This window comes from Marinobacter litoralis (assembly GCF_016427555.1).
In the GTDB taxonomy this organism is placed as follows: domain Bacteria; phylum Pseudomonadota; class Gammaproteobacteria; order Pseudomonadales; family Oleiphilaceae; genus Marinobacter; species Marinobacter litoralis_A.
Map to the genome: position 1 here is coordinate 1 of NZ_JAELVS010000003.1, position 115,343 is coordinate 115,343.

The 115,343-nt window shown below is 52.1% G+C and carries 81 protein-coding genes and 3 pseudogenes (1 of these 84 running past the window's edge); 21 read left to right on the forward strand and 63 right to left on the reverse strand.

Annotated features, from left to right (window positions below; translation table 11 throughout):
* Positions 1-131 precede the first annotated feature (131 nt).
* Positions 132-2,018 (reverse strand): sigma-54-dependent Fis family transcriptional regulator, encoded by a 1,887-nt coding sequence (locus tag JAO79_RS10145; protein WP_199007157.1) that lies wholly within the window; start codon positions 2,016-2,018, stop codon positions 132-134.
* Between the two features lie 208 nt (positions 2,019-2,226).
* On the opposite strand from JAO79_RS10145, the gene JAO79_RS10150 reads away from it, so the two are divergent.
* From JAO79_RS10150 to JAO79_RS10165, 4 genes are all read left to right on the forward strand, one after another.
* Positions 2,227-3,150, forward strand: coding sequence for a transporter (locus tag JAO79_RS10150; protein ID WP_199007158.1), 924 nt, complete (start codon positions 2,227-2,229; stop codon positions 3,148-3,150).
* Between the two features lie 40 nt (positions 3,151-3,190).
* The gene (locus JAO79_RS10155; RefSeq protein ID WP_199007159.1) at positions 3,191-5,311 is read left to right on the forward strand and encodes a PQQ-dependent dehydrogenase, methanol/ethanol family; all 2,121 of its coding nucleotides are present in this window, start codon (positions 3,191-3,193) and stop codon (positions 5,309-5,311) included.
* A gap of 15 nt (positions 5,312-5,326) precedes the next feature.
* A complete protein-coding gene (locus JAO79_RS10160) occupies positions 5,327-6,841 on the forward strand; it encodes an aldehyde dehydrogenase family protein (RefSeq protein WP_199007160.1) in 1,515 nt (504 codons plus the stop codon).
* Positions 6,842-6,938: 97 nt separating this feature from the next.
* Complete coding sequence (locus JAO79_RS10165; RefSeq protein ID WP_199007161.1) at positions 6,939-8,987, forward strand: TonB-dependent receptor family protein; 2,049 nt, start codon at positions 6,939-6,941, stop codon at positions 8,985-8,987.
* 54 nt (positions 8,988-9,041) lie between these two features.
* Here the strand turns inward: JAO79_RS10165 and JAO79_RS10170 are convergent, their stop codons facing one another.
* Genes JAO79_RS10170 through hutG form a run of 5 tightly spaced genes read right to left on the reverse strand, consistent with a single transcriptional unit; the run spans position 9,042 to position 14,526 of the window.
* On the reverse strand, positions 9,042-9,809 hold the full coding sequence (locus tag JAO79_RS10170; RefSeq protein WP_199007162.1) for an IclR family transcriptional regulator: 768 nt from the start codon (positions 9,807-9,809) through the stop codon (positions 9,042-9,044).
* 12 nt (positions 9,810-9,821) lie between these two features.
* A complete protein-coding gene (locus JAO79_RS10175) occupies positions 9,822-12,068 on the reverse strand; it encodes a TRAP transporter permease (RefSeq protein WP_199007163.1) in 2,247 nt (748 codons plus the stop codon).
* A 16-nt stretch (positions 12,069-12,084) separates the two neighbouring features.
* On the reverse strand, positions 12,085-12,588 hold the full coding sequence (locus JAO79_RS10180) for a DUF1850 domain-containing protein (protein WP_199007164.1): 504 nt from the start codon (positions 12,586-12,588) through the stop codon (positions 12,085-12,087).
* Positions 12,548-13,513, reverse strand: coding sequence for a TAXI family TRAP transporter solute-binding subunit (locus tag JAO79_RS10185; protein WP_199007165.1), 966 nt, complete (start codon positions 13,511-13,513; stop codon positions 12,548-12,550). The genes JAO79_RS10180 and JAO79_RS10185 overlap by 41 nt, the downstream gene beginning before the upstream one ends.
* Before the next feature lie 41 nt (positions 13,514-13,554).
* Entirely contained in the window at positions 13,555-14,526 is a 972-nt protein-coding gene (gene hutG / locus JAO79_RS10190; protein WP_114335946.1) for a formimidoylglutamase, read from the reverse strand.
* Between the two features lie 221 nt (positions 14,527-14,747).
* Between hutG and JAO79_RS10195 the strand changes: the two genes are divergently transcribed.
* The 5 genes from JAO79_RS10195 to JAO79_RS10215 all read left to right on the forward strand — a co-directional run bounded on the left by JAO79_RS10195 (position 14,748) and on the right by JAO79_RS10215 (position 20,206).
* Positions 14,748-15,524 (forward strand): IclR family transcriptional regulator, encoded by a 777-nt coding sequence (locus tag JAO79_RS10195; protein ID WP_199007166.1) that lies wholly within the window; start codon positions 14,748-14,750, stop codon positions 15,522-15,524.
* 15 nt (positions 15,525-15,539) lie between these two features.
* Positions 15,540-16,814, forward strand: coding sequence for an NAD(P)/FAD-dependent oxidoreductase (locus JAO79_RS10200; RefSeq protein ID WP_199007167.1), 1,275 nt, complete (start codon positions 15,540-15,542; stop codon positions 16,812-16,814).
* A gap of 27 nt (positions 16,815-16,841) precedes the next feature.
* Positions 16,842-17,219, forward strand: coding sequence for a RidA family protein (locus JAO79_RS10205; protein ID WP_114335943.1), 378 nt, complete (start codon positions 16,842-16,844; stop codon positions 17,217-17,219).
* 263 nt (positions 17,220-17,482) lie between these two features.
* Complete coding sequence (locus JAO79_RS10210; protein ID WP_199007168.1) at positions 17,483-19,474, forward strand: alkaline phosphatase family protein; 1,992 nt, start codon at positions 17,483-17,485, stop codon at positions 19,472-19,474.
* 75 nt (positions 19,475-19,549) lie between these two features.
* Positions 19,550-20,206, forward strand: a complete 657-nt coding sequence (locus tag JAO79_RS10215; RefSeq protein WP_199007169.1) for an HAD family hydrolase — start codon at positions 19,550-19,552, stop codon at positions 20,204-20,206.
* A gap of 54 nt (positions 20,207-20,260) precedes the next feature.
* On the opposite strand, the gene JAO79_RS10220 is transcribed toward JAO79_RS10215, so the two are convergent.
* The 8 genes from JAO79_RS10220 to JAO79_RS10255 all read right to left on the reverse strand — a co-directional run bounded on the left by JAO79_RS10220 (position 20,261) and on the right by JAO79_RS10255 (position 29,256).
* Positions 20,261-21,166 (reverse strand): DMT family transporter, encoded by a 906-nt coding sequence (locus JAO79_RS10220; RefSeq protein ID WP_114335940.1) that lies wholly within the window; start codon positions 21,164-21,166, stop codon positions 20,261-20,263.
* Positions 21,163-22,878: a putative 2-aminoethylphosphonate ABC transporter permease subunit gene (locus JAO79_RS10225; protein ID WP_199007170.1), complete on the reverse strand. Its 1,716-nt coding sequence runs from the start codon at positions 22,876-22,878 to the stop codon at positions 21,163-21,165. The genes JAO79_RS10220 and JAO79_RS10225 overlap by 4 nt, the downstream gene beginning before the upstream one ends.
* Positions 22,879-22,912: 34 nt before the next feature.
* Positions 22,913-23,983 carry a putative 2-aminoethylphosphonate ABC transporter ATP-binding protein gene (locus tag JAO79_RS10230; protein WP_199007171.1) on the reverse strand — a complete coding sequence of 357 codons (1,071 nt, stop codon included), beginning with the start codon at positions 23,981-23,983 and terminating at the stop codon, positions 22,913-22,915.
* Positions 23,984-24,056: 73 nt separating this feature from the next.
* Entirely contained in the window at positions 24,057-25,070 is a 1,014-nt protein-coding gene (locus tag JAO79_RS10235) for a putative 2-aminoethylphosphonate ABC transporter substrate-binding protein (protein WP_199007172.1), read from the reverse strand.
* Positions 25,071-25,195: 125 nt separating this feature from the next.
* The gene (phnX, locus tag JAO79_RS10240) at positions 25,196-26,023 is read right to left on the reverse strand and encodes a phosphonoacetaldehyde hydrolase (protein WP_199007173.1); all 828 of its coding nucleotides are present in this window, start codon (positions 26,021-26,023) and stop codon (positions 25,196-25,198) included.
* Between the two features lie 10 nt (positions 26,024-26,033).
* Entirely contained in the window at positions 26,034-27,185 is a 1,152-nt protein-coding gene (locus JAO79_RS10245) for a 2-aminoethylphosphonate--pyruvate transaminase (protein ID WP_199007174.1), read from the reverse strand.
* A gap of 18 nt (positions 27,186-27,203) precedes the next feature.
* On the reverse strand, positions 27,204-28,436 hold the full coding sequence (locus tag JAO79_RS10250) for an NAD(P)/FAD-dependent oxidoreductase (RefSeq protein ID WP_199007175.1): 1,233 nt from the start codon (positions 28,434-28,436) through the stop codon (positions 27,204-27,206).
* An 88-nt stretch (positions 28,437-28,524) separates the two neighbouring features.
* Positions 28,525-29,256, reverse strand: a complete 732-nt coding sequence (locus JAO79_RS10255; protein ID WP_199007176.1) for a UTRA domain-containing protein — start codon at positions 29,254-29,256, stop codon at positions 28,525-28,527.
* A 161-nt stretch (positions 29,257-29,417) separates the two neighbouring features.
* Between JAO79_RS10255 and JAO79_RS10260 the strand changes: the two genes are divergently transcribed.
* Positions 29,418-31,859 (forward strand): metallophosphoesterase family protein, encoded by a 2,442-nt coding sequence (locus JAO79_RS10260; protein WP_199007177.1) that lies wholly within the window; start codon positions 29,418-29,420, stop codon positions 31,857-31,859.
* Positions 31,860-31,961: 102 nt separating this feature from the next.
* A pseudogene (locus tag JAO79_RS10265) lies at positions 31,962-32,036 on the forward strand (transposase domain-containing protein); the annotation flags it as partial.
* 161 nt (positions 32,037-32,197) lie between these two features.
* Here JAO79_RS10265 and JAO79_RS10270 read toward each other — a convergent pair.
* Positions 32,198-33,391: pseudogene (locus JAO79_RS10270) on the reverse strand (PepSY-associated TM helix domain-containing protein); the annotation flags it as partial.
* A gap of 304 nt (positions 33,392-33,695) precedes the next feature.
* Between JAO79_RS10270 and JAO79_RS16440 the strand changes: the two are divergent.
* Positions 33,696-34,304: an MFS transporter gene (locus JAO79_RS16440; RefSeq protein ID WP_320158956.1), complete on the forward strand. Its 609-nt coding sequence runs from the start codon at positions 33,696-33,698 to the stop codon at positions 34,302-34,304.
* Positions 34,198-35,007: an MFS transporter gene (locus JAO79_RS10275; protein WP_265091668.1), complete on the forward strand. Its 810-nt coding sequence runs from the start codon at positions 34,198-34,200 to the stop codon at positions 35,005-35,007. Before JAO79_RS16440 ends, JAO79_RS10275 begins: the two co-directional genes overlap by 107 nt.
* Positions 35,008-35,082: 75 nt before the next feature.
* On the opposite strand, the gene JAO79_RS10280 is transcribed toward JAO79_RS10275, so the two are convergent.
* Positions 35,083-35,415: a tRNA-binding protein gene (locus JAO79_RS10280; protein WP_199007179.1), complete on the reverse strand. Its 333-nt coding sequence runs from the start codon at positions 35,413-35,415 to the stop codon at positions 35,083-35,085.
* Between the two features lie 195 nt (positions 35,416-35,610).
* Here JAO79_RS10280 and JAO79_RS10285 point away from each other — a divergent pair, with 195 nt between their 5' ends.
* Positions 35,611-35,865, forward strand: coding sequence for a hypothetical protein (locus tag JAO79_RS10285; protein ID WP_199007180.1), 255 nt, complete (start codon positions 35,611-35,613; stop codon positions 35,863-35,865).
* Here the strand turns inward: JAO79_RS10285 and JAO79_RS10290 are convergent.
* The 16 genes from JAO79_RS10290 to JAO79_RS10365 form a co-directional block, all read right to left on the reverse strand.
* On the reverse strand, positions 35,862-36,245 hold the full coding sequence (locus JAO79_RS10290) for an ADP-ribosylglycohydrolase family protein (RefSeq protein WP_199007181.1): 384 nt from the start codon (positions 36,243-36,245) through the stop codon (positions 35,862-35,864). The genes JAO79_RS10285 and JAO79_RS10290 overlap by 4 nt on opposite strands.
* Complete coding sequence (locus tag JAO79_RS10295; protein WP_199007182.1) at positions 36,218-36,424, reverse strand: hypothetical protein; 207 nt, start codon at positions 36,422-36,424, stop codon at positions 36,218-36,220. The genes JAO79_RS10290 and JAO79_RS10295 overlap by 28 nt, the downstream gene beginning before the upstream one ends.
* 185 nt (positions 36,425-36,609) lie before the next feature.
* Complete coding sequence (locus JAO79_RS10300; RefSeq protein WP_227664546.1) at positions 36,610-36,906, reverse strand: hypothetical protein; 297 nt, start codon at positions 36,904-36,906, stop codon at positions 36,610-36,612.
* Between the two features lie 1,416 nt (positions 36,907-38,322).
* Positions 38,323-39,434, reverse strand: a protein-coding gene (locus JAO79_RS10305) for an IS3 family transposase (protein ID WP_227664547.1) whose coding sequence is annotated in 2 segments (ribosomal slippage) — positions 38,323-39,173 and positions 39,173-39,434 — 1,113 coding nt in all. Because the reading frame shifts where the segments join, the coding sequence is not laid out codon by codon here.
* A 115-nt stretch (positions 39,435-39,549) separates the two neighbouring features.
* Complete coding sequence (locus tag JAO79_RS10310; RefSeq protein ID WP_199007183.1) at positions 39,550-40,953, reverse strand: TolC family protein; 1,404 nt, start codon at positions 40,951-40,953, stop codon at positions 39,550-39,552.
* On the reverse strand, positions 40,946-44,140 hold the full coding sequence (locus JAO79_RS10315) for an efflux RND transporter permease subunit (protein WP_199007184.1): 3,195 nt from the start codon (positions 44,138-44,140) through the stop codon (positions 40,946-40,948). Before JAO79_RS10315 ends, JAO79_RS10310 begins: the two co-directional genes overlap by 8 nt.
* Positions 44,141-44,150: 10 nt before the next feature.
* The gene (locus tag JAO79_RS10320; RefSeq protein WP_199007185.1) at positions 44,151-45,326 is read right to left on the reverse strand and encodes an efflux RND transporter periplasmic adaptor subunit; all 1,176 of its coding nucleotides are present in this window, start codon (positions 45,324-45,326) and stop codon (positions 44,151-44,153) included.
* Between the two features lie 121 nt (positions 45,327-45,447).
* Positions 45,448-46,611, reverse strand: coding sequence for an MFS transporter (locus tag JAO79_RS10325; RefSeq protein ID WP_199007186.1), 1,164 nt, complete (start codon positions 46,609-46,611; stop codon positions 45,448-45,450).
* A gap of 212 nt (positions 46,612-46,823) precedes the next feature.
* Positions 46,824-47,255, reverse strand: a complete 432-nt coding sequence (locus tag JAO79_RS10330; protein WP_199007187.1) for an organic hydroperoxide resistance protein — start codon at positions 47,253-47,255, stop codon at positions 46,824-46,826.
* Positions 47,256-47,374: 119 nt separating this feature from the next.
* The gene (locus JAO79_RS10335) at positions 47,375-48,484 is read right to left on the reverse strand and encodes an XdhC family protein (RefSeq protein ID WP_199007188.1); all 1,110 of its coding nucleotides are present in this window, start codon (positions 48,482-48,484) and stop codon (positions 47,375-47,377) included.
* A 32-nt stretch (positions 48,485-48,516) separates the two neighbouring features.
* Positions 48,517-49,707, reverse strand: a complete 1,191-nt coding sequence (locus JAO79_RS10340) for a cytochrome c (RefSeq protein ID WP_227664569.1) — start codon at positions 49,705-49,707, stop codon at positions 48,517-48,519.
* A 46-nt stretch (positions 49,708-49,753) separates the two neighbouring features.
* Positions 49,754-51,952, reverse strand: a complete 2,199-nt coding sequence (locus JAO79_RS10345; RefSeq protein WP_199007190.1) for a xanthine dehydrogenase family protein molybdopterin-binding subunit — start codon at positions 51,950-51,952, stop codon at positions 49,754-49,756.
* Positions 51,949-52,419: a (2Fe-2S)-binding protein gene (locus JAO79_RS10350; RefSeq protein ID WP_199007191.1), complete on the reverse strand. Its 471-nt coding sequence runs from the start codon at positions 52,417-52,419 to the stop codon at positions 51,949-51,951. The genes JAO79_RS10345 and JAO79_RS10350 overlap by 4 nt, the downstream gene beginning before the upstream one ends.
* Positions 52,420-52,524: 105 nt before the next feature.
* Positions 52,525-53,292 carry a hypothetical protein gene (locus tag JAO79_RS10355; protein WP_199007192.1) on the reverse strand — a complete coding sequence of 256 codons (768 nt, stop codon included), beginning with the start codon at positions 53,290-53,292 and terminating at the stop codon, positions 52,525-52,527.
* A 260-nt stretch (positions 53,293-53,552) separates the two neighbouring features.
* Positions 53,553-54,719: an alkene reductase gene (locus JAO79_RS10360; RefSeq protein WP_199007193.1), complete on the reverse strand. Its 1,167-nt coding sequence runs from the start codon at positions 54,717-54,719 to the stop codon at positions 53,553-53,555.
* Between the two features lie 58 nt (positions 54,720-54,777).
* Complete coding sequence (locus JAO79_RS10365; protein ID WP_199007194.1) at positions 54,778-56,280, reverse strand: aldehyde dehydrogenase family protein; 1,503 nt, start codon at positions 56,278-56,280, stop codon at positions 54,778-54,780.
* A 156-nt stretch (positions 56,281-56,436) separates the two neighbouring features.
* Here JAO79_RS10365 and JAO79_RS10370 point away from each other — a divergent pair, with 156 nt between their 5' ends.
* Positions 56,437-57,333, forward strand: coding sequence for a LysR family transcriptional regulator (locus JAO79_RS10370; protein WP_199007195.1), 897 nt, complete (start codon positions 56,437-56,439; stop codon positions 57,331-57,333).
* Positions 57,334-57,466: 133 nt separating this feature from the next.
* Here the strand turns inward: JAO79_RS10370 and JAO79_RS10375 are convergent, their stop codons facing one another.
* Both JAO79_RS10375 and JAO79_RS10380 read right to left on the reverse strand, forming a co-directional pair.
* Entirely contained in the window at positions 57,467-58,480 is a 1,014-nt protein-coding gene (locus tag JAO79_RS10375) for a zinc-dependent alcohol dehydrogenase family protein (RefSeq protein WP_199007196.1), read from the reverse strand.
* Positions 58,481-58,533: 53 nt separating this feature from the next.
* Positions 58,534-59,130 (reverse strand): TetR/AcrR family transcriptional regulator, encoded by a 597-nt coding sequence (locus JAO79_RS10380; protein WP_199007197.1) that lies wholly within the window; start codon positions 59,128-59,130, stop codon positions 58,534-58,536.
* Between the two features lie 235 nt (positions 59,131-59,365).
* On the opposite strand from JAO79_RS10380, the gene JAO79_RS10385 reads away from it, so the two are divergent.
* Positions 59,366-59,989, forward strand: coding sequence for a glutathione S-transferase (locus JAO79_RS10385; RefSeq protein ID WP_199007198.1), 624 nt, complete (start codon positions 59,366-59,368; stop codon positions 59,987-59,989).
* A gap of 125 nt (positions 59,990-60,114) precedes the next feature.
* Here the strand turns inward: JAO79_RS10385 and JAO79_RS10390 are convergent, their stop codons facing one another.
* The 3 genes from JAO79_RS10390 to JAO79_RS10400 all read right to left on the reverse strand — a co-directional run bounded on the left by JAO79_RS10390 (position 60,115) and on the right by JAO79_RS10400 (position 62,588).
* Positions 60,115-61,068 (reverse strand): LysR family transcriptional regulator, encoded by a 954-nt coding sequence (locus tag JAO79_RS10390; RefSeq protein WP_199007199.1) that lies wholly within the window; start codon positions 61,066-61,068, stop codon positions 60,115-60,117.
* A gap of 56 nt (positions 61,069-61,124) precedes the next feature.
* The gene (gene trxA, locus JAO79_RS10395; RefSeq protein ID WP_199007200.1) at positions 61,125-61,448 is read right to left on the reverse strand and encodes a thioredoxin; all 324 of its coding nucleotides are present in this window, start codon (positions 61,446-61,448) and stop codon (positions 61,125-61,127) included.
* A 114-nt stretch (positions 61,449-61,562) separates the two neighbouring features.
* A complete protein-coding gene (locus JAO79_RS10400; protein ID WP_199007201.1) occupies positions 61,563-62,588 on the reverse strand; it encodes a lipid A deacylase LpxR family protein in 1,026 nt (341 codons plus the stop codon).
* 290 nt (positions 62,589-62,878) lie between these two features.
* Between JAO79_RS10400 and JAO79_RS10405 the strand changes: the two genes are divergently transcribed.
* The 3 genes and pseudogenes from JAO79_RS10405 (at position 62,879) to JAO79_RS10415 (ending at position 64,964) form a co-directional block, all read left to right on the forward strand.
* On the forward strand, positions 62,879-63,130 hold the full coding sequence (locus tag JAO79_RS10405; protein WP_199007202.1) for a hypothetical protein: 252 nt from the start codon (positions 62,879-62,881) through the stop codon (positions 63,128-63,130).
* 154 nt (positions 63,131-63,284) lie between these two features.
* Positions 63,285-63,587, forward strand: a pseudogene (locus tag JAO79_RS10410) (tyrosine-type recombinase/integrase); the annotation flags it as partial.
* 459 nt (positions 63,588-64,046) lie between these two features.
* Positions 64,047-64,964 (forward strand): DNA replication terminus site-binding protein, encoded by a 918-nt coding sequence (locus JAO79_RS10415; RefSeq protein WP_199007203.1) that lies wholly within the window; start codon positions 64,047-64,049, stop codon positions 64,962-64,964.
* Here JAO79_RS10415 and JAO79_RS10420 read toward each other — a convergent pair.
* From JAO79_RS10420 to JAO79_RS10435, 4 genes are all read right to left on the reverse strand, one after another.
* Positions 64,961-65,221 (reverse strand): hypothetical protein, encoded by a 261-nt coding sequence (locus JAO79_RS10420; RefSeq protein WP_199007204.1) that lies wholly within the window; start codon positions 65,219-65,221, stop codon positions 64,961-64,963. The two genes, JAO79_RS10415 and JAO79_RS10420, sit on opposite strands and share 4 nt — an antisense overlap.
* A 775-nt stretch (positions 65,222-65,996) precedes the next feature.
* Positions 65,997-67,103 (reverse strand): ADP-ribosylglycohydrolase family protein, encoded by a 1,107-nt coding sequence (locus JAO79_RS10425; protein WP_199007205.1) that lies wholly within the window; start codon positions 67,101-67,103, stop codon positions 65,997-65,999.
* 161 nt (positions 67,104-67,264) lie between these two features.
* The gene (locus JAO79_RS10430; RefSeq protein ID WP_199007206.1) at positions 67,265-67,867 is read right to left on the reverse strand and encodes an outer membrane beta-barrel protein; all 603 of its coding nucleotides are present in this window, start codon (positions 67,865-67,867) and stop codon (positions 67,265-67,267) included.
* A gap of 823 nt (positions 67,868-68,690) precedes the next feature.
* Positions 68,691-71,618, reverse strand: coding sequence for a UvrD-helicase domain-containing protein (locus JAO79_RS10435; protein WP_199007207.1), 2,928 nt, complete (start codon positions 71,616-71,618; stop codon positions 68,691-68,693).
* Positions 71,619-72,774: 1,156 nt separating this feature from the next.
* Between JAO79_RS10435 and JAO79_RS10440 the strand changes: the two genes are divergently transcribed.
* Together JAO79_RS10440 and JAO79_RS10445 are read left to right on the forward strand one after the other, a co-directional pair.
* On the forward strand, positions 72,775-73,692 hold the full coding sequence (locus tag JAO79_RS10440) for an integrase domain-containing protein (RefSeq protein WP_199007208.1): 918 nt from the start codon (positions 72,775-72,777) through the stop codon (positions 73,690-73,692).
* Positions 73,682-73,993, forward strand: a complete 312-nt coding sequence (locus JAO79_RS10445; RefSeq protein WP_199007209.1) for a hypothetical protein — start codon at positions 73,682-73,684, stop codon at positions 73,991-73,993. Before JAO79_RS10440 ends, JAO79_RS10445 begins: the two co-directional genes overlap by 11 nt.
* 108 nt (positions 73,994-74,101) lie before the next feature.
* Here JAO79_RS10445 and JAO79_RS10450 read toward each other — a convergent pair whose 3' ends face one another.
* The 22 genes from JAO79_RS10450 to JAO79_RS10555 form a co-directional block, all read right to left on the reverse strand.
* A complete protein-coding gene (locus tag JAO79_RS10450; RefSeq protein WP_199007210.1) occupies positions 74,102-74,656 on the reverse strand; it encodes a hypothetical protein in 555 nt (184 codons plus the stop codon).
* A gap of 85 nt (positions 74,657-74,741) precedes the next feature.
* A complete protein-coding gene (locus JAO79_RS10455; protein ID WP_199007211.1) occupies positions 74,742-78,398 on the reverse strand; it encodes a DEAD/DEAH box helicase in 3,657 nt (1,218 codons plus the stop codon).
* Positions 78,395-80,347: a hypothetical protein gene (locus tag JAO79_RS10460; protein ID WP_199007212.1), complete on the reverse strand. Its 1,953-nt coding sequence runs from the start codon at positions 80,345-80,347 to the stop codon at positions 78,395-78,397. The genes JAO79_RS10455 and JAO79_RS10460 overlap by 4 nt, the downstream gene beginning before the upstream one ends.
* Positions 80,344-81,762 (reverse strand): hypothetical protein, encoded by a 1,419-nt coding sequence (locus JAO79_RS10465; RefSeq protein ID WP_199007213.1) that lies wholly within the window; start codon positions 81,760-81,762, stop codon positions 80,344-80,346. The genes JAO79_RS10460 and JAO79_RS10465 overlap by 4 nt, the downstream gene beginning before the upstream one ends.
* 27 nt (positions 81,763-81,789) lie before the next feature.
* Positions 81,790-82,701: a GIY-YIG nuclease family protein gene (locus tag JAO79_RS10470; RefSeq protein WP_227664548.1), complete on the reverse strand. Its 912-nt coding sequence runs from the start codon at positions 82,699-82,701 to the stop codon at positions 81,790-81,792.
* 45 nt (positions 82,702-82,746) lie between these two features.
* The gene (locus tag JAO79_RS10475) at positions 82,747-84,588 is read right to left on the reverse strand and encodes a hypothetical protein (RefSeq protein WP_199007215.1); all 1,842 of its coding nucleotides are present in this window, start codon (positions 84,586-84,588) and stop codon (positions 82,747-82,749) included.
* The gene (locus JAO79_RS10480; protein WP_199007216.1) at positions 84,588-87,047 is read right to left on the reverse strand and encodes an AAA family ATPase; all 2,460 of its coding nucleotides are present in this window, start codon (positions 87,045-87,047) and stop codon (positions 84,588-84,590) included. Before JAO79_RS10480 ends, JAO79_RS10475 begins: the two co-directional genes overlap by 1 nt.
* Positions 87,047-88,618 (reverse strand): hypothetical protein, encoded by a 1,572-nt coding sequence (locus JAO79_RS10485; RefSeq protein WP_227664571.1) that lies wholly within the window; start codon positions 88,616-88,618, stop codon positions 87,047-87,049. The genes JAO79_RS10480 and JAO79_RS10485 overlap by 1 nt, the downstream gene beginning before the upstream one ends.
* Positions 88,521-91,916 carry a DEAD/DEAH box helicase gene (locus JAO79_RS10490; RefSeq protein ID WP_199007218.1) on the reverse strand — a complete coding sequence of 1,132 codons (3,396 nt, stop codon included), beginning with the start codon at positions 91,914-91,916 and terminating at the stop codon, positions 88,521-88,523. Before JAO79_RS10490 ends, JAO79_RS10485 begins: the two co-directional genes overlap by 98 nt.
* 6 nt (positions 91,917-91,922) lie before the next feature.
* Complete coding sequence (locus JAO79_RS10495) at positions 91,923-93,320, reverse strand: protein kinase domain-containing protein (protein WP_199007219.1); 1,398 nt, start codon at positions 93,318-93,320, stop codon at positions 91,923-91,925.
* 4 nt (positions 93,321-93,324) lie between these two features.
* Entirely contained in the window at positions 93,325-94,020 is a 696-nt protein-coding gene (locus tag JAO79_RS10500; protein WP_199007220.1) for a PP2C family serine/threonine-protein phosphatase, read from the reverse strand.
* Positions 94,020-94,691 carry a vWA domain-containing protein gene (locus JAO79_RS10505; protein WP_199007221.1) on the reverse strand — a complete coding sequence of 224 codons (672 nt, stop codon included), beginning with the start codon at positions 94,689-94,691 and terminating at the stop codon, positions 94,020-94,022. Before JAO79_RS10505 ends, JAO79_RS10500 begins: the two co-directional genes overlap by 1 nt.
* Before the next feature lie 226 nt (positions 94,692-94,917).
* On the reverse strand, positions 94,918-95,988 hold the full coding sequence (locus JAO79_RS10510) for an endonuclease NucS domain-containing protein (protein ID WP_199007222.1): 1,071 nt from the start codon (positions 95,986-95,988) through the stop codon (positions 94,918-94,920).
* Positions 95,989-98,211, reverse strand: coding sequence for an AAA family ATPase (locus JAO79_RS10515; protein ID WP_199007223.1), 2,223 nt, complete (start codon positions 98,209-98,211; stop codon positions 95,989-95,991).
* Positions 98,212-98,220: 9 nt separating this feature from the next.
* The gene (locus JAO79_RS16520; protein WP_199007224.1) at positions 98,221-99,390 is read right to left on the reverse strand and encodes a restriction endonuclease subunit S; all 1,170 of its coding nucleotides are present in this window, start codon (positions 99,388-99,390) and stop codon (positions 98,221-98,223) included.
* Positions 99,387-100,988, reverse strand: coding sequence for a type I restriction-modification system subunit M (locus tag JAO79_RS10525; protein WP_199007225.1), 1,602 nt, complete (start codon positions 100,986-100,988; stop codon positions 99,387-99,389). Before JAO79_RS10525 ends, JAO79_RS16520 begins: the two co-directional genes overlap by 4 nt.
* Positions 100,989-102,902 (reverse strand): DNA recombination protein RmuC, encoded by a 1,914-nt coding sequence (rmuC, locus tag JAO79_RS10530; RefSeq protein ID WP_199007226.1) that lies wholly within the window; start codon positions 102,900-102,902, stop codon positions 100,989-100,991. It abuts the gene before it with no gap.
* 2 nt (positions 102,903-102,904) lie between these two features.
* On the reverse strand, positions 102,905-106,309 hold the full coding sequence (locus JAO79_RS10535) for a DEAD/DEAH box helicase family protein (protein ID WP_227664549.1): 3,405 nt from the start codon (positions 106,307-106,309) through the stop codon (positions 102,905-102,907).
* Between the two features lie 30 nt (positions 106,310-106,339).
* Positions 106,340-107,821, reverse strand: a complete 1,482-nt coding sequence (locus tag JAO79_RS10540; RefSeq protein ID WP_320158957.1) for a sigma-54 interaction domain-containing protein — start codon at positions 107,819-107,821, stop codon at positions 106,340-106,342.
* A 122-nt stretch (positions 107,822-107,943) separates the two neighbouring features.
* A complete protein-coding gene (locus tag JAO79_RS10545; RefSeq protein WP_199007228.1) occupies positions 107,944-108,666 on the reverse strand; it encodes an ASCH domain-containing protein in 723 nt (240 codons plus the stop codon).
* Between the two features lie 15 nt (positions 108,667-108,681).
* Positions 108,682-114,948 carry a DEAD/DEAH box helicase gene (locus JAO79_RS10550; RefSeq protein WP_227664550.1) on the reverse strand — a complete coding sequence of 2,089 codons (6,267 nt, stop codon included), beginning with the start codon at positions 114,946-114,948 and terminating at the stop codon, positions 108,682-108,684.
* Positions 114,949-114,957: 9 nt separating this feature from the next.
* Positions 114,958-115,343 carry the final stretch of an STY4851/ECs_5259 family protein gene (locus JAO79_RS10555; RefSeq protein ID WP_199007229.1) on the reverse strand. It continues 2,932 nt past the right edge of the window, so the window shows 386 of its 3,318 coding nt (coding positions 2,933-3,318); its start codon lies off the right edge, out of view; it ends in the stop codon at positions 114,958-114,960.

A 115,343-nucleotide genomic window follows, 5' to 3' on the forward strand; every position in this document is an offset into this window, starting at 1 on the left:
CAAATAATTATCGTCGCTATGAGCTTACTGAATTTTCAGCGGACAATCTCTTGGACTTTAGGCCGTTGATTGTCTGCGTGTTCACGTGTTCAGTTTTATCCGCCATCGCTTTTGTTTTGGTCTAAATCCATTTAAAGCCCAAACCGCTTTATTTTCCGGTACAGCGTTGCTCGGGTTATGCCCAACTCTCGCGCCGCAGCACTAATATTGTCACTGCATTTTTCGAGCGCCGCACACACAGCCTCGCGTTCGGCATTAGCCAATAATCGTCCCGATTTCGGAGTCATTGCTGGCGCTAACGCGGTAAATCGATTCGCTTTTACTGCTTCAGGCAGGTGATCAATTTCAATAACACCGTTATTAGCCAGCGCCTGCCCTAACTTTAGTGCCTGTTCCAGCTCTCGAATGTTTCCTTTCCAGGGATAATTTCTTAACAGGTTGCGGGCTTCCGGAGACAATATCGATGGTCTATCTGGTGATGCGGCGACCGCCAGCAAATGATCGATCAACCCATCTAGATCTTCACGCTCTCTTAATGGCGGCAACGTTACCTTCAGGCCATTCACCCGATAGTAAAGATCATCGCGAAAGCTCCCTTGTTCCATTAGCTCATCCAGATTCCGGTGGGTAGCGCAAATCAAAGAAAAGCAGACCTCACGAGTTTTTTCTTCCCCCAGCCGAGTTACCGTTCGCTCCTGCAGTACACGTAACAAGCGTGCTTGAAACTCCACCGGCATGTCTCCAATCTCATCAAGAAACAGCGTCCCTCCGCAGGCCTCTTCGAACTTCCCTTTGGCGCCCCCACGGCGAGCACCGGTGAACGCTCCGTCGGCGTAGCCAAATAGCTCAGATTCAATTAACCCTGCTGGGATAGCTGAGCAGTTTACAGCCACAAAGGCTCCTTTAGGGGAAGGACCCTGCGAGTGTAACCAACGGGCAAGCACCTCCTTTCCTGTTCCCGTTTCACCGCTGATCAACATCGGCACACGATGCATGAAAGCACGCCGAGCCTTTTCAAAAAGAGGACGCAGGGAAACCTCGGCAAAAAATGGAGACGGTGCTGGTGCTGGTGCGCGTTCCAACACAACTTGGGCGTGAACAGGTGAGGATACTTCGGGCACTTCTTCTGCCTTCAAAAACAGCTCTGATCCATTGTGGCATGCCACTTTAATTGGACTATGTTGCGAACGCCTTACCTCATCAAAACTGCACGAGAACAAATCTCTGAACGTCACCGCTTCCCCGTTCTGCTCAAGAATATCCAGTTCCAGCATCTGCCGAGCAGTTGGGTTTGCCCCTAACACTTCGCCATCTGCACAGAAATGAATCAGACCTCGCATCGGCGAACCGGTTAGCTCTGGAAGATAGTGAATCGCTAGCACCCAAGCACCAGACAAGTCTCCTACCATCCGGTTTTCAACGGCTCTACTCGCCAAAGCAACTGACTCGAGTATCCCTACAGGACGACCATCGTAGTGCTTAGTCGCATTCAGAGCCCCGATCACCATTCCTGCCGGGTCAAAAATGGGGACAGCAACGCAAGCAAGATCTCGAAATTCATGCAAAAAATGCTCATCACCACACACGACTGAAGGCCTGTGTTCGAGCAAAGCACAGCCAGGGCCATTAGTACCCGCGACCTGCTCAGAAAGATCGAGCCCCGAACTTAACGATGTTCCCAGCAGGCTTTCCTTTCCAAAATACTTAATACTCCGACCTTCTCTTTCCAGACAGGCGAAGACCCAGCCAGCTGCCCCCCAAGACCCAAACAAATTTCGCATTTCCGGTTCTACATAACACAGAAGATCTCGGTGCTGATCGTGCAAGTAAGGTAATTCATTGAGCGATAGGGTCTTTCGTAAAACCTGATCGACAGGAGAAAGGCCGTTTTCTCTAGAGCGCAACCAAGATCGCATAACCTCATCCCGCACCCACTGAGACGGCACCTCAAGGCCCGCATCAAAAAGCTCCCGTGCTTGCTGAACCCGGGTATCTTGATCGAAATTATGTACCTCCATACTTCCTCCACCAAGCTGTTTTATTTTTATTCACCTGACCGGATGGTGTGTATTAAAACGATCCAGTTTTTCCTTCCCTGGGCTTTTATATTTTTCTATTGATCTGTAACTCTTTGTTTTATCGATCTTTTTATATTCCACTTTTCTTGGCACGAGCTCTGCTTAGACACGCATGCGGTACCAACAAAATCAATAAGGAATCTGCACTATGCCATTTATGTCAAGCTTTGGAAAAACAACCCCTGCGTCCTCAAAGCAGCGCTTCGTAAGCCTAGCTACCGCTACCATAGCCTCTTTGCTGCTCTCTTCAGGCAATGCCAACGCCATTGATATCGATGCGGGAGATTACACAGCGCTCCCGCCGGGCACTAATCTAGCAATGGGCTACTACCAGTTCGCTACTCGGGATTCCCTCTACTCAGGTGGCGATAAAGCCCCTATCAATGCCAGGCTAGATTCACATATCGGTATTCTTCGGGGCGTCCACTTTACTGGAATCGGAGGTTACACCGTAGACCCTCAATTCCTTCTACCTGTAGGAAAGCTTGAAGGCAAGGACGACACATCTGGCCTAGGCGATGCCAGTGGCGTAGGTGACCTAACCTTAGCCGCCACAGTATGGCTGGTAAACAAACCTGAAAGTAATACCTATTTTGGTATTACTCCCTTCCTATACCTCCCCACTGGAAGCTATGACCGAACTGACACCTTAAACCTTGGTGAGAATCGCTGGAAATATGCCTTGCAAGCCGGCTACGTCACCGGGATTACCCCTAAGATCTCACTAGATGTGGCCGCTGACGTTACGGTTTATGGCGACAACGATAAATTTGGATCGACTAACGCAACCCTAGAGCAGGACCCTTCTTATCAGTTCCAAGGGTTTCTTCGCTATCACCTAACTTCACAATTAGATTTTCGCGCAGGTGTTTCTCACACCCTAGGAGGCGAAACATCTGTGAACGGTATCGATCAGGACAACCGGATATCACACACCAAGATAACCGTGGGTACGGCTTGGTTCGCGACGCCTGGTTTACAGTTGATGGCAAATTATGGGACAGACCTTTCAGTAGACAACGGGTTTAAAGAACAGCATCGAATCAACCTTCGTGTTCTCAAAGCCTTCTGAATAACTAGAAGCAGAAATAACAAAGATAAAGGACATTGAGATGACATTTATAAAAAACAGCTCCGGAATCCTGATAAAACCCCAAGCTCTCCGATTGGCCCTGGTGGTAAGCCTAGGGTTTACTAACTCTCATGCAATCGCTGCCAATCGCATTGACCAAGTCAATGAAAGCTACATCTTAGAAAACACCAAAACAGGCAAAGATTGGCCGGTTCACGGTTTTGATTACTCAGAAACACGCTACAGTCCCCTATCCCAAATTACAGCGGATAATGTCGATAAACTGGGGCTCGCCTGGACCTATGACCTGCAATCAAGTCGTGGTATTGAAGCGACCCCCTTAGTTGTCGACGGTGTGATGTATGTCACCGCATCCTGGAGTGTGGTGCATGCAGTTGATGCAAAAAATGGCAAAAAGCTATGGACGTTCGACCCGGAAGTTCCTCGTGAAAAAGCCTACGAGGCTTGTTGTGACGTGGTCAACAGAGGCGTCGCCTTATACGAGGGCAAGGTCTATGTTGCGGCACTTGATGGGAGACTAGTCGCCATCGACGCAAAAACAGGCGAAAAAGTCTGGGAAAAAAATACGCTGATTGACAACGAAATTGGTTACACGCTGACGGGTGCACCACGGGTGTTTAAAGGCAATGTAATCATCGGAAACGGCGGCGCAGAACGCGGTGTAAGGGGCTATATAACAGCATACGACGCTAAAAGCGGAGAGCAAAAATGGCGTTGGTTTACCGTACCCGGGAACCCAAACAAACCCTTTGAGAACGAGGCTATGGCAGAAGCCGCAAAGACCTGGGACCCCAGTGGAAAATACTGGGAAAGCGGTGGTGGCGGCACCGTTTGGAACTCAATGGTCTTTGATCCAGACCTAAATCTTATGTACATCGGCACAGGTAATGGCGCCCCATGGTCGCATAAAAAACGCAGCCCAAAAGGCGGTGACAACCTCTACGTAGCTTCCATCGTCGCACTAAACCCCGATACCGGCGAGTATGTTTGGCATTATCAGGAAACGCCGGGAGATAACTGGGACTACACCTCAGCGCAGGACATGATACTTACAGACCTGGTTATAGAGGACGAACAACGAAAAGTTATTATACATGCGCCTAAAAACGGATTCTTTTTCGTGGTCGACCGTACCAACGGGGAGTTTATATCTGCCAACAATTTCGTTGATGTGAACTGGGCAGTAGGGTACGACAGCAACGGACGACCTATCGAGGCGCCTGGCGCGCGGGCTACTGACAAACCGTTTGATGCAATCCCGGGCCCCTTCGGCGGACACAACTGGCACTCAATGTCGTTTAATTCGGACACAGGGCTAGCCTACTTCCCGTCTCAGAACATTCCAGTGACATTATCCGAAGACCCCACCTGGCTAAATATAGACAGCAATGAGCCCGGGCAACCCATGAGCGGTATTGGCTGGAATACGGCTATGAGAATCAACGAGGCCCCTCCTTCGAGTAAACCATTCGGACGCCTGACCGCCTGGGACCCAGTGAAACAAGAGGAGGCCTGGCGTTACGAGCATGCCTCTCCTTGGAACGGAGGCGCGCTTTCTACCGCTGGCAATCTGGTCTTTCAAGGCACAGCAGATGCTCGATTAATGGCGTTTAATGCTCAAACAGGCAAGCCGTTATGGGAGTCTCCCATGGGAACCGGTGTGATCGCAGCGCCGGTCACTTATGAAGTAGATGGCACCCAATATATCTCTATTGCAGCGGGCTGGGGCGGCGTATACGGCCAATCTCAGCGAGGCTCAGACCTAAAGACTCCCGGCACCGTTTATACATTTGCCCTGAATGGTGATGCGGAAATGCCTGAGTTCACCAAATATCAGTTAGGTTCACTGATATCCGGCGTTAAATACAATCCGGAGTTTGTCGAGGAAGGCACCGGACTTTACGTCAGTAACTGCGTTTTTTGTCACGGCGTCCCCGGGGTGGATAAAGGCGGAAACATTCCGAACCTAGGTTACGTCAATAGTGCTGTTATTGAAAATCTAGGAGCCTTTGTCTTTAACGGTCCATTTGTATCCAAAGGAATGCCTGACTTTACGGGCAGGCTGAGCGAAGCCGATGTCGAGAAAATAAAGGCATTTATCCAAGGTACCGCTGACGCAATTCGCCCTAAAAGCCAATGAATCGAGGAATTTTCAATGAACAGTATGACAAACGAAGTAACAAATACCCAACAAAAGACACGTGCATTTCTAGATCGCCAAACTCACCGCATGTTGATAGGCGGACAATGGGTTGATGCACTGAATGGCGAACGCCTACAGATCGTCAACCCGGCCGATGAAGCGGTAATTGGAAGCATACCGTCTGCCCACGCAGAGGATGTTGATAACGCTGTAGAGTGTGCAAAAAAAGCGTTAGAACATAGTGTTTGGGCGCGGATGCGGCCTTCCACTCGGCAAAATTTGCTTTTAGAGTTGGCCGATCTGATTGAGCGTGACGCTCGAGTAATCGCCGAACTGGAAGCCATCGACAATGGCAAATCTGCCGCCATTGCTCAGGCCGTCGATATAGGTTTAGGACTGGAATTTTTCCGCTACATGGCGGGCTGGACAACCAAAATTGAAGGGTCAACTTTGGATGTATCTGTGCCTTTTGCGCCGCCCGAAGCAGACTTTTTTGCCTACACTCGGCGGGAACCGGTCGGCGTTGTGGCCGCCATCATACCGTGGAACTTCCCCTTTCTAATGGCGTGCTGGAAACTCGCACCAGCCCTTGCAGCCGGCTGTACCGTGGTTCTTAAGCCCGCAGAGCAAACGTCTCTTTCTGCCCTGTATTTAGGGGAGCTTATTGAAGAGGCCAACTTCCCTGAAGGTGTCGTCAATATCGTCACGGGTGATGGGCAGAATGCCGGTTCGGCTTTGACCAAGCACCCGGGCATCAACAAAATCAGTTTCACTGGGTCAACACAGGTAGGACAGGTCATCGGCCGCGCCGCCATGGACAATATGGCCCGCGTTACTCTGGAGTTGGGAGGTAAGTCACCTATGATTGTCTTGGGGGACTGTGATCCTGAAAAAGCGGCACAAGGTGCAGCGACAGCCATATTTTTTAATCACGGGCAAACCTGTAGCGCGGGCTCACGCTTATACGTGCACCGAAGCATCTTTGATGCGGTTGTGAATCGGCTCGCGGAGCTAGCCGAGAGCATTCCAATGGGCTCGGGCCTCGACCCTGCTACGGAAATGGGGCCGCTGGTGTCCCAGGTACAGCTAGATAGGGTCTGCCATTTCATTGAGAAAGGACGCGAGGAAGGTGCCCGCTTGGTAACTGGCGGCGAGAGGGCTGATCGCAAGGGCTATTACGTCAAACCAACCATCTTCACCAGTGAAGATGACAGCCTAGTTATCGCCAAAGAGGAAATATTCGGTCCGGTGCTGGTAGCAATCCCCTTTGATGATGTGGACGATGTAGTTCTCCGCGCCAATGACAGCCGCTACGGCTTGGCAGCCAGCATATGGTCAAACGATCTCTCACAAGTGCAACGTATAATCCCAAGACTTAAGGCCGGCACGGTCTGGGTCAATGGGCACAATATGCTTGACGCAAACGTGCCATTTGGAGGCTACAAACTTTCTGGGGTTGGCCGCGATATGGGCAAACAGTCTCTGGACTCCTACCTAGAAACCAAATCGGTTTTTATGGCCCTTTAGCAAAATAGAGAGCATGAGGCCCCGGGGTACGGATACCGGGGCCTCGATATACGAGCCACAGGTTTACACTGTCAAACCCCCTCCCAAGACGACACTTATGAACAACTACAAATTGACCTTTCGCTTGTTGAGTGGACTTATCATGTTGCCTTTCACCATGACAGCCTATGCACAAACACCCGCTGAAATAGTGGTGACGGCGCCGGTGATGGAGCGCACTTTGTACCAAACACCGGCGGCCATCTCGGTCGTTCAGCCAGATTCGATTCATAAAGGCCAACCCAAGCTAAAGCTTGATGAATCTCTTGCTATGGTTCCTGGTCTTTTTCTGCAAAACAAGGAGAACTTCGCGCAAGGAGAACGTATAGCCATACGTGGGTTTGGAGCGCGAGCGCCTTTTGGAGTTCGGGGTATTACGGTTGTAGTAGATGGCATCCCGTATACGTTACCGGATGGGCAGGCCCAACTGGATGCAATTGACCTCGACAGCGCCGAGCGCATCGAAGTTATCCGCGGCCCGGCCTCAGCTCTATATGGCAACGCAGCTGGTGGCGTTATCAGTGTAACCACATCAGATGGGCGTCGTAGACCCAATGAAACATCTCTGCGAGTTACGGGCGGAAGCGATCGCTTTGGCAAGATCTCACTCAAAAACAGCCAGAACAATAGCCCCTGGTCTCACAGCATCAACGGTTCAGCACTTAACTATGAGGGATATCGCGAGAACGCTAAGGTTGAAAAATACCTTCTGAATGCCAAACTGCGCCGAGAGCTCGGAAACGATCGCTCGATGACCGCCATTATTAACCTCCTAGACAACCCACGCTCAAAAGACCCAGGCGCACTGACCACTCAGCAGGCTGAAGAAGACCGATCTCAGGCTGGGCGCTTTACTGAGGCTTACCACACCGGGCAATCCGTTGATCAACAAGTGGTAAGCCTCCAATACCAGGATCTTTCTGCGGGGCCAGGCGAATTCCGCGCGATTACCTTTTACCTCCGCAGGAATTTTGAACAGCAACTGCCCTACCCCGGTGACAGCCGAATTGATTACGATAGGGATTATTATGGGGTAAGGGCCGATTACCGAGAGTCGCTTTTAATCTCTGGGTTGCCTTTTCGCTATGTCGCCGGCCTAGAAGCCCGAAAACAACGGGATGATCGTATCCGCCGAGGCATGAGCTTCGGAGGAGAGCTGCAACGGCGGACCGCCGATGAACTGCAAACCGCCACGGCATTGGGTGCCTTCGCACAAGGAGATGTGAGCCTGTCCGAGCAATTAACCCTATCAGTGGGTGGTCGTTTCGATCGGGTACACCTCAAAGTCAATGATGATTTCACCACCGACGGAGACCAAAGCGGGAGTCGCACTCTACGTGAATGGAGTGGCTCTACAGGTTTGAGTTACCGCTACCTTAAATCCCACCAGACCTATGCCAATATCAGCAGTGCCTACGAAACCCCCACTTTCTCGGAGTTTGCAAATCCTTCTGGAGTGGGTGGGCTTAACCCCGAAGCTGAACCACAAAAATCGCTGAATCATGAACTAGGGCTGCGAGGCAGCTTTGGTAACGGCGTCAACTACGACATAACCCTGTTTTGGGTAGATGTCCGCGATGAACTGATCCCCTATGAATTGCCAGGGCTGGATGACCGTACCTTCTACCGTAATGCTGGCAAAACCACACGCAAAGGTGTTGAGGCTGCGGCCGATTGGCTAATTTCGCCGAGCTGGCGCGCAGAAACAGCACTCACGTTGGCTAGCTACGAGTTTGATACATACCGTTCGGGTGCCACTAGTTATGATGGAAACCGTTTACCCGGCCTACCTGAGCAGTTTTGGTCAAACCAACTCACCTGGCAAGGCTTGGGCGGCGCGTTTACCACCCTAGAGGTCCGTTATATCGGAGACATCGTCGCCGACGATGCCAATGAAACCAAGGTCGATGACTACTGGATGATCAACTTTCGAGGAGGCAATACGCTTTACGCCGAAAGGAGTTATCTGTTGAAAGGGTTTGCGGGCGTGCACAATCTCGGCGATACAGAGCACTTTGCCAATGTTCGTATTAACGCCAGTAATGATCGGTACTATGAACCGGCTTCTGGGCGTACTTGGTACACGGGCCTTGAGTTTGTCTTCTGATGGATGGCTTCTATGATTCTGGGGCGCGGAAACAATGTTGCCCCACAAGATTAGCTATCTATAGTTCATCCCACCCACGTGCCGCATTACTTCGGCCGCAGTATGTTTCAATTCAGAGAGCAATGTCTCCATAACGCCTTCAGTATTCATAACAGGATCAGGTCCTGAAATGTTTATGGCCGCTATGACCTGCCCTGAAAAATTTCGGATAGGGATCGCGAGTGCCGTCGAATGATCTGAATAGTGATGTGTCCAGCCTTGAGCCCGCTCTTTTTCGCAGAGCGCCATCAATTCCGGCATGGACTGTGGTGCTGGCCGAGGATAGCCATCGAGTCGCTGGCCCTGAAAAAGGTGCTGCAACTCGGCCGGTGACATCCCCGTCAGGAGCGCCCTACCCATAGCGGTTGTGTGCAGCGGAAAACGAGTACCAACGGGCACGTTGACCGAAACCCTCTGTAACGCCAACGCACGATAGACATAGAGTACTTCCGTGCCGTCTCGAACGCCTACATGACTGGATAATGAAGTGCTGTCTCGCAATCGCGTCACGAAAGGAGCAGCTACCTCGACAATCTCCCGACTGGCGAGGTAGCTGAAACCACGAGAAACCACTTGAGTCCCTAACGAATAGGTATTGGTTCCGATCTTGTTCAAATACCCCATGGAGACCAGAGTCTGCACGATTCTGTATAAAGAACTCGTGCTGACCCCTAAGCTCTGTGCCATCTCCACTTGGCTCAATGCCCGACAGTTACTGTCAAACATTTCCAAGATACGTAGCCCTTTCTGTAAGGCCGGAACGGTATAGTCCTTCTGACTCAAGAGTTATCTTCCCTATGCTGCGTGCGCCACCGGTGCAGAGTGCCCCGCCCTGTAGTTCCTACCAAGAATCACGAGTACTACTGCGCCGGAGACCAAGATCAGCCAAGGATTGTTGCCTACCAGAGACAACCCTGCAAGGCTAAGTATTGTTTTCTCCACCTTCGAAATTGGCGCACTGAAGAAACCGATATACGCCGCTGACAAGGCTACAATACACAAGATGCCACTGATCATCGCGAGCGAGAATTCGAACCATGTGAAATTGAGAAATAACAGGCTCGGAGCATAGATGAACATCAATGGCACCAGCGCCTTACCCATAGATAGCCGGAATGCGGTGACCCCGGTCTTCATCGGATCCGACCCCGAGATCCCCGCCCCTGCATACGCGGCCAAAGCTACCGGCGGCGTCACATCGGCAAGTACACCGTAGTAAAAGATGAAAAAGTGGGATGCCAACAGGGCAATACCAAAATCATCTAGTGCCGGAGCCACGATAGCGGCAAGGATAATGTACGTGGGTGTGGTTGGGATTCCAGCCCCCATCAGGATGCAAGCCAACGCGACCAAGATCAGCGCGATGAACAGGGTCAGACTGTCTTCTGTCAATAAATCAAAAGGAATCAACACAGCCAACGTGCTACCAAAATCAGTAGCCAGGCCAACAATAGCTCCCGAGAACTTAAATCCGAGCCCGGTCAATGTCGTTACACCCAGCAGAAAGCCAACGCAGGCGCATGCAGCGGTAATAGCGATGGATTGCTTCGCACCTTCTTCAAGGCCATCAATCAAACGTCGTGGCGTTAAGGCACTTTCATGATCCAACTTGGTGAACCCGAGTGGTCTGAGCAAGAGAGGTAGGTAAGAGCAGACAATGGTCAGAATAATGCCCCAAAATGCTGCCAGGAATGGGGTGAACTGCATAAGCAGTAGTGTCACCATCACGACTAACGGAATAACCTGATGCCAGTGTTTAGATAGCACGGCGCCAAGGCGAGGAATTTGCTCTTCTGGCATACCTTTAAGGTTCAGGCGGCGGGCCTCAAAATGAACCATGCACAAGGTTGCGAGATAGTGAAACGCAGCCGGTATGATTGCAATCAGAATCAACTCGCTGTATGGAACACCGAGCATTTCGGCCATCACGAAAGCGGACGCGCCCATAATCGGCGGGGTAATCTGGCCACCACACGAAGATGCTGCTTCTGTGGCTGCAGCGAAGCGACCACTAAAGCCGTACTTTTTCATCATCGGTATCGTAAATGCACCGGTGGTAACCGTGTTAGCAACGGGTGAACCAGAAATCATGCCAAAGAAACCCGACGAAACGACAGACACCTTTGCCGGACCACCTGAATAGCGGCCTGCAACGAGGGTTGCCAGCTCAATGAAAAGTTGGCCAAGGCCGGACGCCTGGGCCAATACACCAAAGAGCACAAAATGGAACACATACGTGGCGACAACACCAATAGCGATACCGTAGATACCTTCCGTTCCGAGATACAGGTGCTCAACCAGTCTAATGATGTCGTAGCCCCTATGCGCCATCACGCCCGGCAAACTCGGACCAAACATGGCGTACAACAGCGCGAGCACACCAATAATTGACAGTGACTCCCCCATGGTTCGGCGCGCACCCTCAACGACCAGCATGACCGCCATGCCGCCCATCAGGTAATCGAACGCTTTTGGGAAGCCAATATTGATTATGAAAATCTCTTTGAAAAAAATCACTAAGTAAGCGGAAAAACCAGCACCCGCCAGTACTAACGGCCAATCAAGCCAACTGGGTTTATTCCGACTTCCCATAGCAGCAACGGGCAAAGCGGACAGCGCCATGAACACCGCAAAACCGTAAATCATCCATGTCCACCAGACCGGAATATCACTCGCCAAGGCTTGGGCTAGCTGATGGGCAACCAGCAGATAGAAGGCGCCGTAGGCAAGGCTCAAAACGACATTGATTTTGAGGTGCTTCGGTTGCCGCCTAGGAAATACAATGAACAGTAGGCCCATGATAAAGGCCATGTGCACATTGCGGTGGGTGATCTCGTTTAATAGGCCGAATCCCGCTGTATATATATGAAAAACACTCAGAACAACACAAGTGATCGTCACCAGTGTTTTAAGAATGCCTCGCAAGTCCCTGAAGTTCGATTCGTTATCAAACTTTTTTATCAGGTTATCCAGATCAGCTTGGTGCATTTCAGGCCCGCTGAACGAAGAACGGTTGTCCACCTGGCTGTTTGAGTTGCTCATACCCGTTCACTCTGAGTTATGGTTGGCAGTTAAAGACCGGAGAAATCAGCAGCCCGCCGTCCGGCCATTGGTTCAAATTGATTTTATTGTTTCCAGCGTGCAATCTGTTCTTGAAGCGCCGATCGGTTCGTACTATCAGCGGTCCAATATCACGATCCATTTCCAGAATAAACTGGCCATTTCTGTGTTTGAAAGACGTCGCATCGGGTTCGTTCACCAGTGAGGGCAGCCCTTGCCCATGGGCGATAAAAACTTCTGCAGTCTGATTAATCGTCAGTCCGCCAGCCGAGGATTCCACCACTCGATAATAGTCCGTGACAGGCGTATGCGACACAGAGTGGATGAACGAGAGTTCAAACGTCTTGTCAGCAACAGGAATACACGCAAGCAGCTTGCCTTCCCGGTAATAACTAATTTCCAGATCTGCAGCCTGCAAATTGCCAGCCAGGGCAAAGGCCCCGGCCAGCAGCAGGGCTAGCTTATTCAATGATGCCCTTTTCACGGAAATACTTTTCTGCACCTGGATGCAGGGGAATGGATACCGACTCCAGAGCGGTTTCGCGTGTAATTTCCTTACCCTTCACGTGGACCTTGGCCAAGGTGTCTGTGTTTTCGTAAAGCGCTTTGGTAACCGCGTAAGCAATATCTTCTGGCAAGTCAGCATGGGTTGCCCATATCGCTCGGACAGCAATGGTTTCAACATCGTTGTCCACGCCTTTATAGGTACCACCCGGCAGAATGGTGGATGCGTAATACGGCTGAGTTTCCTGCAATTTTTTGATCGGTGCACCGGTCAACGGAATAATGTTTATCTCGTGCCCGTTAGCCAATTCCAAGATCGATGCGGTTGGTGAACCGGCAGTAATCAAGGATGCGTCAAGATTTCCATCTTTTATCTTCTCGGCAGATTGAGAGAAGGAAGAATAATCTTCGGTTAAATCATCACGAGTCATGCCATGAGCTTCCAACAGGTCCCCGAGTAGTTGCCACTGCCCGGAGCCAGGCGAACCGGAACTAACGGAGTGGCCTTTCAGATCACGAAATGACGTAATACCGGGCTGGGCTACCAATTGAACAGCCTCTGGATACAGAGCACCCAGAGCTCGAAGATTCTTCTGGGCCTTTCCCTCAAACTGGTTCTGTCCCTTGTAGGCCGAATCGAGGATATCGGCCGCAACAAAAGCAGACTCTATATCTCCCCGTCCGAGCAGGCCGGCATTTGCCACCGATGCGTTTCCAGTCTCAGCCGTCGCTGACAGTTTTTTGCCTTCCAACTCGGCGTTATTGGAGATCACTTGCGCTAACATGCCGCCAAGCGGGTAATAGGTGCCGCCCGTCCCACCGGTAGCGATTCCAAAAAACACTCGCTCCTGCGCCTGCGCAGCTCCCGCAGCCAGACCCACGCCCAAAGCGGCAGTCATAAGCATCGTTTTCAGCTTTTTCATTGTTTTGACTTCCTTTACTGTTTTAGCTTAGTGATACCGCCTCATGGGCGGCAGTGTTGACACAGCAGTGTGTCCGCCAGCAGAGCCGCTGTTTTAGCGGTAACGCCAGATTCATCAAATTCGGGATTCAACTCGCAAATTTCTACCAAAGGCATGCCGTAAGGTAATGTCGCAGCAATCTGTTGCGCTTCATTAATCACAGCTTGCACAACTTCCAACGCAACACCTCGTGCCGCTGGAGCACTAACACCAGGTGCCTGATAGTGAGGAAGTACATCCAAGTCGATGGTCAGGTAGAGCATGTCCAAACCCTGACTGAATTCGCGGACTTGTTTTATGACGTCCGGAATATCTACCTCCCGCATATCTCTATCTTCACGATAACTAACCCCCATAGCACGGGCACGTTCGAATAAGGAGGAGGTGTTGCTCGTCCGAGCAAGGCCCAAGCAGCAGTAATGAAAAGAATCCCGTCCGCAGCGCTCAGCTATTTGGGTAAAGGGCGTACCCGACGATGCACCCTGTTCACCTTTCATTCGCAGGTCAAAATGGGCGTCTAGATTGATAATGCCGATTCTTGTAGTGGTCGGGTCGTACACTTTTGCTAGCCCCGAAAAACTGCCCCAAGCTGTTTCATGTCCCCCACCTATTACTAATAGGCGATTGACGGACGCAAGTGCTTCCGCAACTTTTGACGCCAGCTCTTCTTGCCCGTGCTCCAATGCGTCACCGACAACCTCTACCGTACCAAGGTCAATTACCGACACGTCATCACCACCGTGCCAAGCTAAGCTACCCAGTTGACGCCGAAGCGCATCCGGACCAGCAGCAGCACCGGGCCGCCCCTTATTTCTCTGGACACCTGCATCGCACGCAAAGCCAAGCATTCCCACGGTTTGACCGGAGCGTCCATCTGGCGCAAGTGACACCATTTGATGCCACCGTGTAGCACCAGCCCCTTCTTCACTATCTACCCTGCCGTGCCACTCTGATGCTGGCTTGAACGTGACCATACTCTCTCACTCTAATTCAACATGCGATCATATAAGCATACAAAAACCGATATTTAAACACCCTACCACCACCTATCGTTCATATATGAATAATGAATGTCCATATGAATTTCTATGATTAAATTTCCGAATATTTCTCACTTTGCGATAAGCCAAAATGAACGCTAAGAGGTACAGTTACACTCAAAGAGGGCAATGAAATCGAAAAGGGTAAGACCGGTATGTATGAAAGCGGCATTCAAACTCTGGACAGAAGTTACTCATTGCTTCGCCGGGTGATAAAAGCCGGGCAACACGGCCTCTCCATTTCTGAGCTCACCGATGCAACGGGTCTGAGCACTCCGACAGTGTACCGCTTGGTTCGCGCTCTAAAAGTTCTAGGTCTTGTCAGGCAACCACTTAGTCGTGGGCCAGTTTATCCCGGTCCGGAACTCTTGAGCTGGAGCGAGCTGACCCGCGCCGCACTGGACAAGGTTGCGCACATGCACCTGCTGGACATGGCAGAGAATTTAGGTGACAGCTTTTTTCTTATGATCCCTGACGGCTTTCACGTGCTATGCCTAGATATCGCAGATGGGCAACACCCCGCACGGAGTTACACCCGTCAAAAGGGTGACCGAATTCCCTTCGGGGTCGGCCAGGCGTCCATCGCCATCCTTAGCTTTATGAGCAAGCAAGAACAGACACACATCCTTGACCACAACGAAGCGCCATTTCTGCGAGCAAAAGGAATCACGCGCGGGCTCGTGCAGGAAGCCATCGCCAACTGCCGACACCTCGAAGTCACCTGCGGAGTGGAAGGCACTGACCCGCCTGAATTTACGGGTGTAGCTGTCCCTGTTTTCGGAAAAAACCAGACACCAATCGCTGCATTAAGTTGTTGCCTGCGGCGCTCACGGTTGTCCGACGAACATTACGAGCGCCTTACAAAATCACTTCTGGCCAGTGCGAGAGCGATTAGCCACAACCTTTTCGACCCGGTGGAAAACACCCGGTAACAGAGTATACCTACGATGAACAGAAGCAACGCCCCCTACCCTGATTATAAACGCGCCTGTGGTTGGAAAGAGACGGCTGAGTTGTCCCAGAAACACCCTCGCCTTACAGGTTCTCAAACCTGCGACGCGATCATTATCGGCGCTGGCTATACCGGAATCGGCATAGCCAGCCAGCTCGCAAAGCTACAGCCAGAAAGTGATATCAGAGTTTTAGAGGCGGAAACCATTGGTGCAGGCTCCCCAGGCCGCAACTCGGGATTCGTTCTCGAGCACGCCTTCACCGGAGTCAACGCTGAAGCGACCGGAGAACTCTACCGGCACTATCAGTCCACCCAAAATGCTATGCGTGAAATAGCCTATCCGGGAGCCGTCACAGCAAACTCTACAATTTTCAAAGGCGCAGCTACAGACCGGGGCATGCGAAATCTCTCAACCTTAGCTTCACTCCTTAAAAAGAGCGGCCAACCCTTCGAGTGGATGAGTCCAGAACGCTTGAGGTCAATTACAGGCAGCAGCTATTACCGTGCTGGGCTGAATTTGCCAGGCAACAGCTTGGTCAACCCCTATGCACTGATTTCGAACTTGGCCCGAAGCCTTCCCGCCACGATTACATTGCATGAGCAGAGCCCGGCTATTCACCTGTCACAAACCTCATCTGGGTGGTTAGCCACAACACCCGAAGGTGCACTTCAGGCACCACAGGTATTTCTAGCCAACAATGCCTTCGCCGCCTCTTTGGGGTTCGGAAATGCTTATAGCGTGAAAATATTTACCTATGCAGGGATCACCCCAAAATTGCCAGCCGATTTATTCGCTGCCCTAGCACCAGAAGGTCAATGGGGGTTGCTGCCTGCCCACCGTCTTGGCTCCACCCTAAGAACCACTGACGATGGAAGACTTCTTATACGCGGCTTTTACGGCTACGAGCGCGAAGGCAATGACGCCACACGAAGCTATCTTGAACAAAGCCTGTTAAACCGTTTCCCTGAACTGAGCAGTTATGGCTTGGAGGAATGGTGGGGCGGCACCACGTCGCTGACAGCCAATGGAGCACCGCTTTGGGGTCAGCTAAAAAAAGGGCTATTCGCCTCCATCGGCTGCAACGGCGTCGGTATTTTAAAGGGAACGCTTCTGGGACAGCAGTTGGCCAATCTAGCTTCCGGCCAGCCCTGCCTGAACGTCCACGAGCTCATGGGCGTGCCCAGTTGGATGCCACCTGAGCCAATTAGACACATTGGATTCAACCTCGTCAGCGCCGTAGAAAGGCGGCTGGCAGGTGCTGAGCGCTAACCAAAACCCACCTAAGGAAGAGCAAACATGGTTAAAACAGTAAAAACTGAATTATACGCGTCCCCATCACCACTAGAGTGGGCAACCATTGGTAACGGCATATTGTTCACTGCTCAGATCCCTATTGATGACAAAGGGAAAGTGGTTGACGGCGGTATTGAAGCCCAAACACGCCAGACCATGGAAAACCTTCGCCACACACTGGAATGCGCAAACGCAAACCTCACAGATGTCACACAGGTTTTGATTTATGTTACCGACAGATCGCACCTGCCGGTTGTTAACAAAATCTACGCAGAATACTTCGAAAAGCCTTACCCCAACCGTGCAGCTTTGGTAATAGCCGGCCTTGCTCGAGAAGAGATGCTGGTTGAATTGGTCGTCTATGCGACGGTCGAAGATTAATCGTTAAATAATTACAAAAAAACATTTCTCTGATTGAAATTCCCTACAAGCTAGGCACGCTGCTTGGCGTCAAGCACATGATAGCCCCAATCACTTTGGGGCTTTTTGCTCCCTTCCATTCGAAACCTTTGCAATAACTTTGACACCTATTCGTCACGAACCTTCCTTAAGGTAAATCTGGCATATACCAGAGCTCATAATGCTGAGTGTCAAAAACCTAAAACCTAAAACCTAAAACCTAAAACCTAAACAGGAATAACACGATGCCTTTTGGAAAGTTTCCGAGTAAGCAGCTAGCTATTGCTACCGCAGCGCTAGTCGCGCTGAGTGGCTGCAATGACGGCAATAGCAACGAAGACAAAACTAACATCACTAAACCTGACATCGAAACACCAGTGACCGAGCCTACCCGAAAGGCACTGGTGATCGGCGTTGATGGTTTGATGTACGACTACATTGACGAGGTCGACAACCCCGAGCTTAACGAGCCGCAAACCCCAAACTTTGCACGATTCACGCTAACCAAAAGCTTCGCCGGGGGGCTGCTCAACACCAGCTCACACCAGCCTTCCTATTCGGGACCTAGCTGGTCGAGCATTCTTACAGGTACTTGGGTGGATGGCCACGGCGTGCAAAGTAACAACGGCAAACCTGTCGCTACCAACAGTATTTTCACGACACTAAAACAGAGTGAAAAAACACTCAAAAGCGGGAGTTTCGTATCGTGGACTCCGATTAACAGCGGTCACCTGATCAAAGAAATGTCTAGCATCGATCGTAGGGTCGACGGCGCTTCTCGCCCCGAAGGTAAGTCGGTCGATACATTCATCACTGAACAGCTGGTGAATGAACTGGAACAAGAAGACAGCAATCTCGACTTTATTTTCACTCACTTAGATGAAGTAGATGGCGCAGGCCATGCCTGCGGTTGGTGTGAACCCTATGAAGCGGCACTAACTCAAACGGATGCCCGATTGGGACAAATCATGGCCGCCGTTGAGCACCGTGAACGCAACCTTAACGAAGACTGGTTGGTAATGATCGTATCCGACCACGGCCATCGTCAGGCCGGAGGCCACGGCGGTGATACCGTGGCTGAACGCACCAGCGTAATCGGTGTGAACAAACCTGAGATGTTCAACCAGTTCCTGACGAATCCTGCCGCCTCGCCGGCGTTGTCCGATGACGCTGAACAGAACGCACTTATGGCTTATCCCGCCATTACCTCGGTAATGCCAACGGTTATGACCTATTTGGGGCATTTACCAGAGGTTGAAGATCAACTCGTCAGCCCTTCCCTGATTGGAATGTTAGGAGCGTACAAGCTGCTCACCTCAGTCGATCAGACCGAACCGAAAACTGCAACGGTTAACCTCAGCTGGCAGGTGACTAGCGATGCGAACAAAGTCGTCATCTATCGCAATAATGAACGGATTGCTGAAACAAGTGCCGGGCAAAGCAATTACGTTGACACCCTGACACTGGAAGAGATCGGAGAGGGTTCTCATAACGTGGTGTACTCCGTACAGGCCGATATAGGCGCGCCAGTCAGCAGCCGGGTTAACGTCTCTTTGGCGGAACCCGTCGACCTCGGCAGTCTGCTAGCCGAACGGGAAAGTCTGTCAAGTTTTAATGGAACCGTTGCACCATTCGGCTGGGTGTCCGAAGCTTCCGCCATCCCGACATATGTTGACGGCCCCTTCTACGATACCAAAGCGCTAAACCTTCATCGCAGCCAAGGCTACCTGAGCCAAGCCAAGGATCTGTCCGCTTACGATCAGCTATCCTTCGGTTTCCGCTTTCGGATCAATGGCAACATCCAAGGAGACCCCCAACTCCTATCGAATAAAAACTGGGCAAGCGGTTACAACCCAGGCTTTACCGTAACCGTGAGAAACAAAAGCATCAAACTCAATCTGGGAGACGGCTCCCAGCGGGCCGATACCAATTGGATGCCTCTGGCCAAGAATCAATGGATCTTTGGGGTGGCTACCATGGATCTAGTAAATGGTCAGGCTGCACTGTACTTGCAAGATGCAACCTCTGGCTTCCAGGCGTCGCAGGTCAATACCGGCTCCATCTCCAGCCTGGCTTCCCCTTACCCATTAAATATCGGTGAAGGAGGCGATGGAAACTACAACGCTGGCCGAGGCTTAGAGCTGGACATTGCCGACCTGGTGACCTTTAGCCGAGCCTTGACAGAGGCCGAAGTAAAGGCTCTAGCCAACGCTACAGCGCCCTTGGGCAACCTGTAGGCTTTGCTCCCGGCCCGAAGCGATCCGGGCCGGGGCTATCTTTCCCAAAAACCAATTAAGATCCAAGAGCGCCTTATGCTTGCAATTTTCGATCTCGACGACACGTTGATTCATGGTGACAGTGCTCACCTATTCACAGCTTTCTTACACGACCAGGGGCTGCATCCAGATCCAGAGGCGCGCCACAAGGAAGGGCAATTTATCGAAAAATACCAAAACGGGAGCCTCAACCTCGAAGAATATATGCAGTTCAGCCTGCTGCCCCTTAAAGGCTGGAACAAAAAACGTTTAGAAATTGTAGTCAATGCGTTTGTGGTAGAAGTGATCGAACCACTCATTTGTCCAGCCATGAAACAGCGCCTTGATTGGCACCGGCAACAACAACACCGACTACTCATTATTTCTGCGACCGGCGAACATCTGGTGCTGCCAATAGCTGAGGCGTTGGGGGTTCCAGATGCACTGGGGATTGAAGTCCTCTGGCGCGATTCCGCACTGACTGGAGAAATCGGTGCCCGGCGCCCCTTTCAAGCCGGTAAGTTAGAAGCGTTAAAGCAGTGGTTGTCTGTGCAAACGACACCTCTGGGAACTACGTGGTTTTATTCCGACTCCCACAATGACCTACCCCTGCTTGAGCAGGTCGATCACCCCGTGGCCGTTAATCCAGACCCGCAGCTACTGGCTCGAGCGCAGACCGCCGGCTGGACCATTCTGGAGGGAGCGAGACTGTGAGCCTCCGCCTCCTGTTACTGATGCGATCCATTCACAGTGGGCGATCTGGGCGCACTACCCCAGGACCACAAGAAACAAGCCAATCAAAATCACACCGACCCCCAGTATTTTGGGGCCGTGCAACGACTCTTTCAAAAACAGCCAGCCCATCAGAACCCCCATAGGAATACTGATCTGCCGAAACGCAACTATATAACTGACGTCTTCAGCGTAGGCCATGGCCCACACCACCAGCGCATAGGTTCCCAGAATCAAAATGCCTGCACCCAGAGTGCTCCGCCACTTCCTCACAAGAACCCTCATCAAGCGCCGCTCTTCAGGCTGGCACAGCACCCCCAGAGAGAGCCAAGCCAATGCCGACCAAGCTTGTAATATCACAAACAGCAACGCCACCTCACCGTCATTGATCGCCAAACCCGGTAGCGCCCGCATCTGCCGAGTGGCGTTATCATCAACCAACGAGTAACCCGCAGTACTCATCGCTGCTATCAGCGCAAACAACGTTGCAAGGTTGGCGTAGTTCGACCAGCGAAAATCCCGGAGGTAGCGCATGGGCAGAACCATACAACCTGCAACGATCAGCAGAATGCCACAGACAGCCGCTGCGGTGATCCTGTCTGCAGTTCCCAGGAACAGGGCTCCAACCAACAAAATGATGAGCGGAGAAGATCGAGCCATGGGGTACACAACGGACATCTCTCCATGGCGATACGCAGCCGCAAGCGCACTAAGATATAAAGCCTGAAAGACGCCAGTAAGAATCACAAGCGTCCATATTTGCAGAGTCAATTGTTGCAGAACATCCCAGTAAGAGAAAAGCAGAGGTGACGAAAGTATCGCCCCCCAAAAAGTGCTGTACCAAAAAAAAGCGCCACTTGGGTTGACGCTTTTTCCGAACAGGTTCCAGCTTGCATGAGCCAGAGCCGACAGCAGAACAATCAAAGTTGCCGAGAGGGTCATACCTTTCCTTGGCGCCAGGCTCTGGTGGAACGATCCAACCAGAACCGCAATAACCCCTGAACCAATTTCGCGCCGGCACAGGTGATAGTAATCAACACCGCCATAGCCGCCGCTGGCGCAATGTCACCGGCTTCGTCCATATTCAGCACCGCCACTGAGGCAAGCTGAGAATCATGTCCGTACAAGAACACCACTGCGGACACTGTCGTCATGGCATTTACAAACAAGTACAGAGCCACATCGAGGATCGCAGGTAAACACAGGGGCAAGGTAACGGTGACTAACACCCGCCAGCGGGATGCCTTCAGGGATTCACCCACGGCCTCAAATTCCCGGTCGAGCTGCTTCAAGGCCGTGATCGCCGTCAGATGCGAGACCGCATAGAAATGGGCGACGGTACATAGAATCAGGATCAACAGAGAGCCGTAAATCATATTCAAAGGATTATTCGGGTCGTTGAAAAAGAAAATGTACGAAAGCCCGAGTACCAGCCCCGGCACCGCCAGGGGCAGCAAAGAAAGCAGGTGGAACAGCCCTTTAAGACCTGATGGCTGGGGTGTTCGCTCCATCAGCCAGGCATTAAAGAACACCAGCGCCGTTCCAAATACCATTGCACCCAGCGCCATTTGAACGCTGTTGATGTAGGCCCCCCAGCCGCCCCCATCCATCAGATCGAATTGATAATTCCTGAAACTCATCTCCAGGTTATATGGCCAGAAAGTGACTAGCGATGCGTAGATGGCCATGCCAATGATCGCGAGAATAAACACGACCGCAGGGAGTAGCATCAGAGCACCGAACCAGTCACGGGCTTTGTTGGCTCTGGGCTTGTAGGGCGTCGACTGAGCGGTAAAGCTGGCGGTCTGCTTGCGCTGCACATATCGGTCTGCGACGAAAGCCAGAAGCGCTGGCAGCAACAGCAACACACTCACTACCGCCCCCATTTCAAATCGTTGCTGACCAACCACCTGTTTGTATATATCGGTAGCAAGCACGTCAAACTGACCACCAATCACTTTGGGCACCCCAAAGTCTGTGATCACTAACGTAAATACCACGAACGCGGCACTTACCAGACCGTAACGGGCACTCGGCACGGTGACCGTCAAGAAAATTCGCCAAGGGCTGGCTTTCAAAGAAGTGGCAGCTTCGTAATGGCGCCCGTCGGCATTTTCCATGGCCGTCAGAAGAATCATCAACGCATGGGGAAAAGTCCAGAAACACGAGCCCAGAACGACTCCGATTGGACCGTAAATTTCGGCACCAAACAACCAGCTTTTCAAGACCCCTTGATTCCCGAACAGATACACCAGACTGATGGCCGACAGCAGCGACGGCGCCAGGATTGGCACTACCAGGATGCCTCGAATTAATCCGGTCAATGGCAATCGTGTACGCGTTAAAGCCCAAGCCGCCATAAAGGCCAGCAGAACTACCACAACCGTACTTAAACCAGCGACCCACAGGGAGTTGAAAAGAGCCGACTCGACTGCGCCGGACCCAAGATACTGAGCAAAATTATCGAGACCGACAAAGTCACCGGCTTTATTTTTCACACTTTTTGACAACAGGGTGTACAGCGGGGCCAAGACCAGTAATGTCAGTACGCCACACCCCAGAAGCAGCAACAGAGTATAGCCCCAGCGCTGAGCGAGCTGTTGCGCCTTTTCACTCAGCGGCACTGATGCCGCAGTAGATGCAGAAAGGTTCATAAATTCATCATTTCGTCAGTCAATAGTCGTTCTCTCAGGCCGCGAAGCAGTGCAACGAGTCTGAGGGTAAAGTCACATTCACCCAAGCACCTTGGGCCAAACCAAGCTCGCGAGCTGAGCGGGGGTCTACGTCCACCAACAAACGCAGCCCACACCCTCTCAGAGTCACTTGTGTCCGAACGAAGGCTCCCAGGTAGTCCAATGTGTTTACCTGCGCCTCCCAACCATCGCCAGTTATTGGCTGCAGGTGTACATCTTCTGGACGAATCGCCAGCCGCACGACACCTTTCCCGCGGGGCAGCGGTTTTGGCAAATGCAGCACACGACTACCGAGTTGCACAGAACGATCGTTGACTGCGGCGCTGTCCATAAAGTTCATCGCCCCGATGAACTCAGCGACAAACGCTGACGCTGGCTGCTGATACACCTCCACCGGCGTTCCTACCTGCTCGATGACACCGTTGTTCATCACCACGACCCGATCGGCCATGGCAAGAGCTTCTTCCTGATCGTGGGTCACCATGATCGTGGTGACCCCCAACTGTTGCTGCAAATGTCGGATTTCGGCCCGCAAGTGATTCCGAACTTTGGCGTCTAGGGCCGACAACGGCTCATCCAGCAACAACAATCCGGGACTGGGCGCTAAAGCACGGGCCAAAGCCACTCGCTGTTGCTGGCCACCGGACAACTGGGTTGGGTATTTTTTGGCTTGGTCGGGCAATCCGACGGTGGTTAATAGCTCACAAACTCTATGCTGTATTTGTTGCTTAGGCGCTCCCACACTGCGCAAGCCGTAGGCAACATTGTCCGCAACCGTCATATTCGGGAACAAGGCATAGGACTGAAAAACAATGCCAAAATCTCTCGCGTGAGGCGGCTTCAGAGATATGTCGTCTCCGCCTTGGTACAGTGAACCTGAAGACTGCGTTTCCAGACCTGCAATAATTCTCAGAAGCGTGGTTTTACCGCATCCGGAAGGTCCGAGGAAACACACCAATTCGCCCGGTTCTACCTCCAGATTGATATCACGAAGCGCACAAAAATCACCAAAATGTTTGCCGACATTTTTCACGACCAACCGGCTTCCCTGGATAGACTGTTTCATCGTTTAACCCTCCGTCATTTATTCCAGCTTCGTCAGAGTTTCCGGCCCCGCCGAGGGGCCGGAAACAGCCCGATTATTGCGCTTCAGACTTGGTGTCGTAACGCTTCTGCCATTTCGACAGAATCGCCTCGCGATTCTCTGCTGCCCAGGCAAAGTCGTTCTCGATGATCAGCTCGTCTGCATTTTCCGGAAAGTGTTTCACCGGCTTAGCCACGCCTGGCATCGCCACAATGGCAAAGCCTTCGTTATACATTTCCATGGCCTCGCGGCTGATCGCCCAGTCAACCAGCGTCTGAGCGGCATCCAGCTTAGAGGTGCCCTTGATGATACCGGCAGCTTCCACTTCCCAGCCCAGCCCCTCTTCAGGGAACACCAGTTCCAGAGGTGCACCTTGGTCTTTTAGACGAGCACCGCGAAAAGCAAATGACACTCCGATGGGAGTCTCACCAGAGGCAGCCATTTTGCAGGGCTTGGAGCCAGAATGGGTGTAACGACTAATATTGTTGTGCAGACCATCCATGAAAGCCCAGCCTTCGTCCTCACCCATCATCTGCAACCAGGCAGAGACATCCAGGAACCCGGTTCCGGAGGAATTGGGATTCGGCATAACCACATGCCCTTGATAAACGGGCTTGGTGAGATCCTCCCAACTGGAAGGCATCGGCAAGCCTTCATTCTCAGCCTCAATAGTGTTTACACAGACGGCTGCCATCCAGGCATTCATGCCAACCCAGGAGGGCACCTCATCGCGATCGCGAAATTTGGGTGACAGGTTTTCCAGCCCCTCCGGTGCGTATGGCGCAAGCATGCCTTCATTCTTCAGCATCAGAAGGCTCGTGCCTGCAAGCCCCCAAACGACATCAGCACGGGGATTTTCTTTCTCAGCCAGCAAACGGGCGGTAACAATGCCAGTGGAATCACGGACCCAATTAATTTTGATGTCCGGATGGTCATCGTTAAAGCTCTGCGCGTATCTTTTCAGGTCGTCTGCTTCCAGAGCAGTGTAAACGGTAAGTTCAGTCTGAGCCTGAACGCCGGCAGCCGCAGCGCAAAGTGAGAAGGCAAGAGCGGATTTAAGCTTTTTCACGTGGCGATCCTCGTCGTAGATTGAATAAGCCATCAATTACTGGTCTATACCAGTGTTGAACCACCACGATAATGACCCTGGATGTCATTATCGTGACAGTGCTGTGACGATTGCTGAGTGGCCAATCAGGGGTGGTCGCCAACCTCAATCCGCTCCTGAATATTCGCGACAACCTCCGGCAGCTCATCAATAGAATCAATAAGATAGTGAGCACCCGTGAGAGCCATTTTTTGGTGTGCGACACGAAGACACTGAGCCCGTTTGTCATCCTCCAGCTGTTCAAGCTGCGACTGCGACAAACCCACGGCATTTCCCGAGGCGACCACGGCAACCGTCCACATTCCCGCATTCAGTCCTTCCTCAATGCCAGTGGCGGTATCGTCCACTTTTACGCAACCTTGCACGGCAGTCGCCCCCAGCTCCATGGCATTACAAAAGCTCATATAAGGCGCAGGGCGACCCTGAGGTACCTCGGTGGCACACACAATGCTCTCAGGTTCGAAACCCTGTCGGTGAAGCTCCGGTAGCATCACGTTAACCATCTCTCGACTGTAGCCCGTATTAACGCCCAGCTTGATACCGTGGTCTCGAGCAAAGGCCTGCAGATTCAAAGCTCCAGGAATCAATTCAGAGCGTTCCGCAATCGCCTGGAGCTGAAACGGTACAAAAGCGTGATAAAGGCGCTCAACATCTTCCTCGGTCGGCGCGGTACCGACGCGATCCTTCCATTGCCTCTGAATTCGAGGCATCGCCAGCAGTTTCCGGATGTGCTCTCGCTTTTCGGTGCCCATCGGCTCACGGGCCTCTGCCTCCGTCAGCGAAAGACCTTCGGATTCAAACAGCGTGAGAAACGCTTGAATCGGTGCCAACGAGCCAAAGTCCACACAGGTGCCGGCAAGATCCAGAATGATGGCCTGTACAGGCCCGGTGTACGAACGGGTATAACGGTACATAACTACTCCTTCAGTCGGATTTAAGGTTATCAGGGGTCAAGGCAGGAGGTGGCACAGGCAGTGTCAGCCCCATATTTTTGCAGGCATTGGCCACCGCAGAAATAACGTCGTCCATTTGCTCATCAAACAGCTGGCCAATACAGCCAATTCGGAAACTGTCAGTAACCGTGAGCTTGCCAGGGTAGATGACAAAACCCTGGTGCTTGATCTCATCGTAAAACTGGCGGAAGTCGAACGTTGACGCGCCCGGAGACAAAAAGGTCGTAATAATCGGAGAAAGCCACTCGTCGGCTAGTAAAGTCTGGAAACCCAGCTCACGCATGCCAGCCACCAGCCGATTCCGGTTGCGGGTATACCGGGCCAAACGCCCTGCCACTCCGCCTTCAGCCTCATGCTCTTTCAGCGCTTGCAGAAACGCGGCTACGACGTGGGTCGGCGGTGTATACCGCCACTGACCGTTTTTTTCCATGTAGCGCCACTGCTCATATAAATCCAGCGACAGACTGTGACAACGGCCTTGAGCGCCTTCCAACAACGACCGCTCAATGATTGCGAAGCCGAATCCGGGCACACCTTCAAAGCACTTGTTTGCGGATGACACCAGAGCAGCACAGGGCAATGCTGCGACGTTCACGGGCAAGGCTCCGAATGCACTCATGCTATCAATGATCAACCGGGTACCCGCCTGCTCACAAACTTCCGCAATTTCCTCAATCGGATTGAGGATTCCGGAGCTGGTTTCACAATGGACCACCACAACCTGGGCCACCTCGGGGTGAGCACTCAGGAATGCGGCCACTTCATCGCCGCGCGGGGGTTCATAGTCCCCTTTGTCGATGCTCAAGTACGGCCGATCCAGGTAATCCAGAATCTGACCTATCCGCTTGCCATAAGCGCCGTTCATCAGCACGAGGGTATGGCTATCTGGAGCTATCAACGTCCCTAAGACCGCTTCAACAGCGAAGGTGCCACTGCCCTGCACCGGTACACAAACGTGGCTTTGCTCGCCGCCGGCCGCCTCCAGCAATCGCTGACACACTTGTGCGGTCATGCCATTGAAATCACCATCCCAGGAACCCCAGTCCCGAAGCATCGCCTGCTTGACTGTCAAGCTGGTGGTCAACGGGCCAGGAGTAAGTAGGTAAGGGTCTTTCTCAATCATAGGTAATCTCCGTGGTAATTAACCGGAACGCTTACGGGCGCGAGCCTCGGCACAGCGTTGGATAAAAGTGGCATCAAAAGAATCGACTGGGCCAAACCGATCCAGCCTGAAATCGTTGAGAGAAACAAAAGGGGTCTGACCGGACACCAAATCTGATACGAGGCGCCCAATACCTCCCGACAGACCAACACCAGCCCCCGAACACCCGGTAGCCGCGAGGAATCCACCCACACCGGGCATCGTTCCGATCAGCGGCGCACCGTCCGGCGTATAGCTAGAAATGCTGCTGATATAGTTGGCGAGAGTCAGCTCTTCGAGCACCTGACATTGACGCTGAAATGCCGGATAGCCTGCTTCCAGAGCCTCATCGCCAGTAGAATCGACATCGAAGCTATAACCATGCAGGCTATCGGGGAGAGCGTCCGGTCGGGCGTAAACGGCGCGGCTATCACGCAGCCCGAACAGCAGGCCGCCTACTTCTGGGCGTGCGTAGGCGCCGCTGTCGGGCAGAATGGTCATGGGACCACCGTTAGCAATTCTCGGGTGAGGCGCAGAAATCCAGTAATGACTTCGAATCGGTGCCATCGCCAGGTTGATGCCCTGCTGACGCGCCAACGCCGTGCTCCAGGGCCCTGCGGCATCTATCACCAATCCTGCCTGAACCGTATCGCCAGTCGACAGTCGAACACCTGTAACACGATCCCCGGACCCAACCAGCGCCGTCACCTCGTGGTGCAACAGGAATCGAACGCCGTTACGCCGGGCGGCACGAGCATATGCCATACACAAAGCATACGGGTCGATATAACCATCATCTGGGAGAAACAGGGCCCGAGCCCCCTCCTCCAGAGCCAACCAAGGAGACAATCTCTCCGCTTCGGAGTTATCAAGCCATTCGGTCTTCCGACCAAATTCGGCCGCTCTGAGGGCCAGGGTCTCGAGCTGATGTTGCCCTGACGCGGAAGCAGCAACCTGCAAACTGCCTGCCCGCTGAAGTGGTAGTTGCACACCGGAGCCCTGCTCTAGCCGGTCGATGGCTTCAAAGGTCTCGGTCGCCAGGGCGGTCAGACCTGAGGACGGACGAATCCTGGTCAACAGGCCGGCTGCTTGACTGGTGGTTTGCTCGGCCAGGCCTCCGCGCTCAATGACGGTCACGGTCAAACCGGGTTGTTGGCTGAGATAACTGGCAATGGAACATCCTAGGATGCCGCCACCAATGACGACGACATCTGGATGATTGGTAATGGACATAGTAACTCCCCGCTCATCTGGTATAGACCAGTATCAAGGGGAGTTATGACAACTTAATGAAGGATAGATGACGAAATAACGAGCAGACTCAAGCCACATTCACCTGAATACTGAGGGTATCGTGAAGCCAGAACTCCTCGTCAAACTCCACGAACCCACCGGCAGCGTCCCGGCTACAGCGGTTCACACAAAGTCCTGCGGTACCAGCATTAACGCTCAGCGCGCTTGCTTGAGGATCCACCAGCGCAGTGGGAAACATTTCAATCTTCTTCTGCACCAAATCAACGCTGTATTGATCGCGCAGAAGCTTCCACAGGGAGCGATTGAAATCAAAATCTTTGATGCCCGGGAGGCGACGGGGGTTGAGATAGATGTTTTCCACCAGAACCGGCCGCTCATCCAGGTAACGTCGGCGCCGGACCAGCACTACCGGATCTCCAGTCTCAAGACCTGTCTTACCCGCCAGCCAAGCCGAGACAACAGTGCAGCGAACCTCAAGCGTCTCCGTTCGAGGGAGACGCCCTTGGGAAACCGCATTATCCGAAAAACTGTAATCTTCCGTAGGGTTGTAGATCAGACGCGGTGGAGACACGAACCAGCCCCTCCGATTGGAGCGATATATACGCCCCTCTGCTTCCAACTGAGCCAACGCAAGCCGGGCTGTTACTCGCGTGGTCTCAAAACGCTCGGCAAGAACCCGCTCCGAGGGCAGTTTGATGTTCGCCGTCACCTCTCCCCGCTCTATCTGCTCAGCCAGCTGATCCCTGACACGCAAATACAGCGGCGAGCCGGTCTCTGATGTGGCGATATTCTCTGGCATGTAACAAAACTCCGTATCAAAAAACGAGAGAGCATAACTGCAGTTTAATGCAGCATTGTGACACCGAAAAACGTGTTTGAAACCCTACGGTCACCTGTTTGAAATGTTCCCCACCTATGATTAGCTGACACCCCTAACCTGGTATACACCAAGGACATTCTATGCTTCTCAATTATCGTTCTGCCCTTGCGCTATGGCTGTCAGCTCTATTACTCGCGGGATGTGACGACTCGTCGGATTCGCACAACTCAAATACCGGCAACAATACCAGCACCCCCGACATTCCAGCCGTGCCTGACCCGGTCATTATCCCCCCACCGCAGGCGGATACGCCCCCGGCCTTTATTGTACAACCCTATCTGCAGGCACCGAGCACGGACACCATGACGGTGATGTTCGAAACTGAAGACAAGGAACCGCAAGTGTGGGCGCGCTCATTTGGCAGCAATGAAGAATTCCGCAAGGTTGCCGGCGAAATACACTCAAGCGATGGTTTGGTATATCGCTCGCCGCTCACAGAACTCGAATCCAACACCTTGTATGAATATTACGTTCTGACTCAAGATGCGGAGGGCAACCAGCGGGTAACCCAACCGTTTGCATTCAAAACCTGGCCACGCCCTGGTGATGGTGTTTCCGAAGCAAAATTCATTGCGATCAGTGACACCCAACTGGATCGAACCATGTACGAAGTCGTACTGAACAACGTGGTAAGCGATGGTTTCATGGCAAAAGAGTGCGATCGCACGCAACCTGAAACCTGTTCGGAAAATATCGCTGCCATTACGATCTCCGGAGACGTCGTTCAGACTGGTAGCAACCGTACTCACTGGAGAGAGCAACTGTTCGGGCGAATGGCAGAGATAACCCCATATGTACCGTTGGTTACCGTTCCGGGAAACCATGATTATTATGGCAACGCAGAACTGGAATTGTATCGCACCTACATGGCGCCACCAGCCAATGGATCCACAGGATATGAAGACCATTGGTACTTCCTCGATTACCTTGACCTACGCTTGGTTGGCCTTGACAGCTATCCCATCTCCGGCGCGCACGGCGACTTCAATCAAGAAACCCTAGCCGTACAACGCCAATGGCTCCGTGAAACACTTAAAGACGCCGAGATCCACAACAAGACGTTTGTTATGGGCATATTCCACCATGGCTGTCTCTCCGAAATGTGGAATGCCGGCGAAAGCATCGGCTCCTGTGAATTAGTGGCCGAGTTGGAGCAATACAGCGAACGTACTGGCGCCGTTACAGGGCATCTCTTTGGCCATACGCACTCCTACTCTCGTGGCCAATCCATGGATTCACTGCATTTATGGCTGAACGCTGCCAGCGCATCTGGCTATATTGAACCACTGGATGACCCCGGTTTCCAGAACGCCCAAATCAGCGACTACGAAACCTTTGAAGTCAGTCGTAGCGAATTTGGTTACAGCGTTCTTACATACCAGTTTGGCCAGGATCAAGCCGTTACCTTGCGCCGTAAAAAGGGCGGGTATGACGGTGATACCGACTTCGAAGTTGTCGATAAGGTCACTTTTTCGCCCGCAATAAACAACGAATTCCCTCAGGCAATCTCCGGCACAGGGGCACTGGCAGCCACTGACGTTCAGTTAGGCATTCAGGTTGGGGTTCCAGATTCCGTCCATGAAGTACAGTGGCAAGTAACCGAAACAGAGGATTTTTCGGGGGCGGTTTTCGATATCTGGGGTAACGATACAAGACGGCACAACTTTTTCTATGACGAAGCGTCGTTAGTTGGGGGTGATGAGTATGCAGGCTTTGAGTCCATTGACACCCAACAAGGTGTCGACCTTTTTAAACTTGATCTATCTTTGCTGCTTCAACAGAAAACCATCCGCCTTGGCGGGGACGATCATTACCGCTGGAACAAACGCTACTCTAGTCAAAACACCCACATATCGGCGCACGATGATCACCAGGGACGCGCCCGGCCAAACCTGACAATAAAACCCGGTACATCATACTACTGGAGAGCACGCGTAAGAGATAAAAACATGAATTGGTCTAACTGGAGTCGTAACTATAAATTTGATGTGGAAGGCTCTCGGACGCCCAACCTTTTAATAAATGGTGACGCAGAGTCAGGCGACCTCACTGGCTGGACTGTACTCAACGGGTCAGTCAACACTGTATCTGGTGTTAACAACTCTGGCGTACTAAATGCGGCCCAGGGCGAATACTACTTTACAGGCCGAGGCTTTGGGAACGGGCAGCCAGCCGAGTGCTGCACTGACACCGCTTACCAAGTCGTTGATGTTGCGGGCTACACGGACGTGATTGACTCGGAACAAGCCTACATTGAATTAGACGCGAAGCTAGCCACATGGAATGGAGTAGACGAACCAGAACTGCTCGTAGAACTACTGGATGCGAACGACAACGTCATACCTTGGAGCTCCTCAGGATCACTTAGCAGCAGCTCCAAACAAAAATGGGAATCCGTGAATATCATCGATCAACTTCCGGCCGGCGTGAGGAGTATTAAAGTCTACATTGGCGGTACACGTAAGCAAGGCAGCGACAACGATGTCTACTTCGACGATTTGCACCTCAACCTTCTTCACTAAAGCCTTTGCTTAATTAGCATCTGGAGCCTCCCCCTCGCTCCTTAACTGAAGGGAGGTGAGGAGGTTCTCCGGTGATAGAACATGAACTGGGTGGAAAACCAGATCCGGTTAGCGAAACTGAATGGGCATGATCCGTATGCCTATCTTAAGGATGTGCTGACCCAACTGCCGACGCGCTGGCCAAGGAAATCCACAATTGCTATGAGCATCAACACCACGCCCACCAAGGGAAAAATGACGCCACCGATCATCAGAAGCCCCAGCACTGCCCACAGCCGACGGGGGTTTTGGGGAAGCGGGGGCACCCCCAGCTTCCCGCTGGGACGTCGTTTCCACCACATAACGCCCGCTGCGACGCTGAACACCACGATCACGACGCACGCGAACGCCAGCACGACTTGATTCCAGATGCCAAATTCCTGGCCCAAGTGCACATTGATGCCCCATTCCAGGCCGCGGCCAAGAGGGCCGTAGTCCGCGTAGTTCATATCGATTAATACGTGGCCACTGTACTGATCAAGATGTACGACACGCTGCTGACTGAGGTCATCAGGGTAAACAGACCCCGTAAACACACCCTCAGAAGACGACGGCAGATTGACCGTATATCCCGGCGCAAGCCCAAGTTCATTGAAACGCGCGACGGCCTGGTCAAGGCCGATTGGTGGCGTTGTCTTTTGCCCATTTGCCGGGCGCTGAACCGACAATGGAATCTGTGCCTGCTCCAGGGACCAGCTTGTCTGGCTTCGCTCGGACAAGCGTTCCCCGGACATCGGGACATCGACGCGCACACCCGGGGGATAACCAAAATTATGGCCATTGGCGAGCTCATTGACCTTGTCACCCCAGACAACGGACCAAGGCATCCCGGTGATCGCCAGAAAAAAGATGAACCCACCCACTGTCACTCCTGACACTGCGTGCAAATCACGCCAAAAAACCCGCTCCTTGCGGCTGCCTCGTATTTTCATTCCACCTCTGTTCTGTCCCCTCGGCCACCATAGATAAGTACCGGTGATTACCAATAGAATCGACAATCCTGCGGCTATTTCCAGTGCGCCATTGGCGACGGGTCCCAGCTTTTCCAAGCTGTGCAATTTTCGGATAAACCACATGACACTGCCGCGATAGTCCATAGCGCCAAGCACTGCGCCGCTGTATGGGTTCACATAAACGGCGAGCTTCTCTCCCGCGTCGGTTTTTATGTCAATTTCCGTAGCGAGATTCTCCGCAGCGCCTGTAACATACTTGAAGACCTCTCCGGGGTAACCCTGGAGCGCAGCGGCCGTTTGACGCTCCGGCGCGATGGTGCGGCCTTGCTGCACTTCCACCGGCATCAGATCAGCGTGTAAAACCTGATCGATTTCATCACGGAAGAGGTACAAAGCGCCTGTCACAGCTAGCAGAATCAAGAAAGGCAGTACTAATAAGCCTGCATAAAAGTGCCACCGCCAGACAGCACGATAGAGGTCAATGTTAGAGAGGTCCCGGCCCTGCGCTGAAGCTGCTGGATTGGCAACAGAATGTTCCATGGAAAATATTTCCGAGCAAGATATTGTAGCTTTTTGAGAGCAAGGTTAAACCTGCCTCAGGTTGCGCAAATTGTAGAGAAATAAAGGGTGGAGTATCGTGTGGTTTTTTGTCGCATGCCGTCGTTGCATGCACGCAGCGGCTGAATGATATCCAGTCTCTGTTTGAGAAAGACAAACAGCTTCGGTCAAGATGGGTTTACCGGGCTCTTACTCGGAAAAGCGCGATATCACTTTTGAGCAGCGCACAGTATGGTCGCCATTTAAACTCGGATACGCCTGCTAAATCGTCCCACCAAGGCTCCCAGTGAAGACAGAAACAACCAGCAGAGCACAAGATTCTCTGATTAATCCCGTCCTTATTGCCGGCTGCATCATCATTCTGGTGAGCTTTTCGGTAAGGGCTTCCTTTGGGCTATTCCAGTTACCCATCGCGCTGGAATTTGCCTGGCCGCGGGAATCTTTTTCTCTGGCGATTGCAATCCAGAACCTGTTCTGGGGCATTGGACAACCCATTTTCGGTGCGCTGGCAGAGCGCTTTGGTGACCGAAAGGCAATTTTTGCAGGGGGACTCGTTTATGCGTTGGGCCTCGTACTGTCAGGGTTCGCCATTACACCGGGACAGCATCAGCTTCTCGAAGTGCTTGTAGGTTTTGGCATCGCCGGCACAGGGTTTGGTGTCATTCTCGCGGTGGTTGGCCGAGCAGCGCCTGAAAAACACCGGTCGATGGCGCTGGGCATTGCAACCGCGGCAGGCTCTGCCGGCCAGATCGTAGGCCCCCCCATTTGCTCAGATGCTGCTCAGCCAGATGCCCTGGCAAACGGTCTTTGTGGTATTTGCCGGCATCATTCTGGTATCCATGTTTGCGCTTCAGATGATGCGCGCCCCCGAGCGTGTCCAGACTACAGCCAGTGATGAGCCCATGGGCCTTGTAATCCAGCGGGCCCTGAAAGACCCCACTTTCTGGTTCATTTTCATCGGCTTTTTCTCGTGTGGCTATCAACTTGCCTTCATCACTGCCCATTTTCCGGCGTTTATTACCGAGATGTGCGGCCCTATCTCACCAGATAGCCTGTTGTACGTGCTCGGAGTGACCTCTGCGTCCGGACTTGGTGCCGTCTCGATCGCGATCATCGGCTTTTTCAATATCGGGGGCACTCTGTTGGCCGGCTGGCTTGGGCATCGATTTTCTCGAAAGTACCTGCTGGCCGTTATTTACCTGCTGCGAACGCTAGTATCAGCGGCGTTCATTATAACGCTAGTTACACCGGAGACGGTCGTTCTGTTCTCGGTTGCCATGGGCTCTTTGTGGCTGGCCACCGTTCCGCTGACCTCCGGCCTGGTGGCACACATCTACGGCTTGAAGTACATGGGCACACTCTACGGCCTGGTCTTCTTCTCCCATCAACTGGGTGGTTTTCTCGGCGTTTGGCTCGGCGGGGCCATGTACGACATGTACAACGACTACACCATCGTCTGGTGGGTTGGCGTAGGCGTTGGCGCGATATCCGCCCTGATCCATCTTCCGGTGAAGGAATTTCCCTGGGCACAAAGAACGCAAATGGCACAAGCCCAACACGCCGAGGTGGTTCGTGGGGGGGGATTTGGAAAGCCATAACACGCTCAGATTGAGGGCTCTGATCAATTTTCTAAGAAAGAAGGCACGGGAACGCAGCGAACGACGGTCTATAGATTAAAACAGCCGCTCCCCATTCTCGACCTCAGAATCAGGGCTCGCCAGCGTCACCACACCGGTTTTGGTTTTGAACCCGGTTACGAGACACTCAGAGATAAACGGACCGATCTGCTTGGGAGGGAAGTTCGTGACAGCCAATACCTGCTTGCCCAGCAGGTCCTCTTTCGAATACAGATCCGTAATCTGGGCACTGGATTTTCGCATACCAACTTCCGGGCCAAAGTCCACTTTAAGTTTGTAAGCCGGTTTTCTGGCTTCAGGGAACGGCTGAACCTCGACAATGGTTCCAACCCGTATTTCCACTTTTTCAAAATCTTCCCAAGAAATCATTTTTCATCCTCCATTGCTACACAGGTTCGTAATTTACAGTTTTGGCAGCCTCTGTTTTTCGGGTTTTTCCAGTTACCAGTGATCCGGACGCAATCAGCGTGCTGGCACCCGCGACGGCCATGGTTGCCTCGCCGAAGCTAAACACGATCAGTCAGAGATTAATCAGTTCAGACGCAACAGCTTATTGAGTTGGTGATGGAGAGGCTTTCAAAATTCGGAACGATTATTTCGAAAGTCGGCGAAAAATACATCCGTGAGATGGACCTGCTACCCAAGCCAACGGCAGGGAAGATTCCGGTGCTGATTACCGTAGGCAGCCAACAGACGCCGCAATGGGGAACCCAACAGGCTCAGATCTTTCAGGTACAGAGTGCGAACATCCAGCTCCACCATTGGCCCCGTAATGGCACCGGAGGCCACATACCGACCAACCTTTGCCAATACCTCTAACAGCGCCGGCGAATGGGGGCCCGTTGACAGTGAAGCTCATCTTGCTGAAACAACCAGCCACTCTTGTCTACGTTGATTTCGGTGCACTCTTGCCCTTGAGTAACGAGCCAACGCAAATAAGCATTCGCCACCGTATGATCGAAGCTGCTCACCCCACGGCTAACACCTCGCATTTGCCCTCTTAGCAACCCCTCGGCGGTGAACAACGTCATTTGAGTGTCGTCGGTGATCTTACCTTTCCCGCAGTAGGCTTCCGCGTAATGGATAATGACCTCTGGCCCGATACGACTCAGGATTGCGGTGCGTGACCTGAACTCAACTGCTCCGCCCAACGCATCGCCGATGGCGCCACCTAGAAGATAGGCGGTGAATGAACCCACTGGATCAGGGTTAAGTTCTTAAGGAACTCAGGCCCTACGCTAAAGACATTGATATCGGTTTCGAAGGCTTCATCTTCATCACCGACGTTAACGAGATAATCCCAGTCAGCACGCAGACGAACCATGTCAGAGACATCGAAGGTAACGCCCAGCCCCGTTCGGAATGCAGCACCCGTCACTCATCCGAGTGAGCGAGCCAACCAACCAAGTTGTTCTGTGCGAACCGTTTGGATTATTTGCATACGATGTTCGCCATGACTGGGCCAGCATGCCTTGGAGGTGCGACAGATAGAGTCGCCTCACTGATCTACCCCAGGTGGCACCTCCATGGATCAGTTGATTGCGAAGGGGGAAGCACATGAATTTAAGGGCAATTCGTTGAAGCGACTTCAAACTCAACAGAATGACCAAAAACGTATGCGGAATCGATATAGGAGCTGACCTTTTGCTTACACCAGTTCAGTGCGAGGTTCTTTTCTTCGTAATCAACACCATCCCAGCATTGCTTTAGATCTGTGGCACGATCTGCTGCAAGGACAGCTTCGGACTTAGTGATTGCGCAGGAGCTGTAAGTGGTTTTCTTTGAACCATCGGAATTTTCGCTGCCGCCACAGGCGGTGAGGAAAAAAGCAGTAGCGAGAACTGTAGCCATACGTCTCATTATTTAATTTCCTTTGTCTCACCACACTCAATGTGGCTGAGCTCCATGCCCACTTGAACTTCGACCTTCTCACCAGCAAGACAAGGTTGCAACATTGCCACGCCAGCCCTTAACTTTCGATACTCACCATTCACCCACAAATCTACCGCTCGGTCGGTAAAATTCAGGATGATACACGGTTACTGATTCCTTTTTCCATTTATGCCAGGCTTCGCAAAATGCGAAAGTCGCCAGTCTCGAAGTCGCATGTCCCGTGGCTTCGCTAAGTACTGGTCCCTAGCATTTCCCTATTGATACATCATTGCAGGCTAACAGGTAGGCTGCACTTTTTATAAAACTAATAGTGCTTGAAGTTACACGCCATTCCAAGGCTTACGTCGCTTTTAGCAACATGCGACGGATACTAGCCACAGATAAATGCGGTTCCAGATGCGACAAGCCTCTCGGCGGTAGCATTCGAGTGAGGTACGCCTTGGCTAGTAGGCAATGCAGAAGTGCTTCCACCAGATTAACTGCTGCATTGGGAGTGGCGTTTAGGACCTTTGGAAAATGAAACCATTGTCGCCATCGATACGCCGGTTAAGACAGCATAATGCTAAGCGATTGAAACAAAAGGGTAAAAAATGGAGGCGCGGGTCGGAATCGAACCGGCGTACACGGAGTTGCAGGCTGGCGCTTTTAAAAGAACTTTATGCTTATATTTCAGTTGGTTGAGGGGCTTTAATGATAAGTCACTTGAAGCAAAAATGACATCTTTGGATCTATAAAAATCAATTAGTTACGCAGTGTTTGTCGCCACTAAATTTAGCCAATTTCACTTGAAGGCATCCTGCTAAAGCCTACCCTTCTGATCAGATTTCAGTGGCGAAAAAGATGGCCTGGCAGCCCCAGTCGGAGATCGGAATCATTGGGCCAGCAGACCGATCTCCCAAATTTGGTGCCGATCTGAAACGTTGGAGTGTGCTCAGAAAAGCGTATGATTAGTTGGGTTACTTGAACGAGGCAGTGCTTATGAATTTAATGGCAGGCTTTATGGGGTTTTCGGCGTTCACAGTTACATGTGTGACTATAGGCCTATTGGCTTATTGGCAGGCAGACCGGCTAGAGAGATACGCACGGAGCTACGTGCGAAAAACAAAGAGAAAATAGACATCTAAAAGCCCTCTCGCTTTTTCGTTTTGGGTGTTCGCTAAGCATCCTATTACCACCCTACTCATCAGGGAAAAATACATCAAACGGATCTGGTTCGGGGTCCGAATTTTCCTCGCTGTACTTGCTCAGGTCGGCTCTACTGTATTGGGACTCCAGGTGGCCCAAGCATTTGCACAGGCAGTTCCAATAGTCTTCCGGAAATTCCAGGAAGGCTTCGCCGGTTCTGAGCGTGACCATTCTTCGCGGAGTGTAAACATCCCTGTTTTAGTTGCACCGCTGATTAGAGTTTTCCGCCCGTTGGTGTTTCGCCAAGTATTCCCATGGCGTCAGGTCTTCCAGTGAATCGTGGGGACGCTCATCGTTGTATTCCGTCATCCAGGATTCGGTCAGTTCTCGGACTTCGGTAAGGTTCCGGAAGACATACATCTTCAGGATCTCGTCCCGATAAGTCCGATTAAAGCGCTCAACATACGAATTCTGAGTGGGTGTGCCTGGCTTGATAAACTCCAGCTCGATACCGTGTTGCTCAGCCCAATCTGCCAAGGCAATCGAGATGAATTCAGGACCGTTATCCATGCGTAGTTTTGCCGGGTAACCTCGCCAAGCAATGATGCGCTCCAGAACCCGTATGACCCTCGGTGCTGGCAGGTTCAGGTCAATCTCGATCGCCAGTGCCTCACGGTTAAAATCGTCCACCACGTTGAAAGTGCGGAACCGGCGACCACAGAACAGACTGTCGCTCTTGAAATCCATGGACCAGCATCGATTAACGGTGACTGGCACGCTCAATGGCTCCGGGGTTCGTGTCGGGAGCCGTTTCTTACCCCGTCGTCGTTTGTTCAAGTTGAGTGCGCAATACAGCCGGTGGACCCGCTTGTGATTCCATCCGTGACCCCAGCGTCGCAGCACCTTGAACAGCTTGCTGAAGCCGTAGGCAGGATAGCGTTCAGTCGCGCTTTGAAGCGCTGCAATCACCGGTTCATCCCGGGAGGTGTCTGGCCGATATCGGTACACAGAGTCACTGATGCCAGCGATTCGGCAGGCTCTGCGAATGCTGACGCCGTGAGCCTGCTTGAGGTAATCCACCAGTTCTCGTCGAACGGCTGGCTTTACAGCTTTTTTTCGATCACATCCTTCAGCAGTTTGTGGTCTAGGCTCAGCTCCGCGTACATCTGCTTCAGTCGGCGGTTTTCCCCTTCAAGCTCCTTGAGGCGCTTCACATCAGAGGCTTCCATGCCGCCGTACTTGGATTTCCAGTTGTAATAGGTCGCATCGGAGATGCCGTACTCCCGACACACTTCCTTGACTAGGCGACCGCCCTCGACCTCCTTCAGAATCTTGACGATCTGGGATTCGCTGTACCGTGATTTCTTCATGTCGTTCTCCGTTTGCCTCATTGTAGGCCGGAGAACTCTAATTACGCATGCACCGATTTTAGGGGATGGTTACAGGTCACACTGTACGTGTACCCGCCAAACTGCACACCAACGCTTAAGAGCCGGACGACTGCTCTATTAAAAGCTTCTGATGAATCACCGACGACCACACACCACTGAACTCCGCAAGCACCTCAAGTTGCGCATTGGCGCGCGTAAGCCTGGCCAACAACCGATCCTGTTGAGCCGAAATAAAGGTTCGATTGGCATCAAGCAGATCAAGATAGCCGATCGCCCCCTCGCCATGCATGGTAGACGCGATGCTGAACGACTGATTGGCTGCCTCAAAGGCCCTGCCCGCTGCGCGATCGGCCTCAACAGCTCGACCGTAGTCGAAAACCGCTACCCGCGCACTCGCCACCGCTTTGATTATCGTTTGCCGATAGCGAATATAGCTTTCTTCCGACACTTTGTTCTGACTGTCCACGCGCTGCATAATCACCGGATAACTCAGCAGCGACCAGGAAATCCTTGGGGCGATACTCGCAGTACTTTCGAATCCATCAGACTGGCCCGCTACATCCGTCACGCCAAGGAAGCCCTCCACCGAAACTTGTGGGTAGAGTTCTGCCCGCAGGGCATTGCCTTGTGCGACGTCTTTGGCGAGCGTCGCGAGTGCTCCGCCAATATCAGCCCGGCGTTGCATTGCCTCATTCGCCCTATTAGCCCCCGGCACACCAACTGACACAGCTAACACTCCCGACGCCGGCCGAAGGGTCAGAGTTTCCGGGTCTTCATTCACCAGAACTGACAGCACCGCTTTTGCCCGATATAACTGAGCTCGGGCATCCGGCAATTTGGCCCTTTGCTGCTCCAACAAGGTGTCCGCTCTCGCCAGATCGAGATCTGGCGAGAGCCCCTCACACACCCGTAACGCCATTACCTTACGGGTGTTTTCAAGGGTCCGTATATCTTCCTTGATCAGCTGAACGCGCTGTCGGGCGGCCTCCCACTCTATGTAGGCCTGCACAACACCGACAGTCACTTCTTTCAGCATCGCACGCTGATTATTCAGTGCAACTTCAAGATTGGCTTCCCCCGCATCTACCAAAGCTCTAAGCCGTCCAAACAGGTCCAACTCCCAAGACGCCGACAGGCCCACAGAAGCAGTTTCCTGGACGCTGTTTCGGTCCGTAGCGTCATAGTCGACGACTACCTCTCCCTGTGGCAACAACCGACTTTCGTCGGCCCCGAGGTCTGCAATAGCCCGGCGAACTCTCTGCCGCGTAGCCAGCAGGTCCAGATTTGCCGTCTGGGCAACCTCAACAAGTTGGTTGAGCTGGGTGTCCTGATAATCTCGCCACCACGCCAGTGTGTTGGCGCCTGCCGGCTGCACATCGAACTCAAGGCTATCCAAGTATCGAGCATTGGCGGCCTGTCGAGCTTCATAATCCGGGGTCGCGGCACAGCCGGTGAGCAGGATTGATCCAAAGACCAGCCAGACTGCGCTCTTAAGCATGGTTGTTCTCCATGATCTGATCCTTGGTCGCCGCTTTCTTCTCACGGGCTCTGGCTGCGTCCGCTTTTGCACGCTGAATGACGGCATAAAACACGGGCGTAAAGAGAAGGCCAAAAACGGTGACACCGATCATCCCGGAAAACACAGCTATACCCATCGCGTGTCGCATTTCCGCACCGGCACCACTGGCCAGCACCAGCGGCACTACGCCTGCGGTGAAGGCAATTGACGTCATCAGGATCGGGCGAAGCCGCAGGCGACAAGCTTCGATAATCGCTTGATAATGCGTGTAACCACTCAGATTCAGGTCCCTGGCAAATTCCACCATCAGGATCGCGTTCTTGCTCGCCAGGGCCACCAGCACGATCAAGCCAATCTGGGTGAATATATTGTTGTCCCCGTCGGTCAACCAAACGCCAGCCAATGCGGATAGCAAGGTCATTGGCACAATCAGGATGATGGCAAACGGCAGACGAAGACTCTCATACTGAGCAGCCAGCACAATGAACACCAACAGGATAACAAGCGGGAACACGTACACCATGGTGTTACCTGCCAGCTCTTGCTGGTAGGTCACCTCTGTCCACTCGAAGGTCATACCATCCGGTAACGTCTGAGCCAGCACCTCTTCGATGGCAACCTGAGCCTGATCAGAACTGAAGCCCGGCGCGGGCGAGCCATTCAGCTCCGCCGTGGGATAACCGTTGTAACGCATCACACGATCCGGCCCAATGGTTGACTCCACATTCATGATCGCCGAGAGCGGGATCATCTGGCCCTGCTGATTGCGAACCTTCAGGTTAAGAATGTGCTCGGGATCCAGTCGCTTCTGGGCCTCCGCTTGCGCAATTACCTGATAGGTGCTTCCAAACATGTTCACATCGTTAACGTAGACCGAGCCCAGATACACCTGCAGAGTATCAAACACCGACTCCAGCGGAATGCCCAGAAGCATCGCCCGCTCTCGGTCGATATCCAGATCAAACTGCGGTACCTGAACCCGAAAGCTAGAGTACAAACCAGTCAGCGCGGGGTGTTTTCGGGCTTCGTTCAACGTAGTCTGCAAGCTACCAAAAAGCGCTTCAAAACCCTTACTACTGCGATCTTCGATCTGCAGCTTGAACCCGCCCGTCGTACCCAACCCCAGAATCGGTGGGGGTGGGAACACAGCCACGAAGCCTTCATCAATACCGGCAAAGGCTGCATTCAGCCTTCCGGCAATGGCACCGGCGCTCAGCTCGGGCGTCGTCCGCTTATCAAAATCATCCAGCGGCAAGAACACAACGCCGCTGTTGGAACTGTTGGTGAAGCCATTAATCGACAGCCCCGGAAAGGCGACCGTATTAGCCACGCCTTCTATTTCAAGGGCAAGCTCTTGCATCTCATCAACCACCGCAACAGTTCGATCCAGGCTGGCCGCATCCGGGAGTTGAGCCACAGCAACCAGGTACTGCTTGTCCTGCTGCGGAATGAATCCGCCAGGAACAACATTGAACAAGTGGCCAGAGAATACCGTCAGGCCCACATACACAACGCCTACAATGGCGCCGTAGCGAACCAGTTTCTTGACCAACAACTCATACGCTGTACCGATCCGGTCAAAGAATCGGTTGAAGGGATGGAACACAAAACGACCGAAGACCTTGTCAAGTATGCGGGAAAGCCGATCCGGCTTTTCATCATGGCCTTTCAATAACAGGGCCGAAAGAGCCGGTGACAGGGTCAAGGAGTTGATTGCCGAGATGACGGTCGAGATGGTGATGGTCAACGCAAACTGCTTATAGAATTGGCCCGACAACCCGGTAATGAATGCGGTCGGAATAAAGACTGCACACAACACAAGAGCAATAGCGATGATCGGCCCGGTCACCTCGTTCATAGCTACCTTGGTAGCTTCTCGGGGCGACAATCCCTGATGAATGTTCCTCTCGACGTTTTCCACCACCACTATCGCGTCGTCAACCACTATCCCGATGGCCAGTACCATCCCGAACAGTGAGAGCGTATTGATCGAAACGCCAAACCACTGCATCACCGCGAAGGTGCCCACAAGCGATACGGGAACAGCAACAAGCGGAATAATTGAGGCGCGCCAGGTCTGCAAGAACAGCACAACCACCAGCACCACCAGAAGAATGGCTTCGAGCAACGTGGCAATGACTGCATCGATAGACCCACGAACAAACACGGTCGGGTCGTAGACAATGTCGTAGGTGACGCCTTTCGGAAAGGATTCCGACAACTTATTCATAGTCTGCCGGACACTGTCAGAGAGTTCGATCGCATTAGCGCCGGGGCGCTGAAAAATGGGCATGGCAACCGCCGGCTTTCCGTCCAACCCTGCTTCCAGTGCGTAAGTGTTCTGTCCCAATTCGACTCGGGCAACGTCCGACAGACGAGTGATAGCACCGTTCTCGCCGATTTTCAGCACAATATCCCGAAACTCATCCAGGGAAGTCAGTCGCCCACGGACATTCAACATCAACTGAAACTGATTATCCGTTGGCGCGGGCTGTGCGCCCAAAGTGCCCGCAGCGATCTGTCGATTTTGGGCACGAACCGCGTTAACAACATCCGTCGCGTTGAGATTACGGGCAGCCAGGTCGTCAGGGCGTAGCCATAGACGCACGGCAAATTCACTCCCACCAAACAACCGCACATCCCCTACTCCGCCCAGGCGGGCGATTTCATCTTTTACATTCAGTTCGGCGTAGTTCGCCAGGTAGGTAATGTCCCGGCTCTGATCGGGAGAATGCAGATGTACGACCATGCTCAGGTTAGGAGACGACTTTTCCGTCACCACGCCAAGGCGCTGAACCTCCTCTGGTAGTCGTGGCAGAGCGATATCAACGCGGTTCTGTACTTGTACCTGAGCTTTGTCCAGATCCGTGCCCAGGGCAAACGTCACTGTAAGCGTCATTCGACCGTCTGCGGTTGCCTGCGAGGACATATACAGCATGTTCTCAACGCCGTTAATTTCATCCTCAATAGGAGAAGCCACGGTCTCAGCAATCACTTTGGGGTTGGCGCCCGGATAGTTCGCGGTAACCACGACGGTTGGAGGCACGACTTCCGGATATTCACTGATCGGTAACTGGAAAAGGGAAATGCCCCCCCCGATCAGTATGATCAGGGACAGCATGGCGGCGAAAATCGGCCGGTCGATAAAGAAGTGTGGAAACTTCATATAGCAGGCCTCAGAACTCGACGCCAGCGGTCTGCTGGACTGTCGATGCGTGAGCTTCAAGGGTAAAAGCAATGTCAGAAGGCGCTTCTGAGAGCAAAGTTGGAGCAATCTTCATATCTGGCCCCACCTTGGCAGCACCATTTGCTACCAGCAGATCGCCCTCGGCGATGCCCTGCTCTACCACACGGAAAGTGCCGTAGCGCTGGCCAATTTCCACGGGGGTGTAACGAGTTTCGCCATGATCGTTTACCGTGAGCACAAACCGGCTGTCCAGGTCGGTAGCAATGGCTCTATCCGGGACAAGAATTTTCTGTTCTGTACCGGCCACAGCGATTTTCACACGTGCAAATGCACCCGGAACCAGAGTGCCGCCTGAATCTGACAATACCGCGCGCAAACGGAGCGTTCCTGTGTCGGAATCAATGCTGTTGTCGACAAAGTCGATCTCGCCCACGTGTGAAAAACTGCTTTCCCCAATTAATTGGATGCGCACCGGGGATCCAAGTGCCTGATCACGTGTCTGGAAGAAGCGATACCAAGTACTCTCGTCCATATCAAAATAAGCGTAGCGGTCCTGATTCGATGCAATCGTCGTCAGACGACTCTGGTTCGCAATGACGGTGTTTCCGGCCGTGATATTCGCTCTGGAAATGTCACCTTCGATCGGAGACCGAATGGTGGCGTAGCCCAACTGAAGCTCTGCATCCTTGAGCTGAGCGTTTATAGATGAAACTTCCGCCTCAGCCTGATGACGAACGGACTGACGAAGTTCCGCCTGTTCTTCGGAAATGGCATTGCTGCGCAGCAATCGACCAGCACGCTCGGCTTCGGCTTTGGCTTGATGAAGCGCGGCCCGGGCACGAGCCAGCTCGGAATTAAGCTGCTCCACTCGAGCATTCAGGTGGCGATCATCCAGTTGGAAGAGAACGTCGCCCTTATTTACCCTTTGCCCCTCCTGAAAATGAACTCTATCGATCACACCGGACAACCGGGGACGAAGTTCCACGTTCTCTGGCGCCTCAATGCGCGTGGTGTAGGTTTTCTGTGGTTGAACACCAACGCGGGCTGCGGCGACGACCTCAACCGCGGGTGGCTGAGAGTCGGAGACATTGTTTTGAGCTACGTTATCGCAACCCGCAAGAATAAAAACGGCCGCACTCAGTGCGACGAGAAATCGATATCTCATTGACTCAACCTTTTTCGTTTTCATTAGGAACTCTGAAGCCGGCACCGAGTAGATTGCTCAATCAATGCCGGAGTGACGCGTGGCAGGAATTATCTTTACTTCAAAGCGCCAAAAATAATCATCACGTTATATTGGCTTTATCATTCAAACTGATGTGATGGCTAAAGCTGTATATCCCGAAGGCAAGAACTATAAAGCCCGCTGCGACTACATTCAGAGAGTCGGTTCCGAGTGTTTGGTATACATGCTTCCCAATAAATGTGGAGAACGAAACTCCCAGATAGATGGCGGATGTGTTCAGGCCAAGAACAATCGGCGCACTGGAGGGCGCGGTTTTAACTAGTTGGTGTTGCAAAGGCACCAAACAGCCCCAGGCCAAGGCGCCCCATACGACAATGGGCACCACCGCCATAACGGGCGAAGATGAAAGCAATGGCCAAATCAAGAAGTCCAGGCCCAGCAATCCAAGCCCTGCAAAGATGACCGTCCTGCCGCCCCACTTATCAGTTAATCTACCAGCAGAGAAGGTTCCTATAGTCGCTGCCACACCCCAGCAAGCCATCAATAAAGCCAAAGTCTGGCCATTACCAGCGGTGGCGGGCTCAAGAAGAACACTGGCGTAGCTATGCACGATGTATGACCCTGTCATCAGGAACAAGGTTGTTCCCAGGACTCCCAAAATGGAGAGTCTCTTGATCGGTTTTAGAAGATCCAAGGGTCTCTTTCTTGTGGCTGGCTTAAGGGCAGGGTCAAGTAAAAATACCAGTCCGATAGCTGCCAAACTGGCCAGGATGGCAACGAACCACATACCAAGCCGCCAGTCACCAAAACTCGTTGAGAGGGCAATTCCCAATGGCGCCCCAATAGCGGTCGAGGCACTCAGCCCGGCTGTTATCAAGGATAATGAACGCGCCCAGTATTCCTGCGCAACTATAGCGGTCGCTGCAGCTCCGGCAATTGGCATATACAAGGCGCAACCAAAGCCCGCCAAGGCTCGGCCAGCGATTATCAGTTCAAGATCCGAAGATGCTGCAGATAGGATATGCCCTACAGCCAGGACAGCCATACCAAAGATCAGAATTGGTTTGTAAGAGAAATTAACCAGTAGCGTGGCGGAAATAGGAGTCATCAATGCATATGCAGCAGCAAAGGCGGCAATCATGCCTGCAGCTGTTCCGACATTGACATTAAGGCTCTCTGCAACCTCGGGTAGCAGGCCCGCCATAATGAAACTACCGGTGCCAATAGCAAACATTCCAAAAGATAGGATGAGTAACTTTTTCATGAGGGATTACATTATCGAGTGCCCACTTATCTCCTGGGTGCCAAAAGTGAAGTGGGCTCGGTGAAGAAAAAGGCCAGGCTGAATCATGTCCCGGCCGACTTAGCTAGGTCGGCTCAGCTTCCAAACAAAAACTCTCGCATCTGCGGGATGTGTAGTCTTGAATATCTGCAATCCTGCCTTTACCGAATAATATTCGAGTCGGGTTTCTGAAGTTAAAGTTCTTCATTTTGGGTTGTCTCCGTTTCTATGTGTAGGCGAACATCCACGTTGCCGCGAATCGCGTTAGAGTATGGGCAGAGCTCATGCGTCGCTTCGATTAATCGCTCGGCGTCCGAACTGGCCATCCCGGGCAAATGAGCTGTAATATCGACATCAAGGCCGTAACCGCCCTCGGTTAATTGGCCTATGCCCACTTCGATCGAGGTTTTGGCCGCTTGTGCGTCCACCTTCAGGTGCTTCGCCATGAGCTGCATGGCGTTGTCAAAACAGGCGGCATAGCCAAGAGCAAACAACTGTTCAGGATTAACACCGGTAACGTTGCTACCAGGCGGTACCATTTGCACGGAAAAGCTTCCGTCATTCAGTGTGGACGTTCCTGACCGCCCGCCAGATGCCGTGGCAGCCGTTTTGTAAAAAACCTTCATTATTGACCTCCTGTTTATTAGACCGGTCGTATATTCGCCCGGCAAAAAAATGTTCTCCAAACCGCCATTCGGCGGAACCGTCTTCAACGGCCTCTCAACTCGATTGCGCCCTCAAGCGGCTAGTGAATTGCGCCACTTCGGTGCATGAGCATGCCGCCACTGCGCCCACGCAGAACGGCACTGATTTCCGATACTATCGCCATAGCGACACTTTCAGGGGTGTCTCCCCCCAAATCCAACCCCACGGGATAATGCAATTTTTCTCGTGTCACTTCCGACCCATTCGACTCATCCATCCCGGACAGCAAGCGTTCAGTCCGGTATCGTGGCCCCAACTGCCCGACATAACTGGCGCGGCTTCTCAAGGCCAGCGATAGCCAGTTTTTGTCCTGCTCAAGACTATGCGTCATGATAACGACGGCCGCGTTATCAAGGAGCTCTTCTGTCGATAACAGCGAATCATGGCTCTCAATTACCCGAACCTCGTCAGCCAAAGGAAACCGTGACGGGACGGCAAACGTGGCGCGACCATCGATGACAGTGACGTGCCAGCCCAGCATTTTTGCAAACTTGACCAGCGGTTGAGCGTCATGCCCGGCACCGAAAACCACGAGCTTTTGTGGTGGTGACACCAGCTCGATAAACACTTCAATGCTGCGGTTTGGGCCACGATATTTTTGTACCCGAGATCGACCGTTCGCTATCACCGACTTCATATCGGCAAGAACAGACGGCCGGATAACGTCATCCCTCAGGCCGCCCTTCAGTTCACCCGAGTGCGCAAGTATCAGGCGCTCACCAATGGTAACCCCGGAATCATCGGGCGCCCCGATGACGGTGGCAACCACCGCCTGCTGCATATCGGCTCTCACACGTTTGAGGATATCCACCAAATCGGACTGGATGTCGGGAGTAACCCGCTCAAACAGCAAATGCACCTTGCCATCACACCCTAGTGCGAAATGATAGGAGCTATCACTGGCCTCGCCCTCCTCGTCCGTGCTGTAACTGCGCACGGTCGGCCCATCTGAGGTCAGCCAGAAGGCCTTACGGATGACATCCTGCTCCAGACAGCCACCACTGACCGTGCCTTCCGACTGTCCCATCGAGGAAATCAGCATACGCGCGCCCGGCCGCCGGTAGGCCGAGCCTTCGACCTTCACCACCGTCGCCAGAACGAACTCCTCGCCGGCGCGCTCCTGATTCTCGATCGCCTCTAACAGCGACACCAATCCCGACATCCTGGAATACCCGTGTAGGTTTAATGCAAGGCCGCAGCCTGACGTTCCCGGATCTGCTCCGGTGTCACCTCCGCGTCCAGGCCACCGAAGTGTTGCAGAACGAAGGTGGCCAGGGCCGACAGCTCATAATCGTTGTAAATGGTTCCGAAATCCGGCATCCGGTGGTTCACCGGCAGCGAGGACGCCGGATTGCCTTCCATCAGTATACCCATCAGATTCCGCGCCTTCGGATCGTGAACCGTTTTCAGGCCCGCCAGGGTCGCAGCCGGCGACTGGTTACCCTCTCCGTTCCACTGATGACAGCTGGCACAGGCCTCGGCAAACACCTTGCTGCCCAGCCCGGGCTGCTCCGGTGCCGCCAATGTGTCTGCCAGGGGCGTCGGCCGGGGCAAGCCGGTGGCCTGTGGCTCGGTCTGTTTCAGATAGGTCGCTATCGCCCGCAGATCCCGGTCGTTCAGGTGCCGCAGGCTCAGATCGACGACCTCTGCCATGGGGCCGCCGGCAACGCCCAGGCCCTCGGCATAGCCCTGCCTGAAATAGTTCACCAGCTGCTCTTCTGTCCAGGTGCCAATGCCATGGGAATCGCTACCGCTGATGTTGTACGCACGCCAGCCTCCCAGGTCGGCCCCGGCCAGGCGCTCGCTGCTATCCATGGCCTGAAACAGATTTCTCGGTGTATGGCACTCCCCGCAGTGTCCGGGGCCTGTGACCAGATAGGCACCCCGGTTCCAGTCCTCACTGCGATCCGGGTCGGGCTCAAAGCGGCCTTCGTCCAGAAAGAGCAGATTCCAGAAATACAGCCCCCAGCGCTGATTGAAGGGGAACGCGATATCGTTCTCCGGGGCAGACTGCTCTACCGGGTCCAGACTGAACAGATAGGCCTTGATGGCCAGAATATCCTCGCGCGGCATTTTGGTGTACGACGTATAGGGAAAGGCGGGGTAGTAATGATCGCCCTCCGGGCCAATACCCTCTTGCAGGGCTTTGACAAACTGCTCATCGCTCCAGCCGCCGATACCGGTTTCCCGGTCTGGCGTGATGTTGGGCGAATACAGCGTGCCAAACGGCAGTTCGAAGGCCAACCCGCCGGCATAGGGTTCCTTGCCGGGCGCAGTGTGGCAAGCCACGCAGTCGGCCGCCTTGGCCAGGTATTTGCCTTTTTCAAGCATCGCCGCATCTTCACTTGCCAGGGACATCCCGGCTCCGGTCATCAGATACGCGAGCAAACCATAAACCAGCGTTCTCACAGCGCCTCCCTTAAACAATGTAATAGCCTGAACGAGTCAGCGGTAACTGGCGCACACGATCACCGAATGCGGCATGAACGGCGTTGACCAGCGCCGGACCAATCAGCGCAGTACCTGCTTCACCCACGCCTCCCGGCGCCTCCGCGCTGGGCATGACATCCACTTCAACCGAGGGCGCTTCGCCCATGCGCAGCTGGCGATACTCGTGGAAGTTTTCCTGCTGGACTTGCCCCTGCTCGATCTCGATTTCATTGAACAGCGCCGCCGACAACCCGAACAGGGTGCCGCCTTCCATTTGCGCTTTCACAGAGGTGGGATTGGTCACCAGGCCACAATCCACCACCGTCACCAGGCGGTCTATGCGGATGCCCTTGTCGCCCACCGCCGACAGCTCCACTACTGTCGCCACCACACTGCCAAACACTTCACCGACCGCCAGGCCGCGCCCTCGGCCCTCGGGCAGCGGGTCGCCCCAGTTGCTCTGCTCAGCCAGCCGTTCCAGTGCCGCCACTACCCTGGGGCGATGCTGGAGCAGTGTTTTGCGGTACGTCAGCGGGTCGATCCCGGCGTTGTGAGCCAGCTCATCGATGAAGCATTCGACGGCATAAATGCCCCGCAACACCCCCACTCCTCGCCACCAGGAGATGGGCACCACCTCCGGCTCCTCCCGAATATAATGGACCTTGAGATCATCCAGGTGGTACACCGGGTCCACCGCGATTTCAACGGCATCGAAATCCACACCATTGTCTGGCAAGCCACCGAGGTAGCGCGCAATAATCGAACCTCCGGCAATGCGATGGCGCCATCCCGCCGGATATCCATCGTCCCCGATGGCGGCGGTCATGCGGTCAACGTACCGGGGACGGTACATATCGTGGGTCATGTCTTCTTCCCGGCTCCAGGTCAGCTTGACCGGATAATCCACCTTGCTGGCAATCTGGACGGCCTGGGTGATGAAATCAAAATCCAGCCGGCGCCCGAACGCACCACCAATCCACTGGTTATGGATCCGGATCTGCTCCGGGCTGAGCCCGGTGATCGACGCGGCGGTTTGCTGTGCCAGGCCGGGCACCTGGGTACCCACCCAGAGATCGCAACCGTCCGCCTGCACATGGGCCACGCAGGTCATCGGCTCAAGCGGGGAATGGGACAGAAACGGCTGTTCATAAACGGCCTCAAATTGCGTCGCTGCCGTATCCAGTGACTGGTCAATGTTGCCGTTCTCGGCCGCCACCACCCCATCACGGCGGCTGGCCTCGTGCAGTTTCTCACCAACCCGGGCGGAATTAAGTTCACGGTTGGCGCCGTAGTCCCACTCAATGTCCAGGGCCTTGAGAGCCTCAAAACACGCCCAGGTATTCGTGGCCGTAACGGCTACTGCATTCTCCAGAACCACAACGTCCTTTACCCCGGGAATCGCCCGCGCTGCGCGATCAGAAACCTGGCGCACAGTACCGCCGTAGACCGGGCAGGCCCGGGCCGAGGTGATCAGCATGCCCGGAACATCCAGATCAATGGTGAATTTCGCCTCACCATTCACTTTCGCGGGGGTATCCAGACGTTGGGCCGGAGTTCCGATCAGCCGGAACGCCTCCGGCTGCTTGAGTTCCACGGTCTCGGGCAGGGGATAAGTCGCAGCCAGATCTACCAGTTTTCCATAACCGAGCGCCTGACCATCCGGCCCGAGCACCTGACCGTCCCGGGCCTGGCACTGCCCCGCCTCAACCTTCCAGACCGAGGCAGCGGCCTCAACCAGCAACATTCGTGCAGTCGCTCCGGCCCGCCGCAAAGGCTCCCAGGTATAGCGGGTCGAGGTTGAGCCTCCCGTAGCCTGAAACTGCAGCAACGTGTCGGTATAGAGGTCGGCATCGGGTGGTGCCTCCTGCAGGTCAATCTGGTCAAGCCCGACTTCCAGCTCCTCGGCGACCATCATGGCAATGCCGGTGTGAATCCCCTGCCCCATCTCGATCTTGGGTGAGATCACCGCAACCCGGCCATCATGACCGACCCGAACAAAGGCACCGAAACCTTCGGCAAAGCGGTCTCCCAGGGCACCCTTTTGGGTGGCGACGGCCGCTGCGGCGGCACTTTTGGGCGCAAAGGGTGGCAGCCAGGCGCCTACCATAAGCCCGCCCATGGCCGCGGTGCTGCCTTTCAGAAACTGCCGGCGGGATGCGCTTTCCTGTGTCAGATGGTTATCGCTCATGGTTGCCAGACTCCTACACTCTCGCTGACGTCCTGAATGGCACTGCGAATCCGGGTGTACGTGGCGCAACGGCAGATGTTGCCCGCCATCGCCTGGTCAATCGCGTGATCGTCGATGCGGTTGTTGTTGGCCAGCAACGCCACCGCGGACATAATCTGGCCAGACTGGCAATACCCGCACTGGGCAACCTCATGATCGAGCCAGGCACGCTGGACCTTTTGCGCCAGCGGTTGCTCGCCGATGGCCTCAATGGTGGTGATCTCGCGGCCCGAGACATCGCCCACCGGCAACACACAGGAACGGATAGGCTGGCCATCCATATGGACCGTACAGGCGCCACACTGGGCAATCCCGCAGCCGAACTTGGTACCCGTCAGTTTGAGAATGTCCCGCAACACCCAGAGCAATGGCATGTCGCCGGGCACATCCACAACATGAGTCTGATTGTTTACTTTCACCGTCTGCATGGTGCCCTCTTGTCCCCATTAAATCTAAAAGATATCAAACCGATAGATTAGACCGGTCGTATAGTGCCGTCAAGAAACAGCTCAAGATAAGGTCCTAACATCACGTTAAATGATGAACGTCAACAACAGCAGAGAAATGAACAACCCGATAATGGCGGCTACGGGCGACGACCCTTGCCGAGCTTGCGAGGGATTAGCCAAACAGCGCTTCAACGCTTTTAAAAAGCGCTTTGGGGTGTAGATATTTTTCTTATAGTTTGTCCGAAAAAATCTGAGCGTAGCCTCTGGCATGCTCCTCCGATCAAACCGATACCAGAGCTTTAATACACCCAGCAAGTCTCTCTTGCGTGCCCAGCTTCCGATAGAACGAGGGAGCAGATACAGAGGAAGAGCAGATCCAAAATCGATTATTTTGGGATCCCCGGAAGTCGAGCACAATACGTTACCAGAATTACCCAGGTCCAGATGGACAATGCCGTACCGGTGCAACTGCTGCACAGATGCGTATAGCTTCACGAAGAAATCTTCAGGAATCGCTGATTGTCTGAAGGCATCTTTCAAACCGATGCCATCGATATATCGATATGTGATCGTCCACGGATCGTCAGAACAACGGCTTGCCAAACTGGGGGTGAACGCGGTTCCATCCGCCCTGATGAGCATTCGGTATTCATGATTCGCCAACAGACGAAAATACCATGATAAAGGAAACACTCCGTTAGGGTATTTCTTCATCACTCGCTTATCACCATTCTGGCTGTGAATCACTGCAGTGACGGGCTTATACCAGCGCCTGGGAAACCTCCCCTCTTCCTCACCAGCTTGGTTACGCAAATCAATACACTCTAGAAGGTCAGTACTATGAATACTCATCGGTCATTTCCTTAACGGACGTGAACGCCAACGATGCAGCAGATGAGAGGCTAAAATTCAAACTATTGAACGTGCCGATCTACTATTGTTGATTGATTATCAAGGAATGATTTTCATATGAATAATTACTGCGCTATATGCCTACCATCACCTGAAATGATGAATTTTGCTGAAAGTATGATTTCGCCCTCTTCGTACATCGAGACTTAAAACAACCAAATCCCCTTCCGATTCGGAAGAGGATTTGCGTGGGACATTGTTTAAAGCTGTTCAGTAACCCTTTCTCTGGAGAGGGAATCGGAATGGGACTCAACAGTCGGATAGTCGGTATATCCTTTATCAGTTCCACCGTACATCGTTGTCGGATCTACATCGTTCCAGGGCAAGCCCTTCCGAATTCGATCAGGTAGATCAGGATTCGCTATGAACGGTTTACCAAAAGCGAACAGATCACCATAACCTGCCTCAAGCATGCGAATTGCTTTTTCAGGCGTGTAACGGCCAGCAAAAATCAAAACACCGCTGAACGCGTTTCGCAGAGCCACGCAGAAACTTTCCGGAAGCTCTGGTGCGTTGTCCCAATCCGCTTCGGCAATAGAGATATAGGCCACCCCCCGCTTCTCCAGAAGCTTTGCAGCCTCCAGATAAGTTTCATGCGGGTCTGATTCAACCAGCCCCAGATATACTCGTTCCTCCTCGGTACTCTCGAACAATGGAGCAAAACGCACCCCAAGGCGCTCCGCACCTACCTCTGCAGAAATAGCAGACACGATTTCCTCAAGAAACCGGAGTCTGTTTTTCAGGCTTCCGCCGTACTGGTCGGTCCGGTGATTTGAATGCTCCGAGATAAACTGATTGACCAGATAACCATTAGCACTATGAATTTCTACCCCATCAAAACCGGCCTCAACAGCGTTACGAGCTGCACGCGCATACATAGCAACTAATTCCTGCACCTCCGCCGTGGTTAACTCACGAGGCTCGTCAGGATCTGCCAACGCGCCCGTCCCAGGCCCTGTTTCAACAAAAACTTTTACGCCTTCGGCGCGAATCGCGGATGGGGCAACAGGTGCCTGCCCATCAGGCTGCAGCGAACGATGGGAAACCCGTCCTACGTGCCACAATTGACAAAAAATTGTCCCACCCTGACTATGAACAGCGCGGGTCACTTTTTTCCAGCCCTCGATCTGCTCTGCGGTAAAGATACCTGGAGTCCAGGCATAGCCTTGACCTCGCGGCTCAATCTGCACACCTTCGGTTATCATGAAACCGGCCGTGGCTCGCTGAGCGTAGTAGGTGGCCATAAGATCATTTGGAATATTTCCGGGCTGCGTACTTCTTGATCGCGTCAAAGGGGGCAAAACAATACGGTTTTTCAGATTTAAACGGCCCAATTTCACCGACTCAAAAAGATTACTTACATTCATCACTTTAATTCCTTTCAGATAGGTCTCTAATGTTGCTTTGTGGTCTCTCTAAAAGCCCCTAGAACAGGCCGTACGTGGACTCATTCAAGCTGATGATTATGTTTTTCTTTTCGGTATAGCTATCGAGCATCATCTTGTGAGTTTCGCGGCCAATACCAGATTTTTTATATCCACCAAAGGGTGCGTGCGCGGGCAATTCGTGATAAGTGTTGACCCACATCCGTCCAGTTTTAATTGCACGAGCTACTCGCAGGGCCCGATTGATGTCCTGAGTCCAGACGGCCCCGGCCAAGCCATAATCGGATTCATTCGCCAACGCGATAACATCAGCTTCATCCTCAAATGGCATAACCACCAACACTGGGCCGAAAATCTCTTCCTGAGCCACTGACATATCGTTTGATACATCCGTAATGATGGTCGGCGCGATAAAACTTCCGCGGCCCAGCGCCCCACCGGTCAAGCGCTTTCCACCGGTAAGAACATTGAGGCCTTCCTGCGCCGCTAAGTCGACATACCCCAGAATCCTCGCCATCTGCTGTTCACTGACCTGGCTTCCCATTTGGGTTTGAGGATCCAAAGGATCTCCTACTCTGATTTGTTCAAAACGCTCTTTTAGCGCTCCAATGAATTTTTCAAAGATGGAGTGATGAACGAATAAACGGGCCCCGGCCTCACAGACCTCTCCCTGATTGAGAAGAATTGAGAGAGCAGCTCCCTCCAGGGCTTTCTCCAGGTTGGCATCGGGAAACACGATGTTGGCTGATTTACCGCCCAACTCCAGAGTGGCCGGGATCAGCTTTTCTGCCGCAGCCTTCGCCACACGGTACCCAACCGCCGTCGATCCCGTAAAAGCAAGTTTATCCACGTCTGGGTGATCAAGAAGAGCTTGTCCCGCTTCTGCACCCTGACCGGTAACAATATTTACGACTCCTGGTGGCAGTACATCATTGAGAATTTCACCCAATGTAAGAAGGGTTATAGACGTCATCTCGGATGGCTTGATGACAACAGTGTTGCCAGCTGCAAGCGCGGGCGCTAATTTCCAGGCTGCCATCAATAGCGGAAAGTTCCAGGGAATGATTTGGCCAACCACACCAACAGGTTCATTTAAAACCAGGCTCAATGTGTGGTTATCGAGCTGCACAGCTTCATCGCTGTGAGAACGAATCACACCGGCAAAATACCGAAAATGATCAATCGCCAGGGGGACGTCAATCTGTCTGGTTTCTCGGACCGGCTTGCCATTGTCAAGCGTCTCAAGGATTGCAAACTCTTCTGCTCGCGCTTCGAGTCTGCTCGCAATTGTAAGCAACGCCTGTTGACGCTCCTGGGGAGATGTTTGCCCCCAAACAGCCAGCGCTTTACGCGCTGATTTCACTGCAGCATCAACATCTTCTTTGTTGGCCATCGGTATGTTGGTCAACACGGCGCCTGTAGCCGGGTTAATCGAAGGAGAAGAACGTCCGGACAGACTTGTCACCCATCGCCCGCCAATGAACATCTTATAGTCGGCCTTTATTGACCGTTGAACTAGTTCGCTATTAGTACTATGACTCATGAAATGCTCTCACCTTATCGCTGCATAGGATCAACGCGTCACCCACAACAGACCGATGTCTAGATTCCAGGCCGCTGGGTGGCGAGTCATGACAAGAGCATGCTATGCGGATAAAATAACAAATAGAAACAGTATTTGTTGGTTAGAGATACAATTATGAGTGATATTAGCCGAGTCGATCTGAAGCAGCTGCGAGTGTTCAAAATTCTGTTAAAAGAGAGGAGTGTCACACGAGCCGCGAGTCAGATGGGCATGACCCAACAAGCCGTCAGCGCTCAGCTCAGCAAACTCAGAGATGCCTTTCAGGATCGACTGTTTATACGATCCGGACAAGGGGTCATACCCACGCCACTTGCTGAACAGCTAGAACCACGAGTTAACGCTGTTTTCGAGAGTATTGATCGTTTGATGGCGCCTGACGACTTCAATCCGACCACTGTGGAAGCGACCTACGTGATCTCAGCGACGGATTACGCTGTAGCGGTTGTATTGCCAAGACTGATGATGAAGTTACGAAAGCTGGCACCGGGATTGAAGTTAATCGTGCGAGATTTTGAAAGTGATCGACTCTATGCGTTACTGGCATCGGGAGACGTGGACCTCGCGCTGACTTTTCCGGCATTTGTTCCTGAAAGCTGTCAGACACAATGGCTTTTTTCAGAACACCATGTCTGCGTAACCCGAAAAGATTCTCCCTTGCTCGCCCGGCGACTTACGATAGGTGACGTTGCCGGACTGCCCCAACTCATTGTCTCTCCGACACGAGCCAACCTGATCGGCTCAGCCGATGAGTGGTTTGCCAGTAATGGCTATAAACGCAATGTCGTTATGTCTGTCCCAAGCTTCTCTGCCGCACCGGTTTGCGTGGCATCAACCGACTGCATCGCATTCCTACCATCACGGATTTTGCCAAACCCACTGGTGAAAGAGATCGAGCTCGACCAATCGCCTCCGTGTTTCGATGTGATCGCAGCCTGGCATTCTCGTTCCAGTCAAGATCCTCTTCACAGATGGATACTGACCCTGCTTCAGCAAGAATTTCCAAGCAACTAGGCAAAAAAAAAAGCCGCCTCAACATCAGTGTGCTGGGCGGCAAAGAGACAACGGTGCACATTACCTAATGCTAACCGAGCCTCAGACGCAACATCTCTCAATTAATCGTGACGACTAATCGTCACGACAACTTTCACCACTCAACAACGATCTTGCCAAAATGACCGCCATTTTGTTGAACGGTAAATGCCTCCACTAATTGGTCTAGATGAAAACTTTGATCTATAACCGGCCGCAGATTATTTTGCTCAAGGGCCGCAATATAGTCCTGTTGCTGACGCCGATTACCGACAATCAAACCCTGAAGCCGCGCCTGCTTCGCCATGAGCAACCCCGTAGGAACTTGGCCCTCACGACCGGTTAAAACACCAATCAAGGCTATGTGGCCGCCTACACGAACCGCCTGAAAAGATTGACTGAGAGTGCCAGGCCCACCTACCTCAACAACATGGTCGACACCTCTACCCTCGGTTAGAGAGAGAACCTCATGCCCCCAATCCGGACAATGTCGATAGTTTATGGTGTGATCCGCTCCGAGTTTTCGGGCCCTTGCGAGCTTTGCATCTGACGAGGAGGTAACAATGACCCTGGCCCCCATTGCTTTGGCAAGTTGCAGAGCCGCGATTGAGACCCCGCCGGTTCCCAGCACCAAAACGCTTTGCCCAGCCTTCAAGTTGCCCTCTACAACCAAAGCGCGCCACGCTGTTAATCCCGCAGTAGTGATAGTCGCCGCTTCCGCATGACTCCACCCAGTAGGAGCGTGAGTAAAATCAGTGGCTGCGCGAACCGCGTACTCTGCAGCAAAGCCATCGACGCCATCGCCCGGGGTTTCTGCAAAATTTCCAACTCTGTCGTAGGCTTGCCCGTCCTGCCACTGAGGGAAAAAACCGGAAACAACATGATCACCTATCTGGAACTCTGTGACGCCTTCACCGACAGCCTCAACAACGCCGGCCCCGTCTGACATTAAAACCCGACCGTCTTCCGTCGGGATACTACCATTCGCCACCAACAGGTCATGGTAATTCAGAGAGGTGGCACGTATTGCAACCCGTACCTGCCCCGGTCCCGGCTGCCCCGGGTCTGGAGTGTCTCTTACCTCCAGCGAATCAAGCCCACCTGGAGCACGAAGAGTGACTGTTTTCATAGCATTTTCTCCAAAATAAGTAGACCGGTCGTATAGTTTCAGTTCAAAAAAAGTCAGGTTTGGCCCAGTAACACCTTGGTCGCTTCCAAAGCGGACTCCATCGGCTCCCGGTCACGGGTGATCTTGCCACGCAGACTGGCGCCTAACCAAAGCTGATAAAGAGTAGTAGCCGTTCCTCTGGGGTTAAGTGTGGCTGGCAGAGACCCATCCGAGATTCCTTCCTCGACGGTTTGCGCCAGTCTGGCAATAACCCGGCCAGTCTCTCTGGCTAATACGCTGCGCATGGCTTCCGATAAATCGCAAACTTCGGCTGCAAGCTTAACCGTTAAACACTTGCCTTTGGGGTCACACGTGGATTGCGTTTCTAACCAGGATTCCCAATAACTCAGAAGACGCTCAGCCCCCGACATGCCGGGGCGGGACAACAACGAATCCAGGGAACTCTGGTATTCAGAAAAATAGCTTTTCAGTAGCTCCTCACCAAAAGCCTCTTTAGACCCAAAGTAGTGATAGAAAGACCCTTTGGGAACACCAGAGGCTTTCAAAATTTCATTTAATCCGACAGCACTGAAGCCCTTACCACTGATGATGACTTCTGCCGTTTTAAGAACGTGCTTTCGCACATCGTGAGAAACTGTTTTTGATTCCATGGGGCGATTTTAGGCCGCACTAGACCAATTGTCTAGTGGTCAATAGATCATACTTCACCAAGAGCCAGTCACTCTATCCAGCCTCTTTACCGCGACCCTGAATGGTCGCCTCTGAACTCAGCATTTGCCAGAATTAGACCAGTCGTCTATAGTGCGCAACATTAAGACCTTAATACATTCCAAGCCCAGCCTTACTAGCGAAGTAATCCGGGCACACCAAAAACGGAAGGAAATTATGATTATTGTTCATCATCTAAATGACTCACGCTCGCAGAGGATTCTCTGGCTGCTCGAAGAGCTGGGCCTCGAATACGATATTAAACGCTACAAAAGAGACCCTGATACCCACTTGGCACCACAGGAATTATTCCAGATCCACGCATTAGGCAAATCTCCCGTCATTGAAGACCGGCAAACCATCATCCATGAATCTGGTGCGATTATTGACTACCTCCTCCGGCACTATGACGGGGCTGATCTGCAGCCGCCCCGCATCACCAAGGAATATGATCAATACGTGCAATGGCTTCACTATGCCGAAGGATCAGCAATGCTTCCTTTACTCCTGAAAATTTACGTTGATCCTCTTGGCAACAATGGCGCCCCCCTCCACCCGCGGATCAATAGCGAGTTGGACAACCATCTGGGCTTTATCGAAAATTCACTGAAAGGACAAAGCTATCTGGTGAACGACACATTTAGTGCCGCCGACATTCAGATGAGCTTTATTGGTGAGGTTGCCAAGTCGTTTCAATTACTGAGCCAGCGCCCCAATCTGCAAGCCTGGCTTGAACGACTTCACTCCAGACCTGCTTATCAATCGGCTATTGCCAGGGGTGGCGTATACAAGTTGGCGTAATGTTCTGATGCCTCGAGCACAAACGTTATTCCCGTTACCAGTTGAGAAAGGGCGGTCCTAAGGACCGCCCTGATCAATCAAACAGTCTTCCGGCAAACATGGCTCTAATCGATAGAATGCTTTGACTATGCAATCGCTTTGGAGGTGAGGCGACTGCATGGGGACTTGGTCATGATGTCATGCCAGCGCTCTTGAAGAAGTCTTTCAACGTGGGTTCGCAACCAGACAATACCGGGATCACGATCGTGCCGAGCATGCCAGATTAGATACAGGCTGGTGGGATCAACGCTGAAAGGAAGCTCACCCATCCACAACCCGTTCACAAAACCGCAATCCTGACTGATCAACTCGGGTACTGCCGCAATCAAGTCTGACGCTCGCAATATCTTCGGTACAATCGAAAAATGGTTTACCGTCGATGCTATACGCCTGCTATGTCCCTTCTGATCCAGATAACTATCGACGAACCCGTGCGCATCCCCTGACATTGTTACAAGCAGGTGACGGGCGCTCAGAAACTCATCCATGGTAATTGGTCTTCCGGCAAGCGGATGGTCTGCACGCATAGCGAGCAAATACCCACCTTCGAATAACCACGTACTCCGTAGACTATGGTCGTGCTGAGTCAGAACACCTACAGCCAGATCAACATGAGCTTCCCTGAGATCATGGTGCGTTCCCTCCGGCGTGTACGGAACGGCATGGACGTCCACTCCCGGCGCCTCACGCTCAAGCAGTTCAATCAACTGAGGCCAGACCAACTCCACGAACATATCCGTTACTGCAATTCGGAACCTGCGTTTCGAGGTTTCTGGATCAAACTGTGTCGCACTAACCGCGTTGGTGAGAGCAAACATAGGATCGCTAACCTGGTCCCAGAGACTCAAGGCATAGGAGGTTGGCTCGATGTTCCTGCCCTTGCGTACAAATATCGGGTCGTTCCAAATCTGGCGCATTCTGGAAATAGCATTGGACACCGCCGGCTGTGTCATCGCGAGACGATCGGCCGCGCGAGTCACTGAACGCTCTGTCATGATGGCATCGAACACGTACAACAGTTGAAGTTCTTGGGTTTTCATCAGTCTTTTCCCGAGACGCAAAAAAGCCTCCCAAGCAAGAGGCTTGTGCTATGCACTTATAAGTTACCTTTAACAAAGGCTCTCAATTCACTCAAACTTCCAGCACCAGTTTTCTGTGCAATCACACCGCCCTCATTAAAAAGAGCAAGAGTCGGAATGCTCCGAATACGCATCTTGGCAGCAATCTCCGGACTCTCGTCCACGTTCACTTTGACGATGGTTAACTGATCGCCCAGCTCATCAGCAATTTCCTTCAGCATCGGCGTAACTGTTTTGCAGGGGCCGCACCACGGGGCCCAAAAATCCACCAAGACTGGCCGATCACTCTGGACCACGGATTGCTCAAAGTTCACGTCTGTTACGTGAATAATTTGACTCATTAGATAGTCTCCTTGTTGGAAGCGTCTGATCGTAAGAATGTGAGCTTGGAACAATAAAAACTAATTGCGGGGCCATATAGATCCTATTTCTCAGGATGATGAGTGCCTTAACGCTTACAGGCGTTTACTAAAGACCAGGCCGCCCCAAGCGAGCGTGCGGTTCCCGGTACCGCTCTTAATCTCGGAGCTCTGCACTCGCAGTACGTAACTCAACTCTATACCAGCCAGGAAACCGTGGGTATAACCAGCCCAGACCTCTGCCAAAAGAATGTTCAAATCATCGGCATTCAGCTCATGCTCCGAATCCCGAAACTGTCCCTGCAAGAACGCGTTATAGGCGCGAGCTTTGACTGACATTCCGCCCCAAAAATAATTCTCCCGTCCACCAGGTACCGACACCCCGGGTGCGCGCTCACCGTAAGCCATCAATTCGGGGTTAAACCGGTTATCGGGTGATGAGATCAGACCGCCCCTGAAAACCAGGGCCGCGCCGAATTCAGTGAGGTACCCGGCTGAACCGAAATACGTCACTTTGAACTGCTGATTCGGCTGACTCGCATCCAGGTATTGATGGTATGCAGCGGAATACCGGAAAGTCAGCTCTCCGCCGTTGGAAATCTGGTGGCCCCAACCATTAGCACGGTCGCTACCGACGATCTTGTGAACCGCATTCTGGCCGGATTTGAAAATATCCAGCCCCAGCACGCCTACGGTCATCGATGTTGTCCAGCCCGATTTTGCGCTCAGTGCCTGATAGCTCTGGCTCGACGACAGGTAAACAAGACTGCTGTACGGGCGATCGTTCCGGTCAATGGCCGACTCTTTGATCTCCTCGGGCGTGAAGCCATAAACCCCAAACTCGAGCGCCGCGCTTTTTGGCTTTTCACCCTTGCCCCCCAGGTATGGCAGGACATACCCGTCCAGCCCCTGACTGAAACTCGAAACCGGGTTGTTTACGAATGCCTCTGAATTCGAGGAATAAGTAATGGCCACGCCAGCAGTGTAATCCCGATCTGTCTGCGCTGGAGCGAAGAGATCGTTATCCGTAGACAAAGCCATCACCGAGTCTGAGGACTCGGCATGCGCGGTAAATGCCAGCAGGGAGACCGCGAGCATCGGAACTAGAAAACGAGAATTCATAGCCAACTCCGAAAAGTGTGTCGGTAAAGTTGGCGCTATTTTTCGATTGACTGACGCTGAGGACTAATCAAGCGTCGGTATTCAAAACATCATCGATATTTATGGGTAAGTAGTTTTGCGTGCATTTTTTGAGCTGCTCTAGCTGCACCCATCACCCAAATTGATGTATTGCATACCGTTTGGGAATTATTCGTTGTCTCTCTTCAACTCCATACTTCGCTCCATCTGATATCGAGTCCTTTGGCGACTCCGGTATGAGCATCAACCTATCGAACTTTGGAGATAACGTTATGCGTAAATTTGTTTTGATCACCCTGGCTTCACTTTTTGCCGCCGCCGCCCTGCCCGCTAACGCCACCTTGGCAGACCGTAAATCCGATGAGCCACGCTCCAAGCCGGCTCAGCCGGCTCCTTATAGTGGGCAAACCGTAATTCGCGGTGAAATCCAGGATCGGGTTGCAAAGATTGGCTTCTCTGAGCTATCCCCGTACAGCGGCCAGATAGTTATACGTGGCGAAGTACGCTCCGAAAGCCACGGCTGAACATAAAGAGTTTCATTTGCATCTTGGCACCAGGGACGGTGCGTTTTGGGATCGATTTGCTTGGAATCTGCGGTTCTTCTCTTCAAGACCCAAGCAGTATTGAAGATAGAGGCACGGCTCGGTCACGAAAAACTCCGACTGGCCATACCTATTCCCATCTTCAACACAACGCGTTAACCCCATTGCAGGCTATGTGTGCCGACATCACCTTCATCATTCGACATACGCGCGACAATTAAGGCAGGCCGTGAAAGGGAGCGGAATTACCAAACCGGTTACGGCTCATTCTTTTCGCCACGCTTTAGCCACCGAGCTGCTGAAATCGGGAAGTGATATCCGAACAGTCCAGGAAATCCTCGGCCACAGCGATATTCGGACGACTGAAAGCCACACCCACATTATCGGCGATCGAAGAGCTGGTACAGCTAGTCCATTTGATCGTTTGCCGGGTTCTTGAGAAATGACCAAGCGTCCAACCAGGGCAGAGAGAGCCGAGGATCTCTGAGGCGATGCGAATGTTCGCTTTTGTTTAATTGCCGGGATTCGTGAGAGTGCACGGCGAGGTTTTTACCGTCAAGGGCTGGGCTTTTAGGAAACCTTGGCAAATACCCCAAGCCGCTGCATCTCCCCCTATCCCGCTAACACCCCATCTAGATATACCAACACCCCCTCACCCGCCCCGCCGCAGTCCCCCTCAGACACCGGTGCCCACCTGCTCAAAGCGCCCCATTCCTTTTTTTTTAATTTTTTTATCTTCTTTTTTCTCCGGTGGGCTGCGGAGGTCGAGGGCAGGCGGCCAGGGGTGGGTTGGCTTGAGGGGGTGATGGTATATGCCTCTGGGGATGCTGGGGGGCGCATTAGGTGCTTTTTCGGATCGGGGTAGAGTGATTTTTGACACCGCTATCAGGAGACGGCCGTGGATAAAAAATCACTCTCAGCAGAACTGCACCGTGTGATGGACGCATTGAACGACTCACTCAACGAGCTCCGGGCTGAATTGTTGGCCTGTCAGCTAGACGCGTGCTGTGCATTCAAGTTGCCATTGGTCACGCCCGCAGAGGAGCTCGGGGAACCCAGCCGAATTGAATCGACTCCTCTTAGGGGCCAACAAGCATTCACAGCATCGCTAGATTCTTTTACACGTTTCCATACAGGTTTGGGGCTGTCCACCCGGGTGGTGTTCCGACTACCAGGGGCGGTGGCGGTCAGTTCGTTATGTCCCGAACACTTAATCAACCAGGTTCACGACATCAACCAACTCAAAAAAACCTTCAACGCACTGGCTCAAACCGTGCCGGATCCGGACGAACGGTTTGACCTCATTCACCGGAACTTCCCAGGCGTGGTTTTTCTGCAGGTGATTCGGGAGTTAAAAATCGTTTCGGATCCGCTGAGGTCGGTCACCTTCTCCTGGGGGCACAAGCCGGGCAGTCAACGGATCTCAATCGAGAGTGCGGACGCGAAGCTTGAATGGGCCGCCAGGCATGCCTCGAAAGCATTGTTAGAGCGCACGGGTCTTTCACGCCAAGAGCTTCTGGAAACAGTCGTTCGTGAGCGAGCCTACTTAGCCTCATTGCCCTCCGAGACATTCCTTAGACTTCGTCGCGAACTTCGCGTACGCCCCCTTGCCAACCTGCTTTTTGAGTCAGGCGCGGCGGTCTCTAAAGCCCAGAGGGATGGCCATTTGCCGCTAATCATTGTCAACTCCCCGAACGTGCGCCTCGGAGACCTCAAAAACTATGACGCGGCTAAAACTCGCCAGCGTAAACGCCGGGACGACCCGCGCGCCTGTGGCACGCGAATATCTCGGGTACTGCCACTGTTCAAGATTTAGCCCTCTCCAATCAAATCCTTGACTAATCCGGCCAGAGCGCACCCCCCCGCGGTTACAGCCAACGTCGAAAACAGTTTGTGTTTGACGAGCGTTGAGACCAGCGTGCTCACCGAATCAAAGCCGAGCCACGGGCTACCTCCGGCTCCTTGAATAACCCAGAACAGCACGGCCAAACAGAAAGCGATAGGAAGAGCTTTGAGGGGCTGCACTGAAGATTTTACGTGGATGGCCACAAGCTGTTTGATGGCTGTTTTCATGGGTTTTACCTCCGTGGGATTTGAGACCTTCAATGCTTACACAAATCCCAAATCCACCAAGCGCGCCCATCTTTCTGACTGCTCTGCGCTGACCCACTACAAATTTTTACGCACCACCCCCCCTGCGAAAACAGTAACTGTAGTTGCGCACCCCCCTTGCGTAAAATGCAGGTGTTTTACGCATCCCCCCCTTGCGAAAACAGTATTTGTAGTTGCAGCCTAGCCTGCGTAAAACAAAAGACGAAATTGCCGCTCTCCCCGCTTTCTGACTGCTCTGAGCTGACCCGCTACAAAAGTTTTACGCACCTCCCCCCTGCGAAAACAGTAACTGTAGTTGCGCACCCCCCTTGCGTAAAACGCAGGTGTTTTACGCATCCCCCCCTTGCGAAAACAATAACTGTGGTTGCAGCCCCCCCTTGCGTAAAACACCCTCTAAAAATCTTGATATTTTGGCCGTTTGAGGATCAATTTGTTTTTCGCAGGGGGGGGTGCGAAAACAGTAAGTTAGTTTGTATACGCAGGGGGGGTTAAAAACTGCTACTGAAAAGTTAATCAGAGCTACAACTGAAACGGGAATGTGTGCCTAGATATCACGCCACCTTTGAGTTACTCCGAATCAACCGACACTCATCTGAAAGAGATACATCCCCGAAAAAGCACCTCTCAGCGCGTTAAAGGACGCTTTCGGGGAAACGCTACACTTAACCAGCACAGAAACAAACAGCCCGCAAACGGGCCGTCAGGAGCTGAGAGATAAACGCAACATAACCCTGACTCATCCTCCCGGATACCGAGCCCAGAGCCTGTCATCGCCCATGTAAGAATGCCACTCTCGACACGTCCACAAATCGGAAGCAACAGCCTCAATCACCGGCCGTAGCTCAAGCTCCGCCAGCCACCGATCTGGGATAGCACGCAGCCCAAGATGTGCGCCAAGAATATTCCCGGTAATCGCTCCCGTGGAATCTGAGTCGCCATCGTGATTGACCGCCAGCACGATACCCTGCTCGAAGCTATCCGCCACCAAAGCGCAGTACACGGAAATGGCCAAAGCTTCCTCCGCCACCCAGCCTTCGCCTAGTTCTCGAATAGCCTCATGGTGAGGTTGGGCGGATTGACTGAGTGTGTCAGCGTGTTCTAGCGCCGCCGCGGTTTCTTCGTGACCTGGTTCAGCCACTAGCAACGGCTTGGCGTTATCCAGCGCCTCTGACAACGACTTACCCGCCAGCAACTCGAAAATGACAACCGCCAATACGCCACCGGTCAAATAGCCACTGGGGTGACCGTGAGTAATTGCGGCCGCCATGCAGCCGTCGTCGAAAACACGTTTCAACGGGTTATCGCCAAGGAGGTCCTTGAAGGACCACCAGAACAGTCCAACCGGTGCCACGCGCATCACGCCGCCGCAACCTTTACTGTCGTTGGCCGCAATACCGGGTTCGCCGCTGTAATGCCGCAGCGCGCTCAAACACGTACTTCCCGGGGCCCGCTGGTTGTGAAGTTCATCTTGTTGAAACAACCAGCCGCTCTTGTCCACGGTGACTTCGTAGCACTCCTGCCCCTGAGTGGCGAGCCAACGCAAATAAGCATTCGCCACCGTATGATCGAAGCTACTTAACCCACGGCTGACACCTCGCATCTGCCCTCTCAGCAACCCCTCAGCCGTGAACAGCGTCATCTGGGTATCATCGGTGATCTTACCTTTCCCACCGTAGGCTTCCGCGTAATCGGTAATGCCCTCCGGCCCGAAACGGTTCAGTATCGCGGTTCGTGACATGAATTCGACCGCTCCGCCCAGGGCATCGCCGATGGCGCCGCCTAAAAGGCAAGCGGTAAATAAATCCACTGGACCAGAGTTAAGTTCGGAACGAGTTGCTTCCATGGCGTTCGACCTCCAGAGGTGAGCGTGGGCTTGGCTTGGCTTGGCTTGGCTTGGCTTGGCTTGGCTTGGCTTGGCTTGGCTTGGTACAAATTCTTTGAATGACATAAGACAGGAAACGCCTGGGCCCATTTCATGAGGCCCAGACACAAAACAACGATCTGTTAGAAACGGAACTCAGGCCCTACGCTAAAGACGTTGACATCGGTTTCGCCGGTTTCATCTTCATCACCGACGTTAACGAGATAATCCCAGTCAGCACGTAGGCGTACCGAGTCAGAGACATCAAAGCTAACGCCAAGCCCCGTTCGGAATGCAACACCCGTATCGCTATCGCTCTCAGAAACCGTCATAAAGCCGTTACTTGCCGTCGCTTCATAATTTAGGCGCCACAACAGCAGACCCGCCTTGGTAAATACCTTAAACGGCCCTGCTTCCGGCATTCCTAGCTGGAACGTTGTATCAACGAAGTGTCCATTAACCGCACCAGCAACAGCCACGCCCCGAAACATTCCGGATACCTCTACGTCATCGATATAACGATAGCCAAACTCAAGATTTGCAAAACCGTTTAACTCCGTTCCTCCGTATACACGTAGAGAGAGCGCACTGTCGTCGCAGGAAGTTTCCGACCCATCACAGAAATCGTCTACGGTAGCCTGCCCTAACGACACACCTACATACCCTGCCTGCGGTTCAGCGGCTTGCGCTGAAGTGTGAGCCAGAACAGCAATGGACAACGCCAACACAAATTTATTGAACTTCATTTCAACATCCTTTTAGTCACAACAAACAACTGCCACTCACCCAAGTGAACGAGTCATCTAATTTGTTCTATGCGAACCGTTTGAATTAATTGTTTACGATTTTCGGCATGACAGGGCCATCATGCTTTGGAGGTGCGACAGTTAGAGTCGCTATAACTTCGAAGCACCGAAATCTAACCACACTGATTCTATAATGCGACCAATGGCTCATTTTCCCTGAAGGTCGTGCAACTTCTTTTTAAGTTCTAAACCGCGCTCATTCAGGCTGAAAATCGTTACTCGGTAGTCGTTTGGATCTGGCCGAGTACAGGCAACATCGATACCAGACTTACCTGGACGAGCCCGGTCAGTGAGATTCCTCATATTTCGAGAAGTACGGCTTTTACCTAACTTAAAACGGGCCTCGACTTGGCTCACGGTAGCTTCATCGTTATCACAAAGATGCAAAAAGCAGAGGATGGTGCCTAGAGGTATGTCCTCTTCATACTCCCTGAAAAGAGAAATTGCATTGACTAACGTATTACAGTTCATTTTTTCCTAACAAATGAAACACGAATCATCAACATCCGTTCCCGAAACCGCTTTCCAATCCGTTAAAGCGATACAGTCAACCGGCTAAGCACCAACAAAGCCGGTAAACGCCCGGTCATGATCCTCCAGAAACGTCGACGAATCTATTTCAAAAGCTAATAATGTGAAACCCAACTCGTTGTTATTGCGATCATTTTAAAAGTAACGATAATGTTTTTTAGTACACCTAATAGGACCCTTAGAAGGGTCTTGCTTATCACTGACCCGCTTTTCAGTCAGAAAAACTCAAACATTAACCTTTACCAACTCCGTTAAACTCGAGAAGCCCCAAATCAAACGCTATTTCATTTTCTGTATGCGAACAGCCCTCTCCGCTGCTTCGATAGTTTTTGCAACCCCAGAACTCCCCATACCGACCTTTGCGCTGGACCATTTCTGCCCCACATTTGGGGCAAACTGGTACCTGGTTCACGCACTTTGGATTAATACAGGTTTTGAATCGGCCAGCTCGACGCATTTGTGATTCGCAATGAGCGCAACCGCGCTCACGGTGCTTGCACAGCGGGAAGTTGTTACAACCAAAAAATCCCCCGAATTTGCTATGCCTAGGAACCATCGTGCCGGTTTTGCATTTCATACATTTGAGCATGTGCAACAGTTGCTGGCTGAGCGAGGTTGCAAACTCATTCAGCTCAACGTCATATCCATCCCCCAACAGCTCAACTACGAATTCTGAGGCAACGGCCATATCGGCGATCAAATAAGCTCGATTCCTGGCCCGAGTGAGGGCGACGTACAATAATCGCCTCTCTTCAGCATATGGGTGCTGCTCTTTTTCTGGCAACAATGCCTCAAGCAGCGGATGTGTGGTCTTCATTGAGGGGAAACCGTGCTTGCCAGTTTCCAAACCAAGAATGATCACGTAATCGGCCTCCATTCCTTTGGAGGCATGAACTGTAAGAGGTTCCAACACAATGGAAGGGTAGCGTTCGGCAATGATACGTAACTCCGACCTGTCCGGCAGATTGAAGCCGTAACGTCCTAATAAATAAACGCTGCTTCCAGGCTCAGCAATGTCCGATATGCGCGAAATAACCTTCTCCAAACGACTTGGTTCCCCTACGCTTTGCTTTTGCCGGTTGTCCTCACGGAGAAGCGAGACGGCTGGTTTACTTACCTGTTTAATACTGTTTAATTGCTTTCTAACCTGTGCCGGGTTTTGAAGCACAAAGCGCGTGGCAACATCACCAATACCACTGTTAAAACGGAAGGTAAGATCAAGCGCTGTTACTCTGGTATAGCCGAACTTTTTTCGAAACTCGGTCGTAAAACCGAGATCACTACCCGTGAAACGATAAATTGCCTGCCAGTCATCCCCAACGCAGAATAAAGAACTGTCTTTAACAGAATCTCTAAGGTATTTAACCAGACGTGCACGGGCATCCGAGATGTCTTGAAACTCATCAACGAGAATGTAACGCCAAGGACTTACAAACCGACCATCTCGGACATAGCTTATGGCCTTACCAATCATGTCATCGAAGTCGATGTGGCCTTCTCGGTCCAGCAATTCCTGATAGTCATCAAGTATCGGCTGAAGCAGCTTTAAAGCCGCTTTTACTTGCCCCTTGTTTTCAACCCTGGAAATGGTTTCTTCCACTTGCCCTGACTCATAACAGTTAGCCCGATACCTTTTGAGCAAGTCCGCCAGCAAAGCAGAAAATGTGCTGATAGCCCCAAACTCGCGCAACGTCTCAAGGACAGCTTTAGGTGGAAGCGGCCGATATTTGACCTCGTATTCGGCTAATTTTTCATCGAGCGCTTCAAAGAGCACACCTTCTACCAACTCGTAGTGATACAGTTCGACCAGACATGTGCCATTTTTAGAATGAAGTTGTCGTTTCCAGTTAATTCCTTGATGGTATAGATCCCGGTCCACGTACGGTGCCGTATTACCCTTCCGATCGATCCCATAGTACTCGATATAAACACCATGCTCCGGCAGATAGAAATCCGGCTGGTACTGACGATGGAGCGGATTCGCTGTCTTATGTTCATAAGCAGACTCATATTGATACTCGATGCCTTGCTTAAAAAGGTAATTGGCGACCAGGCACTCGCCCCAACTTTTAACCGCTTCACCTTTTAGAGTCCGGATATCGTTAGCGGTGATATAATCAAAGTATTCCCCTTCTGTTTCGAAATCGAAGGGGTTTGCTTCAGGGTACAGATAGTACTCGAAGTAGTTGAACATCAATTGCCGGTAAGAACGCACCTTCAAATGCTGTTCAAACCACTGGTTCACTTGTAATGCCAACCGTCTGTCATCCTCGGCAAGCGGTGTCAGGGACGGTTGCTGTCCCTCGACTTTGGCAATAATCTCCTTGCCCAGCTTGTGAAACGTACTTGCAGCAACTCCACACCGCCCTAGCCGGTTATCGATACGTTCCTGCATTTCTGCTGCCGCTTTATTCGCAAATGCTAGCATCAGAATCTCGCTAGCTCTGGCTTGCCCGCTTTTGATCAAATACCCGGCGCGACCAACCATTACGCTCGTCTTACCAGTGCCCGCACCAGCCAACACCAAATTATTATCTTCGTCGACGACACAAGCCTCTCGCTGGCGCTCAGTTAGCGGCTTGCGTTCAACGGATGCAAAGAAATTATCATAGAGCTTCAATTGATGTGCCACATAGCTTTGGCGTAGTTGTTTCAGGTCTGATTCCTGCCATCCAGCTACATCAGCTACCCACTGAAAAGGCGCTTCCTCGATGCCCTCACACCATTCAGCCTCTGGCACTCTGACAAATCGATTCAAAGCTTGCTGCGCCATTTCTTTAGCTAGGTCTATTCTCGACTGCCGGGGGTATCCCTTAGCCAAAAGGGACCGAATATCCTCTGCAGTCTTCCCCACTTCAGGGGAAAGCTCCCTGAGCCATTGCTGGCGTAACCAACGAAACAACTCTTGCGCGTCTTTTTTCCGAAGCCCTGAAAAGGTCTTAGGTCCTGAATCTGTCTGAAGCTCTAGGCGAGCAAAAAGTGCTCCTTCCTGAAATGTAGCCTCGTTCGCTAACGATTCAGCAAGAATCAGGTATCGATCACCATCCTTAGTAACGACCTGCAAGCCACCATCAGCTAAGTTGAATGTTGCAGACTCAGCTCCAAACAGCCGCATCAGCCAGTGGGGGTCAATTTGTGCAGAAGAGGACACTGAATTCATGATGGGAAATGACTCACAGTCTTACAGGGCAGCTTGTCGCTGGAGTGGCGCAAAAAGGTATCATCCTAACATTATCACTGAGCCTTGTGTGACACGACTCTAGAACTTCAGTCTCAAAGGATAATGGCCTCGTAAGTTCCTGATATCGCCCCAATGCAATACGTAAATTCGCCATATCGGCCTACTCTCCAACAACCGGGTAACACGCATAACCCAAAGTGGGTTCGGATTATCCATCATGATGGTCAGAATGATCGGCACCAATTTCCCATGATCGTCACGCAATCGCGGAGCTGGTCTCGATCTACTTTGCTCCCCCAAGTAGCGCCTCCATGAATCCGTTGGTTGCAGAGGGTGCAGATCCGATTGAGCGCTATCCCTAGAACATGGCATTTCCATAAAAACGCGCATGCACGTCGCATGCGACAACTCTGTGCGCACAGCTCCCAAATTTTATTTAGAAGATGGTGTTCAGGCCACTTAAGTTGTCGCAAACACGTCGTAAAGGTGTCGATTGCGACAACCAAAAAATATTGAAAACAACAAGTTGACATCACTATGAGATCAATCTATCTTGGATTTGAATGGCACCGGTAAGCGGATGTCGAACTGCCAGCTGAGCAGGCCTAAACGGCGAAACAGCAGCAATAAAGGCGAAACCGTTAGTCCTCACATCGCCTCTGCAATTCAGTCGGGAGTCTAATCTCCCAAACACTCAAGATTGAGTGAATCTTCACGAAAATTATCCAACCATCAGTGACCTTTCCAGGTCGTGGGAATCTTTTTTCTAAAAACAGACTCCCCAGAGACGCTTTTTTGTTTTAACGACAAAACTGCCCACTTTCAAATGCTTATCCTAAAAATTCTGGAGACTTTTCGGACGAAAATGGACGAAAAACCAGACTGATAAGCCGGGATCCACTTTCAGTCAGTGAAGTGCCTGCAAACGCAGGGGCGTCGGAGCTTTCATAACCCTAGAGCTATGACGGCATTGCATCACCCCAGCCACACGCCATGATCATCCCCAACATTCAGAATTCCCGCTGACGGCTATGCCGGCCGCATGAGTGCGGCGGACGCACTCCAACACTAAACATTGAATCATTACCACGGGGCTGCCGGCATATTTTTAAGCTATTTCATGAAGGGACCATCTATGAGTTGTCGTAAAAAATCTTTGATCGCGAGAGCAAGACACAGCCTCAGACCGCTTGTCGCGGATGGAACGCTTTCTTATTCATCTTATGGATCCATCGTGGATAGATGGCTTGTGTTCGTGAATTTCCTGGTCGCACGAGAAGAAATACCTAAAGTGGAGGAAATCTCTAAAGACTTGGTCATCGAATTTTCCAAAAGCCTGGCGGATACCCAGCCGTCTTATGCCCAAAACGTGATTTCATCAATAAACACCGTAATGAAAGCCCTTACCGACGGTGACTGGGTCACTGTAAGTCCAGTCCGCGATTGCCTGATAGCACGCAGATGTAACGTCAGGACAACGCAACCGTCAGGAATGGACGATCACCAAATCAATAAAGCTCTAAAGCAACTGGAGAATGCGCACCTCTCCAGGGGGAGAGTTGTCGCTTTGGCCGCCAAAACGTTTGGCCTTAGGGTGAAAGAAGCAACCCTTTTGGATTACAAACAATCACTTCAACAGGCGCTATCAGATGGATATATAGATATCCGATTGGGAACAAAAGGAGGCCGTCCGCGACGTATCCCCATCACTGCTCCGGACGAACAAATACCTGCTCTACGGTCCGGCGCCAAAATTCAGGGAGACCATTTCTCATTGATTCCGCCTGACATGACTTGGAAAAAATTCCGGGAAAATGAAATTGTGAAAACCCGGGCAGTACTCAAGTCCAACGGAATAGCCTCCATTAGAGACCTACGGGCTGCCTACGCCTGCCAGCGATATCAAAATGAGACTGGCAAACCAGCCCCTGTAATGGGTGGCCGAGCCACGAAAGAAGCCGATGAAAAGGCCCGGACAATCATTGCAGAAGAGCTTGGCCATAATCGCACCAATGTCACAAATTCATACCTAGGTAAGAGCCATGCCAAATAAATCGAACAGCAGCAGGATCTTTTATATACGGTTAGCGAACTACGGCAAAAAAGGAGGAAAAAACCGAGCAAAAAAGAAAAAACAGATAGAGCTGGTTATTAAACACTGCGGGTGCAAGCCTGCCCAAATTGGAAAAAAACAGGTCAAAGCTTTCTTCCGAGCAAAAAACTACAAACCGAGCACGGAGAGAGACTACTACTATGCGCTCTGTGATTTTTGGGTACTGCTCGATCGCACTTCGAAACCTCCTAAACCTCCCGCCATCACCGCGCTCAATAAAGGCGGGGGCAATCTTGGGTAGCTAAAATCCCAATATTCTCTCTTGCCAGTGTCATGAAGCTTGAGCCCATTGTGAGTTTCAGGGGGCTCTAAACCCGCTTCCGGCGCTAAGATTTAGGCGTAAAACCAACTAAACTTCAGCGGTGTGATGGAACACCGGCCGGAATCCTCGCGAAAAGGTTTTTACTACTGTAGACGGTGTAAGAACCTCTACCGTTTCAGGCAACCTATCATGAACCGCCTTTCGGTATCCCGACGCATTCCAGGCGAGTAAACCATTCTCAGAAATTGCATAGGCAGCGTTATCAATCAGAACCATTGTTCCATGCGGAAGATCCTGAAGTTGACCTTTCCAAGTAATTTTTCGGCTGTCTTCTATACGCTCCTCGTGGAGCATCTCATCCAACTCCGCAGAACGCACATTGCGCGCTTCAGTCCAAGCACTTGCTGACTGCCAGGCATCGCGGAACTCGTTATAACGTTTTCGCCGGCATTCGGCGCAAGGCCGATGGCCGGCAGCGAAAGCCGTGACCTCATCAAGGAAAAAGAGCTCCGTATACCGTCCTGGCGTCATTAGCTCACGCTTCCGACCTTTAAACTCGAGCAAACATGTAATCCATGCTTTGGTTTTAAACTGACGCGTTACCTCGCGCTTGCCATTGTGCAATACCCCGCGGTTGCCCATATACGTGCCCCTTGCAGAGCTTTCTTCAATAGTGCCTTGGGGATTAACCCGATTCTGTAATGGCATCTAAATCTCTCCCTGAACCCTAAGTACTTGCTACAACGTAATCGAACCATTCCCCGAGCAAAGCCTTCTCCTCATCCTGAAAGTCCCCTGCCGGAAAATTCAACTGTGCTTCAGGTGAAGCATTCCTGCTGAGCCGGAAATTCACAAACGGAAATCGGTTATTAAGCCTTAGCAACTTTAGCAGTTGATCCTTCCCTTTGAACGCACCGACGACATTCTCCGACAGGGCATCAATTGTGTCGCTTGAAAGCGGACTTAAGAGCTGTTCAATAGGGCCAGACATAGTTTGGAAACTCAACCAAGTCTGAGGCGCGCGACTGGCCGTTCTCTCGCGAGGCAAAGCTACTGGTAGTGGTCTCGGCCCAGACACATTTTTGGCATTAATCTCGTCAATGGTGAGGTCCTGGATGCCATGGAAAAGTCTGGCCTCTAGCTCGTCAGAAAACTTCTTAATGCTCTCGAGACCCATTCGAAATTCCTCTAAAGACAGCCACTGCATCGTCCCTCGCCGAACAAACAGAGGAAAATTGACGCGGGTGCTGAGGTAGAAATGACTGTTACCCGAGTCCTCGTCGACCGCCACGCGAACTAATGGGTACGATTGGCTCAGTTCATCAATCAATGTTTTCAACTCAGTGAGGGCTATCTTTTCAAAATTCTCGCGATTAGCAATTGGCGACGCAAAACTCACTATGTAGGCTGTCTCAGGACTCAAAGCCGAAAACCGAGGTGAAAAACCAAGCGTTGCGAATATAGGCTGGTGCCGCCGGGATTGCCCTCGCTCAATGCGTGGATCAATGATGAACAAAAGCTTTGGTGATGTCTGGCTCGACCGAGCTTCGATGATTTTGTCGTTCAGCGGATCACAAGCACTTTCGAGATGCGCTCGGATGGTCTCTGCGATATCGGAAAAAGTATGGGTATCCTGCGGCTGGTAGCAGGAATCTAATGTTTCAGGCCGATCAAATCTTGCCGGATAAGGATCGACCACCTCTTCCTCAGAATGATCAATTGGTGTTCTGAAAAGCTGCCCCCAATCCTTGTTTGCGGTCGGACGATATTCAGAATCAAATTTCGTCTGTAGGCAGGCATCCATTCGTTCTTCCACCTGATGTTTTCGCTCAATGAAAGAAGCCACTTGATCCTCATCCACGGAACCCTCTAGGTAGGGGTAATGGATACCCAGATCGCCTTTGCCAGATTCCAGCCGTTTATTGACGCACCCGAACAAACGGTCAATCCGCCCTACCCTCTGTTCGTTATCCCCCGGTGATCCCGCTATTCCATAGTGGTGCACCTGATGACAATTCATGTGCAGATTCACCCCTTCCTGGAATACCGAGGTAGAAACCAGAACGTTGGGGTAAAAGGGGCTGTTAAAACCCAGTATCAGGCGTTGGCGGGCGCTGTTATTTTCACCACTGGCGTACCAGGCTGGACTGGTCAAACCTTTTAAGCTTCGCCATTCCTTACGCCAATCTCCGACACCATGGTCAACAATTTTGTCGCAAAGTGCTTCGAAGGTTTCCAGGGCCGCGACAAAGTAGCGGAGTAACAAAGAGCCTTTGATTTTTTCCTGCCGAACGAAATCATAGAATCCTCGGTACCACTCCTGCACATTGGCAATCCTTCCTTTGCGGCGATACTCTGCAAACCAGCTATACAACTCCACGATCACTGGGCTCGCATGTAAAAATCCGGCTCGAATATAGTTCCCGAAGTTTTCCGCAACGGGCTTACTTGTGTTTGCCCATCTAAGCATTTGCTCCTGAAGCTTGCCAGGAAGTTCATTGAAAACCAGTTTCCATACTGTAAACAGCTCCTGAGTGTAGGCTGTTTGCGGTGCTTCAGTTTTGCCCACGGCTTCTCGCAAATCGGCAGCACTGTTCCAACGGGAAAACCGTTCATAACGAGCAGCCACACCGTAGTTGGCCCGCGTACGCTCTGAATCCCCATAAAAGTAGCTGTATCCGCCTTTGAGGTAATCACTGGACGGCTCAAGAAACAGCGAGAACAGACTTTCATGTTTGGTAAAACGCCGCCGCACATTTACACAATCGGTCTGGCCACCAGCTGCGCCTTCCTTAACAACAAACAGCTGAGCAACCCTTGATGCCAGATAATCCTCTTCCATGCCGTCAGCGTCTTCGTCATCCGCATCTACTTCCGCGCTTTCATCCTGAACGTCACCCGTTCTTACGCTTTCTAAAAGCTGTTCAAATTCGTTGCGGGAAAAGCTTTTAAGCCTTGGCTGTCCGTGAGAGTCAAATGAGGACAAGCCCAATCCGGAAAGCAGCATTTCACCTAACATTTGGTCGTAACGCTCATTTAAGCGCTGGGTTAATTCTCTGACCGAAGGAATGCGACGAACAAAAATCAGATGTTTAAGGTTGCTGAGTGGCAACTGGTATAAATCCGCCTTTTTAGGAACACACGCCTCAATCAACCGACCGTATTTTGGGTGCCCGGGAAATCGATCGAATGCCTTATAGAAACTGTCGGTAAGCCCCATGAGCAGATTGGTATCCGGAGCCGTCGAGTAATCGGTCTTGCCTTTATCACCATCAGACGTATCCCGGTCAGGATCCTGCCGCGAGGCCTCGTCTGTTATGAGATCTCGGCCAACGGACTCAAACCCTTCCAGATACCCGTACATCAGACTTTTGTTTTCATTTTTCTTGTTTAGTTCAGCTACCAGGCCTTTCTGGTAAAGGGCAAAAAAGCCTTCTGCCTCGGGTTTTCCATCAAATGTCGCCGGCATAGGCTTTTCATGTCGGTAATGCCGTTTACTGAAGAGCTTTCCATTGGCCTCCATAAGCCGCATCCGTCGCAGTCCATAGTTATTGAGCAGGTAACTGGCGCGATCAGCTTCACTTGTCCATCCGTCCCCGGAATCCAAGAAGTAACTGAAAATGCTGTTTACATCCGAAAGACGGGTATGACTGGGCGTTGCTGTCAGCAATAAAGCTCTTTGTGAGAGTGGATCGTGCTTGGTACCAAAAAACGCCCCGGCTGCAGCAACCCGCTGAGAGCCGCCGTGAATATTCCTAAGGTAATGGGCCTCGTCAACGATGATCAAGTCGAAGCCCTCAGGACCAAGAGCACTTTTGATGCTCTCGTGAATCTCTTGTGCTCTTTCTCCGGCGACTATGTCAGGGCTACGACCATCAGTGTCTTCGCCCCGTAGCAAGCCACTCAATGAATGAATCGTGGTGAGATAAAAATGGGAAACGCCCTGGCTCACTGCGGCATCTAGATCAGCTAATGACTTACAGATTTCTATGCTGGGAACGACACCTCCATCAACACTGTTCTTAACGGTGTGGTCGACAACCCGGTAGTGGGAACTCACCAAGTTGTTAAATTCCCGGCGCCAGTGCAGGCATAAATCCCTGTTGGGTGCCATCACCAAAACTCGGGCATCAGGTTTCCTCTTCCATAACAGCGCTGCAACCCCCAGCGCCTGGAAGGTCTTGCCCATACCTACTTCATCCGCCAGCAGAGCCACTTTCTGTTCCGCTAACACATTCCATAAGTAGGCGACCCCTTCGGTCTGTTTAGCAGGCATAGATTGGCGGTCGTGCGCACTATAGCGCCAGTCTTTCTGGCCACGATTGAAGTTGATCCACTCCGAGACCATGTCGGGACTTAACAGCCCCCAATCGGATACGCTCATTTTCCTTCCCTGTTAGAGCTACGGCGAAAGTATTCGTCGGTTAACCATGCGCGGTATTCTTCACTGACCGATGCCGGCAGCGCCGGTTCCGCAACAATCAAAGCTTCCCATCTTTGGAATGTTTTCTCAGATCCAGCACCGACTAACTCTGCCTGCTTTGAACGGGCCGTACTGCATAGCTGATTAACCTCCTGGGTAAGAAACCAGTTAAACAGAGTAGGCGCAGAGCTACTCTCAATGCGGTGCACCGTTTTTTCTACCAGCTCTTGGAGACACCCAGGACGAATGAACGCCCAATACTCCAGTTCTTTCTGATCCCGGCAACCAGCCAACAGCTCCTCATAGTGATGGCAAGCAGAGAACAGCCGAAAATAACTGATGTCAGCCGATTGATGTTCATGTTCGGAGACCACAGCGGCATCGTCTGAGACCAGAGCGTCAACCAACGCCCGCCCATCATCGTCCTCCTCGACGCGGTAGGCAGCAGCATCGGTAGGAGGTTCACCGCCGGATAGCACCAACGCATCCAGCAAGCCTCGTAGATCCTCATACTGTTGAGCTCTTCGGAAGATCGGACGTGTTTCAATAATCAAACCTTTTGCGATCGCAACATCACCGCTGAGTACCTCATAATTGCGGTCTACTAAAAGCGGTTTCGTGGATGCTACCGGCAACTCCAGTTTCTGTAGTACGAAAACATCACCGTGAGAATCAACCACCCATTGAAGCTTCACTGAATGGGAAAGTCCGGGAAGTTCTAGCTCAAACTCACAATCAGGCTCCGACGTACCAACCCACACTCCCGAAATGTAAAAACGCTCGATTTGCCAGTCAAACACCACGCGCAGATCAAAAGGCGGGGGCTCCGGGACTCGAAGACTTTCCTGCTCCATTTGGTCTGGTGTCGCAAATAAAGCTTCAGACAACGGCAACACCTCACCCACATACTCCGCCAAAGGAGACTCATCAACGATAAGCAAACCTGCTTCTACGTTATGGATGGGATAGCCACCGTCTGGTATCAAATTGCTCCCAGGCTGAGTGAAATTCCAGGATCCAATCGCTAATCGATCCGGTGTTTTCCAAAGCTTTGCATGGGTCATAAAGCTTCGGTGATCACGTTTGGAGGGGCTCTGGTGCAAAGAGAGCAGCCCTTGCTCGTGCAACTTGGCCAAGCCCTGGTTCCATTCAGCGCGTAAATACTGATTCTCTACCCTGTCTGGTACCAGCTGAACCCGAAGGTCAGGAGCTACTGCAAAACGCTGTAAGTTCCTCACGTACTTACTGATATCTCTTGAAAAATAAGGGGACCAAACGGCAAGTTCACTTGGTTTGCTATCAAAAAGACGATTAAGAAAGGGTATCCCTGCCAGACTATGACAGAAGCTCACCCCCGGATCCTCCGTCTGACCCGGGATGGAAAAATCTTCAGGGAATCGTTCTTGAACGTTGGTAAACACTGGCTGAAAGAAACTTCTAACGGATTCCGCCATGCTCCGACTTGCCACCGGAACAAAGGAGAACAGCTCCTGATTTCTGCCCCAGCCATCCACGGTCAGGTTTGCGCTCCCGGAACCAAGAGCAGAACCTTTGTCGCCCTGAAGATAGATAACCTTTGCGTGGAACAGACTGTGCTCAGAGAAAGAAATGTCTCCATTGGATGACAATCTTTCCGGTGAAACGCCATGAATTGGAATTGCGGTTCGTTTATTCTGATCTGGCTCGATGAATCGCTTGTCACAGAACACTCGAATATCGATACCCCGCTCGCTCAGTACCTGCTGCATCCCCTCATAGTCCATTCTAAGCTTTGGGGGATCCATCCCTAGAATGGTCGGTAAAAGGTAGGTTTCGATAAATTCGATGTTGATGACGAAACTGGTGAGCCAAACCCGCTGAAGCGTGCCTACTTCGTCAATCTGTTTTCGGAAAGTCGAGAGCAATTTCAATGATCACCCCCGTAGTAGCCGCTGACCAGGAAATTAAACTGATGCAAATAGTAAGAATTCACCCAAGAACCAGGTGGGCGGTCACCTGCAACCGGTAACGATGCCGTTCGGCCATGGTTATGAACTTCCCCGCTCCGCGCCAGCTCGACCCAGCGTAATTGGCCCCGCTGCTTCATGACGGTCGCATGGTAATCCAGTAAAGCGACAAGCTGTTCTTCTACGGTATTCAAGCGGGCAATTTGAAGTATTTTTTCCAAACGCTTTCGGCCTGTTTCTTGAAGAGGAACCCGAATTTCAGGGTGGTCAACGATTGTCTCAGCGTAACTTTGTAGCGTGGTTTCGGAACGACCGAGCCGCTGCCAGTGATCCCGAATTTCTGCCACGGCCTGAACCTTCTTGTGTCGGGCAACTCGAAAGAGCAAATCTACTTCAGCAAGCAAAGGTTCAATACGCTGGATGTTCTGAAGTTTCTGGCGTTCAGCGGTTTCACCATCAAAGGTCTTAACCGCCTCTTCAACAATGGACTGAGGGTTCAGTTTCTCCGGTGCAACATCATTGGCTTTGAACTGACTGAGCTTTTTTTTCATAACATTTAGAAGTTCACCAGCAGATCCCTCGTTCAGTCCCGTCGCTGAAAGCCAGAAGTCCCGTGTTTCCGAGCCGACCTTGGCACCAGTAATGAAAGCCGTGCGGTAAGCGTTCTTTAGAACTGGCGAAATCTCCAGGAAATTAATCCTGGGAGGCACTTGGGACTTGGCCTGCGCTGAGTGAACAAGATTTACCAAGTGCCTTCTGACCTCTGTGAAGCAATAACGCAGTGAATCACTACTTGATAGCAGCTTCTCAAACTCAGCCCAGCGCTCTTGAGCCGTAGGATCAATATAGCGGTAGTTCTGATCGAAGAACCCTATCTCTACAAACGGTGTTTTGTAACGACCGCTCACTCCCAAGCCCAGCTGGCGAACTAACAATTGGCCTGAAGGTTTATCCGTAAAAATCAGCTGGTGATCCCCTTTGCTCTCCTGCTCTTCCAAAACGGCGCGACCTTTACTACCACCCAAGATACCGAGCGTATCGATACCCGCGTCCTCTGGTCGATGAACCATTGAGTAGGTAAAGATATTCTCCAGATGTATCAGGCAGGCATGAATAAATGGCAGGCTATCTTTCGGCCCCAGCTCATTGGCAAGTGCATCGGACACCTGAACTTCTTCATCGAGAAGTATCGAGCGAATCACACCATGATGCAGCAAGTTGAGCGTAAAATTTCGGACATCATTTGAGACGGAGTTTACGCGGTTTCGGAAGACCTGTTGGCCATAAGCCGACCAGATAACCAGCTGGCCGAGCGGGTCGATAAACGAATCACCAGACAAGGAGTCATCGTATTCGGTAAGCATATCCTTAAGCTTCATAAGACAGTCCAATCCTTGGAGAAACAATCACGTTAAAGCTTCCGGCTCCAGCTTCTCAGCCTCCCAAGCCTTATACGTTTTCCCTTCCGGTAATCGCCATTCAGTGGTGCCATTGGTTGGACGGCCATTCACCACTGCCGCTGCAGCACTTGGGCTTTTAAACGCGTAGTTCTCGGTAAACACAGCAAGCTCTCCCTCTGGGCGTATGACACCCGCTGCCACCAGCTCACCATGCAGCTTACTGTAGCCAGTGTGGTGAGTGCTCTTACCTCGCCATCTGGGACTGACTTTGGAGCCCGTGAGAACCACAAATTCCCCATCCGTGAGCACAGCTTTGGCCTCGATAGCATGCTTGGGGGTTCGAAGTTCAAACACTGTATCCGGCTCATCTGGGTCAGCAGAGGAAACTGAACCTGTTTTTGCCTGCGGTCGAGTCTGAGCAAGAAAACTGTCGATACGTATGGCGGGCAGCACCATCATAAGGTACTCAAGAAAGCTCTCCATATTGGCCTGCGCAGCCTCACTCAGCGAGGAGCGCGGGGGTGTATTGCCATTGTCTAGTCGGATTTTGCCAGCCCGTCGAGCCTCTTCAACCAGCCTGGATTCCAGATACTTTGCATGTGCCTTATTAAGGTTATTCCCGGCAGTCGTTATAAGAACCGCAGTGGTCCACCAATCCTTGGACGTGTCATGGCTTTTAATCCGCCCGCCGATATCCTCACCCTCCCCGATGTAAGCCAACGGACCGTCATCATCTTCGCCAAACAACAAATATACGCCAGTGTAGCTGGCTTCCGGCCTCTTCAAGGCGGCTCCCAGGCGCGTGCGCGGAGCCATGAGCACATGACCCGTCCAGTTAAACACCTCGGCTGTCAGCATGCCGTCGGGTTTTCCATCGATGAAGAATAGTTCGAGAGACTGCCCTTTATTGTTAATCATCATTCTCTGCTATCGTTGATTCGACTTTTTACTGCTTTATCGTGTCTACCTTCGGGTTTGAAACGCAAAGCTCCGCCGCCCAACCACTCGAAAATCTCGTGAGCCAGCAAGTTTCTGCTCGTACTCCACACCAGCTCCGTTCACTCGAAGGTACCGCTTTGTCTTGCAAGACTTACAATCTGTCGCAAAGCTACTGGGTTCTTGATGAACCAGCTTTACTGGACTTGAGCAAACCGGACATCGCTCAAGTACCATGATTTCCTGTTGTCTTCTGCCCAACTCCCTCACTTGAGAAGCTGCATTGTCATCGACAAGTGACCGCTCAACCCGTGAAAGATCACCCTCGCTCAGACCCTCTACAAGTCTAATTTCATGTCGTTTCGATTCTACTGCCAGGCCTTTAATTTCTCGCGCGATTCTTAGTGAATTGGCTGGGACTTTTAAGATCGGGCAACCGTATCCAGCCACCAGCTCCCTCTGTAAAAGCTGATCGATCAGATAACCAAATCTTTCGACGCTATACAGGTCGAACGGCGATAGCTGAATCCATATGCCATCGATGGGAACTTCACTGGAATACAAGTGTTCGTCCGTCAATTTTGGCCAAGCCACTACTCTAGACAAAGGGTGATCGAAATTCTGCTCCGCAGAAAGTTCGTTTGGACGTTCGCCCAACTCCAACCAAGGAACAACTTCCAAGAGAATTTTTTCTGTTCTGCTTGAGTCATCGGGAGATAAAATCAACTGCCAGTCGAGCCCTACCTGTCTCAGCTCAAGATTCAGCCCGGCCCAACGCGATGAAAACTCAGTTCTGAGATAAGGTGCCAAAGCATGACGAAGAACCAGACCGGCGTATCTCGAATACGTTAGGTTCAGCGCTTCGTTTCGCGCGCATCGTTCCTCAGGCGTCGTCTGTTTACCGCCAACGACACTCCGTAACTCATTCCAAAGGACAGGTAAATGGCGGTAATGCTGATCATGGCTCAGGATATTCGTAAGATGCAGTCCGTCTCCGATATTTACGCCGCGGTTCACCAACAGGTACAAACCTCTCTGCTTGAGACCTCGAACTATACCAAGCGCATTCTCTAGCTGTTCCAGCGTTTCGGCTAGCTGTTCGGACGCTTTATTGGTTGAATCCTGAGTAAAGGCTTTTCCCCAAAGCCTGCATATTTCGTCAGTCAGGCGATGATGAAGCTCATTAGTTCCGTAAAACTCCAACGCCTCATTAACGGCAGACTGGATCTGCTTTAGCGTGCCGACTCGTTTGCACAAATATTGCTCGATTTTGTCAAGCAACCTTGCGTACACACGATTTTCATAGATATTAAAGTCGTCCTCGCTAAACCGGGCTTTCACTCTCTTGGGTATAACACCGGACAAGGTCTGGCGCTGCCAGCACTCAGAATGCGAGGCCAGATGCACCAAGGCTCCTTTAGCTAACTTCTTGGCCCTCGCGACATCCGTGACCTCTTCTTCGTAGTGCAGGTCCAACCTAGGTCTCATCGATATTTGATGAAGGTGCCCCGCTCCGATGGTCTCGATCAGTTTCAAATCAAATGAGTTTAGGTGACTATCTTCGTTAACCACACCCTCAGGCATTAATGGTGATGCCAGCCCATTTCCACTCTCGATGCTTGAATCTATCGTATCCAGGATGCGCTCGAATAAATCGGCTTTCTGGACGATTGCCTTATCCGGCAACCTAAAGGATTTTCGCTCGCCATCGACATTGGCAATTTCGCTCCCATCGTCAACCAAGAGACCGCTCGTTCCCACACCTAAAGATTTTGGATGTCCAGCCGTTGCCTCAGCTAAATAACGGCCGGACTCGACAACGTCAGGTAAACGCTCGATAGCCTTCCCAGTCAGCCGATCCACCCACATTAAAACCCGCCCTCTTTCCTTTTGATGTCTTTCTCCAAAAGATCAAGTGAGGTCACTGGAAGACTATCCAGGCCCGTTCCGCTCCAGAACGCTTCCAATGAAGACATCAATTTTCGAACGGAATCCGCGCTTACATCGAAGCGACCTGTTACCTTACCCTGGCGCATTATTCTGCTCGCTAGCAGGTGATCCAGAGCCTCACCCCTGGTCGCCCCTGATGACATCATCACGGGGATAAACCTGAGCGCCTGCTTCTCAAAGCGGTTGCCCCACCCCAGACCAAAGTCAGTCTCAAGCTGTTTTGTAAAGTCGTTTTCGGTTAATTTACCTAGCAAATCTTTCACAGAGGCGGTGTGCTCCCCGCAGGCAGAATCGAAGGCTTTCTGAAGAGAACTGAATGAATAGCTCGCAGGTGGATATTCCTTGATACGGAAACTGTGATCCTGCTTCGGAAGTGTCATCACATGTGACCGATCATAAGTCTTATCAGCTAGCTCATTAGTCGTCTCGTCATGATTTGCCGTGCCGATAAACCAAACGTTGTTCGGCACAAGAATCTGGCGCCCATCCCTCAGCATATTTGGTGCCCCGGGCAACTCTGTTTCAGAAAGGCTGATTAGTCGCTCGGCCGGATTATTTTTTTCAAGAGCGGACAAGAATTCTGCGAAATATTGCTCTGGTCGAGAGAGGTTCATCTCATCAAGCAAGATCACATTACAAGAGTCTTGCCAGCGAGGGGCCTGTGCCTTGTATAGAGCTTGCAAGCAGTCCTTCTCGTAGAAACGGCGCTCAAAGGCGTTGAAATGACCCAGCAAATCATCGCGATCTCTCCAGCCTGCCTGCACGGCTATGTCCTGACAGAACCCTCCCATGGCCTTAGCAAAGGCCTTCGCAAGGCTCGTTTTACCCGTGCCACTAATTCCTTGGAACACGTGTAACTGACTCATAGCCAAACCACCGAGAAGCAGCCTGATATCCTCAATCGGATAGAATAGCTCCACATTCTTTTCAGCTCGGGCAATACGGTGCTGAAGTTCTTCTGCAAAGGACTTCAAATCTGGCACATGCTCAAGTTCGATGCTGGCCTGGAAGGCTTTATCAGTGTCCATGATCGACATCGCAGGGAACGCTGTTTTGGCCTTTTGCGCATTGGTCAATTGATCAATACGAGTTTCAAGATCATCAATGTGGACCGCTAACGTATTTTTGTGAGATTCGAGAACCCGCTTCTCCCGGGCAATGGCTTCAAGCTCCGTAGCAGCTACACGCTTCACGCTCAACTCTCGACGCGCTTCGTCAAGTTCCGGGCGCAGAGCGGCAATGTCTCGCTCCAAGTCTGAGACTTTATCCCGTAGATATTGATTGTCTTGCTGCAACCCAGCGGTGTCTGAAGATTCCAGCTGTCTTTTCAGCTCGCGATTTTCAGCAGTCAATCTCTCTAAATTCTCAAGTATTTCTGCCGGAGAGCGCTCGCCCAGTGCAGTACCCAACTCCTGGAGGTCATGTAACCGTTCTTGTAGCGTCTGAACCTTTTCCCAAGCCTTCTCTCTCTGTGCAGATACCTTCGCCAACTCGAGCGCAAACCCCTTTCGCTCAGCTTCCATTCCCTCAGCTATGCGATTTTCTAGCTCAGCTTGCTCTGTTTTGAGTTCTGACCAATCGCGGTCCAGCCTTGTTCTATCGCGACTTAGCTTTGCCTTTTCCTGGCTGAGCTCATGCTCTCTCGCATCAAGCGCGTCAATTCGCTGAGCTTCTGCGTCAGAACAGCTATGCCTGATTTCTGCCAGCTTTCGTGCAGCCTGCTTTATTTCCTCTCCAAGCGCGGTCTTCTGATCCTGTAGATCCTTCAGATCTGATTCTCGCTGCACAATCAGCTGACGCTGTTGCTCTTCCAGTTGCCGCAGTGCTTTCTCATTCTCCTCTGCAAATCCTGCCTCAGCATTCGCCTCTCTCTGCTTAAGCAATCGTTCGAGGCTCAAAAGATCATTTTTCTTGGTTGCTAACTCCTGCTCCAGCTCGTCTATGCCGGCAACTCGTTGCTCCAAGGCCTCACGGTCTGCCTCAACCCGCTCAGCTTCGAGTTGCAGCCGTTTGTGTTCGGCATTGTTTTCTTCACCAAGCTTGCTGGCCTTCTCCCAACGTTGGATATATTCCTCGTTGAGCTTCTCCTGGTATTTGCTGAGCTCCTTACACACCTCTGCAAATCGCTCAATCCATCTCGCTATTGAGGCAGTGTCCTCAGTCTTCTGAAGCGCATCCAGGACCCGACCGATCAATTCTTTGTCGACGTCAATATCTAGGTTTGAACCAGTGGCTTGATAGACCTTTGATGCATTCTCAAACGAGGCTGCCCATATCGGACCATGCTTTTCGAGTGACGCAGCCTGACGAGAAGGTGCAGCGGGAGCTCCTGTTGCCACCGGGGAGGCATTGCGTTTGTTTCCATTCTTCTTGGCCATTACATCCAGTCCTTAAAGCATTCCGTGAAATTCTTTGCATACGTCATCTGTTCTATCACCAGGTCCTGAGTAATCTCTTTCGACCTCCGTTTATTGAAACGACTCTGTCCATGGCTACTCTGATTCCGAAGGTCAGCCAGATCTAACAACTGCATTAGCTGTAAGTCCGAATCTTGCAAAACCTTTAGCGGGTGCTGATCGTCGTTGAGTGCCCCCATTCCCGCGGCAAACAGTAAGGCTTTGAGAGAGCTTGATGGGTTGCGACACGATTTGATGACGTCATCTAAGCGCTGCCTCGCTAATATTCGAATGACATCTTCGGTGAAAGATGGAATACCCAATGCGCCAAGCAACCCTTCATTCAGACTCCAGTTCGATTTCTTCGCGGATGGTATCTGCCCCACATTCGCAGGGTAGGTCTTGATCAACCATTGCATAACCACTTCGAGAAGCTTCTGACAGTCACCGAGAGCAGCCTCCAAATCAGAATCCCAAGTCAGTCCCGATTCGATTCTGCGTCGCCACTTCAATATTCGGGCGAAATACCGCTTGATGTCGGGCTGAGCCTCTACCCAGGGGTACTCGATCAAAATATCCAGCTCCGTTCTCTTTTGAAGCTCTCTCAACCACTCTTCATTAGTCAGTGCCCCTGCGTCTGGAATACCAATCAGCGGCGCGAGAAAATTCCGAAGCTTAGTGTCTGAGTCCAGCAACTGCCTCACAGGCTCTTCGAGCCACCAGGCGCCTTCCCTGAGCCCAAACGGATCCCTTACTGACCAGAGCTCGTCCCCCTCATCATCACCCGTTATCCAAACCACAATTCTCGCGGCCTCCGGTGAATCGTCCAGACGCTGAATGCCCTGCAATCGCACAGAATCAGATGACGAATGCAAGCCGTCCATTTGCTGGCTGGCCCGAAAATCTTTCCGATAGTCACGGTAGGCCCGAGCGAGCCCCTCGTTATCTAAAGCAGGCAGGTTTTGCTTTTTTGATCTGGCGAGATAGGGCCGGAAGGTGTGACCTGTCCGTCTCTCAACAGAAAACTCCGGAAACCTGGCTTGCGGATCCAGAGGCTCTATTTGTTCGAGCCTTGTTACCATTCGTGGCCAGAAATCACCGCTTATCGCGTCCTGAATCAGGAAGCCAGCCTTGAGATTCGACGACTCATCTTCCTCAGCGTCCAGCAGCTTGTGTCCTTCATCCGTCAGAGCATCCGCCCCCGTGGTCAACCAACCATGACTAATCCCTTGCGCAATAATCAGGGCGATCAATTCCGGGTGTAGACCAGTCAGAGCGGCAATATCATCCTGTCTGGTGCATTTGGCCCTGATCAGTCCCAAAACCGCTCGCTGAAACAAATTCAACTCGGGCTGCCTTGGTTCAGGATAGAGAACTCGATGAACAAGGACCGGCCAAAGAATCGCTTTCGATTTTGACCTGGGCCGATCGCTGAATTTGAGATAGCTGCCAGTTTCAACGAACGCTGCCATGGTCACCTCCACATAGTTCGTAGAAAGCAGCCAGCGCAGGAACAGCGTCTCTGGCATCGGGATTGGTGGCAAGGTTGGCATCACCAACGCAAATCAACATTTGTCGCTGACGACTCATTGCCACGTTCATTCGGTTTGGTAACCGTAAGAAGCCGAACTGTCGATTCAGTTGCTCTTCCCTTGCAGCGTCATCGTCTAGCTGAACCATTGCAGGATGCGTTGGTTGATAGGTTCTCACGCAGGACAATAGCACCACATCAAACTCCTTCCCTTGGAAGGCATCCACTGATCCAACCCTTAGCCGTTCTTCCTGGCTATATGAGCCATCCGCGTTCTGTTTCTTTGTCCACTTGAAATCATCATGAGGTTCGTACCCGCCCTCTTGTTTGACCATCAAAGGCTTTCCGCCGATTTTCGTCTGCGCCAGTTTTTCCATGATGAGATCGCGCTGAGCGGCATAGAATGTAATCACGCCAACAGAGACGGATTCTCCACCAGCCTCCATCACCCGCCGAACCTCATCCACGATGCGCTCAGCCTCTGCTTCCCTAATGCGACTCGTCCCTCTCTTGCCAGCTTTGCCCTCTGTAAGTGGAACGTTAACCCACTGGCACACACGCCCTTGGTAGTGATGGCTCAGCTCCTTCATGCCATTAAGGAAAGAATCGGAAAAAGCGAAATCCTCCGCCTTTCGGCCAGACTGAACCTTTCCAAGCCCCGCAGCCTCGTAGAAGTGTTTGCTCACAAAATCCCCCAGAACAGGATGCATGCGGAACTGGGTATCGAGCATGACAACTCTCCGGATGTTGTCCTGCCGTTCGAGATCCTGGAGTTTCACTCTCAGTCGCTCAAACAAGCTTGATCGAAAAGCTGCCAGTTGTTGTTCCGTAAGGTCATGCTCCTCTTGCAACTGCCCCTCAATATTGGGTTCGAGCATGTGTGGCAACTGCCGATCGTCGCCCACCAGAACAATCCGCCGCTTGGCCATGGCCATCGGTACAAACAGATCCAGCGGATTTGCCCTTGCAGCCTCATCAACGACTACAGTCTCAAACTCGATTTCCGTAGTATCGAAACCGGCAATCGATTTTAGATTGGCCATTTGCTGGCCAGCCGCTTGCTGGCAGGTAGCACCGACCACCATGGAGTATTCATCTACTACTGATTGAGCAGCCTGACGATCAAGACTGAGACTATCGGAGAGCTGCTCAAGTACCCAGGCTACGCCTTGCTTGCGCGCCTGAACCTTTCTTTCGATCAGCCGCTCCAGAGTGTTCAACAAATCCAGCCCTTTCGAATCTATTTTGAACCTGAGCTCTGGGGGGCGGTAATCTGGCAGGTATTGATCCAGCAGTCGGCTCTTAAGCCTAGCGAGCTGTTTGAGGGCCGTATCATTCACTTGCTCTGCGTCAGCCAATTCCTCGAGCAAAGAGAGATATTCAGGATTACCGTTTGGATCATTTCGTTTCAGCCAGCTCAGCAAATCCCAGGCGCGATCAGCCCCATCATCTTGAAAAGACATCGCAGTTTCGCGGAGCGCCCTGATCTTGCGCAACGCAGTGGGATCCATCTGCCCTTTGTTGGCCGCTACCTTACGGCTACGCCCCAACCTCTCAATGTATTCTTCCAGTTCCGCCTCTGTTTTCGGTGGAATGATTAGCCCATCGGCTATGAGCTCCCTGAATCCATCAAGAATCCGCTGAATCTCATCGGCAAGTCGGGCCGGTTCGTAACCGGCCACCCGAGCAAAAGCCAGGGCTTCGGACAACTTCTTGATTTTCTCCAGCTCTGGATATCTTTCGTACTCCAGCGCAATCTTCTCTTTGAGATGCGCTGTCTGTCGATCCAACCACGGGTCTATCAGAGCAGCGTCGTCAGCAGCACCCCGTTTACCACCCACTCTGGTTGCCGGTAACCCCAGCACATCACTGCGATCCAAAGCATTATCGACCGCATCGTGCTGGAAACTGCTGATGAGAACTTGCCCGGAAAGGTTCTGATTCTGTGATTCCTCGGCCAGCCGCCTTTGAAGAGCCGCAATTACCTGAGTCTTGCCCGTTCCAGGCGGCCCAATAATGATGGCCAAATCCGGCGTATTCAGTGCCGCATCCAATGCCTGAATCTGCTTTTCTGTGGGCTTTCCACCCTTGAACGTCTCTTTGGCGTATGGTGTGAGCCCATCTATTCGTCTCCTGCGAGCGGACGGAACAGCAACACCCTCCAGGAGCCATTTCAACTGTGGCAAACGCTTTCCGGAATCAATGGATTGCTTGGCAGCAAGGCGACGCTTGCCGGCAGTTCGGTGCCCCGCCAATGACAGGTACAGCCAACCCCCTTTCTCGCGTGGCCGAACAGACTTCCGATTGGAAGCGGGTCTGAAAATCACGTGATCAGATTTGAAAACGATCGTGCCTCGCGGCGTGTTCGCAGAGGCACCATCGCTTTCATCTGTCGTTAATTCTTCAGTCCAATCTGGTGGATTAATTCCGATATCCACCTGACGATTCGATGGCAGATCAAGACCAGCCCAACGATCACGAAACTCTCGATAATCATCGGGTGTTCGCGGAATCAGGCGCCAGGCGTTCTCTCGGCCGTCTTCAAATGCCTCCCAGTCTACAAATCTCAAAGATCGTAGTGTCTCCGCCTCTTTCAAAGCGTTCTGCCATTCCTTGTCGTTGTATAAATTCCATAATTCCAGATAACTTTCGTTATCGCGCAACGTCGCATCCAGGATTGCTTGCTGAGAGCCGCTATTCAATACAGCCGCCACAGATGCATCCACGAAGGTGAACTCTCCAGTCAGTAGAGAGAATGCACTGTCTTTCCGGACATGTCGGGTAATTCTTTTGACCAGCAAGGCGCCGTCATCTCTGCGCTCAACATCTGCTCGCCATCCATTCCCCAACAACTGAAAACCACCTTTGGAAGCTCGGTTGGAGAATCTTGCGAGGGTGAGCCAGCGCTCTTCTTCTACGTCCACGACGAAATGGGATTCAAACCAGCGGCAGGCCAGGTCAACATCCTTGTCACCTATTTCCTGTTTGCCATAAAGGTCGTCAAGGATCAGCTCATCAAGGCCAAGTTCCAGCCCCATGGGTGCAATTTCGACCGGAGCACAGTACTGAACAAGCAACTGGCCTTTGCGGGTTGTGGTTAACAGCCATTGCACCTGGTCGCGCTGCGCCAGACGTTCAAAAAGAATCCGATCAACCGGGCTACAGCCAACAATGACACGGACATCGCCCTGAATAGCCATCCAGTCATCATCGTATGGCTGAAACAGAATCTTTTGGCCCGCCTGAAAGCCGCTTAGATCTTCTTTGCTCGATAAGGTGAGCAAGTCCTCGGAAAACAGCGGAAAGTCTTTAAGCTCCATGATTGATCACCACCTGAACTGCCAGACGATGTGCTGGTCTGTCAGCCCACCGATGTGAATCCAATACGGCGTATCGTATTTCCCACGGAGGCTCTCCTTCAGTCCCTGATAGCCCTCCACTGGCTTTATCGTGCTACCGCGCTGAACGTGAAGGGTGCCATCCGGTAACGGACGGATTCCTAACCCCTTCTCTGTGTACTCAACTTTCAGGTGGTCCTCGGGCCAGCGGTCATAACTGAAAGTCGGCATCAACCGCTTTAACTCACGTTTGTCGCCAGGTTGCATGACAACCTTCCGTCCAGTGGGTATCCAATCATCCACCTCCGGAGCAACGCCTTCTTCATGGGCAGGAACAATGAATTCCTCGAACAAAACCAGGTTTTCATCCAGAGGAGACGGACAAAAAAAGCACTCTGTGTCGTCCTCATTGAAATGCGCGGGTAAAAGATTATGACCGCCACAGCCGTCGCAACTCACCATTCGCTCGTCGCATTCAGTCAACGCCTCCAACCACTCCGACATGGACGGGCGCTCCGCCGGATTAGCCAGCCCATCCTCAAAGCAACGTCGGAACAGCTCGGGCAAGCGGCTGTGTTCGATGAACTGCACAGGAAGATTGCCCGAACACTCGTTGTCAAAATCTTCGGAGTGGTTAATCCAGGGATGCTCACCACGCAGGGCCGCCTCCTCATCCTCTGGCTCACCATCATTAATCATGTCGCCCTTGAACGGATGGTTGTGGCTCAAGAGCTGGTAAGCAATGACCGCAAAGCTCCAGGCGTCCGTAAGGCTTGAAAGCAACGAATCACCCCGCACAACCTCAGGAGCACCGTAATCAACCGTGTGCAGGGTAAGACCACTGTGAGATTCGAGGCTGATATTGTCACAGTCAATCAGCCAGGTTTCGGCATGTTCAGGATCGTCTGAAACAAAAATATTGGACGGTGAGAGGTCGCCATAAAGCATGCCTTTCGAGTGCAGCTGATTCAATGTTCTCGCCAACTGACAGAGAATCCGGACCCGCCTGCGAAGCCCGCCCTGTTTGAGGTAGTCTTCGGAGGACGCATCTCCAGCTTCGATGAAGCTATCAAGTAGGCTCTGCAGCGGGACCAGGCCATCCATAAGCTCCATAACGTAACCGTTACGAGGCGGAGCAAGCATGATCAAAGGCTTGGAGAGTTTTAGCCCGCCAAGGTCCTGTCTAACCAGCCACTCGATGTGCCGACGCCAGCGCCCTATCGCCTGATCATCTTTATTCGTGAAGCCTTTCACGAGCACCTGAGGATGACTAGTTCGATAGACGACACCCTGCCCGCCCTGACTCATCTTCTGAACAAGCTGATAACTAGCTCCCTTAGTATCCTGAACAACGCGAGGGGCTTTTTGTTTGGCTGCTGTACTCATGTGCTCAATCCATTCTAAAAATGCTTGCGATGGTTTTGTCATCACCATGGCGCGGTGTGGACCACTGCTGAAGCTCGCTCTCGAGCCAACGCTTCATTCGTCTCTTGCTGCTGCGCCGCTGGCGTCGATAAATGGCATCGAAAAATGGTTCCAGCTGCTCGGGGATGAGGTCATCCGAGATTCCGTCCGTCATCAGCAGCACACCGTCCCCTGGTTCGATCAGCGCAACTTCAGAGCCGGTGGCACCCTCAGAATCCGCCTGCGCGAGCGTCGTCGTCTGATTGCCAAAACCATCCCCCTGCACCGTTAAAACCCGGAACTTGCCCTGGCTTCGAATGAGAGCCAGGCCATCCCCGGCCTGCCCAATAATCCCTCGTCCGTAACTATCAACCCATGCCCAGAGGCAGGTGGTCTCATAGTCGTCATGGCATCCCGAGAATTCGGCGCGCCAATTGCGACTTAGTCGTGATAGAACATCGGTACTGGATAAGGTGCCACTTCGGTTGAGATTGACCTCACGAGCTAGCTCAACTGCTCGCTGTGAGCCAATGTGGCTAAAACGACGGCTCCCCAACCCATCAGCGACTGCAATAAACCGACCGCCATCACGCCCGCGCACAGAAATAGCATCCTGATTTGGAGAACCATCCTGCTCGTGGGCTGGCCCCCGGACCGAAGCCCCGGCTGCTGCCAGCCTCATCAGAATTCCCAGTCCTCGTCGTCTTCGGCGGGGATCTGTAGCGGGGCCGACTGGTTTGGCTTAACCGACTGACTGCGGGCACTGACACTCATCGTGACTGCACGGAAGAATCGGTGAATGTCACGGGCGTTTTCCGCATGGAACAACGGCGCTTCCGGATCATTCGCAAAATCACTCAGCATGGCCTCGTCCGCATCGGAACCAATGGCCATGGCAAACCGCGTTGCTTTTGCTGCTCGCTCACCATTCACAAAACTTTGGAAAGGCCCCTGCCAGTCATCATTCGGGTAGCCATCGGAGATGAGGACTACCACCGGCTTGTAGGCCCGGGAAGGGATGCGTTCCTTGTCTTCAACAAGCTCATTGGCGATAGTCAGAGCGCCCCCGAGCGGTGTCATTCCAGATGCTTCGAGTTGAGTGATGCCCTCAATCTGGTGGGCCGGGGTCAGTGGAAGAATCATCTCCGCCTTGTTGCCACCAAAAGCAATCACCGAAACCTGAAGCTCCGCCCTCAGGCGGCTTTCGGATGCAAAGCTCGCCACCATGTCTTTCAAGCCCCGATTCATAGCCTCGATCTTGCCATCATCCGACATGCTTCCACTGGTATCTGCCAACACAATTACTGGCAGTGGGCGAGCGGTTTGTACCTGGAATTTTTTGAGTTCCGACATCTTTTAATCTCCTTGAATCACTAAATATCGCATCTGACTGACCTTCTCTCTGCAGATTTGCGAGAACCATGCCAGAAACTTAAATCTCTATTTTTCAATACGTTGAAGGGATAACTCGTCAGAAAGGAAAGGCGAAGGGTAGAACTATTTACTGGAGAGTAATTTTTCTTACCGTCACGTCCTTTGACTTTTATTAGCACACTCACGAGATGAGGATCCCTGCCCTCTAGACCGATATGTGCCAAAGCTCCTTCAACCGAGTCACCGTGTGATCCCATTTAGACGCACGAGGCCTTGCTACAGAGTTCTGGTTGCCAAACAAGCCGACTTCGTTAACGGCGTTGAATTCTGAAACCTTGTGAAGCCAGTCCACAGGCACAAAATACTCTGCATCATCTTCGCCATACTCGGCAGCCAGGTTATACCCGCCCTGCATATCCATGTCGTCGGTGATGAATTCGTCCGCCACCATTGGGTAACCGGAGACTTTGCCAACACCCACGTATCCCGTGCCTGGAATATTTACCCAAACGCGATCGCCCGGCTTCAGCATAAAAACGGTTCTGCTATACCAGCGCCCACCGCCGGCCGAAATAAACCCGTATTCCGCCGCATCCTGCCAATTGCGTCCATTCGGGTAGGCGCCAAAGCTGACATAGAACTCACCGTTCCATTCGCCCCGCTGACCAGTGTTTACCGCGTGTTCTTCCGTTTCCACAGGGTCAATCATCCAGGACCGGCTGAGGTACTGGTTCTCACCATCCTCAAACACAGAAAAGAAGACCGCATTGGCCGCAACACTGGCTTTATCATTGAGGTAGTTGATGATGCGTTCGGTACTTGCATCAAGTTCCGCCGCAACAATCACCATCTGGTGGGAGCTGTTGATCTCCTCCTCGACCGGCGCCACTCCAAACCTGGCTTTGAAGGCCTGATCGAAGGTTCTTTCCGGAAGGCCGTGTCTCTCGGCAAACTCGGCGTATATCTGGACAAACTTTTCTGAGGAAAGATTCTCGACCCAGGCGGCGTAATCTATGGTCTGCGCAACGACATCTCTGGGCGTTTTGTGCTTCTTCAGCTCGATTATGATAATGGAGCCGGTCGCATCAATGGCCAGCAAATCGATGTACTTACCGAAGTCGGTGTATACCTGGCGACCAATCAACAGCCAGTGGTCACTGAGGATGGAGACATCCTTAGTGATTTGCTCTTCGAGGAGCGACTCGCTTTCCAACTTCACCCTTGCAAGAGTCTGAGGCTTGTCTCCGATTTTCCAGATGCCATGCTGCACTGCCATTTACGCTTCCTCCGCCAACGCCGGTTGTTCACCTAACATCATCTCGTAGTGACCCAACTGGCCGGCCTTCTCAAAAATGTGCCGGAATACCCGCAAATAAGCATCGTTGGTTTGATCGCCATGATTTATGTAAAGGTCATCATGAATAGAGTGAGATCCATCGTTGACCCAGGAAAACAGCGACTGGCAAATCAATTTGTCGCGCCCATCAAAATGCGCACAGATTTCGTCTTTCCCCATTCCGCCCCACATGGTGAAGTAGTTCTCCAGTATTCTCCGCAATGTATTCTGAAGACTAACACTTGATACATTGGCGGACTTTACGTCTTCCCATAACAGCTCATAAGCCGAGCGTATAGGGTTGGAGTTGCAACGCTCGATAATCGAACCTTGCTGCTGTTTCTTAACCAACCAAAAGCTTTCCTCATTGAGTGCTCGATCTGAAGGCCTTGCTCGATTGAACGTAATTTCTTTGTGGAAATAGACGTTGTGTGTGAGCAAGAACACCTGCTTGATTTGGCCAGTTTGGCTTTTGACATCTTCCATTACGCCCTTGATAAGGCTGCTTACGATGTAAAGGATGTCGCTGTCCAGAGAGGATATGGGGTCATCGAATACCACAACCCTATTAGTCGTTATCCCTGAAGGCGATTGAGCGCCTCTAATGAGGTAGTAGAAATACAAGAACGTTATGAAGGTCTTTTCACCCTCACTCAGCGAGCGGCTGGCATCGTCACCATTATCGCGGATTATTCGATAGTGGCGGCCGCCATCAGCCTCACCAATATGAAATGAATGAAAACCAAATCTATGCAATAACTCATTGATCGCCGTAATCGTCGGCTGAATTGACGTGGTTTGCTTTTCCAGCTCTGCAATCTGCTCCTTTAGCTCTCCGCGCCGCTGCTGCTTTGCTCGCAGACTGCCTTCCATACCTCGAATAGTTTGGTTCAACTGATCCTTTTTTGACTGATATTGCGACAGATCATCAGCTAACTCGTTGAGCACATAGCGCCAGACTTGGGAAGTCAACGTCTCCCTCTCTGTCGCTATGTTCGTCACCGTTCGGTTATGACTAGAAGTTGCATCATTTGCTTCGGAGACTGTCTTTTGTAGTTCCGCTAGTAATGGCTCGACGGACTCGAGCTCGATCTTTCGACTTGGCTCGGCCAGCTTATTATCCAGGAGGGCCAGATTTCCCTTAAGCCGTTCAGACAGAGCCTGGGCTTCCGCATTGAAAAGTTCTAGGCTCAAGAACTGGTTACCTGATTCGCCATTACGCTGGATGGTAGCCAGTAACTGCTCGGAGGCTCTTTGGTAGTTTCCTTGAAGTGTCTTTAAAGCCTGAATGTCATTATCATAGGCCTCACTAAAAAATGATGTCAGGCTCTCTGAAAAATGGTGATCTGTGGGCTGTTGGCAAAATGGACAGATTTCCGGGTCTTGCTCATGGTACTTACGGCCTTGTTTCACCCAATCGCTATTCCCAAGACGCTCAATTAAAGCAGCAATATCGACGTCCTGGTTACCTATGATGGCCTTTTGCAGTAGTCCATGGGATTCCAACTGTATGAGATTGTCGGCTGACAGGTTCGCAAGAGGTGATATTCTTTCTAGGCCTTTTGAATACACTGTGCTGGCCTTTTGTTTTAATTCGTCCAGTGTAAGCAGCTCCGCACTGTTCAAATCCCTTTCACTCAAAACCTTTTCTTTGAATTTTTCAGCACTGTTGCGTACACCGCTATACGCTTCTTGAAAGTAGGTATCGTGAAGCTTCTTCTGCTTAAAGCATTTTTCACGCAATTCAGGTTCGAGGTCAGCTAGCTCTTTTCGTTTACCAGACTGACCATCCTGGCCATCAAGCTGATTGTTTAGACTGGCTATCTGCTCATCAATTTTTTCAATTTCTGGCTGTAAGCGCTCTATTTCACGCTCAGCCTCCACTTGGTTCTCTCCAAGGGTAAAGACGCCTTGTAGCGGGCTATCCTGATTAAAATTTCTGTCAACGAAATCGCGGTTATACACCATCACATTCAGGGGAGCACCTCCCTGCCATATAAGCTGACAATGACTGGCCCCCTCTGTTTGCGCAATCACGCGGCTGATGGTGGTTTTTCCGGTACCATTAGCGCCGAAAATAAAGTTGATACGGCGCAGATCGCCAAGCGTTGCCGGCTGTGAATAGGTTGCTACCGGTGGATTGATCTTGATTTCGCCGATCATACTCCCTCCTTAGAGCTTTCCTTGAAACGCTTTTTGGCTAAGCGATTCAAATGCTTCACTTACCATATTCTCCGATGTAGATATCTTCCTCTCAGTCGCAAGTATGCAGGAAACTATTTCGCTAAATTTTTCCTGCTTAGACTTAGGAGGAACTGGAATCGAGAGGCCTCTTAGAATTTCAAGATTGATATTTTTCTGAGCCGCCTGAGGTGCGTTTGCCTCCAGATTCTTCTGCAAGAATCCGAGCCAATGCTGCACAAACTCAACGGTTACTTTGTTATTTGGTTTAAAGCCAACAACGCTATCGGGAAAGCAGGCGGGGAACGTCAAAATGCCAGTTTTCGCAATATTAGCAGCAATAGTGATACACAGGGTTCCGGCATCCCATTTTTTACTCTGAGCCAATCCAAGGTCAGAGTATGTAGCAGAGTAATCCGTTATGTAACCTTTCGAATTCGCTACTTCCCCTGTCTGGATAAGCGGATGAGCACCTCCCAAAAGTGAAGGGTCATTTCTCGGTCTGTGCTTTGATTTACCTCTATCCAAAGTCCCAACCGTGGAGAACGGTAACAGCTCCCACCCTTTCGGATTAGTCACCGGATCACCAAACATATCCAGAAACACCGCCCGGAGGAATTCATCGGCAAGCTGGATGGCTTGCTGGCGTTTTCGGCGGATGTCGTCGGCTTTGTCGAGGATGGAGACGATGCGTTTCTGTTCTACCAATGGTGGGAGCGGAACCTCAAACCCCTTCAGAAAATCGGTACTGACCCGCTTTTGACCTGCAGCACCAGACATTGATGGCTCACCCAGGAACCTGAACTGCTTGCTCCAAATCATATAGAAAAGGTAGCTGGGATCTAACAACTTCTCATCAGCTCTCAGAACATGAAACTCCGTGGAGCCAAACCCGACTTGATTGCTTATCTGTCCTGGTCGCAAGCATTTTCCATTTTCAAAGCAAGGGGTTATCTTTGCCAAAAGAACATCCCTATTCTCGAAATAGGTAAATCCTTTTTTGGTTTCAGCCAAAATCCGCGGCTCTTCATTCAGCAGCATCCCGTCCTCACCCGCGGATGCCATTGCTACAAATGACACTACCCGGGAGTCGTCTATATTTTTAGGAAGCCGTGGATTTATCTGGGCCACATCGTCGAGTCGCACAACAGGCCAAGTCACAACATCCCCTCCAATTCGTCCAGCTCAGCCAAGATTTCTTTCTCTAGCCCTCTAAGCCGCTGCAGAATCAACTTCGGATCTTCGTATTCCTCCTCCTCATAAACCACCTCCTTGTAGCGGTTAATAGAAAGATCATACTTGTTGCCCGCAATATCGGAGGCGTCTACCACAAACGCCTTTTGGGCCTTGTCGCCAAAGGCTTGTTCAATCTCTTCTGCATCGGCGTTGGCTTCCACCAGCTGACGGTATTGCTTCCATTTGGCGATAGCATCCGGTAGGTCATTGCTACCCTCGCCTTTCAGCTCGGTTCGCTTGTCATCAAGGCTAAAACCGTCGGCTTGCAGATCGTAGAACCAGACTCGATCTGTCGTGCCGCCTTTGGTGAACATCAGAATCGCCGTGCTCACACCTGCATAGGGTTTGAAAACACCACTGGGCAGGCTGACGATGCCTTCCAGCTGGTTGTTCTCGATCAGCTCCTTGCGCAGTTGCTGATGAGCCTTGGAGGAACCAAACAGAACGCCATCCGGCACAATCACTGCAGCCCGGCCGCCCAGCTTCAAGCCTCGGAGTATGTGCGCCACGAACAGCAGTTCTGTTTTCTTGGTTTTGACCAGACCCAGCACATCCGGGTTGGTGTTGGTTTCATCCAGGCTGCCCTTGAACGGCGGGTTTGCGAGGATGGCATCGAAGAAGTCTTCTTCCTGCTCCGGGTAATGCTCTTTGATGGATTTGTTGAGGCTGTCCTGATAGTGAATGTTTGCGCCGTTTACCCCGTGCAGCATCATGTTCATGCTGCTCACGCGGAGCATGGTGGTGTCGAAGTCAAAGCCCCAGAACATCTGTTTGGTGATGTGGTCCCGGTAGGGTTCGAGCATGTCTCCGGTGTAGTGCAGGTTGCCGTCTTCGTCGGTAAAGGTGCCGGCTTCACTGGAATACTTTTTGTTCAGGTACTCCATGGTTCGAGCCAAGAATCCTGCCGTTCCGCAAGAAGGGTCGCAGATAACATCGGTGGGCTGCGGGTCGATCAGTTCGATCATCGCATCGATAATATGGCGCGGTGTACGGAACTGGCCGTTAATACCTGCCGTGGTCAGTTTGCTCAGCAGGTATTCGTAGATATCCCCTTTTATGTCACTCTGGGTGAGCGGCAGGTTGTTAACCATTTCCACTGCCGAGACAAGCACAGATTCGTTCTTGATCTCCAGATCCGCATCCTGCATGTATTCGCCGATGTGGCCCAGTGCCTGGGCTTCGCTGCCTTCCGTTCCGAGCCCTTCTTCCTCTGAGTGCTGGCCGAGGCTGGCGAAATACGGGTACACATGAAGCTTGAGATGCCTGTGCAGCTCCTTACCGCTCATATGGTGAAAATTCTTCCAGCGCAGAAGCTGGCCTTCCGGCGTATCCGGAAACAACCGGTCGAAGGATTTGCCAGTTCGCGCGGCCTTACGCTCGGCCACCTCTTCCTGCATGTCGAGCATGCGAGCGAACATCAGATAGCTAATTTGCTCGATCACAGTCAGCGGGTTGGCAATGCCCCCGGTCCAGAATTTTTCCCAGAGCTTGTCGATGTCGTTACGTAATTGACCTGTGAGCATTTAATGGATCTCTTCATTCGATGTTGCATCTGAGGCTTCCTGTTCCGGTTCCTCAGACGGAGTATCAGTTTGATTGGTTAGTTGCTGATCAGAGCCGAGCTCTTCCAGCATTTCTTGCTCCTGTTTTTCCGGCTCATCGAGCGGTTCAACAATCAGGGCAAGGCGCTCAGACTCGAAGTCTGTATGGGCAGGCTCGATCTGTGGCAAGGATTTGCTGACTTTGGTTGAGAGCTGGCTAAAACGATCCACCTTGCCGTATAGACCCTGCTGGCCTGCCAGAGCCGTAACGGTGTTGTTGTAATGGTTGCTTACAGTCTTCAGTGTGCCGCCCAGCTTATTCAGCCGGTCAGCAACCACACAGACCTGATTGAAAATTTCCCCGGCCTTTTCGGAGATTTCCCGGGCCTCGGCGTTGCTTCGTTCAATCATCCACAGATTGGACACCGTGCGGAGAATGGGTATCAGGGTGGTGTGAGAGACCAGCACGATATTCTGTTTGTAACCGTATTCAAAGAGTCCTTTGTCGTACTTCAGAGCCTCGATGTAGGCCGGCTCGATGGGCATGAACATCAGCACAAAGCTGGGGCTCCGCATGCCGATGAGACTGGTGTAATCCTTGCTGCTCAAATCGTCGATATGGCGCTTCACCGCTTTAACGTGCTCATCCATCGCCAGGCGTGACTCCTCAGGCGTTTCCGCGCCCACCGCTTTATCGTAAGCAACCAGGGAGACCTTGCTGTCGATGATAATTTGCTTGTTGTCGGGCAAACGGATCAGGTAGTCGGGGCGTTTCTTTTTGCCTTCCGCATCTTTGAATTCGCCCTGGGCGTCGTAGTGCTCGCCTTCGATCAGACCGCTCATTTCCAGAGTCCGGCGCAACTGAACCTCACCCCATGCACCTCGCTGCTGAGAGTCGCCCTTCAGCGCGGAGGTCAGGTTGTTGGCTTCTGCACTCATCTTCATGCCGATTTCCAGAACGTCACGAATCTTTGCGTTCATCTCCGTCTGGCCGCGCACGGAAGATTCATGGACGTCATTCACCCGCTTCTGGAACCCTTCAATTTGTTCCCGGAAGGGCTTAAGCATGCTGTCTATACTGCTCTGGCTGGTTTGGGTGAAGGTCTTGCCTTTCTCCTCGAAGATCTTGTTGGCAACATTCTCGAACTCTCTGGTGAGGGATTGCTTGGCCTCACCCAGTTGCTGCATCTGTTCTTTGAAGTGCTCTTCTTTGCGCTCCAGTGTGGTTTTCAGTTCGGTGTGCTCGTTGCTCAGGGTCTGGTATCGCTCCTGTAGCTGGGCGTAGTTATCCTGTTGCGCCAGCAGGGTCGCCTTGATTTCCTTCAGTTGCTCTTTGGCATCCAAGCTTGAAGACTCGAAGGCTTGCGACCTTTTCCCTTCTTCTGCGAGGCTCCCCTTCAGCTGATTGACCTGCTCCCGTTCTGCCTGAAGATCCTGCTCTGAGCGTGAGAGTCGCTGACGAAGTTCTTCTACTCGGTCCTGATGGGCACGGTTATCTGCCTGTACGTTTTCCAGCTGTTTCTCTGTCTCATGGAGACGGTGGCGCGATTCTTCCAACTTCGCATTCGCAGCCGAAAGCTCATCTTTTTGGCTCTGGAGCTCACCGATAAGCCGTTGCTCGTTGGATTGAGCACCGGCTAGCTTCGCTTGCAAGCGGCTTTCTGCCAGATCCTTTTCATGCACAGAGGCTTCGAGCTCTTTGATGGCTGTCTGGGCAGCCTCGTCACGCGCGTTCGCTTGCTCCAGGTCTTCCTGAAGTTGCTCCAGTTGCGTAGCAAGCCGGGTGGACTTGCGTCCTTGCAGGACGGAGGCCAGCAAAAAGCCCAATCCCGCCAACGCCGCGCCAATCAGGCTTGCCATCACGATCAGTTCGGTAGTCCATTGAATATTCTGCATCGTTATCCCTGTAGCTCTGCGGTTGGAGTATCTGGTTTCAGGAAAGGTTTCAGTACGGTGATCAACTCGCCCACATCATCCGGTTTGAAAACACCGTCAATTCCTTCGTGGGAGACTGAGGTAAACGGCGCATCGTAAAGGGTTTCCACTACGATGGAGCCATGTTGGGCGATGTAGTTTTTCAGCAGGTTCATGAACCTTACCTGTTGAGCTGTCAGCGTCGGGTGCGCATGAAGGAACTGTTTGAAGTGTTCCTCTACTGCCTGGGGATCGAGGCCAATTATCTCTCTGACCGTGACATCCAGCTGATCAGCCGTTCGGCCATAAAACTCGTTCAGCACATCCAGGCTGACCCCAGGGTTCGTGGTGAGAATTGTCGATGTCAGGGTTTTCAGGTCTGACTCACCGATAGTCTCTCCGTTGTGGATTTTCTGGAGAATCGGATTTTCCGATAGCATTTTGTCCAGAATGCCCTTCAGGCGCCGGCGGTAGATCATGGCTTCGTTTGCGCCGGTGATGTATACCTCGCGCTCTTCCCCTTGAACCTTGCCGTCTGGAGTAGTGGTCGTTTGCGTACCTGAGCCAGGATAAACGTTAGACTTCCGATACTTCATGATGCCACGCAACTCCAGGCGGGCATTTTCCAGCTTTTCGATGCTGGGATCAGACCAGAAAGAGGCGCTCTTCACTGCTTCGATCACTTTGTCTTTCTGGCGAACCGCCTGGATATTGACTGCTAGCCTCTCGACTTCGGCTATGAGCGCCGTTTTGCCATCTTCGAAGCAGCTCGCTTTCTCCACCAGGCAGCGCTCAATCTCTGCCATAAGTTTATCGAGCGCTGTGGCGTGTTTATCCCGGAGCACCCGGCTGGACATAAGAGGCGCTATGGTTTCTGCCAGGAGGTGCTGCGTTCTGGCATCCAGCTTGTCCAACAGATCCGTCTGTTGGAGCTGATGAACCACTCGCAGGTTACGGCGAACGGCAATACTTTCATCCGGCAGGTCATTGATGTCTTCCTTGAGCAGGCGCACGCCAACGTCGTAACCGGCGGCATGATTCTGCTTCAGCGCCGCTTGTGCGAGGGCCAGTCGTTCCTCAAAGGTCGCTTGGAGGAGTGACTTGCCGCCGGTGTCCTCCGGCTCTTTGTATTCCTCTTCAAAGAAATCGAAGTTGCCGTAGTGGTCGAAGATCAGGAATTCAGTTTTGTCCTGTCCGGGGCCAAACAGGTTTGGACGCAAGCGCGTGCCTCGGCCGATCATCTGCCAGAATTTCACCCAGGATTTGACTGGCTTGGCAAAGACGAGGTTAACGATTTCCGGCACATCAATGCCGGTATCGAGCATGTCTACCGAGATGGCAATCCGGAAATCGTTGTCCGGTTTTTTGAATTCTTTGATCAGGCTATCGACATGGGGAATGTCGTTATGGATGACCTTGCAAACCTTGGTACCGTACTGGGGGTACATCTTGCAGAACAGTTTTTCGAGATGTTCTGCGTGATCCTGCCGCTGGGCGAAGATGATCGTTTTCCCGACCAGTGAACCGGTTTCATCTTTGATGCCGTTGTCGATCAGGTTTTCCAGAATGACCCGGTCGGTCTCCTCACTGAAGATTTTTCGACCGATGTCTTTTCCGGCAATCCGAGTATTGCGGGCCTCTTCTTCGCCCAGATCCTCTTCCAGCTGTTGCTGTTGCTCGGGCGTCAGATCGGTGTAATGAATACCGTCGCGAAGGAATTCGGTGGTCAGGTCCTTTACCCGGAACGGCACCAGATAGGGTGGCTCGTTATTGATCGCCGCATCCAGCCCAAACTCGAAGGTTGGGTCTGTGGTTTCACAATCAAAAATGTCGAAGGTGTTACGGCTGATAAACTTGACCGGTGTCGCGGTAAGACCGACCTGCAAGGCATCGTAGTAATCGAACAGATCGCGATATTTGTTGTAGATACTGCGGTGACTTTCATCGGCAATGATCAGGTCGAAGAAGCCCACATCCAGCTGAGCAAACCGGTTCATCATTCCAGGATAGGTGGCGATATAAATGCGTGCTGATTCGTCAATCTGCCGGGTTTCCCCAATGATGCAACGCGGTTCACTCGGCAGGTTTTGCTTGAACGCATCATCGGCCTGAACACGCAGCTCCTTTCGATCACACAAGAACAGAACCCGTTTGGCCCAGCCGGTTCGCAACAGCAGCTCCGCGAGCGCAATGGCTACGCGGGTTTTGCCTGTACCGGTTGCCTGGATGATCAGCGCCTTGCGACGTTGATTTTGGAAATGCGCCGCTACTGTTTTGATGGCCTCAATCTGGTAAGGGCGGTCTGCAATCTTGAGCTCCGGATTAAAACGCTCCAATTCGGCAGCGCGATAATGGCGCTGGTAAATCAGGTATTCCAGGCTTTCCTTACTGTAGAACCCATAGACGGGGCGATAAGCATTGTATTGGTGGTCGTCCCAGATAAAGGTTTCATAGCCGTTGCTGTAGAAGATGACCGGGCGCTGGAACCCCATGTACTCGAAGGAGTTGGCGTACAGGCGAGCCTGCTCGCGGCCAGCCTGGAGGTTAACCGTCCCGGACTTCTTGGCCTCAACCAAAGCCAACGGCTGCCCATTTTCACCCCACAGAACGTAGTCAACATAACCCTTCCCTGATGGATTATCGGGGAAATTAACCTCTACTTCCTGGCCAACCTGGGCTGGATTGCCAACGTCCCAACCGGCTTTCACCAACATCGCATCGATCAGCTGAGCTCTAGTCTTGGCTTCGTTCCATTGGAGGGAGTCAGCGGCCTGCTGGCTTCGCTGTTTACGCGCTTTCTGCTCGGGTTCGGCCGGCTGCTTGAACATCTCTGCTTGCTTGGCGCGCTCGCGGTCCAGCTCGTCCATTACCCGCTCAAGCTCTTCCTGCTGCTTTTCGATATCTCTCTTGTAACTGGAAACCGACTTTTTGAGCTCAACAATGGTGTTGGTCGGATCTGGGATTTCTTTGAGAGATGGCAGATTCTCCTTTGGTTCCCCGCAATAGGTGAGCGCCATATAGCCCGCCAGCTGATGTGCGGTTGAGAGCGCCATCTTTGCGCTACGCAAATCCCCTTCCGCTCCGTGTGCAGAGTCATTGCCTTGGACACGGAGAAAGTTAATCTGATGAATCAGTGACTTATCGACGCAACCCGCGAATACCGGATTTTTGACCAGCTCATAGAAGCTGGCCTGAGGCAATCTGGGCAGAGACTCTTCTTTGTAGATGGTCTTGGTCATCTCCTCGGCAAAGCTGCGCAGCCTCGTTAGTGCGCTACCGGGATCCACATGCAGTACGGCCTCTGCCAACCCACCGAGGTTTGCCAGCAACTCGTACTTTGGCCGAAGAAACTCAAAATTCACCGATTTCATAAAAGATACTCTGCTCATGCCTGTCCTACTGCGAGGACCATGCCATTATTATTCGATGCCGTACTTTTCGATCCAGTTGCTCAAGGTCTGCTGGCTTTTCAAGCCCAGAAGTTTTGCCGCCTTCGTTTTGTTCTTCCCGGTGTGAGCCATCGCATTCTGGATATAATGCGCCGCCAAATCTCCCATTAAATCATTGAGATCAATACCTTGTCTGACGTCACGATTGAGTAGATCCGTTTGACGCTCTGGCATTGTGAACAATGCCTGCTGCAAGTCAGAACCGGTTATTTGCTCCGCAGGGCTCCAGAGCGCTGCTCTAATGAGCGTTGATTGGAGCTCTCGGACATTCCCGCGCCAGGGATGTTGAAGGATAATTTTTTTTGCATCGGCAGAAAGTTTCTTACCGGCGAAGACAGGGTCGTGCTCACCTTGAGCTTTGAGCACCATATCTGCAAGTAAAGACAGGTCACCTTCTCGTGCGCGAAGTGGAGGTAGGTGCAGAACACCGACAGCCACACGGTAGAATAAATCTTCCCGGAATAGGCCATCTGCGACAGCTTCCATGAGATTGCGGTGTGTGGCGGTGATAATGCGCACATCCACCGGCATTTCTTTATCACTGCCCACCGGGACCAATCGGCCCTCCTGCAGCACGCGAAGCAGCCGAACCTGAGACTGGTGAGACAGTTCGCCAAACTCATCTAGAAATAACGTGCCGCCATCCGCCTGCTGGAACACACCTGGGCGATCCGCAACTGCGCCGGTAAAGGCCCCCTTCTTATGGCCGAAGAGCGTTGAATCAATCAGGTCTTCCGGAATGGCCCCGCAGTTCAATGCAATGAAGGGCTTTTCACGACGCGGGCTGGCATTATGGATGGCCCGGGCAAACAACTCTTTTCCTGTACCTGTCTCACCATAGATCAGGACTGGCACGTTGCGTTCAGCGAGGACTTGCGCCTGCTGTTTTAACACGAGCATATCCGGGTTCTGGGTGACAATATTATCGAACGCGGCATTAATGGGAACCCGAGAGTCAGCCAGAGCCTGGAACTTGGCATCTGATATTTCGGTAACTGTAGGAACAAACTCTGCAGCAAGCTCGAAGGGTATCTCTACCTGCTCTACCCCCCTCTCCAACGACGATTGGTAAAAAATAGCTGGGTATCTGGTTTTGCCGAGCAAAATCCACACTGCCTGCATTGCTGGGGTACCAGGACTCAGCAGAATCGACAGCTCTGTTTCGGTGGTCGATAACCTTCTCAGCTGCGGCTCGGCCGCCAGATAGATCTCACCAAAATTAACCGGGGAACTGAGTTTGGCCTCGGTGGCGTGGATGGGGATATCAACTTCGCTCTTCAGCCAAGAAAGATATGGCTCCACCTCTGAGCGAGGATAGGAAAAGAGCAATTGAACCGCGTCGACATCGATATTTTTAAGCGTCGAACGGATAGGCCCCAATGGGACTTTTTGATCGGAAGACGCAGCCTTTAAGTCATTGCCTCCAATCCAGCTTATCAAGGTCTTATGCACGTGTTTCGCCATCCATGAACTCAACAGTCAATTACGAGTTAGTCATCTTAGCGCCCTGCAGAATTGATGTCTGTTGCAAACACTAACATTTGTTTTTATTAATATTTTTAATTGTGGGAAGCTTAAGCGTCTTTCCACCCGACAGCGCTTACTATTCCCCAGTTGCCTTTGGGATTCGGCCGGCGCCATTTTGCGGTTGGCATCCGCTTTAGGTACTCCAATGCAGCTGAATAATTGGCAAAGCGTTGCTCTGAACCTTTGTCGCCCACGGTAAAATATCCGTTTCTGTTGCAGCCTTCTCTACAAAATGAACTGCCATCCCTCGCATAGGGTATCTTCTGATCGGTGCTCCCTTGAACACTTGCTGGAGTCGAGTCAGAAACCGCTTTGCTCGGACGGGGAACTACGCCCATGAACGTTTTTTGAAGAGCCTCCCTAGCTGCGTCGTCTAAGTCAACCCAGATAACTGCCCCCTGCTTATGGCGGTATTTTACTGGGCATGAGAGAGGTATAACCTCATCCAACACCCAGGCGTGATTCCACTTGTAGTCGGACTTGGTATGGATCTCTCGTCCGACCCTATGCTTTGGTAGGTTTTCGGAGATGTCATGAAGAGACAAAGGTCCCAAAGAGTCCACGATTGAAGCCACGCCGACAACTGTGCCACTGCCCTTTTCAATGAGGGCAATAGGGCCTCGTATTGATGTACGAGAGCTTCGCATTTCCCAGGTTTTTTCTCCTCGGAGAATTTTGCCGATCCATGGCTGATCAATAATTAGTCCACGGCTTACATTAGTCGCGGCATCTGCAATGTCATGGTCTAGTTCGTGTTCATCGTTGGTCATGGGTGAGTCCTTTCGTTAATAATCCATGCTGCTGTCTTCGTAAACCGCAATATCGGTAGCCCAGCCACCAGCATTGACTAACCGACCATCCCTATCAAGTTCGAGCATTCTGTTAACTTGTGCTTCAAGGTCGAGATCGAAATTAAAGTATTTCAGGTCATGGCGAAAGGATTTCATTTCCCAATAGCCCATGCCCTGGTCGAAAGCCAGTTTAATCGTACGCCCGGAAGCCAACCCAACACTGAGTACCCTCCGGTGAGTCAGTTCGCGACGGTCATTGCTGACTTGGAAATCTACCTGTTTGGCTCCAAGAACGGCTCTGAGGAACGCCCCCGAAACGATCCGTTGCGTTTCAGCGTTAACCCAATCGTCCCAAGCCATTCGGCTATCTCGGCGGCCATCTCCAGGCATGGTGATAACAGACAACGATGTTTCATTGCCGATTTCCACCGATTTCAGAACGTTGGCGAGCATTACTACCGCCCAAGGGGACTTCAGGTAGCGATCTTCGTACTTAAGTGAAACAATCTTTTCTTGATCGATGGCTTCCGCAAAACTCGGAGCCTTTTGCTTGAGTACGCTCCAGAAATTTCGCGCCAAATCCTGAATGGAGCCGTTGAGTTCGGTGGTCAGTTCTACCACAGCGGCGCCACTGGGCTGAGCCGACCAACCTGCAATATCCAAGGTGCTGGCTGAGAAAGCCGGCTCCTGATGTGAATAGATCCACAAGGCTTGATCATCACCACTCAGCCAGTTTTCACCGGGACTTTGGGCGCTCGCGCTGTCGGTGATCAGAGTCACGAGTTCGTCCTTTTCAAGCTCGAACTGAAGCGGCATTCTTATATCTGGATTTGGGTGATTCTCATCTGTTTCTGAGACGTCGATACCAAATCGACCGAGATTGGCGAGCTCCTGTTTTACCTCCTCACTCAACGGAACGCCCATCGGCAAGATCAGAGTTACCCGCAAGCCATCAATAGCGCGCCATCCCATGAGTTTCCGCCGAAAATCAGGGTTGCCGAGATCCCAGTCATCGGGATTACCTTTGAGACGCAATGAGACTGCTTTCGCGCCTTTGTTGATCCAATGACGAACGAAGCGCTCAGGATCATAAGGCCAGTAGGCTGCGCCGGGAACAGAAGCGAAAGGTTCAGGTAAGCTCAGGTGGTTTCTGATACCGCTGTGAGCCACCCATTCCAGCGCCGCCTTGCGGTTCAACTCGTCGAACTCCACCCGGCTGTCTTTGCTGGCAAGGCAGGCGGAACAGACATTGTCGCAGTTGGCCGGGCACTCAAGTTTTTTGAGCGTTTTTTCAATCAGCTCTGCCAGATTTTCTAATCCGGTGAGAACGAAGCCCGCACCGCCGGCGACGTCATCATAAACCTGAATGACGTAACGAGTTGCGCCTGTGTCTTGGTCCTTGTCTTGCCGAACACCGAAGCCCATCTCTGTCGAGGCGATGCCTAGTTGGTCGGCAATGGTATCGCGCAACGCCACCGCTAGGGTTGTTGCGATAACCCGGCCGTTTTCAGAGGCCGGTATCCATTCACTAGTAATCGGGCTCTTAAGTATAAGTTCAAGGACGTCTGTCTGAGACTGATAGCCGAGGTAAATCCCGGCCATAACCTGCTCGCCTGAACAATCTTTCTCTTTATGGCTACCCGCATTTCCGCCAATGGGCCGGTGGAATTTATCAGGCTGGAGGTCATTTGGTATTTCGTGGGTCGCGGACATCGAGTCTGCACGCCCACAACTGAGACAGATTGCATACCCAGTCCCGTTTTCACCACCGGAGTGATGAAAGACATGTCCTTTATCACCGAACCGGATGAACCCGCAGCGGTCGTCAGGCAGTGAAATTATATTCTCATCTACGCTTATACGAGGTTTTTCAACGGGGATGAATTTCTGGGAAGTAACGTCGTTACTCGTTGAATCGTAGAAATCCGTGGTAAAGCCTGCCGGTCTGAGAATCCGTTTGACGTATTTCGGGTTAATCATGCTGTGACACTGCGTACAGGACAGTTCATCGCTGTTCACGTAGGCGTACTCTCGGTAGCCATGCGCACCGCAATTCTGACAGCTCCAGGCCAGATCGAACTTTTGTGCGCCACCTTGAGCACTGTCGTAATAGGAATAAAGCGTCACCCCGGCAGAGCGGTATACGCGTCCATCAATAACGACCTGCGCGCCCGGCGCGTACTCACGAATGGCAATTGGCAGCCCCCTTGATGGTTTTTCTTTGTAAGTATAGATATTGTCCTCGCGAGACTTCTCTTGCTTACGGGTGCTTTTATTAATGAAATCTTCGACGTTGTAGGTGTTAAGGTTCACCACATCGGTAGGGAAGCCATAGCCAGGCAGGAATGCGCGGGCCGCCAAGTCTCGCAGGAGGTATTCCTCTTCGTGCCGCTTTTTCTCAAGCTCCAGCGCTTTCTTATAGGCATCATCCGACGCCTCACGGTGTCGTTCGTTCAAGCGGTGATGTTCTTCTTGCCAAGACAGTGACAGTTGCTGAATCGATTCTTTACAATCGGTCGCCAACACGGGGAACGATGTGGCGGACAACGCAGTGTTTTCACGAGTGATCCGTGTAACACCTTTCACCACTTCATTCTCGGAAGACCCTGCCGCGAGGGTATCTAACCAATCGACAAACCGCTCGCACACCGACGGGTTGCCGCCGAAGAACCAATGAACGTTTAATCGTGTGCGATCATTTTCACTGTCCGTTTCGGACTTGAGGAAGCTCGCTAGCAGGAACGAATTCACGTGCCGTTGAACCAGTGGCGCTGCACTGAGAGTAATCACCGGTGCAGGAATGGCCGTTACCCAGGGCCACTGGGGATTCTGAAAGGCCCGCGTGTTGTGCGGGTCTGGTTTACAAAGCGTATAAGCAACGGCTCTCGGCTCGCTACGCCGGCCAGCACGACCGGCGCGCTGGAGATAATTGGCCGGATGAGGAGGCACGTTATTCATAACCACCGCGGAAATACCGCCAATATCGACGCCCATTTCCATAGTTGTGGAACAATTGAGAACGTTGATTTTGCCCTTCTTAAAATCATCCTCGTATTTCTGCAGGCGCTCTGCAGCCTGCTGGGCGGAGTGTTCAGCGGTTCGGTAGTAAAAGCCGCCCTCGGCCGTGCGATCGGAAATGTCTGTCCAGAGATTTTGCTCACGAAGTGACTCGACAACCTCATTTTCGGCAATGCGTTTTCGGATTGCCCGGAGTACACCTTCCGCCTCCCCTTCCGGGGCTAGCGAGATGAACTCGGGCATCTCAACTCTTGTGCATCGATACTTCTCTACTTCGGCCTTGTTGGGCAGGTAGGGAGTCAACCCACGGAATGTAGTGTCGATAAGCCGGTTTGTGACCGGGCATACCCACGCCGACTTGGGCAGAAAAAAGGTCATTGTTTCTCGGATAAGCGCGTAGCCCCCTCCCTGAGTTTGAAGGATCTGGGCTTTCACCAATGCTTGCCAGGCGGCCTTGAGCCACCCGTTGATCTTGTTTCGATTTGATTCCAGATCAGTAGTCAAACCTGTTCCGAGAGATAGAATTTTAACCAGGCGAGACTGCGAACCCTTTTGAAGCTGAGGCCAGGCCTTGTCTCTAGCGCCGCTGACATCGCTGCCCGGGGCGTATAGCTCTTTCGGCGCAAACCGCGCTCCCATCCAGGAACGCTCCGTTTCTCCAAAGCGGAGAAAGGTGTTTTCCCGAACGTGGAAGTCCAAGGAGACTTTAAGAAAATCTTTCCAATCTTTTAGGGTTAACTGAGTTTCTCCTTTACCATCCGTTGAGGGAGCCCGAGTTTCCGTCCAGAAGTCTGGCGTGTTGGTGACGTGCTCCAAGCCTTTGTAGCCAACAGCCACGAGCCCCAGCGTTTCCGTACTGTTCTGATTTTTTGGCCTGCGGGCATATTCTCGCAATAGGAGAACCCGCGCCATTGAATAACTACCCTCACTGCCTTTGAACAGCTGAGGGTTGGCATAGCGGTTATAATTCAGGATGGAGTATTTAAGGTCGTTCGAGGCGGCTAGCTCCTCTACCAGTTCTGACCAGGGCACTTCCAGACTATCTTCTGAACTCCCGCCATTTTTGAGTTTCTCAGCTTCAGACCTTATCCCCGAAGCCGCAGCGTGCATGCCTATTTTCTCAAGCTGCTCTGCTTGCTGTATCAATTGTTCATAGCTAGCTGTTGGAACATCTTTCGGACCAGCATCAGCCTTTGCCTGTTTATTTCTCAGTATCTGAAAAACCAATCCTCTTAGACGCGAGCGCTCCGCCTCCTGTTGCATACGCACCGCCATGCGGGCCGTGCCCTGGCGGCTATCGGTAAAGGTGATCAGCTTGCGGCCTCGACCCGGCAGGGATTCGGGAGAATCTCCATCGCAATCTTCGCGGGAAGGGTCAGGACAAAACTCCAGAACCGTTGGCACGGCGTTACTGACGTAGAAAGGCGATCCCAAATAAGACTTGCGCAGAAAGCCCCCTGGTGTTTTACCAGCGCTACCACAATTCACACAGATCGAATCAATTTCGTCCGCCTGTGAAATCGTAATGCTGTTCTCGGCATCCAGCTTCCCAAGCTCTGCCGTGTCCAGATCCAGATCTTCAGAAACGAAAGCCTCATGGGGCTTGGGCGCAATTACGGTGCGCCCTTTCAATGAGCTTCCAGCGCTGTCCGAAAGGCCGCTGTCATCTGAGTCGTCTTCCTGCAAGGAGAACTCATCACCAACATAGGGGCTAGCCTGACGCAGGTATGGATGGGCATGCTCAGCCGTCAGGTGAGGTGTTTTGCAGTCGTCACAAAAGCCCACCTCGTATACGGGCGAACCACAATCGCATTTCCCGCGCTGCTGAACATAAACCTGGCCGAATGGCCAGTCTTCGAGATCCTCAGATTTTGCAGAGCATCGGGGGTTTATGCAGCTCCAGAGTCCATGAAGCATGCGCTGAAACAGGTGGGCTCGTAATTTGAGGAAGGGCTCTTGTTTATCCGACGGTTTGGTATCTGTCAGCAGGTCCAACCATTCCAGAAGCTCCCGTTGTTGCTGAATAGCCTCCTGACTTACCAACAGAGAACCCACGGAGCTAATTAGATCATTGAGGCTTACGGGCTTTGGTGAGTTGACTACGGTATTGCGAATCAGCTGGGCCGTTCTGGATGTACTAAGGGCATCGAATCTTTTGGCCGAGACGGTGTTTCCTAACTCGATCGACTTGAGCTGTGCTAGCGACATACCATTGTCATCACCATCAAACGGGATTTCAGGAACTTGACGCTGACCACCGATCACCACAATCTGGCTTAAAGGAACACCCGCTAGACCTGCAAGGTATTCTCTCAATCGTTCTTCCGCCTTCTCATCAGCGATTGTGGCAGATGTTGCGACAAACCTAATATCTGAGGCTTGGCGCCCGAAAGCTTCGACTACGCGGCGCAGCAGTAGAGAGAGCTCCGCGGCTTGAGATCCGATATAGGTATGCGCCTCGTCGAGGACAATCCAGCGAAGAGATTGGGCCTCCCTCGACTTTTGAATGATCGGGTCGTCCACCTGACGGACGAGCATGTACTCAAGCATGGTCGCGTTGGTCATTAGAATAGGCGCCGGATGCTCCCTCAACTCTTCCCTTGAGAGAATCTGATTAGGCGTCTCTTTCTGCTCTTGCCGAACAGAGGCTCTAGATTCCTTCGTATTTCCGTTGTACAGGCAGAACCGAATGTTCTTATCGAACGGCTGGGTCCAGGCATCCAAGCGTTCCCGTTGGGAATTGATCAGCGCGTTAAGAGGATAAAGAAATAGTGCTCTCACACCTTGCAGTGGTTTCTTTGTCTGCTGATGCTCTCGGACAAGATCCTGCAAAATTGGAATCATGAAGCACTCGGTTTTTCCTGACCCCGTGCCGGTGGTGATCACAGCAGACTTTGGTTTGTCAGCGAGCAAGGTTCGCCAGGCCGTCAGCTGGTGCGTGTAAGGTTTTATGTTCGGATCAAACCGATAACTTTCATTGGCTGCTTCAGCCAAAGCAGAGATAACCTCACTGCTGAGTAAATCCCCCTCCAAGGCCTTAAAAGTAATATTCCCCGGCTCCCATCCAAACGTGTGCTCGAACACGGGTGGTGCAAGAAAGCAGCCTTCCGAACCCAATTCGTTATTCATCTGCTTTGCTAGGTGCGCTCGAAGCCCTGGATCACCCAAACCGAGGATGCTGAGCGTGGACTCCCGGGTGCGCTCTAGTGACTGGTTGATGAGATCCTTGAAATAACCACTCATTTTAGTTCCTTATTCTTTCGTTTCGAGCAAGAGGTTTGATAGCACAAGCGCATAGGTCGGCTCATACCAAGCATCGCGATCAAAATCCGAGAGAACTCGGGCAGCGAATCTAAGCTCCGGAATCGATTCCGATAGATCCGTAAAGCCTGCTTTTCCTGCTGTCACGGCGGCCATAAAGACAGGAAAAAATGCTACTGCACGTGTGAAACCAACGTCAGGGAGGGCCGATATTTCCGTCGGGAATTCTTGTTGGCTAACCCAGCTTGTGAGCTCGACGTTGAACCATTCGGGCCATCTCTGGTCGTCCGCATGGTTGCGTCGCAGATCTTCAAAGCACATCCTCGCAAAAACATAAGGGACCTGTTGCAGATTCACATGCTTTGGCTCTCGTAAGT

Bases quoted from the DNA above. Each gene is read 5' to 3' on its own strand.
- JAO79_RS10405 (WP_199007202.1), top strand. From the start codon at position 62,879: ATGCGTAAATTTGTTTTGATCACCCTGGCTTCACTTTTTGCCGCCGCC.
- JAO79_RS10225 (WP_199007170.1), bottom strand. From the start codon at position 22,878: ATGAACCTTTCTGCATCTACTGCGGCATCAGTGCCGCTGAGTGAAAAG.
- JAO79_RS10400 (WP_199007201.1), bottom strand. From the start codon at position 62,588: ATGAATTCTCGTTTTCTAGTTCCGATGCTCGCGGTCTCCCTGCTGGCA.
- JAO79_RS10505 (WP_199007221.1), bottom strand. From the start codon at position 94,691: ATGTCGGAACTCAAAAAATTCCAGGTACAAACCGCTCGCCCACTGCCA.
- JAO79_RS10245 (WP_199007174.1), bottom strand. From the start codon at position 27,185: ATGATTGAGAAAGACCCTTACCTACTTACTCCTGGCCCGTTGACCACC.
- JAO79_RS10450 (WP_199007210.1), bottom strand. From the start codon at position 74,656: ATGGGCAACCGCGGGGTATTGCACAATGGCAAGCGCGAGGTAACGCGT.
- JAO79_RS10425 (WP_199007205.1), bottom strand. From the start codon at position 67,103: ATGGAAGCAACTCGTTCCGAACTTAACTCTGGTCCAGTGGATTTATTT.
- JAO79_RS10280 (WP_199007179.1), bottom strand. From the start codon at position 35,415: ATGATTTCTTGGGAAGATTTTGAAAAAGTGGAAATACGGGTTGGAACC.
- JAO79_RS10350 (WP_199007191.1), bottom strand. From the start codon at position 52,419: ATGCAGACGGTGAAAGTAAACAATCAGACTCATGTTGTGGATGTGCCC.
- JAO79_RS10510 (WP_199007222.1), bottom strand. From the start codon at position 95,988: ATGGCAGTGCAGCATGGCATCTGGAAAATCGGAGACAAGCCTCAGACT.
- JAO79_RS10475 (WP_199007215.1), bottom strand. From the start codon at position 84,588: ATGTGGGTGGATCGGCTGACTGGGAAGGCTATCGAGCGTTTACCTGAC.
- JAO79_RS10300 (WP_227664546.1), bottom strand. From the start codon at position 36,906: ATGAGACGTATGGCTACAGTTCTCGCTACTGCTTTTTTCCTCACCGCC.
- JAO79_RS10315 (WP_199007184.1), bottom strand. From the start codon at position 44,140: ATGAAGTTTCCACACTTCTTTATCGACCGGCCGATTTTCGCCGCCATG.
- JAO79_RS10515 (WP_199007223.1), bottom strand. From the start codon at position 98,211: ATGATCGGCGAAATCAAGATCAATCCACCGGTAGCAACCTATTCACAG.
- JAO79_RS10330 (WP_199007187.1), bottom strand. From the start codon at position 47,255: ATGAAGGTTTTTTACAAAACGGCTGCCACGGCATCTGGCGGGCGGTCA.
- JAO79_RS10320 (WP_199007185.1), bottom strand. From the start codon at position 45,326: ATGAGATATCGATTTCTCGTCGCACTGAGTGCGGCCGTTTTTATTCTT.
- JAO79_RS10200 (WP_199007167.1), top strand. From the start codon at position 15,540: ATGAACAGAAGCAACGCCCCCTACCCTGATTATAAACGCGCCTGTGGT.
- JAO79_RS10360 (WP_199007193.1), bottom strand. From the start codon at position 54,719: ATGAATGTAAGTAATCTTTTTGAGTCGGTGAAATTGGGCCGTTTAAAT.
- JAO79_RS10420 (WP_199007204.1), bottom strand. From the start codon at position 65,221: ATGAAAACAGCCATCAAACAGCTTGTGGCCATCCACGTAAAATCTTCA.
- JAO79_RS10370 (WP_199007195.1), top strand. From the start codon at position 56,437: ATGAGTGATATTAGCCGAGTCGATCTGAAGCAGCTGCGAGTGTTCAAA.
- JAO79_RS10380 (WP_199007197.1), bottom strand. From the start codon at position 59,130: ATGGAATCAAAAACAGTTTCTCACGATGTGCGAAAGCACGTTCTTAAA.
- JAO79_RS10230 (WP_199007171.1), bottom strand. From the start codon at position 23,983: ATGAAACAGTCTATCCAGGGAAGCCGGTTGGTCGTGAAAAATGTCGGC.
- JAO79_RS10250 (WP_199007175.1), bottom strand. From the start codon at position 28,436: ATGTCCATTACCAATCATCCAGATGTCGTCGTCATTGGTGGCGGCATC.
- JAO79_RS10175 (WP_199007163.1), bottom strand. From the start codon at position 12,068: ATGAGCAACTCAAACAGCCAGGTGGACAACCGTTCTTCGTTCAGCGGG.
- JAO79_RS10325 (WP_199007186.1), bottom strand. From the start codon at position 46,611: ATGAAAAAGTTACTCATCCTATCTTTTGGAATGTTTGCTATTGGCACC.
- JAO79_RS10145 (WP_199007157.1), bottom strand. From the start codon at position 2,018: ATGGAGGTACATAATTTCGATCAAGATACCCGGGTTCAGCAAGCACGG.
- JAO79_RS10310 (WP_199007183.1), bottom strand. From the start codon at position 40,953: ATGCTTAAGAGCGCAGTCTGGCTGGTCTTTGGATCAATCCTGCTCACC.
- JAO79_RS10355 (WP_199007192.1), bottom strand. From the start codon at position 53,292: ATGAGTATTCATAGTACTGACCTTCTAGAGTGTATTGATTTGCGTAAC.
- JAO79_RS10485 (WP_227664571.1), bottom strand. From the start codon at position 88,618: ATGCCAACCTTGCCACCAATCCCGATGCCAGAGACGCTGTTCCTGCGC.
- trxA (WP_199007200.1), bottom strand. From the start codon at position 61,448: ATGAGTCAAATTATTCACGTAACAGACGTGAACTTTGAGCAATCCGTG.
- JAO79_RS10155 (WP_199007159.1), top strand. From the start codon at position 3,191: ATGACATTTATAAAAAACAGCTCCGGAATCCTGATAAAACCCCAAGCT.
- JAO79_RS10535 (WP_227664549.1), bottom strand. From the start codon at position 106,309: ATGAGCAGAGTATCTTTTATGAAATCGGTGAATTTTGAGTTTCTTCGG.
- JAO79_RS10220 (WP_114335940.1), bottom strand. From the start codon at position 21,166: ATGACCCTCTCGGCAACTTTGATTGTTCTGCTGTCGGCTCTGGCTCAT.
- JAO79_RS10430 (WP_199007206.1), bottom strand. From the start codon at position 67,867: ATGAAGTTCAATAAATTTGTGTTGGCGTTGTCCATTGCTGTTCTGGCT.
- JAO79_RS10490 (WP_199007218.1), bottom strand. From the start codon at position 91,916: ATGGAGCTTAAAGACTTTCCGCTGTTTTCCGAGGACTTGCTCACCTTA.
- JAO79_RS10365 (WP_199007194.1), bottom strand. From the start codon at position 56,280: ATGAGTCATAGTACTAATAGCGAACTAGTTCAACGGTCAATAAAGGCC.
- JAO79_RS10465 (WP_199007213.1), bottom strand. From the start codon at position 81,762: ATGAAGCTTAAGGATATGCTTACCGAATACGATGACTCCTTGTCTGGT.
- JAO79_RS10275 (WP_265091668.1), top strand. From the start codon at position 34,198: ATGCCCTGGCAAACGGTCTTTGTGGTATTTGCCGGCATCATTCTGGTA.
- JAO79_RS10285 (WP_199007180.1), top strand. From the start codon at position 35,611: ATGGAGAGGCTTTCAAAATTCGGAACGATTATTTCGAAAGTCGGCGAA.
- JAO79_RS10205 (WP_114335943.1), top strand. From the start codon at position 16,842: ATGGTTAAAACAGTAAAAACTGAATTATACGCGTCCCCATCACCACTA.
- JAO79_RS10165 (WP_199007161.1), top strand. From the start codon at position 6,939: ATGAACAACTACAAATTGACCTTTCGCTTGTTGAGTGGACTTATCATG.
- JAO79_RS10340 (WP_227664569.1), bottom strand. From the start codon at position 49,707: ATGACCGGAGCCGGGATGTCCCTGGCAAGTGAAGATGCGGCGATGCTT.
- JAO79_RS10445 (WP_199007209.1), top strand. From the start codon at position 73,682: ATGCCAAATAAATCGAACAGCAGCAGGATCTTTTATATACGGTTAGCG.
- rmuC (WP_199007226.1), bottom strand. From the start codon at position 102,902: ATGCAGAATATTCAATGGACTACCGAACTGATCGTGATGGCAAGCCTG.
- phnX (WP_199007173.1), bottom strand. From the start codon at position 26,023: ATGTACCGTTATACCCGTTCGTACACCGGGCCTGTACAGGCCATCATT.
- JAO79_RS10185 (WP_199007165.1), bottom strand. From the start codon at position 13,513: ATGAAAAAGCTGAAAACGATGCTTATGACTGCCGCTTTGGGCGTGGGT.
- JAO79_RS10260 (WP_199007177.1), top strand. From the start codon at position 29,418: ATGCTTCTCAATTATCGTTCTGCCCTTGCGCTATGGCTGTCAGCTCTA.
- JAO79_RS10390 (WP_199007199.1), bottom strand. From the start codon at position 61,068: ATGAAAACCCAAGAACTTCAACTGTTGTACGTGTTCGATGCCATCATG.
- JAO79_RS10210 (WP_199007168.1), top strand. From the start codon at position 17,483: ATGCCTTTTGGAAAGTTTCCGAGTAAGCAGCTAGCTATTGCTACCGCA.
- JAO79_RS10545 (WP_199007228.1), bottom strand. From the start codon at position 108,666: ATGACCAACGATGAACACGAACTAGACCATGACATTGCAGATGCCGCG.
- JAO79_RS10215 (WP_199007169.1), top strand. From the start codon at position 19,550: ATGCTTGCAATTTTCGATCTCGACGACACGTTGATTCATGGTGACAGT.
- JAO79_RS10150 (WP_199007158.1), top strand. From the start codon at position 2,227: ATGCCATTTATGTCAAGCTTTGGAAAAACAACCCCTGCGTCCTCAAAG.
- JAO79_RS10195 (WP_199007166.1), top strand. From the start codon at position 14,748: ATGTATGAAAGCGGCATTCAAACTCTGGACAGAAGTTACTCATTGCTT.
- JAO79_RS10525 (WP_199007225.1), bottom strand. From the start codon at position 100,988: ATGCTCACAGGTCAATTACGTAACGACATCGACAAGCTCTGGGAAAAA.
- JAO79_RS10495 (WP_199007219.1), bottom strand. From the start codon at position 93,320: ATGAGTACAGCAGCCAAACAAAAAGCCCCTCGCGTTGTTCAGGATACT.
- JAO79_RS10440 (WP_199007208.1), top strand. From the start codon at position 72,775: ATGAGTTGTCGTAAAAAATCTTTGATCGCGAGAGCAAGACACAGCCTC.
- JAO79_RS10470 (WP_227664548.1), bottom strand. From the start codon at position 82,701: ATGATTAACAATAAAGGGCAGTCTCTCGAACTATTCTTCATCGATGGA.
- JAO79_RS10160 (WP_199007160.1), top strand. From the start codon at position 5,327: ATGAACAGTATGACAAACGAAGTAACAAATACCCAACAAAAGACACGT.
- hutG (WP_114335946.1), bottom strand. From the start codon at position 14,526: ATGGTCACGTTCAAGCCAGCATCAGAGTGGCACGGCAGGGTAGATAGT.
- JAO79_RS10455 (WP_199007211.1), bottom strand. From the start codon at position 78,398: ATGAGCGTATCCGATTGGGGGCTGTTAAGTCCCGACATGGTCTCGGAG.
- JAO79_RS10435 (WP_199007207.1), bottom strand. From the start codon at position 71,618: ATGAATTCAGTGTCCTCTTCTGCACAAATTGACCCCCACTGGCTGATG.
- JAO79_RS10500 (WP_199007220.1), bottom strand. From the start codon at position 94,020: ATGAGGCTGGCAGCAGCCGGGGCTTCGGTCCGGGGGCCAGCCCACGAG.
- JAO79_RS10385 (WP_199007198.1), top strand. From the start codon at position 59,366: ATGATTATTGTTCATCATCTAAATGACTCACGCTCGCAGAGGATTCTC.
- JAO79_RS10345 (WP_199007190.1), bottom strand. From the start codon at position 51,952: ATGAGCGATAACCATCTGACACAGGAAAGCGCATCCCGCCGGCAGTTT.
- JAO79_RS10255 (WP_199007176.1), bottom strand. From the start codon at position 29,256: ATGCCAGAGAATATCGCCACATCAGAGACCGGCTCGCCGCTGTATTTG.
- JAO79_RS10550 (WP_227664550.1), bottom strand. From the start codon at position 114,948: ATGAGTGGTTATTTCAAGGATCTCATCAACCAGTCACTAGAGCGCACC.
- JAO79_RS10375 (WP_199007196.1), bottom strand. From the start codon at position 58,480: ATGAAAACAGTCACTCTTCGTGCTCCAGGTGGGCTTGATTCGCTGGAG.
- JAO79_RS10480 (WP_199007216.1), bottom strand. From the start codon at position 87,047: ATGGCCAAGAAGAATGGAAACAAACGCAATGCCTCCCCGGTGGCAACA.